The organism is Streptococcus mitis, assembly GCF_946190065.1.
In the GTDB taxonomy this organism is placed as follows: domain Bacteria; phylum Bacillota; class Bacilli; order Lactobacillales; family Streptococcaceae; genus Streptococcus; species Streptococcus mitis_DE.
In genome coordinates, this window is sequence record NZ_CAMHZD010000003.1 from 1 (window position 1) to 115,343 (window position 115,343).

General features: G+C 37.7%; 102 protein-coding genes, 1 other RNA gene and 1 riboswitch (1 of these 104 running past the window's edge). Of the genes, 28 read left to right on the top strand and 75 right to left on the bottom strand.

Features of this window, described 5'->3' with window-relative positions; all coding sequences use genetic code 11:
- From OCF96_RS10190 to OCF96_RS02040, 8 genes are all read right to left on the bottom strand, one after another.
- On the bottom strand, nt 1-4,035 hold a 4,035-nt coding region (locus tag OCF96_RS10190; protein ID WP_315898946.1), incomplete at its 3' end, for a Rib/alpha-like domain-containing protein.
- A gap of 594 nt (nt 4,036-4,629) precedes the next feature.
- Nucleotides 4,630-5,319, bottom strand: a complete 690-nt coding sequence (locus OCF96_RS02010; RefSeq protein ID WP_000518027.1) for a response regulator transcription factor — start codon at nt 5,317-5,319, stop codon at nt 4,630-4,632.
- A gap of 11 nt (nt 5,320-5,330) precedes the next feature.
- On the bottom strand, nt 5,331-6,755 hold the full coding sequence (gene gndA / locus OCF96_RS02015; RefSeq protein WP_050219820.1) for an NADP-dependent phosphogluconate dehydrogenase: 1,425 nt from the start codon (nt 6,753-6,755) through the stop codon (nt 5,331-5,333).
- A gap of 75 nt (nt 6,756-6,830) precedes the next feature.
- Nucleotides 6,831-8,243: a cell division site-positioning protein MapZ gene (gene mapZ / locus OCF96_RS02020; protein WP_261445682.1), complete on the bottom strand. Its 1,413-nt coding sequence runs from the start codon at nt 8,241-8,243 to the stop codon at nt 6,831-6,833.
- 12 nt (nt 8,244-8,255) lie between these two features.
- A complete protein-coding gene (locus OCF96_RS02025) occupies nt 8,256-9,413 on the bottom strand; it encodes a THUMP domain-containing class I SAM-dependent RNA methyltransferase (RefSeq protein WP_261122151.1) in 1,158 nt (385 codons plus the stop codon).
- 84 nt (nt 9,414-9,497) lie between these two features.
- Nucleotides 9,498-9,879, bottom strand: an RNA gene (rnpB, locus tag OCF96_RS02030) — RNase P RNA component class B.
- A gap of 20 nt (nt 9,880-9,899) precedes the next feature.
- Nucleotides 9,900-10,229 carry a cell division regulator GpsB gene (gpsB, locus tag OCF96_RS02035; RefSeq protein ID WP_180958229.1) on the bottom strand — a complete coding sequence of 110 codons (330 nt, stop codon included), beginning with the start codon at nt 10,227-10,229 and terminating at the stop codon, nt 9,900-9,902.
- A 72-nt stretch (nt 10,230-10,301) separates the two neighbouring features.
- A complete protein-coding gene (locus tag OCF96_RS02040; protein WP_261445688.1) occupies nt 10,302-10,829 on the bottom strand; it encodes an SLOG family protein in 528 nt (175 codons plus the stop codon).
- Nucleotides 10,830-10,895: 66 nt separating this feature from the next.
- On the opposite strand from OCF96_RS02040, the gene recU reads away from it, so the two are divergent.
- Both recU and pbp1a read left to right on the top strand, forming a co-directional pair.
- Nucleotides 10,896-11,492, top strand: a complete 597-nt coding sequence (gene recU / locus OCF96_RS02045; RefSeq protein ID WP_261445691.1) for a Holliday junction resolvase RecU — start codon at nt 10,896-10,898, stop codon at nt 11,490-11,492.
- Nucleotides 11,489-13,672 carry a penicillin-binding protein PBP1A gene (gene pbp1a, locus OCF96_RS02050; RefSeq protein WP_261445692.1) on the top strand — a complete coding sequence of 728 codons (2,184 nt, stop codon included), beginning with the start codon at nt 11,489-11,491 and terminating at the stop codon, nt 13,670-13,672. The genes recU and pbp1a overlap by 4 nt, the downstream gene beginning before the upstream one ends.
- A gap of 141 nt (nt 13,673-13,813) precedes the next feature.
- Here the strand turns inward: pbp1a and OCF96_RS02055 are convergent, their stop codons facing one another.
- The 17 genes from OCF96_RS02055 to OCF96_RS02135 form a co-directional block, all read right to left on the bottom strand.
- The gene (locus tag OCF96_RS02055) at nt 13,814-15,793 is read right to left on the bottom strand and encodes a peptide ABC transporter substrate-binding protein (protein ID WP_261445694.1); all 1,980 of its coding nucleotides are present in this window, start codon (nt 15,791-15,793) and stop codon (nt 13,814-13,816) included.
- A gap of 200 nt (nt 15,794-15,993) precedes the next feature.
- Nucleotides 15,994-17,097 carry a UDP-galactopyranose mutase gene (glf, locus tag OCF96_RS02060; protein WP_261445703.1) on the bottom strand — a complete coding sequence of 368 codons (1,104 nt, stop codon included), beginning with the start codon at nt 17,095-17,097 and terminating at the stop codon, nt 15,994-15,996.
- Between the two features lie 43 nt (nt 17,098-17,140).
- Nucleotides 17,141-18,598, bottom strand: coding sequence for a flippase (locus tag OCF96_RS02065; RefSeq protein WP_261445709.1), 1,458 nt, complete (start codon nt 18,596-18,598; stop codon nt 17,141-17,143).
- Nucleotides 18,599-18,653: 55 nt separating this feature from the next.
- Nucleotides 18,654-20,000, bottom strand: a complete 1,347-nt coding sequence (locus tag OCF96_RS02070; RefSeq protein ID WP_261445711.1) for an O-antigen polymerase — start codon at nt 19,998-20,000, stop codon at nt 18,654-18,656.
- A 19-nt stretch (nt 20,001-20,019) separates the two neighbouring features.
- Nucleotides 20,020-21,057 (bottom strand): glycosyltransferase, encoded by a 1,038-nt coding sequence (locus tag OCF96_RS02075; RefSeq protein WP_261445712.1) that lies wholly within the window; start codon nt 21,055-21,057, stop codon nt 20,020-20,022.
- Nucleotides 21,054-22,169 carry a glycosyltransferase gene (locus tag OCF96_RS02080; RefSeq protein ID WP_261445714.1) on the bottom strand — a complete coding sequence of 372 codons (1,116 nt, stop codon included), beginning with the start codon at nt 22,167-22,169 and terminating at the stop codon, nt 21,054-21,056. Before OCF96_RS02080 ends, OCF96_RS02075 begins: the two co-directional genes overlap by 4 nt.
- A complete protein-coding gene (locus OCF96_RS02085; RefSeq protein ID WP_261445717.1) occupies nt 22,159-23,139 on the bottom strand; it encodes a glycosyltransferase family 2 protein in 981 nt (326 codons plus the stop codon). The genes OCF96_RS02080 and OCF96_RS02085 overlap by 11 nt, the downstream gene beginning before the upstream one ends.
- Nucleotides 23,140-23,150: 11 nt before the next feature.
- A complete protein-coding gene (locus OCF96_RS02090; protein ID WP_261445723.1) occupies nt 23,151-24,107 on the bottom strand; it encodes a capsular polysaccharide synthesis protein in 957 nt (318 codons plus the stop codon).
- A gap of 28 nt (nt 24,108-24,135) precedes the next feature.
- Nucleotides 24,136-25,176: a glycosyltransferase family 4 protein gene (locus OCF96_RS02095; RefSeq protein ID WP_261445729.1), complete on the bottom strand. Its 1,041-nt coding sequence runs from the start codon at nt 25,174-25,176 to the stop codon at nt 24,136-24,138.
- A gap of 3 nt (nt 25,177-25,179) precedes the next feature.
- Nucleotides 25,180-25,971 carry a DUF4422 domain-containing protein gene (locus OCF96_RS02100; RefSeq protein WP_261445730.1) on the bottom strand — a complete coding sequence of 264 codons (792 nt, stop codon included), beginning with the start codon at nt 25,969-25,971 and terminating at the stop codon, nt 25,180-25,182.
- A gap of 7 nt (nt 25,972-25,978) precedes the next feature.
- Nucleotides 25,979-27,328: a sugar transferase gene (locus OCF96_RS02105; RefSeq protein ID WP_261445732.1), complete on the bottom strand. Its 1,350-nt coding sequence runs from the start codon at nt 27,326-27,328 to the stop codon at nt 25,979-25,981.
- A gap of 23 nt (nt 27,329-27,351) precedes the next feature.
- Entirely contained in the window at nt 27,352-28,056 is a 705-nt protein-coding gene (locus OCF96_RS02110) for a tyrosine-protein kinase (RefSeq protein WP_261445733.1), read from the bottom strand.
- 10 nt (nt 28,057-28,066) lie between these two features.
- Nucleotides 28,067-28,759, bottom strand: coding sequence for a CspC family polysaccharide chain length determinant protein (locus OCF96_RS02115; RefSeq protein ID WP_261445739.1), 693 nt, complete (start codon nt 28,757-28,759; stop codon nt 28,067-28,069).
- An 8-nt stretch (nt 28,760-28,767) separates the two neighbouring features.
- Nucleotides 28,768-29,499, bottom strand: coding sequence for a capsular polysaccharide biosynthesis protein Cps4B (gene cps4B, locus OCF96_RS02120; protein WP_261445741.1), 732 nt, complete (start codon nt 29,497-29,499; stop codon nt 28,768-28,770).
- A gap of 6 nt (nt 29,500-29,505) precedes the next feature.
- Nucleotides 29,506-30,951 (bottom strand): LCP family glycopolymer transferase CpsA, encoded by a 1,446-nt coding sequence (gene cpsA / locus OCF96_RS02125; protein WP_261445743.1) that lies wholly within the window; start codon nt 30,949-30,951, stop codon nt 29,506-29,508.
- A gap of 190 nt (nt 30,952-31,141) precedes the next feature.
- Nucleotides 31,142-33,100 (bottom strand): peptide ABC transporter substrate-binding protein, encoded by a 1,959-nt coding sequence (locus OCF96_RS02130; protein WP_261203103.1) that lies wholly within the window; start codon nt 33,098-33,100, stop codon nt 31,142-31,144.
- 195 nt (nt 33,101-33,295) lie between these two features.
- Nucleotides 33,296-34,903, bottom strand: a complete 1,608-nt coding sequence (locus OCF96_RS02135; RefSeq protein WP_033685515.1) for a glycoside hydrolase family 13 protein — start codon at nt 34,901-34,903, stop codon at nt 33,296-33,298.
- A 152-nt stretch (nt 34,904-35,055) separates the two neighbouring features.
- Between OCF96_RS02135 and OCF96_RS02140 the strand changes: the two genes are divergently transcribed.
- Both OCF96_RS02140 and OCF96_RS02145 read left to right on the top strand, forming a co-directional pair.
- Nucleotides 35,056-36,540 (top strand): DUF1846 domain-containing protein, encoded by a 1,485-nt coding sequence (locus tag OCF96_RS02140; protein WP_214614838.1) that lies wholly within the window; start codon nt 35,056-35,058, stop codon nt 36,538-36,540.
- 94 nt (nt 36,541-36,634) lie between these two features.
- Nucleotides 36,635-37,117 (top strand): S-ribosylhomocysteine lyase, encoded by a 483-nt coding sequence (locus OCF96_RS02145; protein WP_000032557.1) that lies wholly within the window; start codon nt 36,635-36,637, stop codon nt 37,115-37,117.
- A gap of 60 nt (nt 37,118-37,177) precedes the next feature.
- Here OCF96_RS02145 and OCF96_RS02150 read toward each other — a convergent pair whose 3' ends face one another.
- The 5 genes from OCF96_RS02150 to rsmH form a co-directional block, all read right to left on the bottom strand.
- Entirely contained in the window at nt 37,178-39,283 is a 2,106-nt protein-coding gene (locus tag OCF96_RS02150; protein ID WP_261445751.1) for an ATP-dependent Clp protease ATP-binding subunit, read from the bottom strand.
- A 334-nt stretch (nt 39,284-39,617) separates the two neighbouring features.
- Nucleotides 39,618-40,598, bottom strand: coding sequence for a phospho-N-acetylmuramoyl-pentapeptide-transferase (gene mraY / locus OCF96_RS02155; RefSeq protein ID WP_000470817.1), 981 nt, complete (start codon nt 40,596-40,598; stop codon nt 39,618-39,620).
- A gap of 1 nt (nt 40,599) precedes the next feature.
- Nucleotides 40,600-42,852 carry a penicillin-binding protein PBP2X gene (gene pbp2x / locus OCF96_RS02160; protein ID WP_261445757.1) on the bottom strand — a complete coding sequence of 751 codons (2,253 nt, stop codon included), beginning with the start codon at nt 42,850-42,852 and terminating at the stop codon, nt 40,600-40,602.
- A gap of 3 nt (nt 42,853-42,855) precedes the next feature.
- A complete protein-coding gene (gene ftsL / locus OCF96_RS02165; RefSeq protein WP_000227824.1) occupies nt 42,856-43,173 on the bottom strand; it encodes a cell division protein FtsL in 318 nt (105 codons plus the stop codon).
- Between the two features lie 9 nt (nt 43,174-43,182).
- The gene (gene rsmH / locus OCF96_RS02170; RefSeq protein WP_261050189.1) at nt 43,183-44,133 is read right to left on the bottom strand and encodes a 16S rRNA (cytosine(1402)-N(4))-methyltransferase RsmH; all 951 of its coding nucleotides are present in this window, start codon (nt 44,131-44,133) and stop codon (nt 43,183-43,185) included.
- A gap of 166 nt (nt 44,134-44,299) precedes the next feature.
- Here rsmH and OCF96_RS02175 point away from each other — a divergent pair, with 166 nt between their 5' ends.
- Genes OCF96_RS02175 through OCF96_RS02195 form a run of 5 tightly spaced genes read left to right on the top strand, consistent with a single transcriptional unit; the run spans nt 44,300 to nt 46,476 of the window.
- Nucleotides 44,300-44,494: a helix-turn-helix transcriptional regulator gene (locus OCF96_RS02175; protein ID WP_001082471.1), complete on the top strand. Its 195-nt coding sequence runs from the start codon at nt 44,300-44,302 to the stop codon at nt 44,492-44,494.
- 15 nt (nt 44,495-44,509) lie between these two features.
- Nucleotides 44,510-45,052 (top strand): DUF3278 domain-containing protein, encoded by a 543-nt coding sequence (locus tag OCF96_RS02180; RefSeq protein WP_261050188.1) that lies wholly within the window; start codon nt 44,510-44,512, stop codon nt 45,050-45,052.
- A gap of 10 nt (nt 45,053-45,062) precedes the next feature.
- Nucleotides 45,063-45,398 (top strand): hypothetical protein, encoded by a 336-nt coding sequence (locus tag OCF96_RS02185; RefSeq protein ID WP_261445776.1) that lies wholly within the window; start codon nt 45,063-45,065, stop codon nt 45,396-45,398.
- Nucleotides 45,399-45,424: 26 nt separating this feature from the next.
- Nucleotides 45,425-46,003 carry a DUF3278 domain-containing protein gene (locus OCF96_RS02190; protein ID WP_261445780.1) on the top strand — a complete coding sequence of 193 codons (579 nt, stop codon included), beginning with the start codon at nt 45,425-45,427 and terminating at the stop codon, nt 46,001-46,003.
- Nucleotides 46,000-46,476, top strand: coding sequence for a glutathione peroxidase (locus OCF96_RS02195; protein WP_261445781.1), 477 nt, complete (start codon nt 46,000-46,002; stop codon nt 46,474-46,476). The genes OCF96_RS02190 and OCF96_RS02195 overlap by 4 nt, the downstream gene beginning before the upstream one ends.
- 142 nt (nt 46,477-46,618) lie before the next feature.
- Here the strand turns inward: OCF96_RS02195 and OCF96_RS02200 are convergent, their stop codons facing one another.
- The 10 genes from OCF96_RS02200 to OCF96_RS02245 all read right to left on the bottom strand — a co-directional run bounded on the left by OCF96_RS02200 (nt 46,619) and on the right by OCF96_RS02245 (nt 58,157).
- Entirely contained in the window at nt 46,619-46,912 is a 294-nt protein-coding gene (locus OCF96_RS02200) for a DUF5960 family protein (protein WP_020903430.1), read from the bottom strand.
- The gene (locus OCF96_RS02205) at nt 46,905-47,267 is read right to left on the bottom strand and encodes a hypothetical protein (protein ID WP_020903431.1); all 363 of its coding nucleotides are present in this window, start codon (nt 47,265-47,267) and stop codon (nt 46,905-46,907) included. The genes OCF96_RS02200 and OCF96_RS02205 overlap by 8 nt, the downstream gene beginning before the upstream one ends.
- Nucleotides 47,264-48,679, bottom strand: a complete 1,416-nt coding sequence (locus OCF96_RS02210; RefSeq protein ID WP_261445782.1) for a Y-family DNA polymerase — start codon at nt 48,677-48,679, stop codon at nt 47,264-47,266. The genes OCF96_RS02205 and OCF96_RS02210 overlap by 4 nt, the downstream gene beginning before the upstream one ends.
- Before the next feature lie 3 nt (nt 48,680-48,682).
- Nucleotides 48,683-49,369, bottom strand: a complete 687-nt coding sequence (locus OCF96_RS02215; protein ID WP_000284671.1) for an XRE family transcriptional regulator — start codon at nt 49,367-49,369, stop codon at nt 48,683-48,685.
- Nucleotides 49,370-49,737: 368 nt separating this feature from the next.
- On the bottom strand, nt 49,738-51,210 hold the full coding sequence (locus OCF96_RS02220) for a peptide MFS transporter (protein WP_261445784.1): 1,473 nt from the start codon (nt 51,208-51,210) through the stop codon (nt 49,738-49,740).
- 480 nt (nt 51,211-51,690) lie between these two features.
- A complete protein-coding gene (locus OCF96_RS02225; RefSeq protein ID WP_261445785.1) occupies nt 51,691-53,904 on the bottom strand; it encodes a glycoside hydrolase family 31 protein in 2,214 nt (737 codons plus the stop codon).
- Nucleotides 53,901-54,545 (bottom strand): YesL family protein, encoded by a 645-nt coding sequence (locus OCF96_RS02230; RefSeq protein WP_261445787.1) that lies wholly within the window; start codon nt 54,543-54,545, stop codon nt 53,901-53,903. The genes OCF96_RS02225 and OCF96_RS02230 overlap by 4 nt, the downstream gene beginning before the upstream one ends.
- Nucleotides 54,546-54,750: 205 nt before the next feature.
- Nucleotides 54,751-56,316 (bottom strand): type 2 periplasmic-binding domain-containing protein, encoded by a 1,566-nt coding sequence (locus OCF96_RS02235; protein WP_004256278.1) that lies wholly within the window; start codon nt 56,314-56,316, stop codon nt 54,751-54,753.
- Nucleotides 56,317-56,325: 9 nt separating this feature from the next.
- On the bottom strand, nt 56,326-57,222 hold the full coding sequence (locus OCF96_RS02240; protein WP_001267167.1) for a carbohydrate ABC transporter permease: 897 nt from the start codon (nt 57,220-57,222) through the stop codon (nt 56,326-56,328).
- 17 nt (nt 57,223-57,239) lie between these two features.
- Entirely contained in the window at nt 57,240-58,157 is a 918-nt protein-coding gene (locus tag OCF96_RS02245) for an ABC transporter permease (protein ID WP_227325532.1), read from the bottom strand.
- 201 nt (nt 58,158-58,358) lie between these two features.
- Here OCF96_RS02245 and OCF96_RS02250 point away from each other — a divergent pair, with 201 nt between their 5' ends.
- From OCF96_RS02250 to OCF96_RS02315, 14 genes are all read left to right on the top strand, one after another.
- Complete coding sequence (locus OCF96_RS02250; RefSeq protein ID WP_261034921.1) at nt 58,359-60,029, top strand: sensor histidine kinase; 1,671 nt, start codon at nt 58,359-58,361, stop codon at nt 60,027-60,029.
- Nucleotides 60,010-61,548: a response regulator transcription factor gene (locus OCF96_RS02255; protein ID WP_261445799.1), complete on the top strand. Its 1,539-nt coding sequence runs from the start codon at nt 60,010-60,012 to the stop codon at nt 61,546-61,548. Before OCF96_RS02250 ends, OCF96_RS02255 begins: the two co-directional genes overlap by 20 nt.
- Nucleotides 61,549-61,804: 256 nt before the next feature.
- A complete protein-coding gene (locus OCF96_RS02260) occupies nt 61,805-62,203 on the top strand; it encodes a tyrosine-type recombinase/integrase (protein ID WP_261445801.1) in 399 nt (132 codons plus the stop codon).
- Nucleotides 62,204-62,841: 638 nt separating this feature from the next.
- The gene (locus tag OCF96_RS02265) at nt 62,842-63,237 is read left to right on the top strand and encodes a hypothetical protein (RefSeq protein ID WP_261445804.1); all 396 of its coding nucleotides are present in this window, start codon (nt 62,842-62,844) and stop codon (nt 63,235-63,237) included.
- 49 nt (nt 63,238-63,286) lie between these two features.
- On the top strand, nt 63,287-63,898 hold the full coding sequence (locus OCF96_RS02270) for a hypothetical protein (protein WP_261445808.1): 612 nt from the start codon (nt 63,287-63,289) through the stop codon (nt 63,896-63,898).
- A 309-nt stretch (nt 63,899-64,207) separates the two neighbouring features.
- Nucleotides 64,208-65,029, top strand: coding sequence for a ubiquitin carboxyl-terminal hydrolase family protein (locus OCF96_RS02275; protein ID WP_261445810.1), 822 nt, complete (start codon nt 64,208-64,210; stop codon nt 65,027-65,029).
- Between the two features lie 12 nt (nt 65,030-65,041).
- Nucleotides 65,042-65,512, top strand: a complete 471-nt coding sequence (locus OCF96_RS02280) for a hypothetical protein (protein ID WP_261445815.1) — start codon at nt 65,042-65,044, stop codon at nt 65,510-65,512.
- A 74-nt stretch (nt 65,513-65,586) separates the two neighbouring features.
- A complete protein-coding gene (locus OCF96_RS02285; RefSeq protein ID WP_261445819.1) occupies nt 65,587-66,906 on the top strand; it encodes an FtsK/SpoIIIE domain-containing protein in 1,320 nt (439 codons plus the stop codon).
- 95 nt (nt 66,907-67,001) lie between these two features.
- On the top strand, nt 67,002-67,316 hold the full coding sequence (locus OCF96_RS02290) for a hypothetical protein (protein ID WP_024478308.1): 315 nt from the start codon (nt 67,002-67,004) through the stop codon (nt 67,314-67,316).
- A gap of 16 nt (nt 67,317-67,332) precedes the next feature.
- On the top strand, nt 67,333-68,061 hold the full coding sequence (locus OCF96_RS02295; RefSeq protein WP_261445822.1) for a metallophosphoesterase: 729 nt from the start codon (nt 67,333-67,335) through the stop codon (nt 68,059-68,061).
- An 85-nt stretch (nt 68,062-68,146) separates the two neighbouring features.
- On the top strand, nt 68,147-68,920 hold the full coding sequence (locus tag OCF96_RS02300; protein WP_261445823.1) for a metallophosphoesterase: 774 nt from the start codon (nt 68,147-68,149) through the stop codon (nt 68,918-68,920).
- Between the two features lie 171 nt (nt 68,921-69,091).
- Entirely contained in the window at nt 69,092-69,886 is a 795-nt protein-coding gene (locus tag OCF96_RS02305) for a rolling circle replication-associated protein (RefSeq protein ID WP_261445825.1), read from the top strand.
- A gap of 7 nt (nt 69,887-69,893) precedes the next feature.
- Nucleotides 69,894-70,163 (top strand): helix-turn-helix domain-containing protein, encoded by a 270-nt coding sequence (locus OCF96_RS02310; protein ID WP_001196077.1) that lies wholly within the window; start codon nt 69,894-69,896, stop codon nt 70,161-70,163.
- Between the two features lie 41 nt (nt 70,164-70,204).
- Entirely contained in the window at nt 70,205-71,425 is a 1,221-nt protein-coding gene (locus OCF96_RS02315; protein WP_261445831.1) for a site-specific integrase, read from the top strand.
- A 107-nt stretch (nt 71,426-71,532) separates the two neighbouring features.
- Here OCF96_RS02315 and rpsI read toward each other — a convergent pair whose 3' ends face one another.
- The 16 genes from rpsI to OCF96_RS02395 all read right to left on the bottom strand — a co-directional run bounded on the left by rpsI (nt 71,533) and on the right by OCF96_RS02395 (nt 87,022).
- Nucleotides 71,533-71,925 (bottom strand): 30S ribosomal protein S9, encoded by a 393-nt coding sequence (gene rpsI / locus OCF96_RS02320; protein ID WP_000075973.1) that lies wholly within the window; start codon nt 71,923-71,925, stop codon nt 71,533-71,535.
- An 18-nt stretch (nt 71,926-71,943) separates the two neighbouring features.
- Entirely contained in the window at nt 71,944-72,390 is a 447-nt protein-coding gene (gene rplM / locus OCF96_RS02325) for a 50S ribosomal protein L13 (RefSeq protein ID WP_001044624.1), read from the bottom strand.
- A gap of 215 nt (nt 72,391-72,605) precedes the next feature.
- Nucleotides 72,606-73,805, bottom strand: a complete 1,200-nt coding sequence (locus OCF96_RS02330) for an ABC transporter permease (protein WP_254753670.1) — start codon at nt 73,803-73,805, stop codon at nt 72,606-72,608.
- Complete coding sequence (locus tag OCF96_RS02335; RefSeq protein ID WP_261445837.1) at nt 73,802-74,695, bottom strand: ABC transporter ATP-binding protein; 894 nt, start codon at nt 74,693-74,695, stop codon at nt 73,802-73,804. The genes OCF96_RS02330 and OCF96_RS02335 overlap by 4 nt, the downstream gene beginning before the upstream one ends.
- Nucleotides 74,696-74,930: 235 nt before the next feature.
- Nucleotides 74,931-77,336, bottom strand: a complete 2,406-nt coding sequence (gene pheT, locus OCF96_RS02340; RefSeq protein ID WP_261445838.1) for a phenylalanine--tRNA ligase subunit beta — start codon at nt 77,334-77,336, stop codon at nt 74,931-74,933.
- A gap of 120 nt (nt 77,337-77,456) precedes the next feature.
- Nucleotides 77,457-78,503, bottom strand: a complete 1,047-nt coding sequence (pheS, locus tag OCF96_RS02345; protein ID WP_261445848.1) for a phenylalanine--tRNA ligase subunit alpha — start codon at nt 78,501-78,503, stop codon at nt 77,457-77,459.
- 266 nt (nt 78,504-78,769) lie between these two features.
- On the bottom strand, nt 78,770-79,219 hold the full coding sequence (locus OCF96_RS02350) for a GNAT family N-acetyltransferase (RefSeq protein WP_261445997.1): 450 nt from the start codon (nt 79,217-79,219) through the stop codon (nt 78,770-78,772).
- 4 nt (nt 79,220-79,223) lie between these two features.
- Nucleotides 79,224-79,643, bottom strand: coding sequence for a chromosome partitioning protein ParB (locus tag OCF96_RS02355; RefSeq protein WP_261445851.1), 420 nt, complete (start codon nt 79,641-79,643; stop codon nt 79,224-79,226).
- Nucleotides 79,644-79,670: 27 nt separating this feature from the next.
- The gene (locus OCF96_RS02360) at nt 79,671-80,321 is read right to left on the bottom strand and encodes a phosphatase PAP2 family protein (RefSeq protein WP_261445861.1); all 651 of its coding nucleotides are present in this window, start codon (nt 80,319-80,321) and stop codon (nt 79,671-79,673) included.
- Nucleotides 80,311-80,874: an ECF transporter S component gene (locus OCF96_RS02365; RefSeq protein WP_000185834.1), complete on the bottom strand. Its 564-nt coding sequence runs from the start codon at nt 80,872-80,874 to the stop codon at nt 80,311-80,313. Before OCF96_RS02365 ends, OCF96_RS02360 begins: the two co-directional genes overlap by 11 nt.
- Before the next feature lie 164 nt (nt 80,875-81,038).
- Nucleotides 81,039-81,273: riboswitch (FMN riboswitch) on the bottom strand.
- Nucleotides 81,274-81,332: 59 nt separating this feature from the next.
- Nucleotides 81,333-81,836, bottom strand: a complete 504-nt coding sequence (locus tag OCF96_RS02370) for a tRNA (cytidine(34)-2'-O)-methyltransferase (RefSeq protein WP_261445874.1) — start codon at nt 81,834-81,836, stop codon at nt 81,333-81,335.
- 283 nt (nt 81,837-82,119) lie between these two features.
- Nucleotides 82,120-82,632, bottom strand: a complete 513-nt coding sequence (locus tag OCF96_RS02375) for a GNAT family N-acetyltransferase (protein ID WP_261445876.1) — start codon at nt 82,630-82,632, stop codon at nt 82,120-82,122.
- 315 nt (nt 82,633-82,947) lie between these two features.
- A complete protein-coding gene (locus tag OCF96_RS02380) occupies nt 82,948-83,778 on the bottom strand; it encodes an energy-coupling factor transporter transmembrane component T family protein (protein WP_261445882.1) in 831 nt (276 codons plus the stop codon).
- A complete protein-coding gene (locus OCF96_RS02385) occupies nt 83,763-85,445 on the bottom strand; it encodes an ABC transporter ATP-binding protein (RefSeq protein ID WP_261445884.1) in 1,683 nt (560 codons plus the stop codon). The genes OCF96_RS02380 and OCF96_RS02385 overlap by 16 nt, the downstream gene beginning before the upstream one ends.
- Nucleotides 85,446-85,612: 167 nt before the next feature.
- Entirely contained in the window at nt 85,613-86,158 is a 546-nt protein-coding gene (locus OCF96_RS02390; RefSeq protein WP_033689391.1) for an ECF-type riboflavin transporter substrate-binding protein, read from the bottom strand.
- A gap of 15 nt (nt 86,159-86,173) precedes the next feature.
- Nucleotides 86,174-87,022: an SAM hydrolase/SAM-dependent halogenase family protein gene (locus OCF96_RS02395; RefSeq protein WP_001063590.1), complete on the bottom strand. Its 849-nt coding sequence runs from the start codon at nt 87,020-87,022 to the stop codon at nt 86,174-86,176.
- A gap of 188 nt (nt 87,023-87,210) precedes the next feature.
- Here OCF96_RS02395 and trkA point away from each other — a divergent pair, with 188 nt between their 5' ends.
- Nucleotides 87,211-88,560, top strand: a complete 1,350-nt coding sequence (gene trkA, locus OCF96_RS02400) for a Trk system potassium transporter TrkA (RefSeq protein WP_024056705.1) — start codon at nt 87,211-87,213, stop codon at nt 88,558-88,560.
- 3 nt (nt 88,561-88,563) lie between these two features.
- The gene (locus tag OCF96_RS02405) at nt 88,564-90,003 is read left to right on the top strand and encodes a TrkH family potassium uptake protein (RefSeq protein ID WP_261445886.1); all 1,440 of its coding nucleotides are present in this window, start codon (nt 88,564-88,566) and stop codon (nt 90,001-90,003) included.
- Nucleotides 90,004-90,305: 302 nt separating this feature from the next.
- On the opposite strand, the gene pflB is transcribed toward OCF96_RS02405, so the two are convergent.
- Complete coding sequence (pflB, locus tag OCF96_RS02410; RefSeq protein WP_261445890.1) at nt 90,306-92,630, bottom strand: formate C-acetyltransferase; 2,325 nt, start codon at nt 92,628-92,630, stop codon at nt 90,306-90,308.
- 237 nt (nt 92,631-92,867) lie between these two features.
- On the opposite strand from pflB, the gene dinB reads away from it, so the two are divergent.
- A complete protein-coding gene (gene dinB, locus OCF96_RS02415; protein ID WP_261445905.1) occupies nt 92,868-93,929 on the top strand; it encodes a DNA polymerase IV in 1,062 nt (353 codons plus the stop codon).
- 146 nt (nt 93,930-94,075) lie between these two features.
- Here the strand turns inward: dinB and OCF96_RS02420 are convergent, their stop codons facing one another.
- Entirely contained in the window at nt 94,076-94,921 is an 846-nt protein-coding gene (locus OCF96_RS02420; RefSeq protein WP_219967067.1) for an undecaprenyl-diphosphate phosphatase, read from the bottom strand.
- A 61-nt stretch (nt 94,922-94,982) separates the two neighbouring features.
- Nucleotides 94,983-96,872 (bottom strand): DUF2207 domain-containing protein, encoded by a 1,890-nt coding sequence (locus OCF96_RS02425; protein WP_261445913.1) that lies wholly within the window; start codon nt 96,870-96,872, stop codon nt 94,983-94,985.
- Between the two features lie 138 nt (nt 96,873-97,010).
- On the opposite strand from OCF96_RS02425, the gene OCF96_RS02430 reads away from it, so the two are divergent.
- Nucleotides 97,011-98,576: an ABC transporter substrate-binding protein/permease gene (locus OCF96_RS02430; protein ID WP_124787565.1), complete on the top strand. Its 1,566-nt coding sequence runs from the start codon at nt 97,011-97,013 to the stop codon at nt 98,574-98,576.
- A complete protein-coding gene (locus OCF96_RS02435; RefSeq protein WP_050294290.1) occupies nt 98,576-99,316 on the top strand; it encodes an amino acid ABC transporter ATP-binding protein in 741 nt (246 codons plus the stop codon). Before OCF96_RS02430 ends, OCF96_RS02435 begins: the two co-directional genes overlap by 1 nt.
- A 90-nt stretch (nt 99,317-99,406) precedes the next feature.
- On the opposite strand, the gene OCF96_RS02440 is transcribed toward OCF96_RS02435, so the two are convergent.
- From OCF96_RS02440 to OCF96_RS02515, 16 genes are all read right to left on the bottom strand, one after another.
- Nucleotides 99,407-99,622 carry a capsule biosynthesis transcriptional regulator gene (locus OCF96_RS02440; protein ID WP_001130038.1) on the bottom strand — a complete coding sequence of 72 codons (216 nt, stop codon included), beginning with the start codon at nt 99,620-99,622 and terminating at the stop codon, nt 99,407-99,409.
- Nucleotides 99,623-100,464: 842 nt separating this feature from the next.
- Nucleotides 100,465-101,715, bottom strand: a complete 1,251-nt coding sequence (ilvA, locus tag OCF96_RS02445) for a threonine ammonia-lyase IlvA (protein ID WP_000952976.1) — start codon at nt 101,713-101,715, stop codon at nt 100,465-100,467.
- 113 nt (nt 101,716-101,828) lie between these two features.
- The gene (gene ilvC, locus OCF96_RS02450) at nt 101,829-102,851 is read right to left on the bottom strand and encodes a ketol-acid reductoisomerase (RefSeq protein WP_000290683.1); all 1,023 of its coding nucleotides are present in this window, start codon (nt 102,849-102,851) and stop codon (nt 101,829-101,831) included.
- Between the two features lie 168 nt (nt 102,852-103,019).
- Nucleotides 103,020-103,496, bottom strand: coding sequence for an acetolactate synthase small subunit (ilvN, locus tag OCF96_RS02455; RefSeq protein ID WP_001253803.1), 477 nt, complete (start codon nt 103,494-103,496; stop codon nt 103,020-103,022).
- Nucleotides 103,489-105,189, bottom strand: a complete 1,701-nt coding sequence (locus tag OCF96_RS02460) for an acetolactate synthase large subunit (protein ID WP_261016327.1) — start codon at nt 105,187-105,189, stop codon at nt 103,489-103,491. Before OCF96_RS02460 ends, ilvN begins: the two co-directional genes overlap by 8 nt.
- 200 nt (nt 105,190-105,389) lie before the next feature.
- Entirely contained in the window at nt 105,390-107,057 is a 1,668-nt protein-coding gene (locus OCF96_RS02465; protein ID WP_261445928.1) for a DAK2 domain-containing protein, read from the bottom strand.
- A gap of 2 nt (nt 107,058-107,059) precedes the next feature.
- Nucleotides 107,060-107,425, bottom strand: coding sequence for an Asp23/Gls24 family envelope stress response protein (locus tag OCF96_RS02470; RefSeq protein WP_000216437.1), 366 nt, complete (start codon nt 107,423-107,425; stop codon nt 107,060-107,062).
- 155 nt (nt 107,426-107,580) lie between these two features.
- Nucleotides 107,581-107,769, bottom strand: a complete 189-nt coding sequence (rpmB, locus tag OCF96_RS02475) for a 50S ribosomal protein L28 (RefSeq protein ID WP_001140948.1) — start codon at nt 107,767-107,769, stop codon at nt 107,581-107,583.
- Between the two features lie 106 nt (nt 107,770-107,875).
- Nucleotides 107,876-108,550 (bottom strand): LiaF transmembrane domain-containing protein, encoded by a 675-nt coding sequence (locus OCF96_RS02480; protein WP_261445931.1) that lies wholly within the window; start codon nt 108,548-108,550, stop codon nt 107,876-107,878.
- A 4-nt stretch (nt 108,551-108,554) separates the two neighbouring features.
- On the bottom strand, nt 108,555-109,001 hold the full coding sequence (locus OCF96_RS02485) for a LytTR family DNA-binding domain-containing protein (RefSeq protein WP_261445932.1): 447 nt from the start codon (nt 108,999-109,001) through the stop codon (nt 108,555-108,557).
- A gap of 113 nt (nt 109,002-109,114) precedes the next feature.
- Nucleotides 109,115-109,618 (bottom strand): phosphatase PAP2 family protein, encoded by a 504-nt coding sequence (locus OCF96_RS02490; protein WP_261445934.1) that lies wholly within the window; start codon nt 109,616-109,618, stop codon nt 109,115-109,117.
- 247 nt (nt 109,619-109,865) lie between these two features.
- Nucleotides 109,866-111,626, bottom strand: coding sequence for an ABC transporter ATP-binding protein (locus OCF96_RS02495; protein WP_261445935.1), 1,761 nt, complete (start codon nt 111,624-111,626; stop codon nt 109,866-109,868).
- On the bottom strand, nt 111,616-113,385 hold the full coding sequence (locus tag OCF96_RS02500) for an ABC transporter ATP-binding protein (RefSeq protein ID WP_261445937.1): 1,770 nt from the start codon (nt 113,383-113,385) through the stop codon (nt 111,616-111,618). The genes OCF96_RS02495 and OCF96_RS02500 overlap by 11 nt, the downstream gene beginning before the upstream one ends.
- The gene (locus OCF96_RS02505; protein WP_261445939.1) at nt 113,369-113,830 is read right to left on the bottom strand and encodes a MarR family winged helix-turn-helix transcriptional regulator; all 462 of its coding nucleotides are present in this window, start codon (nt 113,828-113,830) and stop codon (nt 113,369-113,371) included. The genes OCF96_RS02500 and OCF96_RS02505 overlap by 17 nt, the downstream gene beginning before the upstream one ends.
- Before the next feature lie 177 nt (nt 113,831-114,007).
- Nucleotides 114,008-114,724, bottom strand: a complete 717-nt coding sequence (locus OCF96_RS02510) for a YebC/PmpR family DNA-binding transcriptional regulator (protein ID WP_000532883.1) — start codon at nt 114,722-114,724, stop codon at nt 114,008-114,010.
- Between the two features lie 96 nt (nt 114,725-114,820).
- A protein-coding gene (locus tag OCF96_RS02515) for an MATE family efflux transporter (RefSeq protein WP_261445948.1) crosses the window boundary here: on the bottom strand, nt 114,821-115,343 show its end. Its footprint extends 848 nt past the window's final position; 523 of the gene's 1,371 nt are visible here — the last part of the coding sequence; its start codon lies off the right edge, out of view; it ends in the stop codon at nt 114,821-114,823.

Genomic DNA, 115,343 nt, shown 5'->3' on the forward strand with positions numbered 1-115,343 from the left:
TGTAAGTTTTTCTGGGTTCGCTACCACAGTCTTATCTGCTGGTTTAACCACATCGTTACCTGCATTTGGCTTAGCTGGAGCTGTTGTATCTTTAGTAACAAAGTCTGCTAATGGGTGTTTATCTGTAGAACCATCTGTATATGTTACTACAAGATTTCCTTTAGCATCTTTTGTTACTGATTTAATCTTAGCATCTTTATCTGTAACTGGAGCATCTTTTGAGATATTCGCATCGTCGTTATCTTTCTTGTACTCAAGTTGTAGTTTTTCTTTGATTTTAGCTAAATCAGCTTCTGTTACGTTTGCTGGATCTGCTACGGCAACTTTTTCTGTTGGTGCCTTGATATCGTACTTATCTGTTTGAGATTTAACAACGAATTGAACATATCCTGGTTTTTGTTGACGTACTGCATCATCAGTTGAAGCATTGTAGTCTGCACCTGTCATTGATTTGATGTTTTCATTATCTTTAGCTTCAATGAAACTTGTCCATTGGTTTGGAGCTTTAAGATTTGTAACACCTGTCATCTTGATAGTTGCTGTTCTCTTGTCAGCAGATACTGTTCCCTCTCCGTTTGTAACAGCACCGTTGTCAATCTTACCTGTTGTAAATCCAAACGTTGCAGCGTTATCATTTCCAACACCACCTGGTCCACGTAGGTACAAATCTTTAACTTCTGCATCATCTGAAGCTTTGAATGTTAAGTCAGTATTTTCACCAGTGTAAACATAGATTTGACGTTTGTCTGCATTTGAATATGGAAGTTCAACTGTTGGTACTTTATTTACAAATTCTGATAATGGTTTTGTATCTTTAGAACCATCTTTATAAGTTACTACTACATCGTTTCCGTCTTTAGTAATAGAAGCAATACGGTCCGCTGGATTTTCTACTTCTGTACCTTTTTTATCAACTAAACGTGCATCTGGATTGTTTTGAGAATATTCAAGTTTAACTTTCTCTTTAATTTTTTCAAACTCTTTATCAGTAACATTGTTAACATCTGATACAACTACTTTGTCAGCTTCTGCTGGAGTTTTAATATCATATTTTTGAGTTTGAGGTTTAAGAATTACATTAACCGCAGTTGGGTCGGTAACATCTCTACCATTTCCTCTAGCATCTGCTCCATCTTTATCAATGGCTTTTACAAAACGCCATCCTAATGGAGTTCCTCCATCTTGAATTGCTTTTTCAAATTTTTCTTTTGTAAACTTCCCTTCAGGTGCTGGAGTACCTGTATATGTAATAACAGCTGGATTTTCTTCTGTTGCTGGGGTTTCAGTAGTGAATTTATTCGCAGTGAATCCATATTCTGTATTTTGTTTATTAGTTTCTCCTGCTACGTCTTTAAATTCTTGGTTACTTCCTCTTCTTAACTCAGCGCTTGCAAGTTTACCACTATCATCTTTGATTTTAATATCAAAAGAATTCACTTCTGATGCATATACATATACTTCTTTTTTATCTGGTGCTGGGTCAGAATATTGAATTTCTACTGTTGGTTTTTCATTTGTACGTACAAATTCTGACAATGGTTTTTTATCTTGAGAACCATCTTTATAGGTTACAACAAGATTGTTTCCTTCTTTTTCTACTTTATCAACAACTTTTGAAGCATCTTCTACTTCTTTACCTTTTTTGTCAGCTAAACGTGCATCTGGATTGTTTTGAGAATATTCAACTTTAACTTTCTCTTTAATTTTTTCAAACTCTTTATCAGTAACATTGTTAACATCTGATACAACTACTTTGTCAGCTTCTGCTGGAGTTTGGATATCATATTTTAAAGTTTGAGGTTTAAGAATTACATTAACCGCAGTTGGGTCAGTAGCATCTCTACCATTTCCTCTAGCATCTGCTCCATCTTTATCAATGGCTTTTACAAAACGCCATCCTAGTGGAGTTCCTCCATCTTGAATTGCTTTTTCAAATTTTTCTTTTGTAAAATCTCCTTCTGGTGCTGGAGTACCAGTATACGTGATAACAGCTGGATTCTCTGCTGTTGCCGTTGTTTCAGAAGTAAATTTATTCGCAGTAAATCCGTATTGAGTATCTTGTTTATTAGTTTCTCCTGCTACGTCTTTAAATTCTTGGTTACTTCCTCTTCTTAACTCAGCACTTGCAATTTTTCCGCTATCATCTTTGATTTTAATATCAAATGAATTAACTTCTGATGCATATACATATACTTCTTTTTTATTAGGCGCTGGATCTGAGTATTTAATCTCTACTGTTGGTGGTACTGCTGGCGCTGCTGGAGTTGCTGGCGCTGCTGGTGCTGTTGGCGCTGCTGGAGTTGCTGCTTCTTTCTCAACAATTACTTTTACTGGTCCTTCTACCTTCGAACCATCTGAGTATGTTACAACTGCTGTTGCTGTTTTTTCTCCTGGCGTTGCTGTGTTTACTGGTGTCTTGAACTCAGCTTTTGTTCCAGCAGGAAGATCTTTGAAGTTAGCAATTGAATTTTCTGCTTTTGGTTGTTCATTAACTTTAACTGTTTGAGTTTTTACAGTTGGAGGGGTAACATCAGCTTTTGATAGATTTACAGGGTTCTCTGCAATTCTGTGGAAACCGTGGTCAACTCCTGCTGTCCCTGTACTCAACATTCCCATCGAAACCTTCATATTTTTCAACTGTTCATTTGTTACTCTATCAGGAACTGTTGTTGTAAACTCCCAAACATAACCGTCTCTATAGTTACCACCCGTATTCGAATTATCATAGATAACACGCTTACCTGGCAAAGCATTTGAGTTTACTAAATTTTTTGTATCAGATATCTCGTCTTTTACAGCATCCTTATAATAGAAACTAGTATTATTATACAGAGTATCTAGTCCTCTAGTATAATTGTCCCAACTACCATTTATTGTCAAATTCTCATTTTTAGCAAGAGCACGTCCTGCTGCTGTGGCTGGAGTAGGGTTATCAAAAGTTACAGTATCACTAAGAGCACTTCCATCTCCGCCAACTAGTTGATATTTTCTGTCTACAAATTTCATTTCCGCTCTATATTGCAATCGGCGAATATCCGTAGGCATATTCACTTCATTAGGAATCTGAATGTAGTTTCGGAACACTTCATTCTTTACTCCATAGTCATTAGCGAAATTTTGTAAATGATCATTGAAAAAAACTTGCCAGTCTACAGAAGTAATTTTCCCAGTAGCATCTGTATTGTAACGAGCTCTATATTTCATTACGGAATTAACAGCAGTTATTGCATTACCAGATTCAGATGAACCTCTTATACCACTAGTAATAACACTGTCTTTTTTCCCATAGTCGTTCCCCTGAGAATCAATATTATAGGCAATTTCCGCCCTAAAAGCATTATTTTTATCTAATGCTTTACCGTTACGTGGGTCGTTAGATCCTGTGTTTTCGATTGAGTTAGATTCTGATTTTTTCTCAGTGTTTTCTGCTTTTTTACCTACAGTTTCTTTTCCATTAGTAGTGTCTACTGCTGGAGTTTCTTTTTTCTCTACAGGTTTATTTTTTAATTTAGTGTTAGCTGTAGTTACAAGTTTATTGTAAGCTTTTGTGATTTCACCTTGAGTTGTTGCGTTTGCTAATGTAGCTTTTGCAGCTTCTAAGTCAGCTTTTAGTACCGCAACACTTTCTTCAGTTTTGTTTTCGTATGTTCCGTTAGCTAATTTTGCTTCGATTTCTGCAATGTAGTTTTCTAGTTTAGTTTTGTCTAAAGCTTTAACTTCTTTTGCAGTTTCTCCATCAAGTTTTGCCGCTACTGCTGGTTCTGTTGTAGACACAGCCGGTGTTCCAGCAACTTCTGGCTTGTTTTCTGCTACAGCAGGTGCCTCATAAGTCTTGCCATCTCCGTTCTGTGTAGGTTTAACATCCCCAGTAGTCGAGTTGTTTGCTACAGTAGTTTCTGCTGTGTTTGCATGAACCACTTGGGTAGCTAAACTAGCTCCGACTGCAAAAACAAGAGAACAACCGAATAGGAAATGCTTCCCTTTTTTGATCATTCTCCAGTTCTTTTGCTCTGCATTTTTACGATTAAAATACATCACATTTTCTCCTTTTGATATCTAAAAAATAGCATGTAATACACATACAATCAATATTATAATTCACATTAGCAGATTTGTCAATTATATTAATTATTTTTTATTATTTTCCATTATTTTCCATTATTTTCAGAATATTTCAGGATTTAAACCATTTATTATATTATAACGTTAAAACAAAAATAAAATTTTCCTTTTCTTCAAGACTATGATAAATGCCATTTTTTGAATACTTATAAAGAACATGTCAACTTATCCTACATATAAGCCATTTCTTTTGAGTACCAAAAAATAGGGAACTATGAAAGTAAAGTTCATCAGATACAAATACTCTTCAAACCGCGTCAGCTTCCATCTGCAACCTCAAAACTAGTGTTTTGAGCAACTTGTAGCTAGCTTCCTAGTTTACTCCTTGATTTTCATTGAGAATAAACTATGGTCAAGAAGAAATCATTCTCCCTGACCAGACCTTTGGACCATTACAAGCCATCATTTATAGCTATTCAAAAAAGCTCCATACTATCTATTATTCAGGGATTCCTGCTACAGATAGTATGGAGCTCAAAAAGCAGTTACACGAGCATGACTGCCATTCTATTCTTGCATGGTGTAACCAACACCACGCACGGTTTTAATGTAGCTTTTTTGACCTTTTACATCAAGCTTGCTACGTAGATAACGGATATAGACATCCACAATATTTGTTTCTGTCGCACTTTCATACTTCCAGACACTTTCCAACAACTGCTCACGAGTCAGGACTTTCTTGCTTCCCATAAGAGTAGCCAAAAGATCATACTCACGACGCGTCAGAGCAATCATCTCTTCGCCACGATAAACAGTATGATGTTCTACATCCATACGCAGATTGCGGTAAGACGTTGGAACCTTCATCTGACTACAGTGTTGGTCGATAAAGTCCCGACCTCGGAAAATCGCTGAAATACGAGCCACCAAATTCTCAATAATAACTGGCTTATAGATGTAAGAAACGGCAAAGCGTTGGATTGCCTCAATCTGATCTTGCAAGTCTTCGCGATGGTCCAAGACCATAATGACTGAAGCCGGTTTAGTTCGACTCAGCTTGTCTGCAAAATCCTGGGCTGTCATATCCCCCAGATGAGCATTCAATAAAATCAAGTCATAGTCTGTCTGAAGAGCCATGGAGAGGGCTTTTTGCCCCTCCTCAACCTGATCAACTCGGTATTGCTCTTTTTGGAGTTCCAAACTTAAAAAATGAGCTAGATTTCGTTCTTTCTCAAGTAATAAAATCCGTTTCCCCATGGCAGACCTACTTATTTTTCGTCATACCAAGAGTAGTGGAAGGTTCCTTCTTTGTCTTTACGTTGGTAAGTGTGGGCACCAAAGTAGTCACGTTGTGCTTGGATCAAGTTAGCTGGAAGGTCAGCTGAACGGTAGCTATCAAAGTAAGTAATAGCTGCTGAGAAAGTTGGCACTGGCACACCAGCTTGAACCGCAAGAGCTACGATATCACGCACTGCTTGTTGGTACTTAGCAGTAACATCCAAGAAGTACTCATCCAAAAGAAGGTTGGCAAGATCTGCATCACGGTTGTAAGCATCTGTAATCTTTTGCAAGAAACGAGAACGGATGATACAGCCATCACGCCAGATAGATGCGATGTCTGCAAATGGCAAGTTCCAGTTATTTTCTTTAGAAGCTACACGCAATTGAGCAAAACCTTGTGCGTATGAAATGATTTTTGAGAAGTAAAGGGCTTGACGGATTTTTTCAATCAACTCAGCCTTATCTCCTTCAAATTTGAAGGTAGCTGGTTTTGGAAGGACCTTGCTAGCATGCACACGTTCTTCTTTGTAAGTTGAAATGTAACGTGCAAATACTGACTCAGTGATGAGTGACAATGGTACACCAAGGTCAAGTGATGATTGGCTAGTCCATTTACCAGTTCCCTTGTTACCTGCTGCATCAAGGATGTAGTCTACGATTGGTCCATCTTGACCTTCATCGTCTTTACGGCTCAAGATATCAGCTGTGATTTCAATCAAGTAGCTGTCCAATTCACCCTTGTTCCACTCAGTAAAGATTTCAGCCATGTCTTCTGCAGAAAGGCCAAGCAAATGTTGCATCAAGTCATAGCTTTCTGCGATCAATTGCATGTCACCATACTCGATACCGTTGTGGACCATCTTCACATAGTGACCAGCTCCATCAGGACCGATGTAAGTCACACATGGTTTGCCATCTTCTGGTGCTTTAGCTGAGATTTCTTCAAGAACATCCGCAACCAATTCGTAGGCTTCTTTTTGTCCACCAGGCATGATAGAAGGACCTTCAAGGGCACCTTTTTCACCACCAGAAACTCCAGTACCGATAAAGTTGATACCTGAGTTTGCCAATTCTTCATTACGACGGATGGTATCTTTGTAGAAAGTGTTTCCTCCGTCAATCAAGATATCACCTTTGTCAAGGTGTGGAAGAAGGGCTTGAATTGTAGCATCTGTACCAGGTCCAGCTTGAACCATGAGCATGATACGACGAGGTTTTTCGATTGAGTTTACAAAACTTTCAACGTCATAGCTTGGTACAAAGTTCTTTTCAGGATGGCAAGCAATTACATCTTCAGTTTTTTCTTTACTACGGTTGTAAATAGCAACTGTGTAACCACGAGATTCAATATTAAGGGCAAGGTTACGACCCATTACGGCCATACCAACAACACCAAAGTTAGCTTTTGTCATTTGACACTCCTCTTGTTTAATTTGTTTTATTTTATCATTTTTACTTTTGAAAAGAAAGAATTTTGTAACGACTGCTTAGTAGTCCAAGTCATCCGCATGTCCAGAACCATTTCCAACAAAATATCCTGTCTTACAGTTAAGGGTAAAGAGATAGGTTCCATCTGGCTTGTAGAGGTTGTAATAACCATTGCCATTAACGATATTGACACGTTCGAGGATGTATTGGTTACCAGTGATATAACCACGTGAGCGTGAAGTCGCTAGGATTTGTTCCAAGACGCCATCAGCGAAATCCCAAGCAGAGTTATTGCTATCATCAATAGCAGACTGGTTATAAGAAACACGACTCGCACTTCTTTGAACAGCAACTCCTGCACTTGATACGCCCATATTGATTTCACTACGAGAACTTCTAGTCTCATTTGATGCAGTATTTGAGCTACTTGGGCTTGTCTCACTAGTAGTATTTGAACTTGCTTGACTAGAGCTACTAGTTTGACTTGAACTTGAGCTAGAAGTACTTGTTTGCTGGCTCTTACCAAGGCTAATAGCCTTATCTAGCAATTTATCCAGCTCCGTATTCCCAGTTTTAATATCTGTAAATTTAGCATTCGATTTGGCTTTGGCATTGGTATCTAACACACCATCAACAATAGCTGGCTTCTCAAATTGTGCATTTACATCTTGAATGGCCTTGATTTGCGTTGCTAGACTATCATACTTCGATTTGGCAAGGGTATGTTCACGACTACCTTCCAGCTTATCAAGCAGGGTCTTCAGTTGGCTCAACTTATCAAACTGGCTATTTTTCAAAGCCGTTTTATTGCTATCTGTATAGAAGGCATCATATAAATTATTGAATTCTTCCGCATCTGACTGCGTATTTGTAGTTGATTGAGAAGTTTGGATTTCCTTGGTCGAACGAGCCACTTGACGATAAACATAATAACCAGTTCCAAGGATAAGAACCACTAAAGCTGCTAGAATACCGTAAAGCACCCATTTCTTCTTACTTTTTCCATCTTCACTATCTGTGACTCGAGAACGTGTGAGAGCCTCTTCCGTTCCAACTAATGGTACCTCTTCCGTCTCAAATTCTTCGACAAGAGGAGCTTCTGAAACTCGTGTTAATTCTAAATCATCAAACTGACGCAATTCATCTTCTTGATCTGGAGAAGTTACTCCTGTTTCCTCACGAAGCTCTTGAAGCAAATTATCCAGAGTCTGAGTCTCCTCTATCTCTTCTACCTCTTCTTTTTCAACTAGATCATCCTTGCTAAACTGACGTGTTTCAAACTTATCTGCTTCAATTTCATCTTTATGTTGTTTCACATACTTGTCCAAGATAGAATCTCCAGGCAACACACCTGCTTCCACCTCTTCATTTTTTCGCATGGCTTCTCCAACCGTTAGCTCTTTGGCATCATCAAAATCAAATTGCGCTTCTTGATGTTCTGTTTTATGACGATTCCGTCTTTTCTTACTCATGAGTTTTCCTTCCTACTTTACTTCCTGACGTTTAATACGTTGACCAAAATATTGATACAAATCAACTTTTAAAGTTCCGTTGTACAACTTACGCTTCTTATCCGCTTGACTACCGTACTTGATCTCAAAGGCTTCATCGCTAGTTAGGATAAACTTACTCCAGGTTTTCAGAGGCGCAAATACTTGCCCCATCTCAGCATAAAGCTTAGTAACCCCTGCATCATCTGACAAGCGTTCTCCATAAGGTGGGTTAGAGATAATCACTCCATTGATTTTATCAGAACGCAAATCCTGCACGCGCATCTGCTTAAAGGTAATATCTCCTGCAACACCTGCTGCCTGTGCATTAGCCTTAGCAATTTCCACCATGCGAGCATCGATATCACAGCCCATGATATCTAGCTCAAGCTCACGATCCACTTTCTTAGCTGCTTCTGTACGCACTTCTTGGATCAAACGATCACTAATCCAATCCCATTCCTCAAAGGCAAAGGAGCGACGAAGACCAGGAGCCATCTTCCTAGCAATCATAACTGCCTCGATACAGAAAGTTCCTGAACCACAGGTCGGATCAATCAAGGGCTTATCTGGATACCAGTTAGAGAGTTGCAAAATGGCTGCCGCCATGTTTTCCTTGATAGGAGCTCCCCCTTTTTCGGTACGATAACCACGTTTAAAGAGGCTAGACCCTGTCGTATCAATCATGACAGTTGCCACATCTTTGAGAATAGAAACCTCAATCTTAAACTCAGGACCAGTTTCCATCAGAGGAACCCCTTCTGGACGGGCATAGTGTTTCTGCAACTTCTTAACAACAGCTTTCTTAGAAATAGCCTGAACACTTGGCTCATTGTGAAGTTTAGATTTAACACATTTGGCTTTTGAAATCGGAAAACGAGCCCCAAGCGGTAAATAATTTTCCCAATCTAGAGCAAAAACTCCCTGAAACAGCTCCTCAAAAGTCTTAGCAGGGAAAGATCCAACGATAATCTTAATACGGTCTGCTGCACGAAGCCAGAGGTTGGTTTCGATGATGGCTCTCGCGTCTCCTTGAAAACGAACACGGCCATTTTCAACCTGACAATCGTAGCCCAACTCCCGCATTTCTCGCCCAACAACGGCTTCAAGACCCGCCGCAGCGGTCGCGATTAAATTAAATTCTTTTTTCATTTTCAGTCTTATCAGACCTTTCTATATGTCCACTTTAAAAAATGAGGTTGAGAAAGTTTTCTCAGCCCCAACCTATATGCAATTTTCTATAAGCCATGTTTTGTTCCAGAAGTGACTAGGACCACTTCCTTCGATAATCATCTGTCTACCACTAACAGCATAGAGCTGATAGCAGTCAGAGTACTACGTTCGTTTCCGTGCACTCCATGCCCCGACCAAAATTTGGGTTGCTAGCTTGAGGGGTTTACCGCGTTCCACTCTCTCCGTTTCCAGAAAGACTCCGTCACTGTGGCACTTTCAAGCCTACTCTGACCTATCCAAGGACTTAGCCATTTCAACTGCCGTAACGATTTCTCGTCCCTAGGCTTATGGTTTCGCCTAGCACAAACACTACAGGCATCACAGCCTGTGCTAGCATGGACTTTCCTCATGAAAAGAAATTCTCTCCACGCGATTATCCAAAAATTGCACATTTTAAATAAGCTCTTATAAATCAGAGTTATCCAAAATTTGTTTTCCAAATACTTCTTTTTCGAGACGATTCAAGCGTTTCAAAATATCAAAATTCGTCATAGAGCTTGTAGTTGCCGCTTCAAGAGGCTCTGCTTGAACTGGTGAAGGTTTTGGTTTACGAGATAATTCTTCCTTCAACTCAGCAATTTCTTGACGGAGAGATTTGACTAGAGCAGCATAAGTTTCATAGTCCTTGATGACATCATCCAAAAATTCATCAACTTCAACCTTACTATACCCACGAACTTCACGTCCAAACTCTTGCTCAAAAATATCTTTTGCTGTAAAAATAATACTTGCCATCTCTCTCTCCATTCTCAATTTCTAATAGTATTATTATATAAAAAAAGGCAAACAAAAATCAAGGTCAAAGGCTTACTTTTCAGAAAAATTTTCTGCCAGCTCATTTAAGTCTTCAAAGGTTAGCCTTTTTATACGATATCCTTCCTGATTTGTCATCAAGTTATCCATAAATTTTAATTTTGTCTCGTTTTCTGGATCATAGAAAAAATAGGCTAAATCAGTATTTTCCAACAAAAATCGTTGGTAATCACGTAGTTGTCCCATGTTTTCATAATTAGAATAAGCATATTTAACAAAATCGACCTGCTTAAATTGGCTAAGTTTAACCTGATTCGCTTCATTCCAACTTTCCCCGTGTGTTTCAAAATCAAAAATGGTAGCTAGGCTAAAATCATACTCGTCTTTCATTTCACTTGCAATATCGAGAACCCAAGATTCAAATCCTAAATTCCCTGTAAATACCAGCCATTTAAGTCCCTCTTCTGCTAAACTTTCTAAATCCCTTCGAATAGCTTTCTTTATAACTTTTAACCTGATATCCTTTTCGTTAAACACACCCAAGTCGAAGTTAGAATAGCCCATAATTAAAGCTGTAGTCATTTTTGCACCTTTCTTTCTATTTTTATGGTATAATAGAGTGATGTTATTGTACCAATAAGGAGAAATATGGTCAACTATCCTCATAAAATTTCATCAAAAAAAAGTCAAACATCTATTTCTCAACCAAAAAATTTCGCAAATCGAGGAATGACTTTTGAAAAGATGATTAACGCTACTAACGACTATTATCTAATGCATGGCATGGCCGTTATCCATAAAAAGCCAACGCCTGTTCAGATTGTTCGAGTAGACTATCCTCAACGGAGTCGAGCCAAAATTGTAGAAGCCTATTTTAGACAAGCTTCCACAACGGATTACTCTGGCGTATATAGAGGACATTACATTGACTTTGAAGCCAAGGAAACACGACAAAAGAATGCTATTCCAATGAAGAACTTTCATCTTCACCAGATTCAACACATGGAACAAGTTCTAGAACAGCAGGGTATTTGCTTCGTACTGCTTCATTTTTCTTCTCAACAAGAAACTTACTTGTTACCGGCACTTGATTTGATTCGCTTTTTTCATCAAGATAAGGGTCAAAAATCAATGCCACTTGGATATATTCGGGAAAACGGATATTTAGTGGAGCCAGGTGCTTTCCCTCAAATTCCCTATCTCGATATTATCAAAGAACATTTACTAGGTGGTAAAACAAGATGAATAAACAAATTATTCTGCGATTTTTAAAGTATATGGGAATTACATTCCTTACCTTATTTATCGCTTTATTTCTATTAGGTGGTGGTGTCTTCCTCTACTTTGTTAGCAAGGCTCCAGCCTTATCTGAAAGTAAACTAGTCGCGACAACTTCTAGCAAGATTTATGACAATAAGAACGAACTGATTGCTGACCTTGGTTCTGAACGTCGCGTAAATGCTCAAGCCAATGAAATTCCCACTGATTTGGTTAAAGCTATCGTCTCAATCGAAGATCACCGCTTCTTTGATCATAGAGGTGTTGATACTATTCGTATCATGGGAGCTACATTGAGAAACCTCCAAGGACAAGGGGGACTCCAAGGGGCTTCAACCTTAACCCAGCAATTGATTAAATTAACTTACTTTTCTACTTCAACTGCTGACCAAACCATATCACGTAAAGCTCAAGAAGCTTGGCTAGCCGTTCAATTAGAGCAAAAAGCAACCAAGCAAGAAATCCTGACCTATTACATCAACAAAGTCTATATGTCTAACGGTAACTATGGAATGCAAACCGCAGCCGAAAATTACTATGGAAAAGACTTGAAGGATTTAAGCTTACCACAGTTAGCACTCCTAGCCGGAATGCCTCAGGCACCTAACCAATATGATCCATATTCCCACCCAGAAGCTGCTCTAGAGCGTCGTAACTTGGTACTTTCAGAAATGAAGGGACAGAAATATATCAGTGCAGAAGATTACGAAAAAGCTATTAATACGCCTATCACTGACGGTCTTCAAAGCTTGAAGTCAGCCAATAGTTACCCAGCCTATATGGACAACTACCTCAAAGAAGTAATCGACCAAGTCGAACAAGAAACTGGCTACAACCTTCTTACCACAGGTATGGAAGTCTATACTAATGTCGACAAAAATGTTCAACAGAGACTTTGGGATGTTTACAATACAGATGAGTACGTTGCTTATCCAGATGATGAACTTCAAGTAGCTTCCACTATCGTGGATGTAACGAATGGTAAAGTCATTGCTCAGTTAGGAGCTCGTCACCAATCAAGTAATGTATCTTTTGGAATCAACCAAGCCGTTGAAACCAACCGTGACTGGGGTTCTACTATGAAACCAATCACTGACTATGCTCCTGCTTTAGAATATGGAGTCTATGATTCTACTGCTTCTATTGTACATGATGTTCCTTATAACTATCCTGGTACTGATACTCCTGTCTACAACTGGGATCATGGCTACTTTGGAAATATTACAATTCAGTATGCACTCCAACAGTCACGTAATGTTACAGCTGTTGAAACATTAAATAAAGTTGGTTTAGATCGAGCGAAAACCTTCCTAAATGGCTTAGGTATCGATTATCCAAGCATCCACTATGCTAACGCCATTTCAAGTAATACAACAGAATCTAACAAACAATACGGTGCAAGTAGTGAAAAAATGGCTGCTGCTTATGCCGCCTTTGCTAATGGTGGTATTTACCACAAACCAATGTATATCAATAAAATCGTCTTTAGTGATGGTAGTGAAAAAGAATTTTCTGATGCTGGTACACGAGCTATGAAAGAAACTACTGCCTATATGATGACCGAAATGATGAAAACTGTTTTAGCTTACGGAACCGGACGTGGTGCTTACCTACCATGGCTTCCACAAGCAGGTAAGACAGGTACTTCTAACTATACTGATGACGAAATTGAAAAGTATATCAAGAACACTGGCTACGTAGCTCCAGATGAAATGTTTGTAGGTTATACTCGTAAGTATTCTATGGCTGTATGGACTGGTTACTCAAATCGTTTAACTCCAATCGTTGGAGATGGTTTCCTAGTTGCTGCTAAGGTTTATCGCTCAATGATATCGTATCTATCAGAAGATGACCAACCTGGAGATTGGACGATGCCAAACGGCCTGTTCCGAAATGGAGAATTCGTCTTCCAAAATAGTGCCAAGAACACTTGGAATAATCCAGCTACACAACAAACACAAACAGTAGAAACTCCAAGCACAACAGCTGAAAGTTCAACTACACAGGCAAGTACGACGGTTGGTCAACAACCCAATAATGCTCCAGCAACTGATCCTAACCAAGGACAAGCTGGCCAGGCTGCTCAACCGACACAACCAGTACAACCAACGCCACAAAATCCACAAGTTCAACAACCACAACAGTGAGATGAAAGAAAATCCTGAGAATAAAAACTCAGGATTTTTTCTACAAAAAATTAGCTGCATAATCTTTGAAAGTGAAGAGAGGTTTCAACTCATTTTCGATAAACCAAAAGAAGTTAGCGAATAACTAACTTCTTTTTTATCTTATTTCACATGTTTTGCGAGTTCTTCTTGCGCTTTTTTATTGGATTCTTCTTTTTCTTTCATCCATTTATCTTGAGCTTTTTGATATTCATCCACAGTGACTGCCTTGTCTTGAAGTTCCAAGTATTTGTATAGGAGCGGATCGCTTGTCCCCTTGTTACCAGAGAAGGCAAACGGCATCGTAAATGGTACCATCTTAGACAAGATTGGGCGACCAGTGAGTGATGTTGTTGGAATAATCAAGGCACTATCTGTCAACCAAGCTTGGGCTGCAGCATACTTATCATAACGTTTTGCTACATCTATTGTCTCATTTCCAGCTTCAGTTACCAATTTCTCATAGTCGTTCAGACCAACCTTCTTAGCTGCAGCATTATCTGTACCAGAATCAAAGCCAAGGTAGGTTTTAGTGTTTTCACCAACTGATGGTTTGATAATATCGAGGTAAGTAGATGGATCCGCAAAGTCTGGATTCCAACCCACATTATCTGAAATATCCCAATCTTCTCCAGCTGCTGTTTCAGCAAAGTAGGTAATATTCAAGACTTCATCTTTTTGTAGTTGTTGAATATCAATTACGATATTATCTGCACCCAAGGTTTCTTCAACCGATTGTTTGAAAGACTGTACACGTTGAACTTTTGTAGTTGCTGTCTGGTCAACTGGCATATCTAGGTGAATTGGGAATTGTACTCCCTCAGCTTGTAGAGCGGACTTAGCTTTGGCAAATTCTGCCTTGGCTTTTTCAGGATTATATAATCCATCTTGGGCATCGGCCAGATTAACATCCTTCCATTCATCCCCGTAAGTCACCAATTTTTCTTTGACCATATCGCCAAAGTTTTTCCCATCAGCTTGAACAAATGTTGGTGGCACAAAGAGATTACGCAAAATTTTGCTTGCACCACTGGCACCGTTCACTTGTGAAGCATAGGCCGTACGATCAAAACCAAAGGCAATAGCCTGACGGAAATCCTTGTTTAAGAGAGCCTTTTTAGTAGATGTCTTTTGTTCGTCGCTAGTCTTAGAAGTATATTTATAGGACTGACGATCAATATTTGTTCCCACTAGATACGTAGTCGAATCTTGTTGGGTATAGACAATATTGTCCTTCATCGTTTTTTCAAGTTCTGCAAAACTTGCATTTGTAGGATAAAGTCTGGCTGCTGTAAGACTACCATCTTTAAAGTTTTCCGCAGGTTTGCTGGTATCTTGACCATCCCAGAATGACAATTTTATCTTATCAACATGAACATTATCCTTATCCCAGTAGTTAGGGTTTTTTGCAAATTCAACGGAAGATTTAGCCACAAGAGATTTTAACAAATAAGGACCATTATACAAGATACTGCTTGGATCTGTCGCTTTAGCAAAATCATCCCCTTTTGAGTTCAAAAACTCTTCATTAACTGGTGCCAAGACACCCATTGTTGTTTTAGAATTCCAAAAACTTTCAGGTTTGTTCAAAGTGTATTGGACTGTTTGATCGTCAAGGGCTTTAATTCCAACTTGAGAAAAATCTTTATTTTCCCCTTTAGCATAAGCATCCAGCCCCTTAATTGAATCCTGTACCAAGTAAAGAGCTTGTGATTTCTTATCTGTTGCATATTTAAGACCTGTTACAAAGTCTTGAGCCTTGACAGGAGCATATTCTTCACCTTCAGATGTGTACCACTTGGCATCCTGACGAATCTTATAAGTGTAGGTCAAACCATCTTTAGAAACTGACCAGTCCTCTGCCATAGAGGGAACAAGATTCCCATAACGGTCATTTTCAAGCAATCCATCAATGACGTTACTAGTAATGTTTGAAGTAGCTGCCTTGCTGGTTGTCAAATAGTTGAGATTATCTGGGTCTGTCTCGTAGGTAAATGCAAAAGTCTGCTCACCTTTAGTAGCAGAACCACCAGAACAAGCCGCTAAGACACCAGCTGCTAATAAAGTGACTCCCGCAAGAGCCAATACTTTCCTTGTTTTCATAGTATTCTCCTTTGTTTTTCTATCCATTATAGACCCTTTTTAAAGTCCTGTCAATAGAATTTTCTGAATTTTAGAAAATTATTTTTTAAACAACAGTTTCGCAAAAATATGAATAATATCAAAAAACCTCAACTACATTAGGTAGTCAAGGAATTATTGATCATATTTGTAAATAGCATCTGAGACACAGTTTTAATTCTTTAATCTAACTCATTTCTTACACACTGCAAAGCTGCTCCAATTACTTGGTGCATATCGTAATAACGATAGTGTCCTAAACGACCACCAAAGATAACATTCCCTTGCTCATCAGCCAATTTTTTATATGATTTATACAAATGATTATTACGATCATTATTTACTGGATAATAAGGCTCATCACCTTTTTCCCATGTTTTAGAATGTTCTTTAGTAATGATAGTCTTTTCTTGATTCCCAAACTCAAAATGTTTGTGTTCAATAATACGAGTATATGGAGTTTCTGCATCCGTATAGTTCACAACTGCATTTCCTTGGTAATTCTCCATATCCAAGGTCTCATTTTCAAAACGAAGACTACGGTACTCTAGTTCACCTAATTTATAATCAAAGAATTCATCAATCATACCAGTAAAGACAATTTTAGGGAAGTCCTTCATATATTGTTCTTTATTCGCAAAGAAATCAACATTTGTTTCTACATCAATGTTTTCATGATCCAACATTTTTTCAACTATTTGAGTGTAGCCACCTATTGGAATCCCTTGATAGGTATCATTAAAATAGTTGTTATCGTAGGTCAGGCGTACTGGCAAACGGCGAATGATAAAGGCTGGAAGTTCCGTAGTTGGCTTGCCCCACTGTTTCTCTGTATAGTCTTTGATTAATTTTTCGTAGATGTCTGTACCTACAAGAGAAATAGCCTGTTCTTCCAGATTTTCAGGAGTTTTGCCATTTAAAACAGCACGTTGCTCATCAATCTTAGCCTGTGCTTCTGCTGGCGTTACAACTCCCCAAAGTTTATTGAAGGTATTCATATTAAAAGGTAAGTTATAAATCTCTCCCTTATAATTTGCAACAGGGGAGTTTGTGTAACGGTTAAACTCAGCAAACTGATTTACATAATCCCAAATCTCCTTATCAGAAGTATGGAAGATATGGGCACCATATTGATGAACTTGAATTCCTTCCTCTTCACGAGTATAGATATTACCCGCAATATGATTTCGTTTTTCAATGACTTTTACTTTTTTTCCTTTTAAGGCTGCTTCATGGGCAAAAACCGCGCCAAAAAGACCAGCACCAACAACAAGATAATCGTACATAATACACCCCTTCAAAAATAAATTTTCCAAAATAATTAATTAGTTAAATTTTCTTTAATTTCTTATAAAAATTTTCAAGAAAATTAAGAATGAAATCATCCTTTAATAATACTAGAATCACAGCATAACTTCCGAAGAAAATAATTCCTTCTACACATAATAACCAAAAATGACTTAGTTGTAAGCTCTTCACAAGAATCATTCCTAAAGCACTTATCCCTACTGTAAATAGATAGCGTATTCCAACTATTTGATGTATTATTTTAAAGAGTAACTCTCTCGTATAGTAAATCTGAACGAACAAGACAGCAAACTCAGCAATCATAGTAGCAAACGCTGCTCCACTTGAACCATAGGGCGAAATTAAGATAAAATTTAATAGTAGATCAATAACTGCACCAACAATAACTGAAATTAAAAGATATTTTTCTTTCTCCAAAGGTGTTAATACTTGAATCCCTAATACTCCAGTGATTCCTATAGGAATTACTGCAATTGTTAAAAACTGCATACTGAGTACAGCACCAAGATACTGCTCTCCAGCGAGAATAAGAAGACTTTCATTGGCATTCAAAGTAAAAAATATAGCTAATGGAAGACTAATAAACAACGTAAAGTTTAGGGCTTGAGCCATGACACGTTCAAACTGTTCCTTCATATTTCTTCTCACATAATAGGACATCCGAGGTAATAAAACATTTCCTAATGAATTTACAACACTTAATAAAATTAGTTTTAGCTTTGTTGCTGCTGTATATAGCCCCACTTCATAAGAATCTTTTATACTTCCCAGCATAATCAAGTCCAAATTTGTATAAATTGAAATGACCAATGACTGAGCAAATAAGATTAAAATAGGTTTAAAATGCGGTACGAATTCATACTTGTCCTGTTTTTTTAGTGTTATGTACTTAAATAAACGCTTAAAATTTAAAATATTGGAACCAGCACTCGATAAAACTAAAATTAATCCATATATAATATAATCGCTTGGTTGGTGAACAAATATAAACATTAATGCTATAGAAAGAACACGAAATATAATAGATCTAACTGTTATATAATCATATTGCTCAATAGCCTGAAAAAACCAATTAACACCAAGAACATTTAAAATAATACCGATAGCATTTATATAAAACAGCTCACTATAGACTAGCATCGAAGGAACTGTAAAAAGCATAATAAAATAAATAATTAATACAAACCCAACCAAAACAATATTAATTATCAGTAGCTCCTGTACAACTTTTGACAGCTTACGTTTATCATCACGAACAGTTGCAGCAGCACGAATTCCATATGTCGGAATTCCCAAAGATGCTACTAATGAAAAATAGCTCACTATAGAGGTTACATAAGCTATTATTCCATTAGCCTCGACTTGCAGTACACGAGAAACATAAGGAAAAGTAATCAAAGGAAATAAAAAGTTAGATGCTGTCAAGATAAGATTCATGACAAAATTGTATTTAATCGATCTAATTTGATTGTTTTTCATTTATTTTTTCCACTTAAATATTTTATATCTCTCCTCTTTTAAAAAACTAGAACATCTATTTATTTTCAATGCCTTTGTAACTCCTGTTGAGTAGATAAATAATTACAGCTGCGAATATATAAAATCTTATAAACTCAATTGATAATATCGTTTCAAAAAATCTGTTTGAAAAAATCAACATAACCAAATCGTTTATTAAATATGAATATAGAAACAATCTGAAATCAATAATTTTATTTGATTTTATCAAAAATAACCGATCATAGGTTAAAATATAGTACAGAGAAAAAATTATTGAGATAGGAAGAACCCCCAATATACCAAAATCATAAACAACTGGATAATAAGTTGTCAACACATTACCTGTTGATAAACCATTTGAAGCATTCTGCCAAGAAGCAGAGCCTACGATATATTCTATAGTAGATGAATAGTTCCCAAATAGTTTTTGTAGTATGGCATGGGCACCATAAAATGTTTGTTCTCCAAAAAAGTGAGATAAAGGTAAAGAATTATAAGCACTACTAATAAAATTATTTAAATTTAACAAGGGTGCTCCAATATATATATATAAATACTGAAGTAAATCAATTTGCCCACCATCACCATTTCGACCAGTTAAGAATAAAAACAATATCGAAAATGGAACTATTAGTAACATTAAATTTATAATCTTCATTATAAATTTAATGTTCAACTTTCGATCATTTAAGTAAAAGTAAAGAAAGTACCATAATATCATTGCACTTGTTATCAATCGAAATAATGGACTACGACTTCCTTGTAATAGTAAAAAGAAAGAATAGTTTGCAACAATTAATATAAAAAATTTGTCCACTACTTTAGACACTAAATACTTTTTAATTAGTAAATATAAAGCGATGTAAGAACTAGCATCTGTGAAAGCTTTCAGGTAATAATAAACTTTAGCAGCGGAAATATTTAATTCTCTCCCTCTAATTGAATTAAATTTAAGAATTTGATCATAATAATTTATCAACTCAGGTAAACTTCCACTATAACCATTTCCTGCTATAAATAATCTATTAATAAAATTATAAAAATAAAATATTGTCACAATTTGAATTGCTAGAACAATTGCTTTTAACCAAAAGTTAAATTCTATTACATTTGGATTTGAACTTATATTTCTTGCATTCGGCATTAATATTTTTCTAGAAAGTAATGAAACCACTGTAAACACTATCATTGTTGATAGGATAATGAACACAGTTCCTCCATTAAAAGATATCCCATAATATTCCTGGCCTAATATACAAAAAAATTGTGTCACAACAAAAATTACATAGTAAATATTAGAAGGATGTAAATATTCTCTTTGTGTCAGATTGAAATTTATAAAAAATAAAAATAGACTCATAATAAATGAAAAATAAAGCATTAAATTCTCCTTCCATTCACTAAGTAAGTATTTCGTTTATTGATTTTTTTAGATAAAACCCTTTTTTTAACTTCTCTCTTACTTCTTGAATATTTTCAACAAATTCTTGATACTGTTTTTCAGTGATTGTGTCTAAAATATCTGATAATTCATAAAGACTAGAAATTACTAAGCCTAACTTTTGTGAACTTATAAATTCAGCTAATGCAGATTCTTTCCATACAATCACAGGTAACCCTGAAGATAAGTATAACGATAATTTATGAGGATTATTATACCGTAAATAATTTCCCGTTGGACCATCACAAGTTTCTATACTAATTCCATCCCAAACAAGACCGAATCCACTTTTTAATTGAAATGGAACTTCATCTGATTCAAAAGCTCCTAAATAGTGAATATTTTGTGTTTCTTTTTCTTCTGTATAATTAACTCCCATTAGATTAAATTGTACATCTGGAACTTTTGATAATTCATAAATATAGGGGCTTTTCTCTTGACTTAAATTTCCAGCTATAATAACTGATTTATCGTACAATACTTTCTCTGATAGGTCTTTTTCATTCAAATAATCAAAAATTTCTAATACAATTAATTTATTAGAATCAATACCATATTCAACAAGCCATTTTTTCATATTCTCATTATGAATGATAAAATAATCTGTGACTGGAACCATTTGTTGAAATTCAGTATTATAATGATTTTCTTGAAAAAGATTTCTAATGATTTCTATATCATGTACTAATAAAATTAATTTGATGTTTTTATTTTTAAATTTCTTTAAAAAATAATTTCTTCCAATATCAGTATATAAAAATGGATGTTGAATCAATAATGTATCATTAGGTTCAAGTTGATGATATATTTTTCTCCATTGCAAAAATAAATCCATTTGTCGCTTCAGTTTTGCAGTTACTGAAGTATTGCTTTCTTCTTTACGAAACAAACCTATTTTTTTTAAACCTATCTCATCTAAAATTTTAATACAATCATTTTTAGCCTTACTACCAGCATGCTTATGTTGACCATACTCTTCTACTAACTGATAATTCAATGTTCTACCTCTAAAAAATATTTCAAGTTTTTAGCTTGATTTTTAATATTATATCCTTTTTCCTCAAAAATTTGATGAATACGCTCTGAATTTTCACGTGGTTCATCAACTAACTCTAAAATTTTTCTTTCCCATATTTCAATTCTGTCATTTAACGATACAAATCTTACTTTTCCTGTTATATTTACTTCTTCTGGAACTTCTGTACTAGCTATTACCGGTAACCCATTAGCCTGTGCTTCAAGAGCTGCAATTCCTAATCCCTCGTATATTGAAGGAAATACAAACAAATCCATAGCACTTAACCATGGCTTAATATTAGTTTGACTTCCTGGTAATAATACTACATCTTGTAAACCCAATTCATAAATTTTTTCTTCAATTTGAACTTTTGATCCACAGTCACTTCCTAAAATAATCAATCTGAGTCTATTATTTTTTTTATATGCAGCAGCAAATACATCCAGTAAAAATAATTGATTTTTTTGTGGGGACAAGCGCCCCACATTTCCAATAATTTTACACTCTGTCCAACCTAATTTTTCACGTAATTGATTTCTATCATTTTCAGAAAATAAAAAATTTTCAACGTCAATTGCATTGGGTACAATTTTAGCCTTTTTTCTTATACTATTTTTAAATAAATAATCAGCTGCTAAATTAGAGCATGCAAAATAATGTGTTGCTAAATTTGGCAATTTACTGATATTTATTAAATGTAAAATATATTTCCATTTACTTCCATAATATTGTGAACTATGACTATGAATTATTCGTATGTTTATACCGTATTTTTTGGCATATTTTAAAAAATCAATATTAGTAACACTCATCTCATGGCACCAAATTGCATCATAATTTTGAGAAAATGATGAAAATAAATTCTTCATTGATTTTTTATAGCCAAAATAATCTTCGCTTTTCTTTGGAATATAAAATATTTTTGAACCTGCTTCTAAAATCTCATCCTCTAAAACAATTTTACTTTTCGATCGTTTAATAAAATCAAATTGAATATCATGCTTATTAATATTATTAAAATAGTTAAGTATAAAAATTTCAGTTCCGGCTTTTGTTGAACTCATTCCCAACACTAAAATTTTAAGAGCCATTTCCCTTCTCCTTTGTTAAATATTCCTTCAAAAAATAGTATAATCTGGACGATATTAGAAAAAGTGAACACTGTATTTTTCTAGATGTTGGGATTTTTTTATTTAAAAGAACATCTTTTAAATATGGTTTAATTTTTTCTTTTATTTTTCTAATATCCTCTTTGGAAGTCTTTATTGCCTGATTACTTAAAATAAAAGAACCAATAACTCTCTTAGCAATCAATGCCTTTTTAATCTCAATATCATCAGGGATTCTATCAAGAATTATATCTTCATTGTGATCAATAGCCTCAAAGAAATCATATTGATTTTTTTTAAAACTAGAATGTACTGTACTTCCTTTACGAATAAGATAGTTATACAGTTGAATATCAGTATGGGCAATTTTCGTTGCATTCAGTGCAATCTCTGAAAACACATATAAATCTTCATATATTTTACCATTTGGATATGTCACATTAAGAATATTCTTTTTAAATAATTTCCCTCCATTTGAGACAGTAATTTCATCATTATAAAGTGCTTTTTCTAAAAAAGTCCGATTATCCAATATTCTTATGTTTTTTTCAGAAAGTTGAATATTAGTATCTTGTTTTTTTAATTCCACCTTATAAACTTCATTTTCCGTAGTAGACACAATATCAACACCATACTTTTGTTGGATTTGCAGAAAAACTTCTAAAGCATATGGTTCAAAATAATCATCAGAATCTAAATAAGTAATAAATTCACCTTTTGCTTTTTTTAATCCGTAATTTCTTGCTTCTGATTGGCCACCATTTGCTTTATGATAGACATGGAAATTTTTATATCGGCATGCATAACTTTCACAAATAGTACCTGATGAATCTGTTGAACCATCATTTACTAATATGACTTCAAAATCTTTAATAGTTTGATTTAGCAGACTTTCTAGTGCATTTCTTAAATAATCTTCAACATTATATACAGGTATAATTACTGAAATCATGCTTATCTCCTTCATTTATCTATAATTTTATTAAAATATGTTCCCTCATTCGAGTTGATTTTCACCTTATATGTACATTTAAAAAGAGAGGTATTCTTTAGAACCTCTTTCCAATCATGATCATTGTATTTTTTTGACATATTTGTTGCCAAAAAGAACAACTCTGGATTTGTTTCTGAATTTTCATTTATTGAATTATTCACAGAATTGATTTTCCGATACGCTAGCTCAATAAGATAATCAATTAAAAAATAATCAATTGCCACATTAAATCTTCGAAAGTATTCAATTTGAAAATCTCTTAAAAATTTAAATAAAATAAAATTTTGTTTTCCAGCTAAACAAAAACCAGTCCATCTACCCTTAGGTACAAATTTGGGTATTTTTTCATCATTTTTCAAACGAATTGTGTAAAAATCATTTTCTAAATACTCTAATTTCTCTGATGTTTCTAGATATATTGTCGAATCTAACCATACACCACCATATTTAGCAAGTAAAGTAACCCTAACAATATCTGAAAACTTGATAAAATCGATAATTCCATTTTTATATTTTTCAATAATGATTTCTGGTAGATCAATATAATTAAAAAGATTCTTTTCGTCCAAAAGAACATACTGATAATCATATCTTTCTGCATAACTTCTTTGACTTTCAATTGTCTTTTGAACAATTTTAGGAGCATTCTCTTCACCTTGAATCCACATTGAAAATATTATCTTACTGTTAGAATTATCAAACTCTATTTCTTCATCATATAAATAATTTTTTAAGAAATATTCAAACTCATTCTCAAGATATTGTAAAATGGTTTCATGCTTTCTAAAATAGAAATTTGCAGTTTTATCTCTAAGTAAGGGAATCTTACTCAATCTTCCCCAAATTTTCTCAAATAATTTATTTCTTGCAATCTGAGGATTGAAAGTATTTTTTAACAAAAAATATTCTTTTACAATTTTTTTCATACTCTTTAAAAGTACCTTATTTACTTGATTAAAAATTTATTCCTTCTAGAATTCCAAATATTCGTTTCTGAATTAAATCATTTGAAAAATTATATTTAAGATCAACGATTTTAAAATTCTTATCTTGAATACTGTCGATTGTAGCTTCAATTATATGCTGAATCTCTAAAGGAGTATCTACTTTTATAGTTGGCAATAAAGTAGTTGTTTCCTTATTAACAACTTCTGAAATAACTCCAACATCACTAACTATGATATACAAAGCATTTGCCATAGCTTCTAACATACTAATTGGTAAGGTCTCATCTTTATAACTTGTAGGTAAAATAAAATAGTGCATTTTTTTAAGAAGTTGTTCCTTTTCTTCTCCATATACACCATTAAAGTAAGTTACATTTCCCATTGTAGATATTCTATGTTTGAACTCATTTTCGAGGGTAACATCAAAAAACTTTCCTGAAAAGTAAAAATGATAGTTAGAATTACTTTGCATGTTTGTAGCTAGGTCTAATACAATGTCGTAGCCTTTTTCCTTTAGCATATTGCTAAAATAAATAATATTTATCGGCTTTGATTTTTGTTTTGCTTCTAAATCTTCTTCAGATATAAACAAATTTCCATCAATTCCATTCCGTATAATTTCAAATTTTTCATTTGGAATCATTAACGGCTCAAACATTATCTTAGATTTATGTCCTAGTAAGATGATTTTGTCAACACGTTGATAAATACTTTTATTAATAATTCTCAGTATTTTATTTTTATTTACCACTTTACCAAAAGCACTATTATGAAAATGAGTTACAATTTTCTTACGTTTTAAAATCATCAGAAGTAGATAAATAGAATCTCGAATATTCCCCCCCACGGAACCAGAAGGTGTAAAATAGAAAACATCTGTATTTACTTTTAAAATAAGATAGATATAATAAAAAAATTTTTTATTATCTGTAATGTCAATCGACATCACTTTTTCTGCTTCCTTCTCACAATAATCTTGAAAATCATTAATAGCTTTTCCAAGACCGGTTTGCCTATTCTTTATTTGTCCTACAATTGTTACTTTCATCAACTAAAAACTCTGTCCATATTTCTTTCCAAAGAATTTGGCCATTAAAAATGATTTTGCTTTTTTGAGCAAATTCACTTTTTCCATATACATAAATGGCACTTCCTTAGGAGTCAAATTATTTTTCACCAGCCATACATTAAATAGCAGTTCGCTTACTCTACCAAATAAGCGTGCTTCAAAAGCTGTTAAACCTGATAAGTCCATACATTCATACATACTATCTAAAATTGGAAATAGCCAAGTGAAATAATCATCAGCTAGTTCTTTTTTCATAATGAACATATTAAACATATAGCCACTTCTTTGCTTCATTAGCTTATCAAAGCTTGATAGATACTCTGGGCTCTTCATTTCAATCATTTTTCTAGCTAGATCTAAATGAGTCCCATCCAAGGTGTGTGCATAGTGAGAATAGAGCGTTTCTATATAGTACTTTCTTTTCTTAGGGACAATTACATTTGAAACTTCTAACATTTTCTCAATATCATCTTTATCTAAAATAACATCATCTATATTTATTGATTCATTATAAACTTCTGCCTTCTTAGTAAAATAACGACGATAGTGTACCAAACCTAAATAGTCACACTCTAAATTTTTCCATGCCCAATAGAGGCCTGTAAGTTCACAATAGTACGGATTTAAAATGGAAATATTGTCTCCAGTATTATCTCCCTGAAAACCTAATTCTTTTTTACCTTCACATCCAACATGGATTGGGAGATAAAGTTCTGTATCCTGCGGCATGACAAATTGTTTATGCGTCGCCACGATTATTTTTATCACTGACATTTTCTATTTACTTTGCTCCATCTTTCATGAAAACAACTTTAATAGTTTTCAATAAAATTTCAATATCTTTCCAAATTGTCCAACCATCTAAATAAGTAACATCTAATTTTACTACTTCATCAAAGTTTTTAATATTACTTCTACCACTAATCTGCCAAAGTCCTGTTATACCAGGTTTAAAACTTAAACGACGTTTTTGTTCCGGTGTATACATCATATACTCATCTAAGGTTGGCGGTCTAGTACCAACTAAACTCATATCACCTTTTAGAACATTCCAAAATTGTGGCAATTCATCTAGACTCGTCTTTCTAATAAAATGCCCAATCTTTGTAATTCGTGGATCATTTTCAATCTTAAACATTCCACCCTGCATCTGGTTCTGACTCATCAATTCCTTCTTGATTTCCTCTGCGTCTACTCTCATAGAACGGAATTTATAAAATTTAAATACTCGTCCATTTCTACCAACCCTATCTTGGACAAAAATAGCAGGGCCTCCATCTCTTTTTATCAGAGGAACAAGAAAAATAGACACCAGACCACAAATAATCAGACCAACCGAGGAGCCAATAATATCTATAACCCGTTTAAGAGCAATATCACTTGAACGATAAAAGGTTGTTGAGAAATTGACGACACTAGAATCCCCAAATCGTTGAATCGCTTTTTCACTATTGGTTACAAAATCTAAAGCCGCTATATTGACAGCTACTGGTATTCCCATTGTTTCAAATCGAGAAACAAAGTCTGCAATCAAAAAGCTTTCACTTGGGAGATTAATCACCACTTGATCTACGACTGATCTCGTAGCATAGGTTACTAGGTTATCCAACGTAACGATTGTAAAATTAGAAGATTCAAAATGCTCATCATCTACAATACTAACAGATGAAACATAGCCGTAATCATAGGTAGATAGCTGCTTTAAAACTCGCTCAACTTTAGCTCGTGTAGTTACAAGCAAGATTCGCTGAGTATATTTTTTCTTATGAGATAAAAACTTCCAAACCTTACGAATGAAGAGATTCAGCACTAGGATAAAAAGTGTGTTGCCCCCTACAATCCACAATAAATTGTAGAGGCTTAAATAAGGTAAGTCCGGCGTTAACAATGGAAGAATAACAACAGCTAATAAAAGATAGACAAATTCGTACTTTATAGTCTGTATCAGTTCTTCTGCTGAACTCCGATATTTGAAATTCTTACTATAATCACTAACATAGTAAGAAATAACATGAACAACCATTAGAAATGGTAGAGGTCCATGAATATCGAATACAATAGATAATATATAAATTGGAAACAGTTGTATTATGAGAATCTCTAATTTTCGAATATTTGATACTTCTCTCAAAACTACCTCCTAGGTAACTCTACCTACTTCTTTTTCCCATAATTTCCATAGGAACCATAGGCCCCATAACCACCATAAGCTCCGTATTTTTCAACTTCTGTGTTAAATTTATTTAGAACTACACCTAAAAACGGAGTTCCTGTTTGTTCTAACTGTTCTTTAGCCTTCAAAACATCACGACGCTTTGTCTCTCCAGCTGCCGTTACCAAGATAGAAGCATCACATTTTTGTGTAATGATAGCAGCGTCAATGACTATCCCAATCGGTGCAGTATCCACAATGATATAGTCAAAATACTTACGCAGGGTATCAATCATGTTATTAAAGTTGTCACTTTGCAAAAGAGCTGTTGGATTAGGAGATACTGGTCCAGCCTGAATAACAAATAGATTTTCAACGTTTGTATCACAAAGACCTTGTGATAAATCTGTCGACCCAGATAAATAATCTGTCAAGCCAGTGATTTTTTCTCTAGATTTGAATATTCCTGACATAACTGAGTTACGAACATCTGCATCAACTAGCAAAGTCTTGTATCCAGCTCTTGCAAATGACCAGGCAATATTTGTTGATGTCGTTGATTTTCCTTCACCAGGTTTGACAGATGAGATGGCCAAAACTTTCAAATTATCACCACTCAATTGAATATTGGTGCGCAAAGCATTATAATGTTCTTCTGCTTTTTTTATAAAATTAATACGTTTCAACGCAATTTCTAATGTTGGCATATTTTCTCCCTTACTTTAATTTATTCAAATCCGGAACAATTCCTAGAAGTGGCATATTCATAACTTCCTCGACATCTTCTGGTCGTTTAACACGATCATCCAATAATTCAAGTAATAAAACTGAAACAACCATTACTGCGCCACCTGCAAGAAAAGCAAGTGCAGTATTACGACGAATATTAGGTGATGAAGGAGTTAGGGCTGGTCTTGCCTCCTCTAGTGTTGTTACATCAGACACACGAGTTACAGAAATAATTTTTTCCGCCGCCACCTCGCGAAGAGCATTAGCAATACGACTTGCCTCTTCTGGTTGATCATCTTCAACTACGATTGATACGATACGAGTATCTACCGGCACTGTTACTTGAATCTTTTTAGTCAATTCTTTAACTGTTTTATCTAATTTAAGATTTGAAATGACTTTCTCCAGTACATCTTGAGAAAGGATAATTTCCTTATAGTCTTTTACTAGATAACTACCGGCTTGTAAATCCTGATTGGTCAATCCTGCATTTTCAGACTGATTACGGCTAACAACATAGATACGAGTTGTACTAGAATACTCTGGTTTCAATACAAAACTACTTACTCCAAAAGCTAAAACAGCTGCCACAACCGCTGTCAACAAAATGATAATTTTCTTTTTCCAAAGGACTTTAAATAATTGAACAACATCAATTCCGATTTCTTTATTTTCTTTCATGTTAACTCCTAAATAATTTGATCAGCTATGATGAAGCGAGGATTTTCGATAAATAATTCTCTCGCCTTACTTTCACCGTATTGTTTTGAGACGATCTCATAAGCTTCTTTCATGTAAGGCGGTCTTTGGTCTAAATTGTGCATATCACTAGCAACAAAATGTACCAAATCACGCTCTAGGAAATAGCGAGCTCGTTTCTTCATAAATTTATATTTATCTCCAAATAACTTTGGTTTTAAAATACTTGAACTATTTATTTGAGTGTAGCAACCCATATCAATCAACTCTTTTACCCGTTTTTCGTTATCTTCTAATTCATGATAACGTTCAATGTGGGCAACTACAGGTGTTATCCCAAGCATAAGAACATTGCTCAAAGCAGTATGGATTTCCCGATAAGGGGTAGCCATACTAAACTCAATGAGAGCATAGCGTGTTCCATTAAGGCTTGGAATCACCTGTTTTTCTAACTTCTCAAGCACATCATGGGTATAATAAATTTCTGCTCCATAGAGAATGGTCAAATCTGGGGCCACTTCCTTGGCTAGCTCCTTCACTTCTTGGAAGTTTGCCTCTATCGTCTCCTCAGGAGTTTCAAACATTCCTTTTCGTCTATGTGATGTCGATACAATAGTCCTTACCCCTTGCCTGTAGGCTTCTGTCAAAAGCGCCTTACTTTCCTGCTTCGTTTTAGGACCATCATCCACACCAAATACAATATGCGAATGAATATCAATCATTTTGCTTTATTTCCCTTCCATCACATCATTGATGGCAGCCTTGACTGACTCTAAACTGCTGTCACTTATTTCCATCATGTAGAGGTTACTATCAGGCATAGCATAGGATGGTAAATCCATACGCCCTGTTCCTTTAAGATCTTGCGAATTGATCTTATACGTTCCACCACTCTCAAGTTGGGTATTGACCAAGTTCATCATAGTTTCGAGTGGCATATTAGTTTGAATTGAATCTTGCAACCCTTTTATAATACCGTCATAATTTTTCAAAGCTTCTGTCGAGGTTAACTTTTGCAAAATAGCGACAATGACCTTCTGCTGGTTACGGCCACGATCCCGGTCTCCGTCTGCCAAAGAATAACGCTCACGCACAAATCCTAAAGCTTGCTCTGAATCAAGATGAACATTTCCTACGGGATAGAACTTCCCATTTGTATGAGCTGTAAATTCTTGGTCATTATAGACATCAACTCCACCAAGTAAATCAATCAATTTCAAGAAAGAGGTGAAATTCAAACGAGCATAATAGTTCAAGTCAATACCGTAGAGATTTTCCAGTGTATGAATGGAAGCATCTACTCCATAAATCCCCGCATGGGTCAACTTATCTTTTTGGTTGTTGCCTCCATCTGCAATTGGAACATAGGAATCACGAGGTGTCGTTGTCAAGAGAATCTTTTTCGTTTCACGATTCACTGTCATAATGATATTGACATCCGAACGAGAAACTGAACTGATTGGACCGTAAGTATCAATTCCGCTGATATAAACATTGAAACTATCACCTTTGACATCCTTTGGAGTTTCAACCTTCTTAGTCAATTCTTTGGTATAAATTTTCTTAATCTTTGAAGCATAGTCTGGATATTCTGATTCGATAATATTTTCAAAGACACTGTTTAGAATGATTGCCTTTGTATCACCGGCTAGCAAACTCTTATAGGCCGCAAGATAGGAGCTACTTTCTTCGACTGTCAATTCCTTGTTTTGAGTCGCTTTCAGATCATTCATCAACTGTTGGATATTATCCTTATCCGTCCCAGTCGGCCCCGTTACACTGGTTACCTGACTGATATTATCAATTGGATTATCTGCTAACACAGCAATACTCATCGAATAATTTGAGTAGTTCGATGTCGCATTCAGGCGACTGGTAAATCCAATGAACTGCCCTACAGCAAAGAGAGAAGTAGCATTAATCAAAATACCCAGTAATAATAAAATCAGCGTCAGATTTTTAACTTTCCTGGACCGAATTAAAAAGAAGCACAAGATGGCTAAGGCCACAATTAAGACGGTAACTACTATATTGAGATATCGGAAGGCTAACATATTGTACTTGAAAATCAAAAACAATAAAAAGACTGCTAGTACTGCATAGATAGCTAGCAACCCCCAACTAATCATAATCTTTGTTTTACTCTGACGAGCTCGCTTTGAAGATCTACTCACGATATACCTCTATTATCAATTTTTATTTCATTTCATTATATCATAAAAAATACACTTGTGGGGTAAATCCACTTAGGTAAGGCGTTTTCATCTTCTTTCCGAAACATTCTTTTTGACTTGCAAACAATTACATCAATAAATTTACTATATAGATGTTAAAACGAGGTCCCTTACGGAACCTCGCTCATCTTTATTTAACATGATTTTCTGCTTCTTTTTGAGCTTTTTCGATTGCTTTTTTGCTTTCTTGCTCCCATTTGGCCTTAGCTTCTTCATACTGTTTGGTTGTCACAGTATCTTTTTGCAGTTTCATGTACTTGTAGTTATTGCCATCACCCTTGATGCCGACCAGTGAATACCCTCTTGTAAATGGCGTTACTTTGGTTACAGATGCTGTTCCACCACTTGACATAGCTGACATAATCAGAGAATTGTCAATCATCCAAGCCTGTGCTTCAGCATATTTTTCATATCGTTTGGCTACATCTTTATTTTCACTATCTGCATCTTTGAGCATCTTGGTGTAAGTATCAAGCCCCAAGCTAGCAATCTTAGCTTTATCTTCTTGAGCATCTAGACCAAAAATCTTGAGGTAGAACCCATCCTCTGCATTGAAAGGATTGAGATAAGTTGATGGATCTTGGTAGTCACCTACCCAACCATCAAAGTTCAAATCATAGTCACGATCAGCTGGTGTTGGTGCCAAGAAGGCTACGTTATTAAAATCATCTGTTGAAAGTTGCTGAACATCAATGACAATGTTATCAGCACCCAAAACTGATTCAAGTGTCTGCTTAACTGAGTTCATTCCTGTCACAGCATTTTTACTTGTTTGATCAACAGCCACATCCAAGTGAATAGGGAAAGTCACACCTTGACTTGCCAATTCTTTTTTAGCTTCCGCAAATTTTGCTTGGGCTTTTTCTTTGTTGAAATAGGCATCCTGAGCATCTGCCAAGTTAATACCTGACCATTCTGTGCTATAGTTGACCAATTTAGAAGCAACTACTTCTCCAAAGGTCTTGTCTCCAACTTGGACAAATGTTGGAGGCACTAGGGTGTTACGAAGGGTCTTGCTAGCCGCTTCTTCCCCATTTGACTGGGCAGAATAGGCTGTGCGATCCAAGGCAAAGTTCACTGCTTGACGGAAGTTCTTGTTCAAGACAGCTGTCTCAGTTGACTTCTTCTGCTCATCTGTCGTTTTAGCAGTGTGATTGTAGGCCTTACGGTTGACGTTGAAATTGAAATACCAAGAAGTCTTGTCCTGCAAGCTATAGACGATATTATCCTTATATTTTTCCTTGGTCTTGGCAAAGTTAGAACTATTTGGATAAACCCCAGCGATAGAATAAGCTCCACTTTCAAAGTTACGGATGGTCAATTCTTGGTCTGAGCCGTCAAAGTAAGCCAATTTTACGTGTTCAATCGATACTTTGTCATGATCATAGTAATGCGGATTCTTCACATACTCGATCGATGATTTTGATGTGAAATCTTTTAACAAATAAGGTCCGCTGTAGAGAATGCTATCTGGAGATAGGGTCCCAAAATCTTTCCCTTTTGAGTTTAGAAACTCTTCATTCACTGGGAAAAGAATACTATTGGTTGTTTTTGAATTCCAGTAAGGCTCTGGGCGTGCCAAAGTATACTCAACAGTATGGTCGTCAATGGCCTTCACCCCAACCTTAGAAAAGTCAGAATCCGCTCCTGTAATATAATCATTCAAGCCCTTGATCGAGTTTTGAATCAAGTCAATGGCCTGGGATTTATTATCCACTGCATACTTGATACCTGTCACAAAATCTTGTGCCTTGACTGGGGCGTACTCTTCACCGTCAGCCGTGAACCATTTGGCATCTTTTCTCAGTTTGTAGGTATAAGTCAGGCCATCGCTTGAAACAGACCAGTCTTCTGCCAAAGATGGAACTAGGTTTCCGTGGTTGTCATTTTCAAGCAAACCATCAACTAGGTTGGTAATGATGGCTGTATTATCAGCGTAGTAGTCTAACAAGTAGTTAAATGTAGTTGGATTTCCACTAAAGGTTGATGAGTAAGTTTTTGTATCTGAACCTGATTGTCCGCAAGCAGCTAAAAGCAAAGCAGCCGCAAAGGTCAGGCCTGCGCTAAGAACACGCTTTTTTGTATTCATCTTCTTTCTCCTTTATGTTAGTTTTTATAACATAAGTTTATTTTACCAAAATAGTGGGAATTTGTAAAGTTAATTGAATTTTGAGAATGAAAGTTTATAAACTTTAGTCATAAAAAAACAAAGGATTTCTGTCTTTCATACAGTCCTCCCTTGTTTTTATACGATTTCAATTTTAAATTTTTCTGTAAAAAATATTTATAGTAATTCCACACAGAAAGCATCCCATGGAGCCAAGATTTGTTTCTCAACTGCTTCTTGCGCCACAGTGTTTTCAATCAAGACAGATTTAACTTTTCCTTCTACTGTTAAGCCTTGCTCTTCATTGGACAAGTTGGCCACAACTAGAAAACGACGGTCGCCATCTTTACGAATATAGGCAAAGACCTTGTCAGCTGTATCAAGCAATTCAAAGTCAGCTCGAATCAGCCAGCTGTTCTCCTTACGGATTTGAACCAGTTTCTGATAGGTATAGAAAATAGAATCTGGATTTGCCAGTGCTTCTTGAACGTTGATTGCTTGATAGTTTGGGTTGACTGCCAACCAAGGTTGACCTGTTGAGAAACCAGCGTTTTTGCTCTCGTCCCATTGCATAGGGGTACGGGCATTGTCACGTCCAATGACACGGATACTGTCCATGATTTCTTCCATCGGAACGCCTTTTTCAAGAGCTTCACGCGCATAATTGAGGGATTCAATATCTTCTACTTGGTCCAGCGTTTCAAAGGGATAGTTGGTCATCCCAATCTCCTCACCTTGGTAGATATAAGGTGTTCCTCTCATGAGATGAAGCAAGATTGCAAAGGCTTTGGCAGATTTTTCGCGGTATTCCTGGTCATTTCCCCAGATTGAGACGATACGAGGAAGGTCATGATTGTTCCAGAAGAGCGAATTCCAACCGTCCTCAACTCCTAATTCTGTCTGCCATTTGTTAAAAATTTCTTTTAACTTAGCGATATTCAGCTCTTTTTGATAGTGCCATTTAGGCTGACCTTCCTGATACTGAAGACCGATATGTTCAAACTGGAAGACCATAGACAATTCTTGCCCCTTTGGATCAGAGTAGAGCTTAGCGATCTCTGGAGTTGCTCCCCAAGTCTCTCCTACTGTCAAGAGATTCTTATCTCCAAAGGTCGCCTGATTCATCTCCTTGAGATAAGGGTGGAGCATAGGACCATTATTGACTACTTTCTCGTCAGGAATCTTTCCAATCATGTCAATGACATCCATGCGGAAACCACCAATGCCTTTATCAATCCAGAAGTTCATCATTTCATAAATTTTCTGGCGAAGTTTTTCATTTTCCCAGTTGAGATCAGGCTGTTTCTTACTGAAAAAGTGGAGATAATATTGACCTGACTTTTCATCGTATTCCCAAGCAGATCCACTAAAGATAGAATCTAGATTGTTGGGTTCGTCCCGCCAAATATAGTAGTCACGTTCAGGGCTGTCAGGATTTTCACAGGCCTCGACAAACCAAGCATGCTCATCTGAAGTATGATTGACCACTAAGTCCATGATGATACGAATATCACGTTTCTTAGCTTCTGCTATCAGTTGGTCCATATCTTCCATAGTCCCGAAAATAGCTGCAATCGCTTGATAATCAGCAATATCATAGCCATTATCATCCATCGGACTGTCATAAACGGGAGAAAGCCAAATCGCTGTAATTCCTAACTTGGCTAGATAGTCTAACTTACTGGTAATTCCTGTCAAATCGCCAATTCCATCTCCGTTGCTATCCATAAAGCTCTTAGGATAAACTTGATAGACTACGGCATTGTGCCACCATTTTTCTTGCATCTTCTTACCTCATTATTTTAATAATCTGTAGTCTATGATAGCGCTTTTTAGAGTTTTGTGCAAGCGTTTGCCTAATCTTTTTAATTCCTTTTTTAACTCCATAGTTTCCTAACTTCCAATTTTTTATTATAATAGAGGTCAGAGGTAAAAAAATGAAAAAACAAGCTTTTAGTTCTGAACAATATTTGAATCTACAGCGCGACCACATTTTGGAGCGCATTAACCAATTTGACGGCAAGCTCTACTTAGAGTTTGGTGGCAAAATGTTAGAAGATTTCCACGCTGCTCGTGTCCTTCCTGGTTATGAGCCTGACAACAAAATCAAGCTCTTACAAGAATTGAAAGAGCAGGTTGAGGTTGTGATTGCTATTAATGCTAGCAATATCGAACATTCCAAAGCACGTGGTGACTTGGGCATTTCTTATGACCAAGAAGTTCTTCGTTTGATTGATAAATTCAATGAATTGGGAATTTTTGTTGGCTCCGTTGTTATCACACAGTACGCTGGTCAACCAGCTGCAGATGCCTTCCGCAACCAACTTGAGAAAAACGGAATTGATTCTTATCTTCATTATCCAATCAAAGGATATCCGACAGATATGGATCACATCATTTCTCCAGAAGGTATGGGGAAAAACGACTACATCAAAACCAGTCGTAACTTGATTGTCGTAACCGCTCCTGGACCTGGTTCTGGAAAATTGGCAACCTGTATGTCCAATATGTACCACGACCAAATCAATGGTATCAAGTCTGGCTACGCTAAATTTGAAACCTTCCCAGTTTGGAATCTTCCCCTTCATCACCCGGTCAACTTGGCCTACGAGGCTGCCACAGCAGACCTTGATGATGTCAACATGATCGACCCCTTCCATCTCCAAACCTATGGAGAAACCACTGTCAACTACAACCGTGATATCGAAATTTTTCCAGTGCTCAAGCGCATGTTGGAACGTATCCTAGGAGAGTCTCCATACGCTTCACCGACAGACATGGGGGTCAACATGGTTGGTTTCGCTATTACAGATGATGAAGCTGCTGTCGAAGCTTCTAAACAAGAAATCATCCGCCGTTACTATCAAACTGTTCTTGATTTTAAAGCCGAAAAAGTTGGCGAAGCTGCTGTCAAGAAAATCGAGTTGCTTATGAATGACCTCGGTATCACACCAGCAGACCGTGAGGTTGCTGTCGTTGCGCGTCAAAAAGCAGAAGAAACTGGCGGACCAGCCCTAGCCCTTGAATTGCCAACTGGGGAAATTGTTACTGGTAAGAACTCAGAGCTCTTTGGCCCTACAGCCGCTGCTCTTATCAACGCCATCAAGAAATCAGCTGACATCGCTAAAGAAGTAAAACTAATCGAACCTGAAGTTGTCAAACCGATTCAAGGTCTTAAAATCGATCATCTGGGTAGCCGCAATCCACGCCTTCATTCAAATGAAATCCTGATTGCACTTGCTATCACAGCTACAGAAAATCCTGATGCTGCTCGTGCTATGGAAGAACTTGGCAACCTCAAAGGAAGCGAAGCCCACTCAACCATCATCTTAACCGATGAAGACAAGAATGTCCTTCGTAAACTAGGGATCAACGTAACCTTTGATCCTTACTACCAATACGACCGCTTGTATCGTAAATAAAGTTTTGAACCTCTCCACCCTCGGAGAGGTTTTCTCTCTGTCTCAAGAGCTGGCTTTATGTTATAATGAAAGAAGAAAACTGAAAGGATCTACCATGTCAAAAGAAGTTATTGTTGAAAGTTTTGAACTTGACCACACTATTGTTAAAGCACCTTATGTCCGCTTGATTGGGGAAGAAACAGGGCCAAAGGGAGACGTTATCTCCAACTTTGATATTCGCTTGGTGCAACCAAACGAAGACTCTATCCCTACCGCTGGCCTTCACACTATCGAACACCTCTTGGCTAAACTCATCCGTACCCGCATTGACGGCATGATTGACTGCTCACCATTTGGTTGTCGCACAGGCTTCCACATGATTATGTGGGGGCGTCATACCAGCGCTGAAATTGCGGCTGTTATCAAGGATTCGCTCAAGGAAATCGCTGAAACTACTACTTGGGAAGATGTTCCTGGAACAACCATCGAATCTTGCGGAAACTACAAGGATCACAGCCTCTTTTCTGCTAAAGAATGGGCTAAACTCATCTTGGAACAAGGGATTTCAGACGATGCCTTTGAGCGCCATGTCATCTAAACACAAAAAAGGAACCAGCTTTTTAGCTGGCTCCTTCTTTTTTATGCTCAAAATTTTGTCTTAGGCTTTTTCACGAATGACCAAAACACCATCTTCCATGTCAGCTTCTAGGTGTTTAGCATCAAGGTTATCCAAGTGGAAGTCTGTGACTTTGTCACGGATTTGTTGTTCAACCACACGACGGAGTGGACGAACACCCATGACTTCATCGTAGCCTTCCTCAGTCATGTATTCTTTAGCAGCTTCGCTCACTGCCAAGTCAATGTCTTTCTTAGAAAGCGTCTTGTTAACTTCAACCAACATAAGGTCTACAATCTTAGAAAGATCTCCTTTGCTCAAGTGTGAGAATTCGATGACAGCATTGAAACGGTTAAGGAATTCTGGACGGAAGTAAGGTTTCAAACGATCCATCAATTCTGGTTTATCCGCATCTTCTGTCAAGTTAGCTTCGTAACCAAAGCCTGCGTTTGAAGTTGCGATAATCACCGTATTCTTGAAGTTGACAGTGTTACCTTGACCATCAGTCAAACGACCATCATCCAAGACTTGGAGGAGAAGGGTGATGACTTGAGGGTCAGCCTTTTCAATTTCGTCGAGAAGGACGATTGAGTATGGATTGCGACGGACGCGTTCTGTCAAGGTATTGTTGTTGTCATCGTAACCAACATAACCTGCAGTTGTACCAATCAATTTAGATACGGCTGTGCGGTCGCTGTATTCTGACATGTCCAAACGGATGATAGCATCTTTCGTTCCGAACATATCAAGAGCCAATTGTTTAGCCAACTCAGTCTTACCGACACCAGTAGGACCTACAAAGAGGAAGCTACCGATTGGACGGTTACCTTCATCAAAACCAGCACGGTTACGACGGATAGCTTTTGTTACTGCTTCAACGGCCTTATCTTGACCAATAACTTTCGTCTGCAAACGATGACCCATATCTTTCAAACGTTCGATGTCCGTAGCCCCCATTTGAGATACTGGAATACCCGTCATACGTTCTACAGATTCAGCCACATCGTTGACACTTGCAGTCACTTTCATATCTTCTGTATGGTTTTCGATTTTCTTTTCCAATTCTGCAATGCGTGTTTTATAGTTTAGAGCTGCTTCAAAATCTTCTGCCTCAACTGCTTTTTCTTGCTTGTCTTTTTCTACCTCAATTTCACGTTCAACAGCATGAACATCTGTTACTGGATGCTGAGCTGCCAAGTGAGCCGCCGTAACATCGACAAGGTCGATAGCCTTATCTGGCAAGCTACGTTGAGGAATATACTGAACAGAATAATCAACGGCAGCTTTTAAGACTTCATCTGGCAAAATAACATTGTGGTGTTGTTGATAGAGATCACGAATTCCTTGAAGGATTTTAAAAGTATCCTCTGCTGATGGAGCATTAACCTTCACTTCGTTGAAACGACGAGCAAGGGCTGCATTTTTCAAGATAGTATTACGGTATTCATCTTGAGTAGTTGCGCCAATCACTGTCAATTCTCCACGTGAAAGAGCTGGTTTCAAGATATCAGCAAGACCTTTAGATCCTTGACCATCACCTGTGCTACCAGCACCAAGAATTTGGTGAATTTCGTCGAAGAAGAGGATAATATTTCCAGCTTCTTTGACTTCGTTTACCAAGTTTTGAATGTTTTCTTCAAAACTACCGCGGTATTGAGTCCCAGCCTCAAGACCAGAGATATCAATGGAAATAATTTCCTTATTCTTAATAGCAGCTGGAACATCACCATTCACAATGGCTTGTGCTAGACCTTCGACAACTGCTGTCTTACCAACACCTGCATCTCCGACCAAAACAGGATTGTTCTTGGTACGGCGTGAAAGAATTTCAGATGTTTCTTGAATTTCCTTGTTTCGTCCGATAACAGGATCCAGCTTGCCCTCACGAGCTTCTGCTGTCAAGTTTCGACCTAGTTTAGCAAGGACACCGTCTTGTTTCATACCTGACGTCTGTTGTTTCATTTGTCCATCAGCTTCTGCATTTCCTGGCAATTGACCAGTTGCACGATAGTGAGCGAACTCTTCAGGCGTTACTTCACGGCCGTTAATCAAGTAACGACGGTTTTCTGAACTATATCCACGCATACCACCCATCAATTGGTTAAATAAATCATCCATGTTGTTAAAATTATTAAAGTTGTTGTTCATATTCTTTACCTCTTTTTGTTATTTATTATTACTGATATTGACTATCTTTGACTTTTTCTTTAAAAAATTTAGACTAGCTAAATCGCTACTCTACGTACTATTTCTGGTTTTTCTTTTTCAAGCAGGAGTAGACTATCTTTACTTCTAAAGATTTCTAGATTAAACATAGACCCCACCTCTTTCTATTTTACTTTAAATAAGTGTTCTAGTAAGGCTTTCATTTACCTTACGTTCATAATATACTACATTAGTCAAAAAAGGTCAAGGAATTTGACTTTAATTGACCAATATTTTTTAAAAAGCAAAAACACCCTGAAACATCAGGGTGCCATTCTTACATCAAATACAAAATTGCTAGGGTCAGGAGACTTGCTAGAAGCCCCACTCCCCAAAAGAAGAAGTCAACCTTCCACTCGCTCCAAGGATTTCCTTTACCAGACAATCCTCCAAGCTCAAAATGGTGATGCACAGGCGTCATACGGAAAATACGTTTACCACCAGTCATTTTGAAATAGCCGACTTGCATCATAACCGAAGTTGTTTCAAAGACATAAATAATTCCGATAATCAAGAGAGTCCATTCTTGGTGGAGAGCCATTGAAATAGCTGCCAGCATTCCACCGAGAGCCAAACTTCCCACATCTCCCATAAAGACCTTAGCAGGCTTATGGTTAAAGACAAAGAAACCGAGCAAACCACCAATCATGGCAAGAATCACTAGAAGGATATCCATCTGACCTTGCACATAGGCAATAACGCCATAGGCAGACAAACTAATCACAACGGAAATACTAGCCAGACCGTCAATACCATCTGTCAAGTTCACTGCGTTTGAAAAACCAACTAGCCAGAAAAGAGCGAAGACAATATAGAAAATCCCTAGATGTACTTGATAACCAAAGACAGAAAGCATATCGCCACCACGCTCATAGAAAAGGTAGAAAATGACGCCACCTAGAAGCTGAAGAGCCAATTTCTGTTTGGGATTAAGGCCCTCATTGATTTTACGGAAGACCTTGAGGAAGTCATCTAAAAATCCGATTAAACCATAAAGAACCAAGATAAATAAAATCATACCTACATTATTACTGAGTTGATTACTAAATAGGGCGAAAAAGAAAGCAACTAAAACAGAAGCAATTAAGAAAACCAAACCTCCCATTGTAGGAGTCCCAGCTTTTGCCTGGTGCTGTTTAACATCCTCATGCATCTGCTGGCCTGTAATTTGCGCCTTTCTATAAAATTGGATAAAGGCTGGAATTCCTACCAAAGTTAGTAAAAATGTCACAATTCCAGCACTGATAGAAATAAACATATTAGTCTCCTAAAGTTAATTTAATTTTTTTAATGTTTTTGATAGCTGTATTAGTCCGAACATCTTGCTTCTGAACGACGGAACCTGAACCTTCAAATTCCAACTCAATATCCAACCATTTAGCAAAGGTTTCAGCAGTCTCTTTTTTCCAGCCATACATGTCTGGAATTTCTTCTACCTTATCCGATAAAAGGAGAACTTGTTGGTTTGGTGCAAGATTGGTCCCTTCTTCTACAGATGATTCTTTAATCTTTGTTCCAGTACCTACAACGATTGGTTGCACAATATTTCGGCGTAAGGCTTCCGCCAAATCACCAGGTGAAATATCCTTGATGCTAGGCATTGCATAAGAAGACTCTGTCGTCACTTGATCTAAATTCTTAGCAGGAGATTGAAGATTGAGAGATTCTTTCATAGCTGAAGCTCTTTCAAGAATTGGGTTGGCAAATTCTCCCAACTGGATACCTGAGTAATGTTCAGGCTGTTGAACCGTTACATACAAGATAAAATCAGGATTTTCTGCAGGATGCATCGACACAACTGAGAAGATATAGTTGGTTTCACCTGTCAGATAGCCCCCATTCTTCTCATCGGCAATCTGAGCAGTCCCTGATTTCAGGGCAACATTCTGTCCCGGAACATTGACATTTGGCTTTCCTGTGCTGTGGTTGTACATGGTACCGTAGACAGGATCTGTTCCGACCATGACCATGTGCTCCCGAGTAGAGGACGCTGCTACTTTTGACACAGGATTTCCGACAATTTCCTTTTGAGACTTACGAACAGACTGGTCATTTGGATCATAGAGGGCACTGATAAATTTCGGCTCCAACATAACCCCATCGTTGGCAATAGCTGTAAAAGCACGAAGCATCTGGGTCTGGGTAACAGAGATCCCTTGTCCAAATGCACTCATGGCAATATTGACAATATTATCAGCTGGAAGTTGACCAGCGTATTCATCTGCCAAACCAAAGCGAGTTGGGACCCCAAATTTAAAGCGGTTTAGATAATCCAACCAAGTAGCATCTCCCATTTTTTGTTCAAGTAGACTCATTCCAACATTACTGGAGTGAGCGAAACCTTGTGAGAAAGTCATCATCCCACCAGTAGTCAAACCATCATTAACATCCCAATCTCGAATCGTCGCATCCGCTATTTTTAATTCACTGCTATTGAAGTATTCTCCACTTGGGAAGGTATTATTATCAATAGAAGAAGCTAACGTCATAACCTTCATGGCTGATCCTGGTTCATAGTTACTTTGATAAAGAATGTCACGCCAAACAAAGTCCTCAGTGATTCCTTCTTTAGTATCTGCATTAAAGGTAGGTCGTTGGGTGGTAGCGAGAATTTCACCGGTCTTTGCACTGACCAAGGTCGCGGTCATATACTTACCTTTTACTTTTTCTAGAAAGGCATCCATCTGAGTTTCCATGAAAGATTGGAGCGGACTAGACAATGTTGTATAAACATCCTTGCCATCCACAGTTTGTTGCGATACCTGTTCTGTACCTGGTACGATATTTCCTACACGATCTTTTTCATAGGTAATAATACCGTCTGTCCCAGCAAGAATGGTATTTAAAGAACTCTCCAAACCAGAAGTTCCTAACAAACTCTTACTGCCATCCTCATTTTCATGAAGTTGGGCTAAGCCAATAAAACTAGAAGCAAATTGTCCATTTGGATAGCTTCTGTTAGGGCTAGTTGTAAAGTCAATCCCCTCCACACTAGCATCTTTTAACTCTTTTTTAATAGCCATCATATTGGCATAGGTAATCCCATTTCCTTTTGCACCAAAGGAAACTTGGGTCAGATTTGGTTGAGCCAGTTGCTCTTTTACATAAGCTTCATCCATATCCAAATACTTATGGAAGACTTCAGCTACCTTATTAAACTGCGAATCCTCTACATAAAGAATTTTTCCAGTTGCTGACTTGTATTTTTTATCAATAACGGCATAGACGTTATAAGAAGTCGCATCCTCAGCGATAGGCACTCCATTTCGGTCATAGATAGTCCCGCGTTTGGCAGGAACTGTTCGGGTTGTTTGGTGAACCTTTTTAGCCTCTTTTACCAAGTCGGTACCAAATATATTACCTTTTGCGATAATATACGCAAAATTAGCCAAAAAGAGGCCGAAAAGGGCAACAGCTACAAAGCTGAGGTACTTGCCCACTATCCTACGGTTTTTTGCTGGGGACTTACGATTTTTTATCGCAAATCGGGTTATTTTTTCTGTCCATTTCATATCTTACTCCGCTGTTCGGATATTTTCATTATTCAATTTCAAATCTTTTTTATCTGCAATCTCTTTCAAGCGCTCTGAACGAATCAATTCATTCACTTCCTGCTTGGCATCGTCCAGCTCTGTCTTCTTCTCCTCTATCTGTGCATTGATTTTTGTCAAATCACTTTGCACTTGCAAGAGTCGTGTTTGCATAAAGATAATACTTACTGCTAAAACGAGAGCCGTAAAAGCGATGGAAAGATAAAAAGCCTTCTCCACACGTGAGAATTTTTTTATACGATTCTGCAAGAATTGACTGGTTGTTTCTTTCTTATCTACCATTTTTTCCTCTTACTTGTGAATTTTTCTGGCCACGCGCAACTTGGCAGAGTGCGAGCGGTTATTGGCTTCTAATTCTTCTGCACTTGGCAAGATTGGCTTACGGGACACCAATTCCATCTTGGGCTTGAGATCATCTGGGATGAAAGGCAAGCCTTTTGGAACTTCAACCGTTGAAGCTTCCTTGAACAATTGCTTGGTCAAGCGGTCTTCTAGTGAATGGAAGGTAATCACTGAGATTCTACCATCTAGAGCCAACATATCCATAGCCTGCTGGATAGATTCATCTGCCGCCCCCAGTTCATCATTGACTTCAATTCGAATAGCCTGGAAAATCTGCTTGGCAGGATGGCCCTTCTTCTTGAGCTCCTTGGCAGGTTTGGCCGACTTGATAATTTCTGCTAACTCAGTCGTTGTCTCGATTGGCTTGACTTCACGTGCTTGTTCAATCTTACGCGCAATCTGTTTAGAGAATTTATCCTCGCCATACTTAAAGAAAATACGAACCAAGTCATGATAGTCGTAGTGATTCACCACTTCATAGGCTGTCAGACTAGCATCCTGATTCATGCGCATGTCCAGTGGCGCATCCTTTTTATAAGAAAAACCACGCTCTCGCTGGTCTAGCTGAGGACTAGACACTCCCAAGTCATAACAAATTCCATCAATTTCCTGAACACCAGCTTCGTGCAAACGTGTCTGTAAATGACGGAAGTTATCCTTGATAAAGGTCACCATTCCCTTTTCAATGTAAGGTGCCAAACGTTTTTGCGCATTGTCAATGGCATTCTGGTCCTGATCAAAGGCATAGAGATGGCCTTTTTCACTTAATTTACTTAATAAATATTCGCTATGGCCCGCTCCACCCAAAGTCGCATCAACGTAGATACCGTCAGGCTTTACGTCGAGCATATCAATCGTTTCGTGGAGTAAGACCGTTACATGATGAAATTCTTTTGTCATATCTTATCTATTTTACCACAAATCTGACTAGCTTGCACTAGTCAGACAAATAGGCCAAAAACAAGTAAGATTTCTTTAAGAAATATGTCAAATATGCTTGACATCTACTCCATAGAAGAATATAATATAGTCAAATATATACGACACAAATCAGAAAGGAGTCCAGATGAATCGTGTGAAAGAATTTCGCAAGGAACTGGGCATTTCCCAGCTCGAACTCGCCAAGGATATCGGTGTCTCGAGACAAACCATCAATATGATTGAGAACGACAAGTACAATCCAACTCTGGAACTCTGTCTCAATCTCGCCCGCAGCCTCCAAACTGACCTAAACAGTCTCTTTTGGGAGGATAATTTTTAAAAAAGGAGCCAACTCATGAAAAAAGAAACCTTTACTGAAAAACTGATCAAACGCACATACGGCATTTCTGAGCCCCTTGACGAATACAAGCGGCGCGAGGCCGATCGTATTGGGAACCAAGTCTTTATCATCCTCTTTTATCTGATGATTTTCGGAAATCTTATTCCACTCGTTCTAGCCTATAAATTTCCTCAACTAGTGGCTCTGGTCTATCCTCCTCTGATTTTAGTGATTGCCCTCATCGTTGCTAGCTATCTCACCTACCAAATGCAAAAAACAGGGATTACAACTATTGAACCAGATATGCTGAGTAAGAAAGAAAGCAAGCAACTACACTACCCTGGTCTGAAAGCAGGTTTGTTCTTTGGTCTATGGATGTTTTTTATAACTCCTCTTCTCGGTATACTCATAGGTGAAAATCCGGACTATTTTCATTCTCTTCTCACTATAAGAAATGGTGTATCAAGCATTCTCGGTTCTATCTTCTTCGGAGCGAGCATACAGTTCCTCATCTCCCGTCGCATTGAAAAAGCTAAGAAAGATCAAGATGAGGATTAGGAGGTGCCCTATGAAATCACTAGTAACTTTACTTACCTATCATCTTTTGTTTGCTTCACTGCTCATCTTCATCATCGTTTCAGGGAACTTGCCAATCTACGATATAGTCCTCCTTCCAGTCTTTGTTCCAGCCCTCAACAAAGGATTGACTTATCTAAAAATCGACTCCCAAAAAACGCGCATACTCAACCTAGCACTATGCTTTACGATTCTATCCTTTCTATCCTTACCACAGCTGACGCTCATTTCAAGCAATTGGAAATATTATATACTGCTAACTATCGCCATCCTTTCTTCTATTACTTATCTTTATTATCTCTATCAATTCGTAAAAGAAACAAAATAGCATCGTTCATTTAGGAGAAATCACCCATGAAAAAAGAAGACTTAACAACTCGCCTACTTCGAAATTTCTTTCATATCCAAGGGCCTTTTGATGAATGCCGTCAAGAGGTTATCTACAAGGCTTGCGCCCGTTCCATGATCCAAATCTTTTACTCTTCCTTCATTCTCTTCCTGTTCTATATTTTGTTCGGAAGCTTTATAGAAATTGTTCGAAATGTTATGCCCTACATCTATTTTGGACTCATTTTGTTCATGAGTATAAAAGCTCAAAAAGCCGTCCAAGAGCTTCATCTTGAAAAGGATGACAAATCAGAAATCATTCTCAAAACCTACAGCAAAGCCCAAATCAAATTCCGAAGCTGGATTGTGTTTATCGGTATTCAGATTGGCCTCTTTACCTTACTCATCTTTCATAAAGTCTTCGTTCAGCAGATGTCCCTTTCAGATTTTGTGAAGTTGCTCATGCAATTCGATAAAAGTGGTCCTTTCCTGATGTATGGCCTCATTATCGGTAGCATTTTTGGAACCCTGACCTACGGATTTCTATCACTACAGGAGGAGAAAACTCCTAAAAATACCAAACAGAAGGAGAAAAGCAAGCAATGACTTCACTATACGATTTTTCAGTCTTGAACCAAGACAAGCAAGAAACTCCACTAGATGCCTATCGTGGTAAGGTTCTTTTGATTGTCAACACTGCTACTGGATGTGGTTTAACGCCCCAGTACCAAGGACTTCAAGAACTCTATGATCGCTATCAAGAACAAGGTTTTGAGATTTTAGACTTCCCTTGCAATCAGTTTATGGGACAAGCACCAGGCAGCGCAGAGGAAATCAACACCTTCTGTAGCCTACATTATCAGACCACCTTCCCACGTTTTGCCAAGACCAAGGTCAACGGTAAGGAGGCAGATCCCCTCTATGTTTGGTTGAAAGACCAGAAATCTGGCCCGCTGGGAAAACGAGTCGAATGGAATTTCGCTAAGTTTCTCATTGGTCGTGATGGGCAGGTCTTTGAACGCTTCTCTTCAAAAACAGACCCAAAACAAATTGAAGAGGCGATACAAAAACTACTATAATTTCACAATCTCACTATTATTAGTTCTCCTTTAGCCTAAGAATAGTGGGATTTTTTGATGGGCTTTGACTTGAATAGAAAAACACCCCATGATATGAGCCATGAAGTGTTGTAAAAATGATACATTTACAGCAGACTCCCCTCTACTGACTACTATTTTTAACCCCAGCATATACATAGGTCCTATTTCTAGGACACGCTTTTTCCGTTACCACCCTAAAATAAAAGCTATGCTCCCGCCCATCCTTGGCATTTTCCTTGTTTAAGACAAAGTAGTTTTTCTGATTCATCGCCATGGTTCGTAGGATGTCATCAATCAAAAAAGTCAAGGGTACGTTCATGGCAGAATATTTTTGAAAATCCTCTTCAAAACGAATATAGTCATCTGAAAAATAATCCATCTGCAGTTTGTTTTCATACAGCTCTTTTCTAGTCATAAACTCCCTCCTCCCACAGTCGAATTTCTAGGATATCTGCAACCTCTATCAACCTATATCCCTCGTTTGTCCTAATAGATAGAGTCTGATGTGATAACTCTCTCACCACACCGATGATAGTCGCCTTCTGCTTCTTTTCCTTGACCACAAAACTCCCCTTAAGTTGGCCAACATAAAGCTGAGAAAGCAAGTGCAACTTCTCATCTGGAGTCAAATCCGTCGAAAAATCAACACGGCTTTTTTCTTCACTGAGCGAACTGGTGTGTTCTGAAAGGTAAAATCCCATCCACTTCTGCATACCTGGATCTTGATAATATCGCGCGGATTGAAAAGGTAAATAAGAACGATCAATCATTGTAATCCATCTAATCCTCCAGCAGAATGTCCCCCAATCAGCTTGCTTCTGGCAAGACTCCTAGAGGCTTCTTCCAGTGCATTGGCTCTTAAAAGAGAAGTGAAACCAAATTGTTCCCGAATGGAGTCAATGGCCGTCTGGAGCCTTTCTTCTTTTTCTAGCTTGTCAACATCATCAAAGAGAGATATCAAACCAAAGGGCTCGTCTACAAAGCCTGAATAGTTTACACCGACACTTCTGACTGCTCCAGAAGTGTATTTGTTATGAAATAACTTCAAAACATAATTCGTTAAGAGAGCTGTATTATTGGTCGGTTCGACCTTCATTTGTGTGTGAATAGACGACCTGACCTCCTGTTTAGAGAAACCGACATAGATAGAGACAAGGGTTGTTTTCTTGCCAGACCTTCTCAATCTAATAGCCACCTGCTCCGCCATTTCTCGAAGAATAATTTCAATATCCCGTAGCTTCACGTAGTCTCTCGGCAAGATTTGAGAATTCCCCAAGCCCTTGGATTTGGCTTTATAAGGCTTATGAACATTGCTCTCATCAATTCCGTTAGCATGAAACCACAAACGAAGACCAGCCTGACCCAGAGCTTTTTTTAGCTGGTCAGGATTGCTGGTTGCCAATTCCTTGATGGAAAAAATCCCCAGAGCATGCAAGCGTTTCTCCATCCGCCTGCCAATTCCCCAAAAGTCGGTCATCTTGGGAATGAACCAGACCTTCTCTTCCACATCCTGGTAAGACCAGTTGGCCCTCATGGTCGGAGTGTGCTTGGCTTCATTATCCAGAGCCAACTTGGCCAGTAAGGGATTGGCATTTGACATACCTACTGTAGAGTAGATCCCTGTCTGCCTCCAAATATCCCTCTGAATACGAGCAGAAAGCATATCCAGCTTGTCTTTGCGAGAGAGACTCTTATCTGGGATAAAATAGTTGAGCGAACTAGTCAGGTCAATAAAGCCCTCATCGATAGAGTAAGGATAAATATCATCTGGACTGCCATAGTTTTGAAAGATTCGCTGGATTTCCATATTGACTGCAATGTACTCGTCCATTCGAGGAGGGACAATCAAGGTCACTTGAGCCCAATCTTCGATGTAGCGAACATAGTCCGAGTCAGTCGGTAGCCCTTGCTTTCGAGCATTGTAATAGGAAAATTTTCGCGTTTTGATATCAAAAGGCAAATCATAGGCCCGACCAACATTTGACTGGCCAAAAATCTTCTTAAACATGGGAGAGGAGGCTAGGATAAGACCAGTTGAATTATCCGCGCGACTCATGACACAAAGCGAGGTTTTCAGCGGATGCAATCCTCTTTTCACACACTCAACACTGGCATAAAAGGATTTCATATCGACAAAGGCAATGTCACTTTTGGGCTCTCTGGAATAATCAAAGTAGCCCATTGGCTAGCCCTCCATCGGCACAAAGTTCCCAACGATAATCCCCACAATCCGAGGATCTTCCTCATAGGAGATGAAAATATCCTTGTATTTAGGATTGATAGAGACCAGACGCAATCCATTCTCCTCTCGATAGACCCGTTTGATATAGGTCTGGTTGTTGCAAACCACTGCATAAACCGCCCCGTCATAGTCAAATCCTGTCTCTCGAATCAGAGCTACTGAACCATTTTGGTATTTAGGTTCCATGGAGTCCCCAGACACCCATGACGCAAAATCATGAGCCAACTCCTCATTAAAGTAAACCGTATCAAAATTCTGATCATCGTAGACCGAAGCCCCAATCCCTGCTGACATGCGTTCATAAACACGGTACTCGTAGAGGCGCTCTGGCATAGCTGTCACTTTGTGGGCTTGCTCCTCTTGAGATAGGTTGCGAGCATAGAGAACAACCTTCTCCTGCCCTTGCTTGGAGAGGCTATGGTAGAGACGGACAATCTCGATCTGAGTAAAATATCCTTTTGGCACTTTTAAAATATTCTCTAGCTGAAACACCTTCTCCTTAGACGGTTCTTTGATTCCACGTTCCCAAGCTGAGTAAGCTTGGAAACTAATCCCAAGTTGCTCTGCAATTTCCTTCTGTGTCAGTTTTAACTCTTTCCTCCGAGCCTTTAATTTTTCTGGCTGATACATACTTCACCTCCTAGTATAGAACCTTATCTTAAATGATTTTCCTTAGAAAAGCTAATCTTTAGTTGAGTCACTTTTAAAACTCAACCAATTTGGTTTAGTTTTATTATATAAAAAAAGTAGACAAATGTCCACTAGGAAAAGCAGAAACATCGTGAGTTTTATACTCAATGAAAATCAAAGAGCAAACTAGGAAACTAGCCGCAGGCTGTACTTGAGTACGGCAAGGCGACGTTGACGCGGTTTGAATTTGATTTTCGAAGAGTATTAATCAAACTAAAAGGACCTAGCCCTATACAATACAGAACTAAATCCTTTGAATAAATAATTGATCTAACTTTTAGAATCCCTACAGAAATTCCAGTTTTTCTCTATTTGATACCAGACATTAGTTTTTCAATACGTGGAACGTAGAAGAGTAAGATAATACCGAATACAATCGTAATTCCTCCAACAATTCCATAGTAAGCCACTTCAGTTTCGCTTGTATAAAATTTTACAATTTGAGCATTGATAGCTTGGGCAGCTGCATTACTCAAGAACCAGATAGACATCATTTGTGCTTGGAAGGATTTTGGTGCTAACTTAGTAGTGACTGATAGACCAATCGGCGAAATCAACATTTCCCCTACAATCACAATAGCCCAACTCATAATCAACCAGAGAGGACTGACCTTAACATCTGTTCCAAAGAGCATCCCTGGTAACATCATCCACAAGAAGGATAAACCTGCAGCAAATAAACCGTAAGAAAATTTCTTAGCAGAGGATGGTTGCTTTTTACCCATTTTCCCCCACAACCACGCAAAAATCGGCACATAAATCATAATGAAAAGGGGATTGATACTTTGGAAAAAGCTAGATGGAAAATGAATCTGATTCCCAAATACATTAAAGTAAAGTTGAGTTTGATCATCCGCAAATAGAGCGAGAACAACAGACCCCTGCTCCTCAATAGACCAGAAGAGTACCCCAGCTATAAATAGAGGAATGTAGGCAAATACTCGGGATCTCTCAGTAGCAGTTATTTTCTGACTAGATAAAATTTTGAAGAAATAGTAGATTGGAATGATTACCGCAATCACTGTAAAGATATTAACAATCATATCCACGTTAAACTGGTGAGTAAAGACTAAACCTATAACCACAAGAATAACCATGACAAGTGTAATCAGCAAGCGTTTAATCAAGGTCTGCTGGTCCTTCTGTGAAAGTGGATCAGTGGGGTAAAGACTTGATTCAGGCAGATATTTCTTCCCATCCAAAACATACTTCACTAGACCAAAGAACATCCCAATAGCAGCTAATGAGAAACCTAGATGGAAATTGACTTCCTGACCTAGATAACCCACTAGATAAGGGGCAACGAAGGCACCTAAGTTAATACCAAAGACAAAGATACTAAAACCTGCATCCCGTCTATCATCCTCTTTCTCATAAATTCCCCCCACCATATCTGAGATATTGGGTTTTAAAAATCCAGTACCAAAGATAATCAAGGCAATAGAAAGATAGAGAGCCACTTGTCCAAAAGGTGTTGCCAAAGCAATATGCCCTAGCATAATCAGAATCCCACCGTAAAAGACAGTCTTACGACTTCCTAAAATACGGTCACTGACAAAACCACCGATAACCGAGGACAAAAATACCAGTGAGCCATAAATAGCCATAACCGATGCAGCCGTGGTCTTATCCATTCCCAATCCACCATCTTGCACACTATAGTACATATAGTAAAGTAGGATAGCTCGCATCCCATAGTAAGAAAAGCGTTCCCACATCTCTGTAAAGAAGAGGGTGGACAAGCCCATAGGATGTCCAAAAAATGTTTTCTGTTTTTCCATATATATTCTCCTTTAACGATATAATAATTCATTTTACAGAATTTTCAAACAAATGTCAAACAAATCCTGTTTATTTTAGAAAATTTTCTGAAAAAATCTATCGTCTCATACTTATACTCAATGAAAATCAAAAAGCAAACTAGGAAGCTAGCCGCAAGCTGTACTTGAGTACGGTAAGGCGACGCTGACGTGGTTTGAATTTGATTTTCGAAGAGTATTAATTCCACCATAAAAATTCATTTCAAACTAACTTCCACTTCGGTCAGGCAAGTGGAAGTTACTTTGAAAAATCACCTTTAAAAATTTGCTCTTGTTTAGTTTAAAAATATTTCAAACCTTGAAACATACTTATCCTTTCCTCTTCAGTAAACAAAAACATCCCTATGTCAAACTTGTAATTACTAAAATACAAGCCAATAAGCATAGAGATGTAAAACCATTACACATTAAATAATAGAAATTGTGTACGAAATGTCTCAATTAGTTTTCATTAGTAAATATCATTTCCAACAAACGCCCTCTCAATTCCTTATCCTGATGATGCAAGATATTCATTAACTCATGAGAATTTTTCGCATTGATGAATTGATTTAACAATCTATCTTTTAATTCATATGGAAGAGAAGCCGTCTTTAGTAGTCTAAAAACTTCATCATTTAGGGATAGCCTTTTATTATCTTTACATTCAAATCTAGCTGTATCATTCTTATTTGGCAATTCAATGATAGACACATTCGTTCCTTTAAAATGAATTCTATGCCTTCTATTGCTTGGAACGATACTAGAATCTCCTTGCAATGCTAACTCTACCATTCCCATTTCCCAATCAATTGATAATCTTGTTTTATATCTTTGACCATTTTGGTCTTCAATCATTTCAAAAGAATGTTGTTTGCCTGGGAATACATACCAATCTACAACTTCAGGTAAATCAACACCCATATCTATCTCAGAACCAACCAAGGGAATGATTGCACCACTTTTTGCAAACACAGGTATCGTCGAAATGTCTCTATAAACACTCAACTTCACACCACCTGTATATTTTTTCTCTGAAAAGAAGTCATACCATTCACCTTCAGGGAACCATACATCTACTTTTGCAGATTGGAATGCCAAATCCATCTTTTCTACAACGGGAGCCACCATCAGTTCTGTTCCAAAAAAGTATTGGTTTGGAACATTATAGCTCTCATCATTCTCTGGGTAGAAATAGTACATTGGGCTGATTAATGGGGCGCCTTCCTCATGTGTCTTTACATTCATGGTGTATAGATATGGAATCATCTGATGTCTCAAACGAAGGTAATTCTTCATAATCTTAGATGTTGTTTCTGAAAAAAACCAAGGTTCTTTACTATTGAAAGGACTTCTAGAACTATGTAATCGAGTAATCGGACTAAAAACACCAAACTGTAGCCATCTAGTTTGTAGCTCCTCGTCATAATCCCCCAGCATGTGTCCACCGATATCATGACTCCACCAACTATAACCGATATTAGATGCTGTCGCTGTAAAATAAGGTTGAAATCTTAAGGAATTCCAACTAATAATAGTGTCCCCTGAAAAACCAACAGGGTAGCGGTGACTACCAGGACCTGCATATCTTGATAAAATCAAGCCACCTTCTGAATGTTTACAACTATCCTGATAGTGATAATGGTTTAAAAGCCATAGTGGATCCAACATGCCTTGTGTCCCTTGTTGCCAGTCAATCCACCAAAAATCTACTCCTTGCTTTTCTAGCTCATAATGAACATCTTTAAAGTAGGCTTCCCTAAAGGATGGATTGAAAAAATCAAAAATGGCTGGTTCTTCTAGTTCTACATTTAATCCCAATCGTTTGGCGACTCGAGGATAAGCTTCCTCATAAGCCCGTATACCATCAGCAGGGTGGACATTTAAGGAGAGTTTTAACTTTCTATCATGAAGTTGTTGCAATAACTGTTCTGGATTTGGTATTAAGTTTCTATTCCAACTATAGCCTGTCCAACCACTTCCAAAACGAGTTGGAATGTCAGTTATATGCCAATCCATATCTAAAACACCGATAGATAATGGAATTTTCTCTGTTTTAAATCTGTCTATTAAATTCAAGTATTCATCCGACGTATAAGGCCAATACCTACTCCACCAATTGCCTAAAGCATATCTTGGCAACAAGGGTGTTGAACCAGTCAAATGGTAAAAGTCTCTGATTGCTCCTCTATAATCATGCCCATAGGCAAAGAAATACAGGTCAATTTGATTTTCTCTCTCAATATAACCAGATTGTTCATCCCAAATAAATCCTTGAGAATCATCCAGTAAGGCAATGCCATTTCGACTAATAATTCCATCTTCTAATGGGATTGCGCCGTCTGCCTTATCAAGAGTCCGAGCTGTTCCTTTTAACGTTTCAATAGATTCACCAAAATACCAGCGACTACCATATACGGCAAAATTTCCTTTTAATTCTATAAATAAATTTTCGGCGTTAAATTCTCCTTTATTAAAGTGCAAATGAAAATAGTCCGTCATAATATCTAGTACGTTTGATGTCTCGATATAATCTAACGAAACTTGGCCAAAATCTCTATTATAGATAAGTTGTGTCGTTCTATCCTCAAAACTTCCAGTTTGAGAGTATTCTAACCTTACTAACTTGTCTGTTAATACAGAGATTCGATAAAACTCTCCCTTAAAAATTTTCAATTTGTTTCCCTCCTTTTAGTAAATTGCTTTACTTTATCAAACATTTTATTCGTTATCATTACATTCATCAATCCGCAAAAAGCAAATCCCCCAAATGTAAATACGTAAATAGCTGTTAAAACCCGTTCTGGACTACTGAAACTCATATACAGTACAGAAATATTAAATAAAACCAAAATAATAGCTTGTATTGGATTTAAAATACAAATTAATACGCTATTTACAATACTATTTTTTAGATTATCTTTAAATAGACCAATATAGGGAAAAATAACACTCATCAAAAGTATTATAACAAATAAAAAGGGCAACACTAATAATAAACTATACTCTGAAAATAAATTTGAATAGCCCCAAAGACAATAGTTCACATATAAAAGTAATTCTATTAGGAGGATAAACAACCAAATAAAAGTTGATTGTTTAAAATTTCGTCTAAAGATCCGAAAATAATGATAAGTAATATCGGTATCTTTACATTTTAAAATACGATACCACATTGTCGTAAGAGAAGTTAGTGATGCCCCAATTGTAACTATTGGAATACAACTAACAATAAATAGAGTATTTAAAATAATTAAATCTGTCAGAAAAGTTAAAATTCTAACTACTTTTCCATCTAATGAAAATAATTTTTGCATAATAGATATCTCCATAAAATCAATCGTCTTAACTCTATATTTTAGAATGTCAGTTGCACAAAAATATTACCTAAATTATTTAAAAAACATTTCCAAATTTCTTTAAAAATTAGAATAAAGGAAGCGAGATAATCTGATGTTATCAGTCTCGCTTCCTATAATTAGCTAGTCCCTTGTTCATACAACCAAGAGTTCATATAAAATATTACTCTTTTACTTCTTTTTGGTAACGATTATATGCTTCCTGTTGAATCTTCATAAATTCGTCCAATCCCATATTCTTAAGAGTTTCTTTGTATGAGTCCCATTCTTTTTCTATGCCGCCTTCAACTACCCATTTAGATGCTTGTTGTTTGACATAAGATTCAATACTCACATAGATTGATGATAATTTGTTAAGTTCTTCTTGTGAATAAATCACATTAGGGTAAGCTGGCAACGCAAATTGTTTCAAATCTTGGTCCATCTTCAATTTCAATCCATCACCTTGTGTTTGATCGATTTCTACGCGACTATTGATATCATCGCTTACGTATTTAGGACCAAAATCTCGAAGTGAATTAATCCATGCCCATTCATCAGCTGATTTACCATCTTTAGGAGGTAACACTTTAAACTTATCACCATTCTTTTCAGTAGCTATTCCAAATGATCCATAGAAATTCTGAATACTTGCTTCATCTGTATATAATTTATCCAACCATTTCAATAATTTAGCAGGGTTTTTGCTCTTATTTGTAATCAAAATTTCATTTCGACCATAGTTGTAATGATCTGGATCAGAAAAGACATATTGTTTACCATCCATACCTTTTAAAGCAGGTAGAGCAATATATTCACTTGAATGTAAGCCAAACGTTGCATCTGCTGTCCAACCACTAGAAACACCTACTCTAGATACTCCCTTATCCATACGTTTTGCTACACTCATAGAGGTATCTTCTGTAAAGATTTCCGGATCAATCAAACCTTTTTTATAAGATTCGTGCATTGCTGCAATCCCTTGTTTATAACTTTCTTCTGTACGAAGGTAGACTGGTTTTCCATCTTTTACAGACATTTCATATGTATTATCTGCACCTAAACGATTATTGAACGGAAGAATATATGAGAATGTTGGATCAAAGTTTCCTGCTCCGAATGGAATTTCATCAGAAGCGTCTCCATTTCCATTCGCATCTTTATCCTTAAATTCTTGTAGTACTTTTACTAAATCATCATAAGTTTCTGGAACCTTTAATCCTAAATTATCCAGCCACTTTTTATTAATAAATAGCTGATTAGCTACAGTAGGACGCATCGGTAATTTTTTAGGTAGACTGTAGATATGACCATCTGGTGAAGTAATCATAGCTTTAATCTTAGGTTCTTTCTCCATAGCCTTAGTTAAATTTGGCATGTTTTCTTTGATTAAATCTTCCAATGGAATAAATAAAGATTGGTTCTGAGCAATTTCTGAATCTGTAAAAGCATTTGAACCTAAAAATGCATCTGGTAAATCTCCACTAGCAACCAACACAGATTTCTTATCTGCCCAATCTGCAGCTACAAGTGTATCCCATTTAACATCGATACCTGATTCTTTGGCAGAATCAGTTAGAAAACCTTTATGATAATCTTCCCCCCAGTCAGACCAACGAACAGTTGTGATTTTATAAGAATCTTCTCCAGACTTATCATCCTTATTCGCATTATTAGAATTTGCACAGGCTGTTAAGCCAGCAAGTGTAACTGTTCCTAAGAACAAATATGTAAATGATTTATTTTTCATGTTTTTCTCCTATTCTTTCAACGCGCCAATCATTACGCCTTGATTAAAATATTTTTGAACAAAGGGATATAGCAACATTATCGGAGCGGTTGAAATAACAATTGCTGCATATTTCATCATATCGGCTTTGATACGAAGATCTGATGCAACTTCTCCTGTTGCTTGCGATTGTAACATTTGATTACTAATTAGTAAACGTCGTAAAATTAATTGCAATGGTTGTAAATTTTCATTCGTTAAATAAATTAAAGCATTAAACCACGAATTCCAAATACCAACTGCAGTCCAAAGTCCAATAACTGCTATAATAGCTTTTGATAAAGGAACGACTATCTTAATAAAATAACGAATTGTACCACATCCATCAATTTGCGCAGCCTCCCACATCCCGTCTGGAATACTATTATTAAAGAAAGTTCTAGCAACAATAATATTGTATGATGAAACCGCAAAAGGTATTACCATTACCCAAAATGTATCAATTAGGCCAACATTCTTTACTGTTAAGTAGGTAGGAATCAAGCCACCTGATACGAACATAGGGATTATGTATAGAATACTCATCCATTTTCTACCAACTAATTCTTTTCTAGATAAAGCATAACCAGCTGGAATATTGACTACTAAAGCAACTAAGGTACCAACAACAGTATATAAAATGGTATTTAGATAGCTACGTAAGAATAAAGGTTGTTGAATAAGACGTAAATATCCATCTAATTTCCATTCTCTAGGAATAAACCATACCTTTCCATTTGCAACATCTGAAGGATTACTAAAAGATGCAATCACTACAAACCATAACGGATATACAATTAACAGGATAAGGAAAATTGCCAAACCATAGGTAACTATGTCAAATAATAATTCAGAGTTTGTTTTTCTTGATTTATGAAACCATCTCACCTTAAGCACTCCTTTCTTTAAAAAAGACCCGTTCTAGTATATCGTTTTGAGAACCAGTTGACAGATAGCAAAATTATTAGATTGACTACCGTATTAAATAACCCTATAGCGGTCGAATAACTATACTGGAAGTTCACCATACCAACTTTATAAACATAGGTAGAAATTATCTCACTTCCTGCTAAATTAAGAGGATTCTGTAATAGTAATACTTTCTCAAAACCTACACTCAACAAACTACCCGCTCTTAATATTAATAGAATCATAGCGGTCGGCAAAAGTAATGGTAATTCTATATGACGAATTTTTTGTAATCTAGAGGCACCATCCATAGTTGCAGCCTCATAATATGTAGGATCAATTGCAGAAAGAGCTGCTAGATAAATAATACTATCCCAACCAATATGTTGCCATACATCACTCCAAACATAAACACCTGCAAAACTACTAGGTTTTGATAAAAAATCTGGAATAGTGATTCCAACAGACTTAAATACATTCGCTAACAAACCACTAGTAGGAGATAAAAATAAGATAATCATCCCACACATAACCATTGTAGAGATAAAATGGGGTAAGTAAGTTGTCACTTGAAATATTTTTCTAAACTTCCCAACTCTTAACTGATTACTAATTATAGCTAGTATAATAGGTAAGGGGAATCCTACTACAATACTATAAAGTGAAATTTTTAATGTATTGAACATAGTTGTCCCGAATTGGAATGATGAGAAAAATTGAGTAAAGTACTTAAATCCTACCCACTGACTAGCAAAGATACCATTGGCTGGTGAATAGTCTTTAAATGCAATAATTAGTCCCAACATGGGAATATAGGAAAATAAAATTAATAGCAATATTGAAGGAAAAAGTAATATATATAACGGAATACTATGCTTTAATTTTATTTTATGAAGCTGAGATGCTACTTTCATTTTTTTCCTCCTATCTGATTTTCTACGATTATTTTACACCATATAGAATTCCCTTAATATAACTTTGTGGACTAGGTTTATCAATTTTTCAGTTTATCATTTCTGAGAACTATTACTTTTCCGACATCTTGATAAAACATATCTGTTTTGTACATGATATCATATTTTCAAAGTGATATAATTTAAATACGAGGCTAGTATATGAAATTAAATCGCGAGTTATCAAAAAAACATTCTATTCATTTTTTCTTTAAACTCCTACTTGTGCTACTATTGATAAATATTTTAATCAATATTGCTATGAGTAACATAACCAGAAATTTTATTAAAAACCAAAATATAGTACACTTACGTAGTTCAATTGAAATTTATGCTGACTCTGTTAATGAAAAATTACATTCTGCAGAGAGGTTTATGTATTCAACAATAACACACAGTGAAGATTTGGAAAAATTAAATCATGTACAAAAATTTTTAAACTATCAAGAAAGTCTAAAAAAAGTTCAAACTAGTTTTACAGAGTTTGAATATCAAAATGAAACCCATATGACATTCTTATTGGAAACAGATGCTACTAAACATTTTATCAATGTTTCCAATCTTTATATTCCATATGAAGATTATCTACTATTAAAATCAAATCTAAAATCATTGCGTAGTGATATAAGTGACCGTAAATGGAAAAATGTAACTACTAAAAACAGCGAATACTTAGTTAAATCTGTTCATTACGAAGGAAAAATCATTTATGCCGTCATATCTTCAGAAGATATCCTAAAACCTCTAAGAAAACTCAATATTGGAAATAATGGTAAACTTTCCCTAAAAGAGCCTAACAATATACCCTCCGAAAACTACCTGATTCATGCTCAAAATGAAAAAACGCATTTACCTTTCGATATTTATGTTTTAGTCGATTATGCCGAAGTCTTTAGAAATATCACACTCTTAGAAGTATTTTTATCAGCCGTTCCTATCATTATCACCATTTTATCAATCATCATTATCCTGTATATTCGTCAGTGGATGATTAAACCTATAACAAGACTCACTGAACGACTCTCTCAACTCGGGGACTCCATCCCCCCTTCTGAATTTTTTATATCTGAAGGTATACTAGAAATTGATAAGGCAAATGATAAACTTAATAAAGTAATATTTGACATGCAAGAATTAAAAATACGGGAATACCATTCACAACTAGAACTTAAGAAGATAGAACTTAATTATCTTAAGAACCAAATTCGTCCGCATTTCTACTTAAATATGTTATCAATGATTCATAGTATGCTTCAAACAAAAAACTACAAGGAAATTGAAGAGTTAACTATCCTAACTTCAAATTATCTCCGTCATTTATTTATGGCTAATCAAGATTTTTCAGAACTTAAAGATGAAGTTCAGCATATTAAAGATTATTTAGAAATACAACGAATTCGATATGGAAGTAGCATCTACTTTTCACTAAACTACAATGATGACCTACAAAATACTCTTGTTCCATCGTTACTTTTACAAACATTTATTGAAAACACAATCAAACACGGTTTTTCATTTCAGGATTTATTTACAATTTTGCTATCGATAAAAAAAGTAAAAACTGAGAACTCAGATTATATTCAGATTTGTATCGAGGATAATGGTCCAGGTTTCTCTGAAGAAATTTTATCAAAACTAAATCAGAAACAGTCTCTAATAACAGAAGATGGACATCATATTGGGATCACAAACACCATCGAACGTTTAAATCTTCTCTATCCTAATGACTATAGTATTGCATTTGAAAATAATGAAGAAGGTGGGGCTAAAATTCTTTTACTCATTCCATACAAGATTATAGATGGAGGTTATAATGAACATTTTATTAGTTGATGACGATCGCTTTATCATTGAGGCTTTACGAGAGAAAATAAATTGGGATAAACTACACATTGACATTGTTTATGTTGCCTATAGCCTCACTCAAGCTCAAAATATTATTAGAGAGCATCCTATTGATCTCATGATAAGCGATATAGAAATGCCTCAAGGCAGCGGCCTCGAACTCTTATCTTGGATTAGAAATGAAAAATATGATATAAAAACAATTTTTTTAACCAATTACGCCGACTTCAACTATGCTCAAAAAGCAATTGAATTGCAAAGCTTTGAATACTATCTAAAACCCATTAACTTTGAAAAATTAGAATTTATTATTCAAAAAGCCATTAGTAAAATTGAGAATCATAACTTAAACGGAAAAAATGATGCACTTTTACAAATAGAAGATAACTTCTGGTATGATTACCTTAGAAAACCTCAAATTTCTCGCATTGATGAGCTAGAAAATATAGCAAGCAAACAAGATTTTATTCTTCAAAAACACCAGTATTTTTTTCTTGCAGTTTTAACAATCAATCTTAATGAAGAAGATTATTCTGCAGAAACTCCATCATGGACTTCTCAACTAAAAAGAGAACTTCAAAGAATTTCACAACCTTCTTATAAGCTGATAAGTCTATTCAAAATGGAAAGCCAGGTTGATCAATATGTTTGTCTCTTTAGAGTAGACTCATCCAAACGTAGTGACAAATTGGCATATGAGATTCATTCTCAAATTTCTAATAACTTTAGTAAATACTCCAACATTATATATAAGAGTTGCCATAAAATATCCGATATTTTATTTCATACCAAAGAACTCTACATTTATAATGAACAATATGTTTCTTATTGGAATACTATTACATGTGTTCCACATAGTTTTCCAACTTCCTTTAAAACAGAAACTCTTTCAATTACTTTTTTAGATAGCTTAAGTGAATACGAATTAAGAGAAAAAATTAATTCACTTGCTTATAATTCTCAAATTCCTACTTTTACACTACAACAAATTTTACTAGATTGGACTCAACAAATAGGAATATATCTAGATCAAAATGGAATTTCAGCTCATAAATTATTCCAAAACAGCACTCATGATTTCCTATTCCAACGACGCTTTCATTCAATTGAATCTTTTCAGGATTACTTTGACTATTACTGGTCACATGCTAAGAAATTTGCAACAAACATTGAAAACCAAAAAAATAGTATTCAACGCATTGTCGAATACATAGATCATCACTACTATGAAGATATAAATCGTTCTATATTAGCAGATATGGTTTATCTCAGCGCAGATCATTTGGCTAGAATTTTTAAAAAAGAAACAGGAGAAACTCTTGTTAAATATATAACGGATAAGCGCATTAATGCTGCTAAATCTCTCCTATCTCAAACAAATATCTCGATATCACAAGTATCTTGTCAAGTAGGGTATGATAATTATTCTTACTTTACTAAAATTTTTAAACAAAGGACTGGACTGTCTCCTGGAGATTATCGTAAAACATATCAAAATAAAATGTAAGCAATCTAAAGCATTGAAATGCTAAAGACTGTGGTAAGCTTTGACAGTCTACAGTTTTTCCAAAGATAGCTCCATAAACTTATTTGAAATTGCTGATAAGGTAACTTCTTAAAAAGTCAGTTTGAGAAAAACATCCAGTAAATATTTCTAGGATAATAGGATAAAACGTATACTATCAAGCTTTTACTGAACTGCACCCCAAAAGTTAGACAGAAAAATCTAACTTTTGGGGTGCAGTTCAAAGAAACCTGATAATATGCGTTTTATTATGGAAATATTTCCTATTTTTTCTATTTCTAATGACTTACTTCAACTTCTTACCTCTTGGAAAGAACAACAAAAGTATGAACTAGCAAAGTTTGGCAACATCAGTAACCCAGAACAATTTGTTTTTACATATATCGATACAAAAGGAAACATCAACAAGCCTTTACATTCTGACTATCTAAACAACAAAATGAAAAGCATCAGAAAGCGACATAAAGAGCTGGCACATGCTACACCTCATAAACTGCGACATACAGGAATGAGCTTAGGAGCTATCTCTGAGGCTCTAACACACAGTGACACAGGAACAACACAGATTTATGTAAATACCACTAATGTAGTTCCTATGACAGTAGATGAATTTGCTTTAAAGTCTCTACAGCAATAAGGTGAACTTTGAGGTAAACTTTTTAAAAAAACACGAAAAAAGCACCCATGAGGTAAACTCTTGAGTGCTTTGAAACGTTGATATAATCGGTTCGATTAACGTTTTGAGCCAACTGGCCTTGTCCGGTTGCAGCCACATTTGTAAGCGACTAAAGTCGCAACAACTGTGTCAATTGCACCAATTTAGTAAGAAAGTACAAAAAGAACACCCCGAAAGGTGCTCTTTGTAAGTATAGTAATTCTTTCGAATTAACGTTTACTAAATTGTGATGCTTTACGAGCTTTCTTAAGACCTGGTTTGGCTAACTATTAAATTAAAATGTACCAAATAGTTATAAACATGGACTTTTTTACGATCAATTATCAATTAAATTTTATCTATTTTTAAATAATTTCATTTAAATAGGGCAAATTTTTTATCAAATAAAAAATACGAGTCAGATATCTCATAAATTTGCCCTAATTAATGAAATCAACCAGTACTAGTTATACTACAAGTATCAAAATGTAACATCCTATTGCGCAATAATTTTGTAAAACTTCTTAAAAAATTTTTACAAAAATTCTTGACTTTCTATTTAGATAGTATTACAATGATGGTGTAGTCGTTCTAACACACAATTCAAAAAGGAGAGCCCTATGGAAATTTACACTTATTCAGACTTTCTGAAAGATAAAACTGCATTAACTTTTGAAGAAGCTGGAGAAATATATGACAATCTAGTTAACTCTTTAAATACAAAAGATCCTGATTTTCTTGAAAATTGGACAACGTTAATCGAATTAGCAGCGGAATACACTGAACTTCGAGTCAGGTCTGAAACAATTCCACTGCCAAAAAGAGAGCAACATGATATTTCCAGGAAATCTACCCATCAATCTTTTATAAGACAATTAAAAGTTATTAAATATTTCTCTGAAAATGACGGAAAAAATACTAATTGGTTTGATCAAATCACAAATGATCGACAACGTCAGGGAGATTTTGCAAATTATTTAGCATACATTTACTCTGTAAATACTAGAAAAAAATAAATTTAAACATCATAATTTATTTTTTATATCTTTCCAATGGGAGAATTTTATGGGAACTTGGAAACCAAACCGAGAAGAACGAGTAAAAATTGGGATTGAGGCATTTAAAAATCACCCAATAGATAAAAGTTTCAATGAATACTATTTAGAGGTTAGAAAACACGTCGAAACTTGCTTAAAACCTTTAAGTGAATTGCCTGGTTATGAAGCATCAAATATTGAATATCACATTTTAGATGTGGATCTATCTAAACAAAAAGACTTTACAACTAAAGTTGGGGAGTGCATATTTGTACAATTTACAGAAGATGGGCATGTTGTAGTTATCGGCGCAGGCCATGATTACGGAATGCCAACATCTAATAAATATATTGGTGCAAATATTATAAATAAATTAGGTAATAAATGGAGTAAAAATGCCATTTTAATTTTTATAACAGGAATTAGACAAGTAGGTTCGCGCGGAAAAGGAAGTGGGATAGGAGGATTAGAACACAAATTCCAAAGTAGAAATATAATCGAAATGTACATAGGAGAATACATTTTAAAGCAAGGAATAGCGATACTTGATAAATATTCTCATAAAAACTATAAGCGAACACCAGATGAATGGGACGACGAAACTGGTAAAATCTTTAATTATTATAACATTAATAATTAAGAATATAGATTCCATTCACTAATAGTATAACTGAAGAAAAGGTTCAAAATTATAACAACGCATAATATTTAGGCAAAACTTAATATTGTGCGTTTTATCATAGACATCTTTTCTACTCAAATTAAGATTTATGTTTTTCCACATCAATCTTTAATTAGTTTATTAAAACTTAACAAGTGGGAAGCACCGAAACAATAGACAACTTAAAAAATTGGAGTTTTTTTGAAAAAACTCTTGCAATTCTTTTCTAAAGTGTTATAATGATTTTAGAAGTTGTTTTAACACATTTTCCAAAACAGGAGGATTCTTATGAAACATCAAGAAGTTATTGATTGGTTGAAATATTGTGACGAAAGTAATATCAAACCATGGGAATGGGATTTTAAAAACCATTCACTTTCTCCACTACCTAATGATAGTATTACTGCTTTTTTAAAATACAAACAGCTCCCTGACAATGAGGGTATAGATTGTGATAAAGCAGCATTCTATCTATATAAACTTTTGGGTTGGCAGGAGTCACAAAATAGTATTATTAGGGGAGAGACAATGAACTCTTTTGTTACAATTTTTCTCCAAGCAATTAAAAATAGTTCAAATTTTTATGAAGTATCACCAAAAATCGGTATAACAAAGACAAAAATTCCAACTTCTATTCTGTGTGAACATCAGAATTATTTAAAATTTGAAACTGTTCAAAATAATTTAGATAACTTTAAATTATTTGCAAGAACAACTCATACAATTGGAAACTTTACAGTATTCCCTAACTGGATGAATTGTGGTAGAGGTTTTGTTCTACAGGACTACTGGGATATCACTTTAATGTCACTTCGAGAATTTTTAAATATTTTATCTCCTGAAGCATGGCCAAACTTCATAAAAAGGTACCACCTTCAACCATATGTTAATACCGATTATAACGTAGAGTTATTTTGGGATAATCATAATAACAACCTATTACCTAAAGAAAAAGATTTCCCAATTTTCCTCAAAAAAGTCAATGAGCGAATTGAAGAACGTGGTAAATTTATCATTAAACAAATTTGTGATCAATTAGATCAAAAAGATTTTCATTTCTACAAGGAAATTGAAAATATGGATACAATAAGATTTTCTAATGAATTTTAAAAAGGAGGATATGTGGTTAGAGTATATAAAACTGTGCGTCTTGCATATGAAGCTAAAGTGTGGATAGATGAACTCATTCAAAATAATGAACGTAAAATCAAAGAACTAAGTCAGGATAATTTTCTAAATACCCTAGAACAAACACTTCTATCAAATCATTACGATGAATTAAATGGTCTCTCTTTCAATATTGTTTTGAAAGCTTCTATTGGAAGCGTAATTGAAGAAGCATATAGAAATACAAAACATTACTCCATTGACAAATGGCAAAAACTACGTCAAGAAATGGAAAAAGATATCAAAAATGTCAATCCTAGTCTAGAAACATCCGTAACTCCTAGACTCTATTTAGATGAAAATGTTCTAAATGGTCTTGATGAATTTCGATATCATTTAATGAAAGAAGATGGTGCTACTAGATTACCAAGGCTTAGTTACATCATTAAACTTGTTATATATTCCTATTGGAAGACTCAACAATAACCTAAGCAACCCCTGCTTAGGTTCCTTATACAAATCATTGTGTAGTTGTTTTACTACTTATATGGAGGTTACTTATGTTTAAATTAAAAAAAGAAGCTGACTTAAAAAGAAATTATTTTATTACAAGTTCACGTTTAAAATGGTTACATCTGATAATAATTGTCTTTTCTATCTTTTCTTTATTAGGTTTAATAGTAAGTATTAGAGCTCCTGCTTTTATTCAAATCTTATGTATTGTCTTTGGTATTCTAGCAATCTATAAAATAAATAATAAATTAAAAGGTTTTAGATACGAACTAGATTTTGATTTAATTATCAGGGAAAACTTACTATTTGTTTTATATACAAATCATCTCTACACTTCGGAAAAGGATAATTCAGGTTACGAAAAAATTATTAGAAGTGCGATTTTAAAATATGAATTAGATAATCAAAACGGTCGTATTATCATTAAAGCGCTTATCAGAGGTGACGAATTTAGTAAAAAGGTTCAGACACTTGATGATGTATTAGCTGGAGTTCTCGAACTTGAACTAGAAGAAAAAATTACTCATCCTAATATTGTGGAATATCACTTTTATTACAAGAAACCTGATAGACTAATATTATCACCCCACAGTCATAAAAAAGAGATAGATAATCTTGAGATAGACTTAGGATATGATATAACTTATAATCCTATAAAATGTCCTCATATTTTAGTTTCAGGTGGTACAGGTAGTGGAAAATCTATATTTATATCTTTCTTAATTATTGAACTTCTTAAAAGAAACTCAACACTATATATTGCAGATCCCAAGAACAGTGATTTAGGCAGTTTATCTCATTATTTAAGCGATAAATATGTAGCTACAACTCCCAATAATATTGCTCGTATTGTACGTTTGGTAGTTGAACAAATGCAGGAACGATATCAAGCCATGCGTGATAACTTTCATTACGGTTCAAATTTTGCCGATCATGGATTTAAACCAATATGGCTTATATTTGATGAAATGGGAGCATTTCAAGCTTCAGCAACAGATAAAAAATCTAAAGAAGTTATCACCGAAGTAATGGACGGTATCAAACAAATTATCCTACTAGGCCGACAAGCAGGAGTATTTATTCTTATATCTGCTCAACAAATGAGAGCTGAAACTCTAAACACTGATCTTAGAGATAATTTAGGACTGAGAATAGCTTTAGGTGAAAACTCAATAGAGGGATACCGCATGGTATTTGGCACAGCTACTCCTGATAAGTTTAAATCTATTGAAGAAAAAGGAGCAGGATATCTTTATATGCAGGGCTCAGGGAAAGAAAAAGCTCAATATTGGGAAAGTCCTTATCTTGATACAACGCAATTCGATTTTATAAAAGAACTACAATTATACATAACAAAGTCAAAATAATTTCAATAGATATTTTTGCTTAAATTCAATAGATTTTCAGCAAAAATATCTATTCCTCATCGCTTAAGCGATGACAAAAAGAAACGAGGTATTATATGAAAATTAACGATTTTCTTAAAGCAGAATTATTAGGAAATAAATTCGTGGCAGTAAAAGGATATACAGAAGTTCTAGACAGAGAAACAAATAAACCTGTAGCACTACGTCTTAATGTTTCAATTCAAGATGAGGATTCTGATTTCTTTATGGAAATGATCCAGATAAAAGTTAATACGTTATCTCCTACGGCTACTCCTCAATTATTATCAGATAAAAAAACATGCCCCATTAAATTATCTAATTTAACAGTTGGACAATTTAACGGAAATTTATGGTTTTCTTGTAACGATGTAGTCCCTATTTCTAAGTAATTTGGTGATATTACTTATGGCTAAACTTTTTGTAATATCTGATATACACGGTTACCTAGATGAGTTCATATGCGCTCTCAGTAAAGTAGATTTATCTGATAAAAATAATCGTCTTATTCTAATCGGAGACTACATTGACAATGGACTTCAATCTTTTCAAGTTATTTCCAAAATAATTGCACTTGAGGAACTTTATCCTAATCAAATTATCACTCTATTAGGAAATCATGAAGAATGGTTTTATGATTGGTTGATTTTAGAAAAACCTACTTCTTCTGCATTTTCAGAAACAATAAAAAGTTTCTTCTCTTCGGAGGAATTGAACCATATTTTTAAATCGAATGCTAACAACTTTGAAACAAGTGTTAGAAATGAAATTAAAAATAATATCAAGTTCAACTCATTCATAAACTGGTTTAAAAAACGATATAGGGATAAACGCTATTATGAAACTGATACCCAAATTTTTGTTCATGCTGGCATTGATGAAGAAGCTGGCAAGCTTTGGAAAGAGCTAACGAGTTCAGAGATGTTTACAAATAAATTTCCTCTTACCACTGGTGGATTTTTAAAAGATATTGTTTCTGGTCATGTTGCTTCTTGGGAAGTAGCTAAAGATAAAAGTTACCTAGGTAAGATTTACCATGATAGTAAAAGTCATTATTTTATTGATGGAGATGTAAAGAATAGCAAAACAATACCTGTTCTTTGCTATGATACAGCTTCAAAATCCTATCAATATTAAAAAAATACTTCTCTATTACATAAAAAATTTAAGCAAGCTTAATTCTATTCTTATACTAATAACAAAAATAAAGAGGGGAATCTATATGAAGACATTATTAATTGGCGACTTACATTTAAAATCTCAACTAATTTTACCTATTGTTGACAAGATTATACAAACACATAATATTAAAAGAATCATTTTTCTTGGTGATTATGTTGATTTACATGGACAAACTAACAATATCCAACTATATGCCAAAGATCTCACTTTTCTATACGATTGGAAAATAGAAAAAGAATTAAATTCAATAGAAGTTATTAACCTTATGGGCAATCACGATGTTTATTATTTACTTGGAGAACAAGTTCCTTTCTCAATTCAAAATCTAGAGGTCTTTTTCGCAGTTCAACAATTATTACAAGATTTGAATTTACAAGTAGCTTATCAACTAGATGATTATTTAGTTAGCCATGCTGGTTTCAATTTGCTATTTGACCCAAAAGAATGGCACTTTAAACCTTTTACTGAAGAATATGAAGAAGAATTAGAAATCCTTGCTAATGCAGTAGGATATATGCGTGGAGGAGGAGATATGGCTGGTTCTCCTTTATGGGCTCATTTTAGAGAACTAGAGCTAATCCCTAATCACAACTACCCTAAACAAATTGTTGGACATACCCCTAAAGAATCTATCGATATTTCTAAAAATGTTATTGGTATAGATACTTTTTCATTATATATTGACAAAGATAATAAATATCAATTTATTGGTAACGGAGATTTGCTCGTTTATGACCAAGGACATCTTGAAATCATTTCAACTGACTGGGCTACAGACCAAACATTAAAACAATTACCTAAACCTCAAATTTAACTACTACTTCTCATCATGTGACTAAGCGAAACTGCCGACTGGAAGTCGGCAAGCTGGAAGCGTGTTTAGCAGAGCGATGCTTAGAAACACATGATAGAAGTATGGAGGAGCTTTGCTTCTCCTAGTTTATTTATTATATAAGCAAACATTACGAGAAAAGGAGATGATTTTGTGAGTTACAATCGCAAAATTATCCGAACTTCTTCGTACCTTGAAATATGGGAATACGAATCTCCAATTTTTTCAAATGATACTACTCAAATTGATGAAGAACACATTTCACTAAAAGAAAAGAAGAAACGTAGAACTTTTGAAGAACTCACAACTGCTGAACAAGATGAACGAATAAAAAGAATTTCTAACACTCGTAAAAATTCTAAATGGAAACTTCAACGCCTAATAGATACAAATTTTGATGACAGAACTAGTTTCCTTACCCTTACAACCAAAGAAAATATACAAAACAGATATGAGTTTAATTTACTTTTTGATAAATTTATTAAACGTTTAAACTATCACATATACCATTCCAAAAAAAGACTTATTAAATATATTGCAGTATTAGAACGACAAAAAAGGGGAGCGTGGCATGCACACATTCTCCTTTTTTCATTTCCTTTTATCCCTCATAAAGAATTACTGACAATTTGGGGGTTAGGTGCAGTTCGGATAAACAAACTACATAACTTAGATGATTCTTCTAATGCTGGTCGTTATGTTGCAAAATATATGGAAAAAGGCATAGGACAGGAATTATTAGATAGTCTAGGAAAGAAGGCTTTTTATTCTTCTCGTAATTTACAAAAGCCTGAAGAAATAAAATTATTTACAAGTGAATCCTTAGATAACCTTGTTAAGAATGAAGATATCCTATATGAAAGCAACTATATTAGCAAAGTATTTCGAAAAGGACACTTAATTGACAATAAAGTAAAATACAAAAAAATAAAGTTAAGTAAGGAGTAAGGAAAAAATGCAAGTTATTCTACCAACAGAACAAGTTCAAGAAATACAGTCGATGATTACTAATCTCTTGCAAAATGAAATTTCTCATTTCAAAGAAGATTTAGGTTTAGATAGTCCTTACCTTAACAAGGGGCAAACTTGCAAATATCTAGGGATATCTAACAATACATTAGATGGCTGGATACAAAAGGGGCTACCCGTTATTAAAATTGGTAAGACTGTCCGTTTCAATAAAAATGAGATTGATAAATGGCTTTGTAGAAAAGCTATGCTATAATATCTCTAATGATATATCCTGACTCGTAAAAGGAGAACATCATGACAGTTACAAAAACAAATAGTAACACTTACAATCTTAAAGTGTATATACCTAAAGAAATCCGACCTAAAATGGGGATTAAAGGAAATCACTTTGTTAAACGCTATAAAACAAGAAAGGAGGCCAAAGAAGCTGAACTAGAAATTTTAACTAAGATACATCAACTTGAAAATGGTGAGGATATCCTACTTTCTAAAACTAACGATATTCTATTCTCTGAGTTCTTTAATAATATTTGGTGGGATTCATACAAAGCTGGTCAAACAACTTCAACAACTAAACCACCAACACAGGTTACTATTGATAATACTAAAACTGTTTTCAGAAAGCATATCTTACCAATGTTCGGTAATTATTCAATCAATTTTCTGAATCAAAATAAGCAAGTCGTACTAAACTTAATGACTGCTAAAGCTGAAGAATATGCTAATTTCAAGGTTATTCGAAGCTATGTAAACTCAATTTTCGATTGGGCTGAGGAATTAGAATACATAGAATCAAATCGATTATCCAAGACAATTAAGCGAATTAAAGCCACCAAAAAGCTAAAACTCCAAGAATCCAAAAATGAGGAAGATTTGTATCTATCTAGTGAAGAATTAAAAGATTGGTTTGATGCTTTTAGAGAAGATTTGGAGAACGATAAATTATCACTAAAAGATTATGTCCTATTCTTTACAACCTTTATTCTAAGCGATAGAAAATCTGAATCCTATGCCCTACATTGGAAAAACATAGACTTAGAAAACGCTCAAATTGACTTAAGGCATGCACTTGACAAATATAAGAATGTAAAGTCAACAAAAGGGAATAAGAAAACGATTTTTTCAATTCCTAGTTACCTTGTATCACTTCTTTCAGAATGGAAAAAACAGCAGAAATATGAGTTAGCAAAATTTGGTATAATGCAAACATCCGATCAACTAGTCTTTACCTATATAGATACGAAAGGTAATGTAAATAGCCCTCTACACGTTGATTATCTCAATAACAAAATGAACTCTGTTAAAAGACGACACCCAAAGTTAAAACACGCTACACCTCATAAATTACGACATACAGGAGCGACACTTGCTAAAAAAGCAGGAATGAGCTTAGAAGCCATTTCTGAAGCATTAACTCATAGCGATACCGTTACAACTAAGACTTATGTTAATACTTCAAACATAGTTCCATTATCTGCTGGACAAGTTGCCTACCAACATCTTAAAAATAAGTAGGGTAATTTTAGGGCAAATTTTAGGGCAAACTTTTTTAGAAAGTATAGAAAAAAGCACCCATAGGGCAAACCTTTGAGTGCTTTGAAACGTTGATATAATCGTATTGATTAACGTTTTGAGAATTGTGATGCTTTACGAGCTTTCTTAAGACCTGGTTTCTTACGTTCAACTTTACGTGAGTCACGTGTAAGAAGTCCTGCGCGTTTCAATGAATCGCGGAAGTCTGGGTCTACTTGAAGAAGGGCACGAGCGATACCGTGACGGATAGCTCCTGATTGACCTGCATATCCACCACCTACAACGTTAACGAAAACGTCGTATGAACCTACAGTTGAAGTAACTGCGAATGGTTGGTTGATTACAAGACGAAGGTCAGCGTGTGGGATGTACTCTTCAACATCTTTTTTGTTAACAGTGATTTTACCAGTTCCTGGAACAAGGCGAACGCGTGCAACAGCGTTTTTACGACGTCCAGTACCTGCATATTGTGCTTGTGACATACTTTATTGTTCCTTTCCTTAGATAAGTCCTGAAATGTCAAGAACTTCTGGTTGTTGTGCAGCGTGAGTGTGCTCAGCTCCAACAAATACTTTCAACTTCATACCTTGAGCGCGTCCAAGAGTATTGTGTGGAAGCATACCTTTAACTGATTTCTCGATCAAACGTACTGCATTTTTAGAACGAAGTTCACCTGCAGAGATTTGTTTCAATCCACCTGGGTGGTTTGAGTGAGTGTAGTAGATTTTATCAGTTGCTTTTTTACCAGTCAATTTAACTTTTTCAGCATTGATAACAATCACAAAGTCACCTGTATCAGTGTGTGGTGTAAATGTTGGTTTGTTTTTTCCGCGAAGTACGCTAGCAACTACTGCAGAAAGACGTCCAAGTGGTACATCAGTTGCGTCAACTACGTACCATTTACGTTCAACTTGGCCTGGTTTAGCCATAAATGTTGTTTTGTTCATGATTTCTCCTATATATAGTTCGATTTTTGTTTACGGTGATGGGTGTTCCTTCCCATCGAAAAGTATTTGGAAGGTTCCGGGGCCTTTCAAATGGGGTAAACAATACCGCCTACTATAATACCAAATTTCACCCCTAAAAGTCAATAGATATGAAAAATATTTTTCTGAATTCCACTCTTTTTGTCTCTCAAAAACCTCGCTTTCGCGAGGCTCTTCTATTTATAAGATAAGGCACGTTTAAAGGTTTTCCAAGGACCTAAATCATCTGTCTGCAGAACGAGACTAGCATACATACGCCCAATAAAGACTGTTGCAATTACTGCAAAAGCAATCGTAATAGCAAGCGAAATCCAAGCTTCTAGGCCATTTGCATAACCATTAATAGCTCTAAATGGCATGAAGAAAGTCGAAATAAAGGGAATATATGAACCGATTTTCAAGATCAAATTATCCCCTGCAGAACCTAAAGCAGTAACTCCCACAAAGCCTACCATAATTATAATCATCAAAGGTGACAAGGCTTTTCCTGCATCCTCAGGACGAGAAACCATAGAACCTAGGAAGGCTGCTAAAACTACGTACATAAAGAGACTGACCAAAATAAAGAGCAAGGTATTTAGAGAGAAAGCATCTCCCAAATGGTCCAGAATACCAAACTGAGCTAATAATGGCAAATCCTTAAAGAGCAGAATTGCAGCGAGACCACCCACGACATAGATGCCGATATGAGTCAAAATCACGAGTAACAAGGCAAGCATACGAGCATAGAAATAATGGCTAGCTCGAATGCTAGAGAAGACCACCTCCATGATTTTAGTCCCTTTCTCACTAGCCACTTCCTGAGCAGTGACACTAGCATAAGTAATTAAAATCATATAGAGAAAGGCTCCAACCGCTGTAGCCGCAATTGTTTGAATCATTTTTTTATTTTCCTTGGATTCATCAATTTTCTCCGTAAAGTTAACTGTTTGTTCCAAGCGTTTTTCCTGCTCTTGCGACAAATTAGCTGCCGAACGATTGAGTTGATCTTGAAGCTCATTTAACTTGCTCGTTACTCCTAGCTTAATAGCACTCTCAAGGGAAGTTTCACCGTGATAGACTGCCTTGAGGACGCTGTCCTCTTGGTCAATGGTTAGATAACCCTTGATTTTCTCATCTTTGATAGCAACTTGGGCACTGGCTTCATCCTGATAATCAAAATTGAGACCATTGGTAGATTTGAGACCTTCTGTCACAGCTGGAACCGTGCTAATCACTGCTATCTTACCACTTTGAGCCATTGATGAGCCTTGGAGATAGCCAATTCCTCCAGAGAGACCGATAAACAAGAATGGTGAAATCACCATAAAGAAGAAGCTCCACGATTTGACATGTCGAAGATAGGTTTCCTTGATTACAACCCACATATTTCTCATACTTCCACCCCTGATTCTAGTTTAAAGATTTCATCGATTGTTGGCGCTTGTTGATCAAAGGTTGCAATATATTGCCCCTGAGTCAAGATTGGGAAGAGTTCCCTTCCAGCGCTCTCATCCTCCAAGATCAATTTCCAACTGCCTTGTTTGGTCAAGCTCACCTGTTTAACATGAGGAAGTTTTTCCAATTCTTCCTTGCTTCGCTCACTTGAAACAAAGAGACGCGTTTTCCCGTATTGATTACGGACATCCTGGACCGGCCCATGCAAGACTACACGACCATCTCGAATCATGAGAATATCGTCACAAAGCTCCTCGACGTTGGTCATGACATGGTCAGAAAAGATAATGGTTGCCCCACGTTCTTTTTCTTGAAAAATGACTTGTTTGAGCAATTCTGTATTAACTGGGTCCAATCCACTGAAAGGCTCATCCAAGATAATCAAGTCTGGTTCATGAATCAGAGTAATAATGAGCTGAATCTTCTGCTGATTTCCTTTTGACAGACTCTTGATTTTATCAGTCAGCTTCCCTTTCACTTCCAACCTCTTCATCCATTGAGGGAGTTTTTCCTTGATCTCCTTGGCATCCATACCTTTTAGAGTCGCCAAGTAACGAACTTGTTCAAGGACTGTCAATTTAGGTATGAGACTGCGTTCTTCAGGCAGATAGCCAATCCGAGCATAGGTTTCCTGACGAATATCCTGACCATCTAGACTGATTTCTCCCTGATATTCTAAAAACTTCAAAATACTATGGAAAATCGTTGTTTTACCAGCACCGTTTTTCCCGACTAATCCCAAAATACGACCTGGTCGCGCTTGAAAGTCAATACCAAACAAAACTTGCTTGGATCCAAAACTTTTCTCTAGACTTCTTACTTCTAGCATCTTTCACCTCCGAAATGTCTTGCACTCATTATACTCCTTTTTGATAGCCTTTACAATGATTTCTGTCCATTTTTATCATCCTCATTTTAGTAAAAAATCTTAGGGTACTTTGAGTTATGAGTAAATTATACACTGGTAAACTCCAATTTATCTTCTCTGTTCCTCAACTGTCTATTTTTGATCCTGAATTGTTATTTGAAAAGCAAAAATCCACCCCGAAGGATGGATTGATAAGTTAACGCACTTCTGCATTGACTTTTTCTTCAAGAGACGCTTGGATTTTTTCCATGTAGCGTGCGACTTCTTCGTCCGTTAAGCTATCTTCTGGATTTTGGAAAGTCAAGCTATAAGCCATTGACTTCATACCAAGTCCCAGTTTTTCGCCTGAGAAGACGTCAAAGAGTTTGATATCTGTCAAACGTTTCACACCGGCAGCTTGGATAGCGTCCACAACTTCTTGGTGAGTCACTTCTGCCTTGAGGAGAAGGGCAACATCACGGCTGACTGCTGGGAATTTAGTAATTTCTACAAATGGAGTAGCAGGTTGAAGCGCAGCTTCGATGGCTGAAAGGTTAAGCTCAGCTACATACGTTTCTGGAATATCGTAAGCCTTAACAGTGACTGGATGTACTTGACCAAGGAAACCAAGAACTTGATCACCGAGTGAAATCATAGCTGTACGACCTGGGTGGAGGCTTGCAATTTCAGATGTTGCCGTATAGGTTACTTGGAGTCCCAAACGAGCAAAGAGGGCCTCAAGGATTCCTTTAGCATAGAAGAAATCAACTGGAACTGCTGCTGTTTGGAAATCTTTTTCTGCAACCAAGCCTGTCAAGGCAAAGGCAAAACTGTTGATTTCATTTGGAAGTTCTTCTTTTGGATTACCTGTTTGTTCAAAAACTTTCCCAATCTCGTAAAGGGCCAAGTTTTTGTTCTTACGAGCCACGTTGTAAGCAACTGTATCTAGGATACCTGAAATCATATTTTGACGGAGGACAGAACGATCCACAGTCATTGGCCACATGAGTTCTGTAAGGTTACTTGGTTGAGCCGTAAACTCAACTGCTTTTTCAGGAGTTGTTAGAGCATAGGTGATAATTTCTGTCAAACCTGCTCCTTCAGCAATGGTACGAACTTGACGGCGGAGTTTTTGTGTAGCTGTCAATTCACCAGCTGTACCATCATCTTTTGGAAGGCTGGTTGGCAAGCGGTCATAACCATAGATACGAGCGATTTCTTCAAAGAGGTCTGCCTCGATAGTGATATCCCAACGACGACGTGGGACGCTGACTGTAAAGCTATCTGCATTGCCAGAAAGACCAAAGCCAAGACGACGGAAGACGTCTTCTACATCAGCGTATGAAAGCTCTGTTCCAAGAACACGATTAACATCGGCAAGAGTTGAAGAAACTTCCACATCAGAGGTATCAAGCTCACCCGCTGAAACGATACCTTTACGCACCGTCGCACCTGTAAGTTCTGCAATCATGCTAGCTGCCGCATCAAGAGCTTCGTTAACAGTTGCCACATTGATACCTTTTTCAAAGCGAGAAGATGACTCAGAACGAAGGTTAAGACGACCGCTGGTCTTACGGATTGATTTTCCGTTGAAGACTGCAGCTTCAAGGACGACACGACTAGATTTCTCAGAGATTTCTGTTGCTTGACCGCCCATGACACCTGCAAGGGCTACTGGCTTGTCTGCGACAGTGATGACTAAGTCATTCACGTCCAACTCACGTTCTTCACCATCCAAGGTCACTAATTTTTCACCAGCACGCGCTTCACGCACACGGATGTCATTTCCCTCAAAAGTATCCAAGTCAAAGGCATGCATTGGTTGACCAAAGTAAAGCAAGATATAGTTGGTCACGTCCACAACATTATTGATAGGACGGATGCCTTCATTCATAAGGAGATTTTGCAACCATTGTGGACTTGGTGCGATAGTCACATTGTCCAAGATACGAGCTGCATAGTAAGGTGCCTTGTCTGTCTCAATGCCTACAGAAAGAGCATCTGCTGCAGCTTGGTCAGTTTCTGAAAGAGTAAATTCTTTAAAGTTGACCGCCTTGTCATAGATGGCAGCCACTTCGTGAGCTACTCCACGCATAGAAAGGGCATCTGCACGGTTTGGTGTGATTGAAAGTTCGATGATTTCATCATCCAAGTCTAGGTATGAGAAGACTTCACCCCCAGGAACGGCATTTTCTGGCAAGATTTGGATTCCATCTGCGAATTCCTTAGGCACAACTGAGTCAGAAATTCCCAATTCACCAAGGGAACAAATCATCCCAAGTGAGTCAAGACCGCGGATTTTCCCTTTTTTGATCTTGTAATTGTCAGCGATGCGAGCTCCTGGAAGAGCCACCATAACCTTGATACCAGCACGCACATTCGGTGCACCACAGACGATTTGACGGGCTTCTTCTTCGCCAACGTTAACCTGACAAACATGGAGGTGAGTTTCTGGCACATCTTCGCAAGACAAGACCTCACCGACGACAATTTTTGAGAGACCAGCAGCAGGTGACTCCACACCTTCTACCTCGATTCCTGTGGTTGACATTTTTTCAGCCAACTCTTGTGATGGCACATCAATGTCCACCAATTCTTTTAACCATTTATAAGATACAAGCATAATTCTGATTGTAAGATCCCACCAAGTAAGACCTTTTCAATTCCTTTCTTTTTCTTCGAGTCAGTCCTCACCATTTCTCGTCAAGAGTAGCTGACTAGGACTGTGTTTCAGGTTTCAATCTTATTTAAACTGTTCTGAGAAGCGGACATCTCCTTGGTAGAATCCACGGATATCGTTGATTCCGTAACGGAGCATAGCTACACGCTCTTGTCCAAGACCAAAGGCAAAGCCAGAGTAAACAGTCGCATCGATACCACTCATTTCAAGGACACGTGGGTGAACCATACCGGCTCCCATAATTTCGATCCAACCTGTTTTCTTACATACGTTACAGCCTTCTCCACCACACTTGAAGCAAGAAACATCCACCTCAACAGATGGCTCTGTGAATGGGAAATAAGATGGGCGCAGACGGATCTGACGCTCTTCACCAAACATTTTTTGCACAATCAACTGAAGGGTTCCTTGAAGGTCAGCCATAGAGATATTTTTCCCAACAACCAAGCCTTCGATTTGGTGGAACTGGTGACTGTGGGTCGCATCGTCTGTATCACGACGGAAAACGCGTCCTGGTGAGATCATTTTCAAAGGCCCTTTAGAGAAATCATGAGCATCCATGGCACGCGCCTGTACTGGAGACGTGTGAGTACGGAGTAAGATTTCTTCTGTGATATAGAATGTGTCCTGCATATCACGGGCTGGGTGGTCTTTGGGAAGGTTCATACGTTCAAAGTTATAGTAGTCTTGCTCTACTTCAAAACCATCCACGACTTGATAACCCATCCCAATGAAAATATCTTCGATTTCTTCACTGGTTTGTGTGAGGACATGACGGTGACCCGTCGCAACTGGACGACCTGGAAGTGTCACATCGATACTCTCGCTAGCCAGTTGAGCCGCGACTTTCTTTTCTTCCAAGAGCTTAACTGTTTCTTCAAAAGCAGCTGTCAAGACATCACGAGCTTCATTGACGTGTTTCCCAATGATTGGACGCATCTCAGCAGAAACATCTTTCATCCCTTTGAGGATTTCAGTGAGCGAACCCTTTTTACCAAGGACAGAGACACGCAAATCTTGCATCTCTTTTTCATTTTCAGCAGAAATCTGCTTCAAGCTAGCCAGCGTTTCTTCGCGAAGCGCTTTTAATTGTTCTTCAATAGTTGACATAATTCCTCCATCAGTCGCTCATAAAAAGAAAACCACATGCCAAAAACTCCACTCGGAGCGTTGACACGCGGTACCATCCGTTTTCATCTGACAAGTCAGACCTTCATTTCTAAATCCATACGCAAGTGAATTCACCCAGCTTTCATATAGAGAGCTTGCAGTCACGGCTCTCCTCCCTGATATACTTCCCTTGGGCTACTAGTCTTGCGGATTCCTATTCAATTACTACATAGTTTATCAGATTTTTAGTTAAAAAACAAGTTAGATTAGACTAATTTCAATATAAAACTCATTCCTTTTTCTGTTGCTCCATTTTCCACAAATCCAAGCGACTTGAAACACCTCCTAGAAGCATGATTGTAGGTGTAGATTTCTTTGACTCTCAATTCTTTCCATCCTTTTACTCGAGCCAATTCAATCAAAGTACTTAGGATCTTTTTTCCAAATCCTCGATGTTGGTAAGCGGGATTTCCAATCACAATGGGAAGATTATCCTGAGATAGTATAACATCCCCAATTGGAAACCATTCTCCCTTCTCCTTGACTTCAATCCAAAAAAGCTCACCATGCTGATCCAAATAGAAATACATGGCTTCCAAAGTTTCTTGACTATAAGGAAGCTTCACCCCATCTACGAGGTAAACTAAGTCCACATTCTGATACCAAGCAAAAGCTTCATCACAATGATTGACCTTATAATAAGGAACAAGACGCAGTGAATTATCTATTTGTAGGGTCTGTTTCATCTGCTTTCCTTTTCAACAAAAGAGTTGCTGCTTGATTAAAACCATCACACCAATTATACCATTTTGTTTCATACTCATCTTGAGCTAAGATATGATTTTTTAAATCCAGAACAGAGTAAATTTTTCTTTCTTCGCAGGCTTGCGCATAAAGATGATATAGTTCATCACCGCCGTCTCTATCAAACTCAGCAGAAATCGTATCCCGACCTGACAATAAAGCCTGATAAGTCCTGTGATGCCCATCTGTAATCAACAAGCAATTTCCAAAGGCAAGAATACTGATTGGATCGACTTGGATTGTTTCTGCCGACTGGTAAAGCATCTGAATATCTTGCAACTTCTTTTCTGATAAGTATAGTTGAGTCGGATGAAGATCTGCTATATTGACTTTCATTTCTTTCTCCTAAAAGGAATTTGATACTCACTTCTGCTTGCCTTTAAATCGCCATTGGAAGCGTAGCTTGTCATAGAAGGGAAACTCTATAAACAGGACTCCCAAACCCACACAGAGACTGGCAAGGACATCTGATGGATAATGAACTCCCAGATAGATCCTTGATACCAACACACTGACTAGGTAGAGACCAAAGACGATTTGCACGATTTTTCTCCAGACTGGATTTTTAATCCGTTGACCGAGAATGACAATCAGAGAACCGACCATCAAGGTTACAGCCAGAGAATGGCCGCTTGGAAAGGAAAATCCCTTCTCCTCAACCAAGTGTAAAATAGCTGGTCGTGGGCGCTGGTAGATATTTTTAAAGGTCACGATTAAAAGACCTGCCAAAGCCAGATTTCCTAGCATGAAGAAACTTTCTATCTTCCATCGCTTACGATAAAAGATCAAGGCTGTAATAACAACCCAAGTGATAATTACTGGAATATCAATCAGGCGTGTGATGGCTCTGAAAAGAAGAGTCAAGTAATCTGGTAAATCTCCTCGAATGGCAGACTGAATCGATTGGTCAAAATTGACCAACATTTCAGGATAAAATTTGACCATATAGCCAAGAATAACGAAAAGTAAAAGGGCAAAACTGCCCTTCATCAAAAATGTTTGTTTATCTTTCATAATGTTTTAAGGTTGGTTTCAAGAGAACATACAACAACCAGAATGAAACGGAAAAGATTACACCCTCAATCAAGTTAAAAGGCAACACCATAGTCATTAGGTAGTTGGAAAGTCCCAAAATTTTTCCAATATCAAAGTTAGCAAACTTAGCGTACAGAGGAACAGCGTAAACATAGTTGAGAACCAACATAGCCACGGTTAAACCAATAGTCCCAGCTAGAGAGCCTAGTAGGAAACGAAGGGTTGTCCGTTCCTTTTTCCAAATCAAAGCAAATACGATGACAAAAACTCCCAAAGCTACGATATTCATCGGCAAACCAATGTAAGTATTCACTCCCTGGCTGTTAAGAAGCAATTTCAAGAGTGAGCGAAGCAAGAGAACTCCTAGAGCAGCAGGCAAATCCATGACCACCAAGCCCACAAGGACTGGCAAGATACTAAATTCGATCTTGAGGAAGGACGCCGCTGGTAAAAGCGGAAAGTCAAAGTACATCAGCACAAATGAGATGGCTGATAAAATCGCAATGGTCGAAAGTCGACGTGTGTTTGTCATAACAGGTTCCTCCAATTTTCTATAAAATCAGAAGAAGTTAGAAAGGATTCCTCTATCTATTCTCACTTTTTATATCCCAAAAAGTTCCCTCTCACTCTATTAAAGAAATCCAAGCAAGCGGTTACAATCTAGCTATAAATCTATCAGAACAGACAAAGCTATTCTTTCGTCTTCTCCCATCCAGACTATACTGTCGGTTGTGGAATCTCACCACATCAGCTTGCGCTCGCGGACTTCTTTAAAGAGAAGGAAATAGAGATTTTTCTTTTAGACTAGGCGACAAGCTGTAGGCATAACTTCTGGTTAGGCAAAGCTTGTCAACAAAGTATAAAAGGAAAAGATCATTTCCTAGTTAAAGTCACCGCCGGTCGGGAATCACACCCTGCCCTGAAGACTCTTTTATCATAACAAAAAACGCTTGCAAGCGCAAGCATTTTGTTCATTTTCATTTTCATTTTTTATTTCAATTTATCCACTTCATAGGTATGAACAAGCTCAAGACCTGCAAAGTTCTGCTGGCGGAGAGCCTCATAGACAATCATGCAGACGGTATTAGACACATTGAGACTGCGGACATGTTCATCATTCATAGGAATACGGAGAGCTTTCTCAGGATGTTCTCGCATAAAGTCCTCCGGCAAGCCCTTATCTTCACGTCCAAAGAGAAAATAATGGTCTTCGTCAGTCGATAAATCCACATCAGAATACACTTTCTCAGCGAATTTCGAAATCAGATAAAGTTTACCCCTCATCCGAGACATGAAATCTTCCAAACTCTCGTAAAAATAAATCTCTAGCTTATCCCAATAATCCAACCCAGCTCGCTTCATCTTGCGGTCATCGATAGGAAAACCCATAGGCTTGATGATGTGGAGGGGAGAATTGGTCGCAGCGCAAGTACGCGCGATATTGCCTGTATTTTGTGGAATTTGAGGTTCAAATAATACAATGTGATTTGTCATGACTTGCTTCCTTTCACCATTGCAAAAAAATAGCCACACTGCCCGGAGTCAAGCTCAGCAAACAGCGTGGTTAAGGCATCGTTAACTTACCTCACAACAGGTTTGAAGTAAATCAGCGAAACTACTTTCTTAGTATAACACTTTCAGAATCATTGTCAATAGAAACGACTTGATTTTTTCAATTTTTTCAAGCTATTTCCAAGGGTTTCTAGGAGAAAATTCTTAAATATCTGCAAAAATTGCTTACTCTTTTATACCTATCTGTGGACTGGGAATGATGATATTATGACTTCGTTATCTCAAATACTGCTGTATGAACCCACTCATTATGAATTTGTAAGTCATTTTCTATAACCCTACTAAAGGTGAAGCCATTTTTTAAAAGCACCCTCTGAGAGGCTAGATTGTCCGTTGCCGTCCCTGCAATGATTCTATTGAAACCATAAGTCGTGAAGGCTTTTTCTAAAACGAGTTTAACCGCTTCGCTGGCATAACCTAGATTAGTAACATTTTCTCCAATCCTATATCCAAGTTCTGCTGTTTTTCGATTATTCTCTAAAACACTTAAATTGATTCTTCCAACCATAACGCCTTGTGCATCTCTAATAAGATGCATGTAGACATCATGATTCTCTTGTTCCCTTAACAATTCCCTTGTAATTTCTTTAAACTCTTCTAAATCAAAATAGTTAGCTGGTCTAGGAGGTAAATTCCGCTCAAAATACTTTCGATTCTCTTTTTCAAAAAAATAGACGTCTAAACTATTTTCTTCAGACAACAGCTCTAAACTTATCATTGTAAATCATCTCCCGTCATTATCTACATTCAAATTTTCTCATGTTTACACAAAATGAAATTAACATGATTTAAATTAAATACTTTTACTATTTTATATCGTCTCTATATTATAACACTGAACTTAGTTGAAAATGATTATATTTGAATAACTTTGATTTTGTAGTGTAAATTCTACTATAAAATATACAAGCTAATTCATGTTTTGTCAAAAAGTTTCAAGCATACAATTATTAACTTTATTTCTCATACAATCTATCAATAAAAAGTTATAGAATAATTTCTCTTTACTTATCTAATGAAAACTTTGACAATACTATTTCCAAGGGTTGTAAAATCGTCCCTGATTCTGAAAGATAAGTAGTAAACTAGCTACTAAAAACACAGTTGCCAAAAGCAAGGTAAGATAGTCTCCTTTTTTCAAGGCCTGATAACTATACCAAGTGCGTTTTTTCTCTTTCCCAAAGCGACGAAGCTCCATGGCGGTCGCGATGGTATCAATGCGTTCTAGCGAGCTAAAAATCAAGGGAGTAATAATGCGCAGATTGCCTTTGATTCGTTGCATTAGAGAAGCTTTCTTGGATAATTCCATCCCACGCGCTTCCTGAGACATCTTGATTGTAAAGAATTCTTCCTGCAAATCTGGAATATAGCGCAAGGTCAGACTGACAGAATAGGCAATCTTGTAAGGCACACCAATTTGATTTAAACTGGAAGCAAACTGACTAGGGTGGGTTGTCATCAAAAAGATAATGGCCAGAGGAATGGTGCAAAGGTACTTAATAACTAGATTTAGCAGATAAAAGAGCTCTTGACTGGTCAGAGTGTAGGCACCGATTCCCTGCCAAATCACACTTCTATCTCCGTAAAGTCCAACTCCATACTCAGGAGAAAAGAGATAGACCATCAAAACGTTTAAAACGGCAAATACCGTCGCAAAAACAGCTACAAAGGAAACATCTTTAAAACGGATTTCTGACAAATAGAGGAGAAAAACCGAAAAGATGGCAATCAGAACAAGCAGTCTGGTATCATAGCTAATCATGGCCGCCAATGATACAAGGATGAAAAAGAGGAGTTTACCAGCTCCTGACAAGCGATGAATCACAGTATCTCTATGCTGGTAACCAATTAATTTAGCTTGCATCCTTCTCTCCTTTCTTTGTAAAATGCCGTTAAAGCAAGTGGATCTACGTCTAGTTTCTTGGCCAAGTTAAAGATTGAAGTTTCTTTTAGGTTGGCTTTTACTAACAGCTCAGGATTGCTCAAAAGACTAGCTGGATCAGTATCAGCAATCAATTCTCCATCAACCATGACAAGAGCACGATCAGAATAATCCAGCATCAATTGCATATCATGCGTAATCATGACAATGGTATGACCTTTTTGATGCAACTCTTCGAGAAATTCCATAATCTCAGTATAATTCTTCTGGTCTTGACCTGCTGTCGGTTCATCTAGGAGGATAATTTCAGCTCCTAAAACCAAAATCGATGCAATAGTAACACGTTTTTTCTGACCAAATGACAGGGCAGAAATAGGCCAATTACGGAATTCATAGAGACCACAGATTTTCAAAGTTTCATAGACTCTCGTTTCAATTTCCTGCTCGTCCACACCTCGCAAACGAAGTCCCAGAGCCACCTCATCAAAAATCATATTGGTTGAAATCATTTGATTAGGATTTTGCAGCACATAGCCTACTCGTTCCGCCCGCTCTGCAACAGAATCTCCTTTGATATCCTGTTCTTCCCAAAGATAGCGACCTTCCGTCTGGATAAAGCTACTTAAGGCCTTGGCTAGGGTTGATTTCCCAGCCCCATTTTTTCCGACAATGGCAATCTTTTCGCCCTTTTTAATATCCAAATGTAGGGACTTTAAAATCGGTCTATCATCATAAGAAAACGACACGTCCTCTAATTTAAAGAGTGACTGCAATTCTGGAGTTTCTTTTACCAGTTCCGTCTGTAACTGGACTTGCCCTTTTGAGATAGACAAGTTATCCAGATCTGCTAATTGTTCTTCCTTGACTAAGTCCACACCTAATTGACGGAGAGTAGTGAGATAAAGGGGTTCTCGAATTCCATTTTGTGTCAATAAATCAGTCGCCAGTAACTGGTCAGGACTCCCATTAAAGAGGATACGACCATCGTTTATCAAGACAATCCGATCCACAGGGCGATGCAGAACATCCTCCAAACGGTGCTCGATAATAAGAGTCGTCGTCCCCTCCTCCTTATGAATCTGATCAATCAATTCGATAATATCCTGACCTGACTTGGGATCCAGATTGGCGAGTGGCTCATCAAACAAAAGAATCGGACTCTCATCAATCAAGACACCAGCCAGACTGACTCGTTGCTTTTGTCCACCAGACAAATCCTGAGGACGCTGATTCAGTAAAGAAATAAGGTCCAGCTTTTCAGCCCATTTATGAACACGATTTTTCATCTCATCTAGTGCTGTCACGTCATTTTCTAGAGCAAAAGCCAAGTCCTCTGCCACGGACAACCCGATAAACTGCCCATCTGTATCCTGCAAAACTGTGCTGACTAGATGAGATTTATCATAGATGCTCATATCAAAGGCTGCTTGCCCCTTGATCAAAAATTCTCCAGATGTCTGACCCTTGTAAATATTTGGAATAATCCCATTCAAACACTGACCCAAGGTAGACTTACCTGACCCAGATGGCCCAACAATTAAGACTTTCTCTCCCTTGTAAATGGTTAAGTCCACTCCTTGCAAGGTCGGTTCTTGTTGCGTTTCATACTGGAAAGAGAAATCCTTCCACTCAATTATAGCTTCTTTCATCTTACTCTCTTCATTCGCTTCTTAGACTTCTATTTTATCATAAATCGAACCCTTCTTGCAGTCTCTTCTCTTAAAAACTTAGCGCCAACAAGATTCCTAGCCTAAATTGCTTACCCGACTAGCCTATAAACAGCAAAAAGACTGGATGCCCAGCCTTTTCCTTTATGTTAATCCTTTTTCAAACTTCCTGAACGAGTCTGCGTACGTGAATAAGCTAGCAAGAGAAGAGTACCTGCGATAGCTACAGTTACAGCATTAGCAATTCCCGCAACAATCCCTTGGGCAAATACTTTTTCTGCTGCTTCTTGATAAATCACAACATCTCCAAGTGGTGCCAAGACACCCCAAACAAGAGCATTTGCAACAATCTGAATGAGGTTAAAGAAGACAATATCCTTCAACTCAAAAACACCCTGTGTTACTCGAATGTATTTTCTAAATAGTCCGACGGCTAGACCAAAGAGACCACTAGCAATAATCCAAGTCCACCAAAGACCGTAGCCAGCAAGAGAGTCCTTCACTGCATGACCAATTAAACCAACAAGTAATCCCACTAGAGGGCCAAAAATGATAGATAAGAGGCTCTGTACCGCATACTGAAGCTGGATGCTTGTATTTGGAACAGGTGTCGGAATGCTGATCATCCCGATGACAACAAAGAGCGCAGCTCCAACACCGATAGCAACTACTTGTTTAATTGATTGATTTTTCATCTATATTCTCCTATTTTATGATTCTATTTTCTTTATTTCAATGGTCCAAGATGAACCGACACCTACATTATAGGCCTTGGCAAAGGAACCTTGGTTGATAGCCAGACCTAAACGATAGAGAGAGTTGATGTAAAGGATGGGTTGCCCAATTCTCACATCTGCAAATGATTTGCCATAAACAACCTGATTTTGATAGACCAGCATATCAGCGTGATAGATAGTCACTTCAAAACGGTCACCGAATGCTGGTTCCAGCTTGTAAAATTCTTCTCGCGTGATAGAGGTCCAAAGCGAGCCGAAACGCACATCCAGAATATCAATAGCTCCCTTCACCAGATGATCTTCTATGATTGTCTCTACGACTGGAAGCTCCACAATCTGATCCACACTGAGCTCTGGCCCCACTTCCTCAAAACTAATGTGACCACTGGCCAGTTTAGCACCAGTATAGGCATAAACATCACGACCGTGGAAGGTATAAGAATGCTCTGTATTTTGACGTCTATTGGCCACTTCAGAAATCTCACGAATAGCTACAATACCAACGTGTTTCTTGATAAAAGAAAGAGTTCCATTGTCTGGCGTGACAATGTATTGATTTTTTGCAGTCTTGGCAACCACACTCTTACGTTTCGAGCCGACACCTGGATCGACCACCGATACAAATGTCGTTCCCTCAGGCCAGTAATCCACCGTCTGAAAGAGACGATAGCTCCCCTCAAAAATATTATAAGGCGTGATATCGTGCGTCAAATGATGAATTTTTAAGGTTGGAGACTCTTCTAAAGCCACTCCAATCATAGCCGATACCGCACCATCAACCAGACCAAAGTCTGATTGTAATACCAGTAAATTATTATTCATTTTATCTCCTTGTATATCCTTTATCATACCATATTTCAGAGAAAGGTGCTAATAGCTATTTCAATTGATTAGGGTATAGTTTTACCTTATAGCAAATTTCCTACTAAAAGCTCTTGTTATTAGCTAGTAGGTGCATTTTTTCTTGAAAAAAGGTATGATAGTTACATCATGAAAAAGTAGGTTTTATTATGAAAATTATCCTTGTCGGAGGGGGAAAAGTTGGTTCTGCCCTCTGTCGCTCCTTGGTTGCAGAAAAGCATGATGTTTTGCTGATTGAGCAAGACGAAGCTGTTCTCAATCATATTGTTAATCGCTTTGATATCATGGGTATCCTTGGTAACGGGGCCGATTTTACCATCCTTGAGCAAGCCAGTGTCCAGGATTGTGATATCTTTATTGCCCTGACTGAATACGATGAAGTGAACATGATTGCAGCCGTTCTAGCCAAAAAAATGGGAGCTAAAGAGACCATCGTTCGGGTGCGGAACCCTGAATATTCTAACTCTTATTTCAAGGAAAAGAATATTCTCGGTTTTTCTCTTATCGTTAACCCTGAGCTCTTGGCTGCCCGCGCTATCGCGAATATCATTGACTTCCCCAACGCCCTCTCTGTCGAACGTTTCTTTGGTGGACGCGTTAGCCTCATGGAATTCACTGTTAAATCTTCCAGCGGTCTTTGCCAAATGCCCATTTCTGATTTTCGTAAAAAATTTGGCAATGTTATTGTCTGCGCTATAGAGAGGGATCATCAAATTATCATTCCAAGCGGTGACATGACCATACAGGATAAAGATAGAATCTTTGTCACTGGTAACCGTGTTGATATGATGCTCTTCCATAATTATTTTAAATCTCGTGCCGTGAAGAGCCTTCTTATTGTTGGAGCTGGTAGAATCGCCTATTATCTACTAGGTATCCTAAAAGACAGTCGTATTGATACCAAGGTTATTGAAATCAATCCTGAAATCGCTAGCTTCTTTAGCGAGAAATTCCCAAACCTCTACATCGTTCAAGGAGATGGTACCGCAAAAGATATCCTGCTGGAAGAAAGTGCTCAAAACTATGATGCCGTTGCGACTCTAACAGGGGTTGATGAGGAAAATCTGATTACCTCTATGTTCCTTGACAGGGTAGGTGTACAAAAAAATATCACCAAGGTCAATCGTACCAGTCTCCTCGAAATTATCAATGCGCCTGATTTTTCAAGTATCATCACACCTAAAAGCATCGCTGTAGATACGATTATGCACTTTATTCGTGGTCGGGTTAATGCCCAGTATTCAGACCTTCAGGCCATGCACCATCTAGCCAATGGCCAAATCGAAACCCTGCAATTTCATATCAAGGAAGCTAATAAAATGACTTCCAAACCTCTTTCTCAACTAAAACTAAAAAAAGGGGTTCTTATAGCAGCCATCATTCGAAAGGGCAAGACTATTTTCCCTACTGGGGAGGATATGTTGGAAGTTGGAGACAAGCTCCTAGTAACAACCTTGTTGCCAAACATCACCAAGATTTATGACTTGATCGCGAGGTAAGAAATGAATAAAAGTATGATTCGTTACCTCCTTTCAAAATTACTTTTGATTGAAGCTGTTCTTCTTTTGGTTCCTGTGTCTGTCGCTGTCTATTACCGTGAATCGAGCCAAGTCTTTACGGCCCTCTTTTCAACAATAGGGATTCTCGTATTACTAGGCGGTTCAGGAATTTTACAAAAGCCCAAAAATCAACGGATTTATGCCAAGGAGGGAGTCTTGATTGTTGCCCTCTGTTGGATCCTTTGGTCCTTCTTTGGCGGTCTCCCCTTTGTTTTTGCTAAGCAAATTCCCAGCGTTATCGATGCCTTTTTTGAAATCAGTTCTGGCTTTACAACTACTGGAGCAACTATTCTGAACGACGTTTCGGTTCTCAGTCGTTCCCTCCTCTTCTGGCGAAGTTTTACCCACTTGATTGGAGGGATGGGAGTGCTTGTTTTTGCACTTGCTATTATGGACAATGCCAAGAATAGCCACCTAGAAGTGATGAAAGCTGAGGTTCCTGGCCCTGTTTTTGGCAAGGTTGTATCCAAACTCAAAAATACTGCCCAGATTCTCTATCTCCTTTATCTAGCTCTCTTCTCCCTCTTTGTCATCATCTATTATCTGGCTGGCATGCCCCTATTTGATAGTTTTGTCATTGCCATGGGAACAGCAGGTACAGGAGGTTTTACAGTCTATAACGATGGAATCGCCCACTATGGTAGCTCACTGATTACCTATCTAGTTAGTATCGGAGTTTTGGTTTTTGGGGTAAATTTCAATCTCTACTACTACCTCATGCTCCGTCGCGTCAAAGCCTTCTTTGGAGATGAAGAACTTCGAGCTTACTTGGTCATTGTACTGCTTTCTACAGGCTTGATTAGCCTCAATACCCTCTATCTCTATCCAGGATTTTCAAAGAGTTTTGAAATGGCCTTCTTCCAGGTTTCCAATATCATTACAACGACTGGTTTTGGTTACGGAGACATTACCAACTGGCCCCTCTTCTCCCAGTTTATCCTTCTCTTCCTTATGGGAATCGGTGGTTCTGCTGGTTCAACCGCAGGTGGACTCAAGGTTATTCGAGGCCTTATCCTTTCAAAAATTGCTAAAAATCAGATTTTGTCAATTCTATCACCCCACCGTGTTTTGACCCTCCATGTTAATAAAACGGTAATTGACAAAGATACCCAGCATAAGATTCTCAAGTACTTTGTCATCTATGCTATGATTTTGCTAGCACTTATCTTTATTGTCAGCCTAGACAGCAATGATTTCCTGGTCGTTACCAGCGCTGTCTTTAGCTGTTTCAATAATATCGGGCCTATTCTAGGAACGACATCTAGTTTCTCAATCTTTAGTCCTATCTCAAAAATTCTCCTCTCCTTTGCAATGATTGCAGGACGACTAGAGATTTACCCAATCCTCCTTCTCTTTATGAAGAGAACTTGGTCCAAGAGATAAAATACAACCACACCTTGTAAACCTACAAAGTGTGGTATTTTTATTTCTGATTATCTCCTCAACTCAACCAACTCTTTTTAAACCAAGTGAGACACTTCAGGGGCTGACTAAGGGTTTAGGTTCACACTCAATAAAAATCAAAGAACAAGCTAGGAAAGCAAGCCACCGAGTTCTCAAAATACTGCTTTAAATCAGCAGATAAAACTGCCGTATTTTGAAGAGATTTTGTCAGAGTATAAGAGTTCAAAAAACAACCCTCAGTCGACTGACCGAGGGTTCCTTTTCATTATTCAAGAACTTGATTAGTTCAATGCATCCAATGCATCATCCATTGAAAGAACTTCGTGGAAGACACGTTGTGTCAATTCAGTTTTTTGTTCTGGAGTGAGGTATTTAGTGTTTACACAGTATCCAGAGATACGTACGATAACGTCTTCACCTGACATAATCTTTTCGTAAACATCGTTCAAGTCCATAACGTTCAAGTTAACGTGTTGTCCACCGTTTTCGAAGTAACCATCAAGGATTGTTACCAAGTTATCAACTTGTTCATCACGAGTCTTACCAAGCGCGCGAGGTGAAACTTGTGTAGTCAATGAGATACCATCAGCTGCGTAACTAAAGTCAAGGCTAGAAAGTGAGTTCAAGTTTTGCAACCATCCACCTTTAGCTTTGTTAGATGGGTTAGCACCTGGTGAGAAGAATTCAAGTTTAGACAAGTTCACAGAACCATCTTCGTTGAGGTATACACCTTTGTGGACTGGTGAGTTACCAGTTTGTTTAGAGTAAGCAACGTTAGATGTGATTGTCAAAAGTGATACTGTAGCTTCCGCGTCTTTGTAAAGTTTGTGGCTACGTAGACGAGTTGTGTAAGCTTCGATCAACCATTCTGCCAATTCGTTTGAACGTGGGTCATCTTCACCCCAACGTGGGTATTCACCGATTGTTTCGTAATCGTAGATGTAGCCATTTTCATCACGGATTGGTTTAACTGTAGCGTATTTGATAGCTGACAATGTATCAACAGTATTAGCAAATCCACAGATACCGAATCCCATGTTAGCGCGTTGTTTAGTTGGCAAGAAGGCCATTTGAACAGCTTCATAGTTGTACTTATCAGTCATGTAGTGGATGATGTTCAAAGCATCTACGTAAGTGTCAGTCAACCAGTCAAGAGATTTTTCAAAGTTTTCTTTAACTGATTCAAATTCAAGAACTTCGTCACGGATTGGTTCGATGTCAAATACTTTGTAGTCTTTGTGAACATCGTCGTAACCACCGTTCAAACCAGTAAGAAGAGCTTTCAATACGTTTACGCGCGCACCGAAGTACTGGATGTTGTGGCGTTGTTCTTCATTTTCTGGGTCAAGTGGAGATACACAGCATGAGATACAGCTCATTTCACCATATCCGTCTTTAGCCATTGTTGTTACACCTTCGTATTGGATAGAAGAGTGTTTGTGGCTCATGTGCATACAGTAGCGACGGAAGTTGTATGGCAATTTGTCAGTCCAAAGAACTGTCAAGTTTGGTTCTGGAGAGTTACCGATGTTGTCAAGAGTGTTCAAGAAACGGTAGTCCATCTTAGTAACACGGTGACGACCGTCGTTACCCATACCAGCCATAGAAGTTGTGATGAAGGTTGGATCACCTGAGTACAATTGGTCATAAGCTTTAGTACGAGCAAATTTAACTGTACGAAGTTTCATAACGAAATCATCAACGAATTCTTGGATTTCTGATTCAGTAAATGTACCACGAGCAAGGTCACGTTCTGCAAAGATGTCCAATACGATTGGTACACGTCCTAGAGATGTAGCAGCACCGTTGATAACACGGCAGACAGCCATGAAGGCGATGTTAACCCATTGGATAGCTTCTTTAGTGTTCATCGCTGGCTTGCGAACGTCAACTCCGTAAAGGTCACCCAAGCGAACAACTTGTTGCAATGCTTGGTATTGAAGATTGATTTCTTCACGAAGACGGATTGTTTCTTCATCGATTTCTTCGATTGCATTCCAGTCGTTTACTTTTTCTTGCATCAAGTAGTCTGCACCGTAAAGAGCAAGACGTGCGTAAACACCGATGATACGTCCGCGTGAGTATGCATCTGGAAGACCAGTTACAGTGTGAGCGTGACGAGCACGACGGATGTTTGAAGTGTAAGCACGGAAGATACCGTCGTTAACTGTTGTTACGTATTTAGTAAAGATTTCGTGAACAGCTGGGTCTGGTTCGTATCCATTTTCTTTCAAAGTAGTTTCAGCCATACGGATACCACCTTTTGGCATGAAGTTCAATTTGAAGAGTTCATCGTTTTGGATACCATAGATAACTTCGTTTTCTTTGTCGATAAATCCTGCTGGAATATCAGCGATAGATGTTGGACGAGTGTCCATTGGGAAACGAGTTTCTTCGTAGTGAGCCTTAGTTTCTTCTACAATTTTTTTGATGTGAAGTGAACGTTCTGTTGGTCCTGCAAGGAAGCTTTCGTCTCCATCGTAAGGTGTGTAGTTAGCTTGTACGAAGCGTGATACACTTGCTTTTTCTTTCCAATCTACGCCTTTGAAGCCTTCCCAAGCTTTGTCAAAAATATCTTGTGCTTCAACAACTGTTTTAACAACCATGTTAATGTCCTCTGTTTTCTTTCTAGTAACAGTCATCTGTTACATTTATGAAACCAGTATACCATACAGTAAACGATTTCAACAAGCTGAAAATCCTAATTTTTACACTTTCTTTTCTAACACAGACTGTATTCTATACCAAACTGTATTATATTTTTGAAAAAATAAAATCCTTTTTTCTTTTTTTCAGAAAAAAGGGTATAATAAAAGAAAATAAGCAGTAAAAAGGTGCTAGGCATGTTGATTTTCCCCTTGTTAAATGATTTGTCAAGAAAAATCATCCATATTGACATGGATGCCTTTTTTGCTGCGGTAGAAATCAGAGACAATCCTAAACTCAGAGGAAAACCTGTCATTATCGGTAGCGACCCTCGGCAAACAGGTGGACGGGGAGTCGTTTCTACCTGTAGCTATGAGGCGCGAGCTTTTGGTGTCCATTCAGCCATGAGTTCTAAAGAAGCCTATGAACGTTGTCCCCAGGCCGTCTTTATCTCAGGAAATTATGAAAAATATAAAGCTGTGGGCCTCCAGATTCGAGCTATCTTTAAGCGTTATACAGATTTAATAGAACCCATGAGCATTGATGAAGCCTATTTAGATGTGACAGAAAATAAACTCGCTATCAAGTCAGCTGTCAAAATCGCTCGTCTCATTCAAGAGGATATCTGGCAAGAACTCCATTTGACTGCTTCTGCAGGCGTTTCCTACAACAAATTCTTAGCTAAAATGGCCAGCGATTATCAAAAACCACATGGTCTGACAGTGATTCTACCTGACCAGGCTGAGGATTTTCTCAAACAAATGGATATTTCCAAGTTTCATGGAGTAGGAAAGAAGACGGTGGAACGACTTCATCAAATGGGCGTGTTTACTGGAGCTGATCTACTTGAAGTTCCTGAAGTGACCCTAATAGACCGCTTTGGCAGACTGGGCTATGACCTGTATCGAAAGGCTCGTGGTATCCACAATTCCCCCGTCAAATCCAACCGCATCCGTAAATCAATCGGCAAGGAAAAAACCTATGGGAAAATTCTCCGTGCCGAGGAAGACATCAAAAAAGAGCTGACTCTTCTATCAGAAAGAGTCGCTCTCAATCTACATCAACAAGAAAAAGCTGGAAAAATTGTCATTTTGAAAATCCGCTACAAGGACTTTTCAACTCTTACTAAACGAAAAAGTCTGGCCAAAAAAACACAGGATGCTAGTCAGATAAGCCAAATAGCCCTACAACTCTATGAAGAGTTAGACGAGAAAGAAAGAGGTGTCCGCCTGTTGGGGATTACCATGACTGGATTTTAAAACTCAATGAAAATCAAAGAGCAAACTAGGAAGCTAGCCGCAGGTTGCTCAAAACAGTGTTTTGAGGTTGCAGATAGAGCTGACGTGGTTTGAAGAGATTTTCATTGAGAATAAAACCTTGAAGAGCTGACCCTTCAAGGTTTTTCTTATACAAATAAACGGACAAAGCTATAAAGTAGCAAGACACTACCAAGCACGATACGGTATTTACCGAAAAGAGTGAAGTCGTGTTTTTTCACATAACTTGTCAAGAAACGAATTGCAACCATGCTGACCGCAAAGGCTACTCCCATCGCAACCAAGAGCAAGAACAATTGCCCAAAACTCAAGAGCTGTCCTGCTTTTATAAATTTGAAAATCTTTAAGGCACTGGCTCCAAACATAACAGGAATTCCAAGATAGAAGGTAAATTCTGTCACAACAGAACGACTAGTTCCATTCAACAAACCACCGACAATCGTTGCACCAGAACGACTGGTCCCTGGTAAAAGGGCAAGAACTTGGAAGAGTCCGATATAGAAAGCGGTCGTATAAGGAAGCTTGTCCAACTCTGTTACACTTGGCTCGATAGCACGCGCTTTATTGCGCTTTTCCAAATAGATAAAGGCAATCCCATAGATAATCAACATGAGAGCAACAGAAACCATGTTATGGAAGTGGGTATCAAACCAATCATCAAACTTAAATACTGCAAGTAAAGGCAAAGTGGCAACCAAGACCTTCAACCACAGTCTCCAAGTCTTACGAACTTCCTGCTTGTCCTTAGTCGGTTTGAACGGATTGAGCTTGTTAAAGTAAATGACCATAACCGCCAAAATAGCACCAAGCTGAATCACGACATTAAACATGGACATAAAGGCTTCATTCTGATTTTGGTATTGGATAAATTCCTCTGCTAAAATCAAGTGACCTGTACTGGAAATCGGCAACCATTCCGTAATTCCTTCAACAATCCCGAAGAAGATAGATTTTAAAATTTCAATAAGATACATAGATTACTCCTTTTTCTATCTTCCATTATAGCATACTTTTTTCAGTCTGTGGCAGTTCTCTCTAAAAGGCGCCGATACTGCCACCGCCTCCGCCTCCAGAGAAGCCACCGCCAGAACTTCCATTTCCAGAAGATACGGAGTAGGTACTTGCTGTATTTGCGACGCTGGCATAATGGCTCATTTGCGCGCTTGAATGATAAAACATACTGTGCCAGCCATAAGCTACATAGAGGTTGATATCTGGATTTTCCACTTGGATATGATGAACCTTCATCAAATGGCTGACCTTGTCCGCATAGCCAAATAAGGTCGCATAGACCAAGAGGCGATTCCAGACCACAACACTTTCCAATTCAGCCTGATCCAATCGTGCAATCTCACGTAACATATTTTCAAAACTGGTCCAGAGATAGTAGACTTCTGCTCCCGCTTCATTTAAGACACCATCACGATTATCTAGCCGAAGCTTCCAATAATAGAAGACAGCCAAAACTAAACCTAGAAAACCAAGTATAGGCAAGGGAAGGTAAAGATAGCCATGAACATCCAAACTGTACAAGAACAAACCAAATCCGATAAATAAGGGCAAGATAGTGGAAATACCCATACCTACCTGTAAGGCCTTTTCCCCACCAGTCAAGGGACGATAATAATCCGGAAGCCCCCAGAAGGAAACTCGATTTCTCACTCCTTCTTGCATCTCTTTCAATACTTCTTCAAAAGACGATTTGAGCTGACGCCCCTTTGCTTGAATCCGTTTTTCATCAGAGACTTTTGCTCTACGATAAAGACTATCAGATACCTTGTAATCCGCAAACAAATTGGAAAGAGTTGTTTCTTTTTTGCCTGAAAAGGCCAGATTTAGACAGTCTTTCTCAAAACTTGACAAGCCATCTTCTTTCACCAGCCTCAAACCAACTGCATCTCCTTCTGAAATAATAGAGACATTCCCACGATCTATCACATCTAACAAAGTAGCTTGAATGAGTTGATCAAAGGTGAATTTGCCAGCTCCCTTGACCAAGGGACTCACTTCCTCCAAGGAGGTCGAGTAGACAGCCTCTGATAAAACCATAGGTTCTAATTCCATTGGCGGTTCGTAGAGACGATGATTTTTGGCATATTTGACTGAAGGAGTGGTCTTTCTTCTATAAATAAAATAGAAGCAGACGCTCAATAACAGAGAGATGGAAAGTATGGAAGGGAAGACCCAAGTAACGAGTTGTTTACTTTGCTCTTTTTCTCTAACAATCGAGTCTTCTATCTTATTAAACTCTTCTAAACGATTCCCTTTCAATCCCTGATCCCTAGCGCTAGCAAAATCGGTCCGAGGCCAATAGGCATGCAATTCAACTCCACGCTTAGGCGGAAGATTGTCTAAACGGATAGTATAATCAAGATTACTCTTTTCAACCGTTCCCTCTCTAAAAAGTTTGCCTGTATGGAAAAAGAGTTTTTCCGCTCCCTTGTCTCCCCTTACATGAAATTCAAACTTTCCAATAGCTCCTGAACTATCTGTCAGAGGTTGCCAATTTAATTCAGCGATGTCATCATATAGAAAAAGCAAATTTTTTAAATTCCATGTTAGGTCAACTTCAACTATGTCGCCCTCCTGACCTGGATTATAAACTTTCACAGTGTAACCATTCGCCTCTTCTGTCACTTCGCTAGTAACGTCTACTAGTTCAGCACCGTTTTTCGCGGCCTGAACCGTTGGATGAGGATCAATGTCAAATCCACTAGGCATCTTGCCAGCACGTCCAAGTCCCACAATTTGACCCTTAAAGTCCTCCTCAAACTGGTAAACTATCTTCTGTCTAAATTCTGCTGTATTGTCTGCATGAATATACAAATCCCCTTGATAAGAGTTTATCTTGAAATCAATGGCAAAAACAGAGAATGGCAAAAGGCAAAACAAGCCTAACACCAGTAAGAAAAAAGTTTTTTTCATCAACTAAGCCCCCTTTTTATCTTTGCTATCATTATATCATTTTTTCTCAAGTAAGGGCTTACCTATATTGAAAAATAGAGTTTTTTTCGATAAAATAGGAGACAGTTATTTTTTAATAGATTAGAAATAGGAGAAATCATGAGAAAAATATACTTATCTATTTTCACAAGTCTCTTGCTGATGCTGGGATTTGTTAATGTTGCCCAAGCCGATGAATATTTACGCATCGGGATGGAAGCGGCATATGCTCCCTTTAACTGGACTCAGGACGATGATAGTAATGGGGCTGTCAAAATCGATGGGACTAACCAGTATGCTAACGGATACGATGTTCAAATCGCCAAGAAAATCGCTAAGGACTTAGGTAAAGAACCTTTGGTTGTTAAAACAAAGTGGGAAGGTCTAGTTCCTGCCCTTACTTCTGGTAAGATTGACATGATTATTGCAGGTATGAGTCCTACTGCCGAACGCAAACAAGAAATTGCCTTTTCAAGCAGCTACTACACTAGCGAACCAGTTTTGCTTGTCAAAAAAGATTCTGCCTACGCAAATGCTAAATCTTTGGATGACTTTAATGGTGCGAAAATCACTTCTCAACAAGGTGTTTACCTTTACGACTTGATTGCACAAATCCCAGGTGCTAAAAAAGAAACAGCCATGGGAGACTTCGCTCAAATGCGCCAAGCTCTTGAAGCTGGTGTCATCGATGCCTATGTTTCTGAGCGCCCAGAAGCTCTGACCGCTGAAGCTGCGAACTCTAAGTTTAAGATGGTCCAAGTAGAACCTGGTTTCAAAACGGGGGAGGAAAATACAGCTATTGCCATTGGACTTCGTAAAGATGACAACCGTATTAGCCAAATCAATGCCAGCATTGAAACCATTTCGAAAGATGATCAAGTTGCTTTGATGGATCGTATGATCAAAGAGCAACCTGCCGAAGCTACAACAACTGAAGAGACTAGCAGTAGTTTCTTTAGCCAAGTCGCTAAAATTCTTTCTGAAAACTGGCAACAACTCTTGCGTGGTGCTGGTATCACTCTTTTAATCTCTATCATCGGAACCATCACAGGTCTCATTATTGGACTTGCCATTGGTGTCTTCCGTACTGCTCCTCTATCTGAAAATAAAGCCATTTACAGCCTACAAAAACTAGTCGGCTGGATCCTCAATGTCTACATTGAAATTTTCCGTGGTACGCCAATGATCGTTCAATCGATGGTTATCTACTATGGAACTGCCCAAGCTTTCGGTATCAACCTTGACCGTACACTAGCTGCTATCTTCATCGTTTCGATCAACACTGGTGCCTACATGACTGAAATCGTTCGTGGTGGTATCCTAGCAGTTGACAAGGGACAATTTGAAGCTGCGACTGCTCTTGGTATGACTCATAACCAAACCATGCGTAAGGTTGTCCTACCTCAAGTAGTACGCAACATCCTACCAGCAACGGGTAATGAATTTGTCATCAATATCAAAGATACATCTGTATTGAACGTTATCTCTGTTGTCGAACTTTATTTCTCAGGAAATACCGTGGCAACACAAACCTATCAATACTTCCAGACATTTACAATCATCGCCGTGATTTACTTTGTCCTCACCTTCACCGTAACACGTATCCTACGCTTCATCGAACGTCGCATGGACATGGATACCTATACTACAGGTGCTAACCAAATGCAAACGGAGGATTTGAAATAATGACCCAAGCAATCCTTGAAATTAAACACCTCAAAAAATCCTATGGACAAAACGAAGTGCTAAAAGACATTTCACTCACTGTCCACAAGGGAGAGGTAATCTCTATCATCGGAAGCTCTGGAAGCGGAAAATCGACCTTCCTACGCTCTATTAACCTACTTGAAACACCAACTGATGGACAAATCCTTTATCATGGACAAAACGTCCTCGAAAAAGGCTATGACCTCACGCAATACCGTGAAAAGTTGGGAATGGTTTTCCAATCCTTTAACCTCTTTGAAAATCTCAACGTGCTTGAAAATACAATCGTCGCTCAGACAACTGTCCTTAAACGTGAACGTACAGAAGCTGAAAAGATTGCCAAAGAAAACTTGGAAAAAGTCGGCATGGGAGAACGCTACTGGCAAGCCAAACCAAAACAACTCTCAGGTGGTCAAAAACAACGTGTAGCCATCGCTCGCGCTCTTTCAATGAATCCTGACGCTATTCTCTTTGATGAACCAACATCAGCTCTCGATCCAGAAATGGTTGGAGAAGTCCTCAAAATCATGCAAGATTTGGCTCAAGAAGGCTTGACTATGATTGTTGTAACCCACGAAATGGAATTCGCCCGTGATGTCTCTCACCGTGTTATCTTTATGGATAAGGGTGTAATTACTGAAGAAGGTAAACCAGAAGACCTCTTCACCAATCCTAAAGAAGACCGAACAAAAGAATTCCTTCAACGTTATCTCAAATAAAAAGAAAAGGCTGCATCAACCGTGCAGTCTTTTTGCTGCCCTAAAAATGAAAAGGCAGACCCTATTCAAGAATCCGCCACTATCCAAAGATTAATCTTCAAATTTTTCATAATTTTTTTCATAGAAATCAATTAAACCTAGAGCTGTTTCAAATGAAATATTTTTTACTTTTGCACGACCCTGCGCTAGAGCAATGATAGACATTTCACGCGCATTCGTTTCTTTAGAGATACGGTAGCCTGTGATTTTCTTATCACGAACCCAGCCAACAACTGATTCTACTTTTTCAAAGTTTGACTTAGCCATGTCCTTCTCCTATTTTCTTCTTTACGATATTTAATTGTATACGTTTTTATGTGTTTTGTCAATAAAAAAACATATATTCAATAAAATTAATGATTTATTTTTCTGTTACTATCTTATTAAAGCCGATAATATATAGGTTTTTGCTTACTATAAATCATTAGTAAGCACCTAAAAAATAATTGCATTATTAAACCTATAATGTGTAATAATATTCATATAAACTACATACCAGCTGCTCTATAGGATAGACAGGAGTCATATTCAAGTAATTCTATACATTCCTTTTAAATTATTAAAGCTAGCAAAGATAATATTTTCCTCTGATTATCTATTAACTATCTCTTTCCTTTCTCTTTGTCTGAGGTCCCTTCCTGGCATTATTTAAATCTTATTTTCTTTTTCAACTGGTACAATGAACTTGTTTCATCAGATTTTACATATTCTTTTCAAACACCATCTCGTAGTCAACATCTAGAATATGACTTACTAATGTCACAAACTTTTCTACTACTCTCATTTTACAAGTATCAGATCAATTTTATCAATTAAATCACCAAATCTGTCTCATGAATACTGATTATTTTCTCTATTTGCTATTATATTTAGACGATTTTTAAATTAGTTATATATAAAATACTGTATTCTAAATAGTACCCTTATATATAGCAAGTGATTCTTTTTTATTATTATAAACTGAAACAAAAATAATAGGCACTATAATAAGTTGTAATAGAAATAGTAGGATAGTTTTCCTAAGTTCATAGGAATCACCCCCTTTCTTCACCCTCATTATAGCACCTATACATCAGTTGTGCAAATAATATGATATTTTTTATTATTCCTCAGACTAGCATATTATAGAGCGTTTCATTACCATTCAAGTTAATATAAGATGGATCAAAACCTTCCATCCGACGAATCAAACCTGCATAATCATGCTTATCTGCTAAGGCGATCCCAATTAATACTGGTCCTGTCCCCTTGCTAGCTCGTTTGATATACTCAAAACGTGTGATATCATCATTTGGCCCCAGAATATCATTTACAAATTCACGCAAGGCCCCTGGACGCTGTGGAAAATTCACTACAAAGTAATGCTTGATCCCATCATAAATCAAGGCACGCTCTTCCATTTCCGGCATACGGTTGATATCATTATTTCCTCCAGAAATGATACAACAAATGGTTTTCCCCTTGATATATTCAGCCAAAACCTCTAAAGAAGCGATACTAGCTGCTCCAGCAGGTTCTGCAACAATCCCTTGCTTAGAGTAGAGGTCAATCAAGGTTTCAGAAATCAATCCCTCATCGACACCTACTAAGGTTTGAACATGTTGACGAGTTGCTTCATAGGTCAATTGACCTACCTTTTGTACAGCAATCCCATCCGCAAATTTGTCAATTTCTTTGAGTTTAACAGGTCCACCAGCTTCAAAGGCAGCTTTCATGGAACGCGCTCCATTAGCCTCTACCCCAATGACTTCAATCTCTGGACTTGTTTCCTTGATATAGGTAGAAACCCCAGCAATGAGACCGCCACCGCCAACAGGGACTAAGACAGCATCAAAATCAATCGATTCTTTTCGAGCTTCTTCTAAAATCTCATAAGCAACTGTTCCTTGACCTGCCTGAACATGGGCATCATCAAAAGGATCAATAAAGGTACGATTTTCAGAGACTGTAAATTCTTGAGCTGCTTTAGCTGACGCATCAAAGGTATCTCCAACTAGTTTAATAGTTACGAAGTCCCCACCAAAAAAACGAACCTGACCAATTTTTTGTTGCGGAGTAGTAATTGGCATGAAAATAGTTGCAGGAATCTTCATTTCATTGCAAGTATAGGCAACTCCCTGCGCATGATTCCCCGCAGAAGCGCAGACTACCCCACGCTCACGTTCTTCCTTGCTGAGCTGGGAAATGGCATAATAGGCACCACGAATTTTAAAAGAGCGAACACGTTGAGCATTTTCCTTTTTCAAATAAATCTTAGCACCATACTTCTCCGATAAATAATGGTCATAATCCAGTGGGGTATTAACAACCACACCGTTCAAGACCTTATGAGCCTTGATGATATCTTTTGAACTTAACATCTTTTTCTCCTAGACTATTTCATACTATCACAATCCATCCTCTTAAAAGAGAGATGAATTGATTATAAAAGCGAGTTAGTCCCCCAACTCGCCTTCACCTTAATTTCTATCAATTAGTTATAGATTTTGAATGCATCGTCGTCATTTTTACCAACGAAAGGCATTGCTTTACGCAATTCTGCACCAACTTTTTCAATTTCAAGGTTAGCTGCTTGTTCACGGTAAGCAGTCAATTTTGGACGTCCAGCTTTATAGTCATTTACAAAGTCATTTGCAAATTTACCATTTTGGATGTCTGCCAAGACAGCTTTCATGTTTTCTTTAACTTGCTCAGTAATCACACGTGGACCTGATACATAGTCACCGTACTCAGCAGTGTTTGAAATTGATTGACGCATTTTCTTGAATCCACCTTCGTAGATCAAGTCGACGATCAATTTCATTTCGTGAAGAACTTCAAAGTAAGCCAATTCTGGAGCGTAACCTGCTTCTGTCAAGACTTCGAAACCTGCTTCGATAAGGGCAGTCAAACCACCACAAAGTACAGCTTGTTCACCAAACAAATCTTCTTCAGTTTCTTCTTTGTAAGTTGTTTCAAGAAGACCTACACGAGCTGCTCCAACACCTTTACACCAGTCCATAGCAATGTTTTTAGCATTTCCTGTTGCATCTTGATATACTGCGTAAAGAGCTGGAACACCAAATCCTTCTTCATAAGTACGACGTACCAAGTGTCCTGGTCCTTTAGGAGCACACATAAAGACATCTACATCCGCAGGAACTTTGATAAACTCAAAGTGGATATTGAAACCATGAGCAAATCCAACTGCATTTCCAGCTTCCAAGTTTGGAGCGATTTCTGCTTCGTACAATTCTTGTTGGATTTCGTCTGGTGCCAAAATCATGATAACGTCAGCCAATTTAGTTGCTTCTGCTACTGTGTAAGTGTCAAATCCATCTTCTTTTGCTTTGTCAAAAGATTTACCTGGACGTACACCGATGATGACATCACGACCTGAGTCACGCAAGTTTTGAGCATGCGCATGTCCTTGTGAACCATAACCGATAACGGCGATTTTTTTACCGTCAAGTGCTGCTACTTTAACATCTTTTTCATATTCCATTTGAACTGCCATAGTTTTTCTCTCTTTTCTATTATTTATTGCCTTTTAGGCTGGTTTAACAAATTTAAAATATTTTTATACTCAATGAAAATCAAAGAGCAAATTAGGAAGCTAGCCGCAGGCTGTACTTGAGTACGGCAAGGCAAAGCTGACGTGATTTGAAGAGATTTTCGAAGAGTATTAATCGCGGGTAAATCCAGTGGCACCCGTTCGAGCAATATTGCGAATACCGTACGGTCGAATGACTCGCAATAGAGCTTCACTCTTTTCAGCATTTCCAGTCATTTGAATGGTAATCGAGCTTGGCGCTACGTCTACCACTGTTGCACGGAAAGGTTGAATAATTGCTAGAATCTCAGCTCGCTTCTCAGCTGGCGCTGACATCTTAACCAAAATCACCTCGCGCTCCAAATGAGGCTTGTCTGTGATATCACGAATGCGAATCACATCAATCTGACGATTGAGTTGCTTGATAATTTGCTCCACTTCATCATGTGAAGCTACATCAATAATAATGGTGATGCGAGATACATTCGGATCTTCTGTTGCTCCAACAGAGATACTTTCGATATTAACCTGACGACGAGACAGAACGCCAGTAAAGCGATTGAGGACTCCTGAACGATTTTGTAGTTTTGCTGTTAACATTCTACGCATGGAACTTCACCCCCAACATCTCATGATTACTCTTACCAGCTGGTACCATTGGTAACACCTGTTCCTTACGAGAAATATCTACCTCGATTAGCATAGGAACATTCTCAGTGATGACTTCAAGGTCTTGAGCCAAGGTCTCAGGATTGTCAAACTTATAGTTTTTAATGCCATAAGCTTGTGCCATCAATTGAAAATCAGGAAGAGTGTCGAAGACCGACTCTGACGTTCTACCTTCATAGAAGGATTCCTGCCATTGGCGAACCATTCCAAGTGAGTGGTTGTTCAGCATAACCACCTTGATTGGCACCTTGTAAATGTTCAAAATAGCCAATTCCTGGTTAGTCATTTGGAAACCGCCATCCCCAACAAACAAGACTACTTCCTTATATGGGTTAGCAATTTTAGCTCCAATTGCTGCTGGAATTCCAAATCCCATCGTTCCCAAACCACCTGAAGTCACTAACTGACGTTCATTTTGGTAGGGATAATACTGAGCTGTCCACATTTGGTGTTGACCAACGTCTGTTACTACAATGGCATCCCCGTTCGTCAATTCACCAATGCGTTCAATAACGGCTTGAGGTTGAACCACACGCTCTTTCTTGTCATAAGAACGAACACGATTCTTGTCTTTAGTAACCTTCTCAATCCATTTCTCAGTATTGTTATGAACTGTTGGTTCCGCCAACAACATTTGCAAGGCCTTCTTAGCATCTCCAACTACTGGAATATCGGCACTGATAATCTTGCCAATCTCAGCTGGGTCAATATCAATGTGAGCAACCTTAGCATTCTTAGCGAAGGTCTTAGGATTTCCTGTCAAGCGGTCATCAAAACGGCAACCAATACTAATCATAAAGTCAGCTTCCGTCATGGCAATATTAGCTGCGAAAGATCCGTGCATGCCTCCCATTCCAAGGAAGAGTGGATGAGTTGTTGCAATCGTACCTTGCCCCAAAAGACTGGTTACCACTGGAATCTGATAGCGTTCTGCAAATTCATTTAATTCTGCAGCAGCTTCAGCATAACTAATTCCACCACCAGCTAACAAGACTGGTTTTTTAGCCTTGGATAATTGCTTCAAGATTTTTTTGATTTGCATATCATTTGGCTCAAGAGTAGGCTGATAGCTTGGTAGGTTCACTTCTGGTGAATAAATGAAGTCTGTTTCTAAAGCAGATACGTCTTTAGGTAGGTCAATGACAACTGGCCCTGGACGGCCTGTAGTTGCGATATGGACAGCTTCCGTAATGATACGAGGGATATCAGCTGTCTCACGAACTTGGTAATTGTACTTAGTGATTGGCATGGTAATTCCCACGATGTCTGCCTCCTGAAAGGCATCTTTCCCAATCCCCGCTCGCGCCACCTGACCTGTAAAGACCAAAAGGGGAACGCTATCGCTCATGGCATCCGCAATCCCTGTAATAGCATTTGTTGCTCCTGGTCCACTAGTGACGACGGCAACACCCAACTTTCCAGTTGATTTGGCATAACCTTCAGCTTCATGCAAACAACCTTGCTCATGGCGTCCTAGAATGTGGCGAATGCCTTTAAAATTATATATCGCATCATAAAAAGGCAAGACCGCACCACCAGGATAACCAAAGATGGTATCAATTCCTAAATCACGAAGTGTTTCCAAAACTAGGTCCGACCCCGTCTTAGGAGATTCTAAACTGATTTTCTCCATTGTTCCCCTTTCTCTTCTCTTAAAAATAACTTGTTACTATCATACCATTTTTTCAAAATTTTTCAAGACAAAAGAAGAAATTTTCTGAATTTTCTATTTTAATGTTTATTTATGAATGTTATTTTTGTTTTTATTAAAAAGATACCGATTTCATTATTCGAAAAAGAAAAAAGAACTGATTTCTCAGTCCTTCATTAATCTTATTCTACACTAAATAGGTATGGGTAAACAGGTTGTTGACCTTGGTGAATCTCGACTTCAACGTCTTCGAACTCTTCTGCAATTTCTTGAGCAATTTCATTGGCAAGTTCTTCGCTTCCGTCTTCACCGACATAGAATGTTACGATTTCACTATCTTCATCCAACATATGTTTCAAGGTTTCAGTCAAGGTTTGGTGCATGTCAGGGTTTGACACGAGAATTTTCCCATCCACCATACCAAGATTATCATTTTCATGAATTTCTAAGCCATCAATCGTTGTATCACGAACAGCTGTTGTGACGCTTCCGCTAACGACATCGCTAAGGGCTGCAGTCATACGCTCTTGGTTTTCTTCGATGGACTTGCTTGGATCAAAGGCAAGAAGACTAGTCAATCCTTGAGGAAGAGTACGAGCTTCCACCACTACTGCTGGTTGTTCCAAAACTTCTGCTGCAGATTGAGCTGCCATGAAGATATTCTTGTTGTTTGGCAAGAAGATAATGTTACGAGCATTGACCTGTTCAACAGCCTTAATAAAGTCTTCTGTTGAAGGGTTCATGGTTTGACCACCTTCGATAACATAATCCACGCCTTGAGAACGGAAGATATCTGCTAGGCCTTTACCAGCCACTACAGCAATCAAAGCATACTCTTTTTCTTCAGCTGGCTTGCTAACTTGAGCAGCTTCTTTTTCAACCTGTGCTTCGTGTTGGTTGCGCATATTGTCAACTTTTACCTTGACCAAGCTACCATATTTGAGACCTTCTTGCATAACAAGTCCTGGATCTTCTGTATGGACATGGACTTTGACAATTTCATCATCATTGACAACAAGGAGAGAATCCCCAAGTTCATTCAAGTAGTTACGGAACTCGTCATAGTCAAAATCTTTGGCATAGGTTGGACCTTGCTTAAGGGCTACCATGATTTCAGTACAGTAACCAAATGTGATATCCTCAGTCGCCACATGACCAGCTACAGACTTATGGTGCTCTGCATTGATCATTTCACTCATGTTGGCAGGAGTGGCTACAAAGTCCTCAGATGCAATATATTCACCAGTAAGGGCTGAAAGGAAACCTTCGTAAATGAAGACCAGTCCTTGACCACCTGAGTCCACAACGCCAACTTCCTTCAATACTGGAAGCATATCTGGCGTTTTAGCTAGAGCTGTTTTAGCACCTTCTAAAGCTGCGCGCATGACTTCAACAGCGTCATCTGTTTGCTCAGCCTTTTTCTTAGCACCGATAGCAGCACCACGAGAAACTGTCAAAATCGTTCCTTCAACTGGCTTCATAACGGCCTTATAGGCAACTTCCACACCTGATTGGAAGGCAAAGGCCAAGTCTTGACCTGTTAACTCGTCTTTATCCTTGATGGCTTGTGAAAATCCACGGAAAAGCTGAGACGTAATAACACCTGAGTTTCCACGCGCACCCATCAAAAGACCTTTGGCAAGAATACTCGCTACCTCGCCAACAGTAGAAGCTGGCTTATCAGCAACTTCCTTAGCACCATTTTCAATGGTCATTCCCATATTTGTACCAGTATCTCCATCTGGAACTGGAAAGACGTTTAATGAATTGACATATTCAGCTTGCTTATTCAAGCGAGTTGACGCAGCCTGCACCATTTCTTGAAATAAGCTAGTAGTAATTTTTGACACGGTTATTCTCCTACAACTTTGATATTTTGAATGTAGACATTTACAGTCTGAGCAGTAATTCCAAGTTGGTTTTCCAAACTAAAACGAACACGCTCTTGAATGTTTTTTGACACTTCGCTAATCTTTGTTCCGTAGCTCAACACGGTATATACATCAACTGCAATACTGCCATCTTCGGCCGCCTTTACGACGACACCTTTGGAATAATTTTCCTTACCTAGAAGGGCTTGGAAATTATCTTTGAGGGCATTTTTACTAGCCATACCGACCACACCAAAAATCTCAGTTGCTGCTCCACCTACGACGGTTGCAATCACTTCATCTGTTAGTTCGATTTGACCATCTTTTGTATTAATTTTTACAGTCATCCTTTTTACCTCAACTAGTTGATACTCTATTTTATCATATTTCAGCCCAAGTGTAAAAGCAGAATACTGTATCAGCGGATATTTACTCTATTTTTCAAATGATTTTATATCTACAGTAAAAGAAAAAAGACCCTAAGGTCTCCTTACTTTTATTATTAAACGCGTTCAACTTTACCTGATTTCAAAGCACGAGCTGAAGCCCAAACTTTTTTAGGTTTACCATCGATAAGAACAGTAACTTTTTGAAGGTTTGGTTTTACGGCACGTTTTGTTTGGTTCATCGCGTGTGAACGGTTGTTTCCTGATACAGTCTTACGACCTGTAAAGTAACATACTTTAGCCATTTGTGTTTTCCTCCTATTAGATCTAATATAGCGGATGTGCTAGCACCACATACTGTACTATGTTATCACACTTTCTTCATTTTTGCAAGGGAATTGGAAGATTTTTTTATTTAACGTAGACAATTCCCAACTTCCCAAAGGCCACATCTCCACGGATAATCAAGGTTTTGCTGGTTGGCGCTAGAGGAGTATCTGCCTTGGCTACGCCACAGAAAGTTTCTACCTTTAAATCAACTCCCCAATGTTGGGGAACATAGATAACTGCATTCCCAAAACCGACTTCCACTTTCAGAGTTGCGCTATCTCCCAACATCTCTGCATTGTCATAATAGATTTTGGCATTTCCAAAACCAACTTCTACTTGGTCGTCTACCAATTCTTGATTTTGCTTGTAGAAAGTCCCAGTCCCAAAAGCAACTTCCTTATCTATAAGAATGGTCTTTTTACCATCATACCACCATTTTTTCCCATTCCAAGTTCTGTTAGAATGAGTGAGTGCGCTGACACCCATTACGATTAAAATACTTGCCCAGAACAATGACTGATTAGGAATTGGTAAAATGCCATAAAAGTGGTTAGCAATCATTAAGGCTACTAGAGCTGTAAAAGAGGCTGAAGTCAAGTGACGACGCAACAAAGCTCCAACTGATTGATAGGCAAAAAATGCAATACCAAGCAAGGGCCAAATTTGCCCACCGAATGAAGGGATTCCAAAATTTCCTTGTAATAATATTAAAGCTGCCAATACTAGCAACACAATACCAAATGCTTTCTTTTTCATGTTCTTACCTCATGTTTCTTAGATTTTCTTTTAGGAGGGATTGGTAATGCCGTGAGACATGAACCTCCTTGTGGGTTTGATAAAAGGAAATGGTGCCCGTTCCTGAAAAGGACTTGTCAACCGAGTAAACTTGCCGAATATTAGCGATCGTTGACTTGGATACCCGACTAAAATAGCGAGGAAGGATAGCCTCTAACTCATAGAGTTTAAGCCGAACCTCGTAGGCATCTTTCTGGGTATGGGCATAAATCTTGCTACCTTCCGTCTCAAAGAAGAGAATTTCCGATAAGTCCAGATAATATTCACCTGTCCCCTTGTAAAAAATCAACCTAGGAGACTTGGACTCTTGCAAGAGACGCTGCAAATCCGCAATCTCATCTGTCAAAGCCGCTGCCTTGATGACAATTTCAGTTTCCTCTACATTACTGTCAATTTCGATTCGTAACTTCATTCCATCTCCTTTCTGACTCTACTATATCAAAGGGAAAATAAGAAAACAAGAGCAAAAAAGCAAGTGGTTACTTTAGACTCGTAAGTGGTTGTGGGATCACCTTAACTTACAGGTCAACATAGAAAGAAAATCACACCCCACACAAGAGCACAAATATAACCAACTACTACATCCTTTGGAAAATGCACTCCACCTAAGACTCTCACTAGACCTAGGAAGGCTGATAATATCAAACAAATCATCCCCATAGTTAGACTAGCATGCAAGCAAGCCATGGAAATAATGGTTGCTGAAAAGACATGACGACTAGGCATAGACTGACCAGGACTATCTCTGTCAAGCAAGGGTTTAATATCCCATTCCTCATAAGGCCTAGGGGCATTGATTTTCTTACGAAGAAAGGACAAAATCACAAAATCTGATGCAGGGATAAACACATAGATCAAGACCTGTTTTCCAAGTCCTTGTTGGAGATAGGTAGTTGCTAACAAGGTTAGATAAATCATAGGCATAACTGCTGTCATAAACCGATTGAAAGATCTTAACAAGCTCAGAAGAAAGGGCTTATTTCCAATGTTACCAGCAATGTGGTCATACCATTCTTGATAATTTTTCATATATTTTCTCATCACTTACTCAAATTTTATACTCAATGAAAATCCAAGAGCAAACTAGGAAGCTAGCCGCAGACTGCTCAAAGCACTGCTTTGAGGTTGTGGATAGGACTGACAAAGTCAGTAACCATACCTACGACAAGGCGAAGCTGACGCTGTTTGAAAAGATTTTCGAAGAGTATTGCTTGCAGGGAAGCACTTGCCTTCTAGTATAGTGCAGAAAAAGAAGGCCGTCAAGCCTTCTTTCGATTTATTCTTCTGCTTCGTCTTCTGTAAATTGACTGTTGTAGAGGTCAGCGTAGAAACCAGCTTGCATCATTAGCTCGTCATGATTTCCTTGCTCGATGATATTGCCATCTTTCATAACCAGAATAAGATCAGCATTACGGATGGTTGACAAGCGGTGAGCGATGACAAAGGAAGTTCTGCCCTCCATCAAACGATCCATAGCTTTCTGAATCAATTCCTCTGTACGGGTATCAACAGAAGAAGTCGCCTCATCTAGGATTAGGAGTGGCGCATCTTTTAACAAAGCACGAGCAATAGTTAAGAGTTGTTTTTGCCCGACAGACAAGGTAACTGTATCATCCAAGACGGTATCGTAACCATCTGGTAGAGTCATGATAAAGTGGTGAATCCCTACAGCCTTGCTGGCTTCAATCACACTCTCATCACTAATCCCCTTTTGGTTATAGATGAGATTATCTCGGATAGTACCTTCAAAGAGCCAAGTATCCTGCAAGACCATTGAAAAGGCATCGTGTACTTCCGAACGCTTCATCTCCTTGGTATCCACACCATCGATGCGGATACTTCCCTTATCAATCTCATAGAACTTCATCAAAAGATTGACAATGGTTGTCTTACCAGCTCCGGTCGGTCCGACAATGGCAACCTTTTGACCTGCATGAGCAGTCGCAGAAAAGTCATGGATGATGGTTCGCTCTGGTGTGTAACCAAAAGAGACTCGATCAAAGACTACTTGACCTTTCATATCGCTCAATTGTCTTTCTTTATGGGATTCGTCTTCCATTTCCTCTTCAGCTAGGAATTCGAAGACACGTCCCATGGCTGCACTAGCCTGCTGAAGACTAGTAATCCCTTGGGCAATTTGTGAAAGAGGCTGAGAAAAGATACGAACGTAGGCCATAAAGGCAACGATAATCCCGATACTGATGTGCCCATTTAAGGCCAAGGCTGCACCAACAATAATCACCAAGGCATAGCTAAAGTTCCCAATGAACATCATAATCGGCATCATAATCCCTGAAATAAATTGAGATTTCCAGATACTATCATACAGACGATTGTTTAATTTCGCAAACTCTTCTTTCGTACTCTCGATGGCATTGTAACTGGTCACCACATTATGGCCAGAGTACATTTCCTCCACATAGCCATTGACAGTTGCCAAATCCTGTTGCTGACTCTTAAAAAAGCCCTGCGATTTGCCCATAAAGACGGATACGAAGGCAAAGCCAACAAGAGTTGACACAACCGTCACCAAGGCTAAAATCCAGTTCATCCCAAACATGGTCACCAAGACTGCCACGACCAATAAAGTGGATGAAAGAACTGTTCCCAGACTTTGATTGAGGGATTGGGCTGCAGTGTCAACGTCATTGGTTACACGAGACAAGGTATCTCCTTGAGAGTGTCCATCAAAATATCTCAATGGTAGGCGATTAATTTTCTCTGCAATGGCTGTTCTTAAACGCTCTGAAAAACGTTGAATAGCTGTTGTAAACAGAAATGCCTGTAAATAATTTGATAGAAGTCCGATCACATAAATCACGGCTAAAAAACCACCAATAGCTGCAACCGCCGCGACATCCACACTGGTTTCCAGACCACTGGCAATGATATTGGTCATCTCCTTTATACGGGTTGGGCCATAAACAGTAATGATATTGGATACGATTGTTGCTAGAAAGGCAATCAAAAGGGCAAACTGGAGACCTGCAAGATAGGGTTTACTCTGTTTCCAAAGAGACATTTTCTTATTTTCCATGTTCCAATTCCTCCTTCGATAGTTGAGAATAGGCAATTTCTTGGTAAACTTCGTTATTAGCTAGAAGTTCCTTGTGGGTACCTTGTCCCACGACTTTTCCTTGATCCAAGACCAAAATTAAATCTGCATCCATAATCGTTGAAATACGCTGTGCGACGATAAGCTTGGTCATAGACTTTGTTTTCTCTGCTAGCTCTTGGCGTAGGACACGGTCTGTCTTATAGTCCAAGGCCGAGAAGGAATCATCAAAGATGAGGATTTCTGGCTTCCGAGCCAAGGCACGCGCAATCGCCAGACGCTGTCTTTGTCCACCTGAGAAGTTGGTTCCTCCTTGGGCTACTTCTGACTCTAATCCCGCTTCCTTATCTTCGATAAAGTTCTTAGACTGGGCCAATTCTAAGGCTTGCCACATAGCTTGTTCACTAAGCGGTGTTTCTTGGCTACGTCCAAAGTCTAGATTGCCCTTGACATCACCTGAAAAGAGAACAGCTTTTTGTGGAATATAGCCGACCCTATTGCGCAAATCTTCCAAACCGTAATCTTGAACATTAACTCCGTCCACTAGAATTTCTCCTGCTGATACGTCATAGAAACGTGGAATCAGATTGACTAGAGTTGACTTACCAGAACCAGTTGAGCCGATAAAGGCAACTGTTTGGCCAGCTTCTGCTCTAAAGCTAACATTCTCGATAACTGCCTCCGAATTTGCAGCATAGCGGAAGGTCACATCCTTAAATTCGACCTGACCTTTAAGGTTTTCATCAGCCAGCTGCACTTGAGCAGGATTTTGGATAGAAGAATGCAAATCTAGAACCTGATTAATCCGCTTGGCAGAGACCATAGTTCGGGGAAGAACGATGAAGAGCGCCCCCATGAGAAGAAAGCCCATAACAACCTGCATAGCATAAGACATGAAAACAACCATGTCACTAAAGAGAGGCAGACGTGCTGTCGGAGCAGCATCGTTAATCACATAGGCACCAATCCAGTAAATCGCCACACTCAAACCACTTGAAATCCCCATCATGATGGGATTCAAAATGGCCATGAGACGGTTTACAAACAAATTCAAACGGGTCAATTCATCATTTGCTGCTGCAAATTTTTCATCTTGGTACTTTTCAGCATTGTAGGCACGAACAACGCGAATACCTGTTAAACTCTCCCGAGTGATACTATTCAGTTTATCAGTCAGACTTTGAATCAAGGACTGTTTTGGAAAGGCTAGCGTCATCAAAACTGTTGTCATCAAAACATTGACAATCACTGCCACAAGTACTGCCCAGAGCCAGTATTCTGAATGGCCTAAAATCTTCCCAATAGCCCAGATAGCCATAATCGGACCACGCGTAACCACTTGCAAGCCCATGGTAATCAACATCTGAACTTGAGTTATATCATTGGTGGTACGAGTTAAGAGGCTGGGAATAGAGAATTTCTTAATCTCTGTCTGTGAGTAATCCAAAACTCGGTTAAAAATGTCACTTCTCAACCTACTAGTGTAAGAAGCAGCCACTCTGGATGCAAAAAATCCAACTGCGACTGCGGACAAGAAGGCAAAAAAAGACATTCCGACCATCATACCTGCTGGTTGCCATAACTCATCCAAGTTGGTTCCTTGACTTCCCAGCAAATCCGTAATTTTCGAGATATAGGTCGGAACTTCCAACTCTAGATAGACAGAAAAGCATGTAAAGAGAACGGCTAGAAAAATCATCCCCCATTCTTTTCTATTAATTCGTTTAGCTAATTTCTTCATTCTCTCCTCCTATTCTCTTGATATTTTCCTGTAGTTGATTGAGGACTTTCTCAAAAATCAGTAATTCATCTTCATCAATGTCTGCCATCAACTGGTTGTCAATGCGTTCAAAGAAGGCTTTAACCTGCTTCATTTGAGAACGCGATTTGTCCGTCAGACGAACAAACTTAGCCCGCTTATCGACAGGACTCGCCTCCAATTCCACCAAACCATTTTGTACCATACGCTTGACCAAGTTACTCGCCACAGACTTGGTAATATTGAGTTCCTGCTCGATATCTTTAATCAAGACCAAGTTTTGGTTTTCCTCACGGCTATCCAAAAAACGTACAACCTGACCTTGCGGTCCACCCATAAATTCAATGCCACAACGCTTGGCTTCCTTTTGCACCATCAGATGAATCTGATGACCAAAACGCTTAAAGACCAACATCGGTTTATCCATACTAATTCCTTTCTAACTATCGAATTTAGTTCTCCTAGGAACTAATTAAGTTTTCATGAGAACTATTTTACCACTTTGAAAAAAGATGTCAAGAAAAAAGTTCCCTAGAGAACTATTTTCTTGATTGAAAAAATCCCAAGTGATTTTCTCACTTAGGATCATGTTTTTTAGGTTAAATTAGAACCCATCTACGTTTGTGTAGATTTTTTGCACGTCTTCGTCGTCTTCAAGAACGCTGTAAAGTTTTTCAAACGTTTCAAGGTCATCACCTGACAATTCCACTTCTGACTGAGGAATCATTTCCAATTCAGTCACTTGGAATTCTTCGACACCTGACTCACGAAGGGCAACGATAGCCTTGTGAAGGTCAGTTGGAGCTGTGTAAACTGTAATTGTACCTTCTTCTGCTTCTACATCATCCACATCCACATCTGCTTCAAGCAATTGCTCAAAGACTGCATCGGCATCTTCACCTGCAAATACAATAACACCCTTGTTATCGAAGAGGTATGAAACCGAACCTGAAGCACCCATGTTTCCGCCGTTTTTACCAAAGGCTGCACGGACATTGGCCGCTGTACGGTTGACATTTGAAGTCAAAGTATCAACAATCAGCATAGAACCATTCGGTCCAAAACCTTCGTAACGTCCTTCTGTAAAGGTTTCGTCTGTGTTTCCTTTAGCCTTATCCAAAGCTTTATCGATAACGTGTTTTGGTACTTGAGCTTGTTTAGCACGGTCGATAACGAACTTCAAGGCTGAGTTTGATTCTGGATCTGGATCACCTTTTTTAGCTGCTACATAGATTTCTACACCAAATTTTGCATATACTTTAGAGTTAGCTCCATCTTTAGCCGTTTTCTTGGCTACGATATTGGCCCATTTACGTCCCATTAGGAATCTCCTTTTTTCACATTTTAATCTTTCTTATTATAACACAAGTTTTTTCGATTTTCACTAGAGGAAATGGATTTTATTCAGTAAATCCAACTAGGGTTGCACTTTGGTTACCAAGATTGCCTTGCCTTCTTTTATCAAGGGGTGACGAAACAGTGAGAAATACAGTTGGATGGTCATGGCAACCCAGATAAGGGGTTCGCACAGGATAACTCCCTTATAGCCTGCCCAAGGGATAATCAAGACAACAAAAGCAATTTTCCCAATTAGTTCGATAAAGCTAGAAACCAGCGGAAGGACTTTTTGCCCCAAACCCTGCAAACAATTGCGATAAATCAACAAGAGACTCAAAATAGGATAAAAGGCTGAACTGATTTGCAAGTACAGACTTCCATTTTCTATCAAGTAACCATCTGTCGAACTAGCCAAGAAGGAAACCAAGGCTGGACTGGTAAAAAAGAGGAAGATACAAACAAAAACTGCCCAGGATATACTTAAACGACTGCCGATTCGAAGTCCTTGAACAATGCGGTCTGGACGCTTAGCTCCTAGATTCTGAGAAGCAAAGGTCGTCATCGAGGCAGAAATAGCGGTCATAGGAAGAAGGGCAAAGGCC

What these genes read in the sequence shown, in the direction of transcription:
- OCF96_RS02385 (WP_261445884.1), bottom strand. Translation starts at nt 85,445, where the DNA reads ATGAAAGAAGCTATAATTGAGTGGAAGGATTTCTCTTTCCAGTATGAA.
- OCF96_RS02110 (WP_261445733.1), bottom strand. Translation starts at nt 28,056, where the DNA reads ATGCCAACATTAGAAATTGCGTTGAAACGTATTAATTTTATAAAAAAA.
- OCF96_RS02275 (WP_261445810.1), top strand. Translation starts at nt 64,208, where the DNA reads ATGAAACATCAAGAAGTTATTGATTGGTTGAAATATTGTGACGAAAGT.
- OCF96_RS02070 (WP_261445711.1), bottom strand. Translation starts at nt 20,000, where the DNA reads ATGCTTTATTTTTCATTTATTATGAGTCTATTTTTATTTTTTATAAAT.
- mraY (WP_000470817.1), bottom strand. Translation starts at nt 40,598, where the DNA reads ATGTTTATTTCTATCAGTGCTGGAATTGTGACATTTTTACTAACTTTG.
- OCF96_RS02365 (WP_000185834.1), bottom strand. Translation starts at nt 80,874, where the DNA reads ATGACAAACACACGTCGACTTTCGACCATTGCGATTTTATCAGCCATC.
- OCF96_RS02360 (WP_261445861.1), bottom strand. Translation starts at nt 80,321, where the DNA reads ATGAAAGATAAACAAACATTTTTGATGAAGGGCAGTTTTGCCCTTTTA.
- OCF96_RS02080 (WP_261445714.1), bottom strand. Translation starts at nt 22,169, where the DNA reads ATGGCTCTTAAAATTTTAGTGTTGGGAATGAGTTCAACAAAAGCCGGA.
- gpsB (WP_180958229.1), bottom strand. Translation starts at nt 10,229, where the DNA reads ATGGCAAGTATTATTTTTACAGCAAAAGATATTTTTGAGCAAGAGTTT.
- OCF96_RS02025 (WP_261122151.1), bottom strand. Translation starts at nt 9,413, where the DNA reads ATGAAAAAAGAATTTAATTTAATCGCGACCGCTGCGGCGGGTCTTGAA.
- OCF96_RS02315 (WP_261445831.1), top strand. Translation starts at nt 70,205, where the DNA reads ATGACAGTTACAAAAACAAATAGTAACACTTACAATCTTAAAGTGTAT.
- OCF96_RS02480 (WP_261445931.1), bottom strand. Translation starts at nt 108,550, where the DNA reads ATGAAAAAGAAAGCATTTGGTATTGTGTTGCTAGTATTGGCAGCTTTA.
- OCF96_RS02095 (WP_261445729.1), bottom strand. Translation starts at nt 25,176, where the DNA reads ATGAAAGTAACAATTGTAGGACAAATAAAGAATAGGCAAACCGGTCTT.
- pheS (WP_261445848.1), bottom strand. Translation starts at nt 78,503, where the DNA reads ATGTCAACTATTGAAGAACAATTAAAAGCGCTTCGCGAAGAAACGCTG.
- OCF96_RS02330 (WP_254753670.1), bottom strand. Translation starts at nt 73,805, where the DNA reads ATGAGAAATATGTGGGTTGTAATCAAGGAAACCTATCTTCGACATGTC.
- OCF96_RS02290 (WP_024478308.1), top strand. Translation starts at nt 67,002, where the DNA reads ATGAAAATTAACGATTTTCTTAAAGCAGAATTATTAGGAAATAAATTC.
- OCF96_RS02300 (WP_261445823.1), top strand. Translation starts at nt 68,147, where the DNA reads ATGAAGACATTATTAATTGGCGACTTACATTTAAAATCTCAACTAATT.
- gndA (WP_050219820.1), bottom strand. Translation starts at nt 6,755, where the DNA reads ATGACAAAAGCTAACTTTGGTGTTGTTGGTATGGCCGTAATGGGTCGT.
- pbp2x (WP_261445757.1), bottom strand. Translation starts at nt 42,852, where the DNA reads ATGAAATGGACAGAAAAAATAACCCGATTTGCGATAAAAAATCGTAAG.
- mapZ (WP_261445682.1), bottom strand. Translation starts at nt 8,243, where the DNA reads ATGAGTAAGAAAAGACGGAATCGTCATAAAACAGAACATCAAGAAGCG.
- recU (WP_261445691.1), top strand. Translation starts at nt 10,896, where the DNA reads ATGGTCAACTATCCTCATAAAATTTCATCAAAAAAAAGTCAAACATCT.
- OCF96_RS02430 (WP_124787565.1), top strand. Translation starts at nt 97,011, where the DNA reads ATGAGAAAAATATACTTATCTATTTTCACAAGTCTCTTGCTGATGCTG.
- OCF96_RS02140 (WP_214614838.1), top strand. Translation starts at nt 35,056, where the DNA reads ATGAAAAAACAAGCTTTTAGTTCTGAACAATATTTGAATCTACAGCGC.
- OCF96_RS02250 (WP_261034921.1), top strand. Translation starts at nt 58,359, where the DNA reads ATGAAATTAAATCGCGAGTTATCAAAAAAACATTCTATTCATTTTTTC.
- OCF96_RS02200 (WP_020903430.1), bottom strand. Translation starts at nt 46,912, where the DNA reads ATGACTAGAAAAGAGCTGTATGAAAACAAACTGCAGATGGATTATTTT.
- OCF96_RS02085 (WP_261445717.1), bottom strand. Translation starts at nt 23,139, where the DNA reads ATGATTTCAGTAATTATACCTGTATATAATGTTGAAGATTATTTAAGA.
- OCF96_RS02040 (WP_261445688.1), bottom strand. Translation starts at nt 10,829, where the DNA reads ATGACTACAGCTTTAATTATGGGCTATTCTAACTTCGACTTGGGTGTG.
- ilvC (WP_000290683.1), bottom strand. Translation starts at nt 102,851, where the DNA reads ATGGCAGTTCAAATGGAATATGAAAAAGATGTTAAAGTAGCAGCACTT.
- OCF96_RS02395 (WP_001063590.1), bottom strand. Translation starts at nt 87,022, where the DNA reads ATGAATAATAATTTACTGGTATTACAATCAGACTTTGGTCTGGTTGAT.
- OCF96_RS02230 (WP_261445787.1), bottom strand. Translation starts at nt 54,545, where the DNA reads ATGCAAAAATTATTTTCATTAGATGGAAAAGTAGTTAGAATTTTAACT.
- OCF96_RS02010 (WP_000518027.1), bottom strand. Translation starts at nt 5,319, where the DNA reads ATGGGGAAACGGATTTTATTACTTGAGAAAGAACGAAATCTAGCTCAT.
- rsmH (WP_261050189.1), bottom strand. Translation starts at nt 44,133, where the DNA reads ATGACAAAAGAATTTCATCATGTAACGGTCTTACTCCACGAAACGATT.
- pbp1a (WP_261445692.1), top strand. Translation starts at nt 11,489, where the DNA reads ATGAATAAACAAATTATTCTGCGATTTTTAAAGTATATGGGAATTACA.
- OCF96_RS02090 (WP_261445723.1), bottom strand. Translation starts at nt 24,107, where the DNA reads ATGAAAAAAATTGTAAAAGAATATTTTTTGTTAAAAAATACTTTCAAT.
- OCF96_RS02265 (WP_261445804.1), top strand. Translation starts at nt 62,842, where the DNA reads ATGGAAATTTACACTTATTCAGACTTTCTGAAAGATAAAACTGCATTA.
- rpsI (WP_000075973.1), bottom strand. Translation starts at nt 71,925, where the DNA reads ATGTCACAAGCACAATATGCAGGTACTGGACGTCGTAAAAACGCTGTT.
- OCF96_RS02195 (WP_261445781.1), top strand. Translation starts at nt 46,000, where the DNA reads ATGACTTCACTATACGATTTTTCAGTCTTGAACCAAGACAAGCAAGAA.
- OCF96_RS02380 (WP_261445882.1), bottom strand. Translation starts at nt 83,778, where the DNA reads ATGCAAGCTAAATTAATTGGTTACCAGCATAGAGATACTGTGATTCAT.
- ftsL (WP_000227824.1), bottom strand. Translation starts at nt 43,173, where the DNA reads ATGGTAGATAAGAAAGAAACAACCAGTCAATTCTTGCAGAATCGTATA.
- OCF96_RS02175 (WP_001082471.1), top strand. Translation starts at nt 44,300, where the DNA reads ATGAATCGTGTGAAAGAATTTCGCAAGGAACTGGGCATTTCCCAGCTC.
- OCF96_RS02260 (WP_261445801.1), top strand. Translation starts at nt 61,805, where the DNA reads ATGCGTTTTATTATGGAAATATTTCCTATTTTTTCTATTTCTAATGAC.
- OCF96_RS02505 (WP_261445939.1), bottom strand. Translation starts at nt 113,830, where the DNA reads ATGGATAAACCGATGTTGGTCTTTAAGCGTTTTGGTCATCAGATTCAT.
- OCF96_RS02145 (WP_000032557.1), top strand. Translation starts at nt 36,635, where the DNA reads ATGTCAAAAGAAGTTATTGTTGAAAGTTTTGAACTTGACCACACTATT.
- OCF96_RS02490 (WP_261445934.1), bottom strand. Translation starts at nt 109,618, where the DNA reads ATGAAAAATTATCAAGAATGGTATGACCACATTGCTGGTAACATTGGA.
- OCF96_RS02130 (WP_261203103.1), bottom strand. Translation starts at nt 33,100, where the DNA reads ATGAATACAAAAAAGCGTGTTCTTAGCGCAGGCCTGACCTTTGCGGCT.
- OCF96_RS02235 (WP_004256278.1), bottom strand. Translation starts at nt 56,316, where the DNA reads ATGAAAAATAAATCATTTACATATTTGTTCTTAGGAACAGTTACACTT.
- OCF96_RS02220 (WP_261445784.1), bottom strand. Translation starts at nt 51,210, where the DNA reads ATGGAAAAACAGAAAACATTTTTTGGACATCCTATGGGCTTGTCCACC.
- OCF96_RS02420 (WP_219967067.1), bottom strand. Translation starts at nt 94,921, where the DNA reads ATGTATCTTATTGAAATTTTAAAATCTATCTTCTTCGGGATTGTTGAA.
- OCF96_RS02295 (WP_261445822.1), top strand. Translation starts at nt 67,333, where the DNA reads ATGGCTAAACTTTTTGTAATATCTGATATACACGGTTACCTAGATGAG.
- OCF96_RS02460 (WP_261016327.1), bottom strand. Translation starts at nt 105,189, where the DNA reads ATGGAGAAAATCAGTTTAGAATCTCCTAAGACGGGGTCGGACCTAGTT.
- OCF96_RS02180 (WP_261050188.1), top strand. Translation starts at nt 44,510, where the DNA reads ATGAAAAAAGAAACCTTTACTGAAAAACTGATCAAACGCACATACGGC.
- pheT (WP_261445838.1), bottom strand. Translation starts at nt 77,336, where the DNA reads ATGCTTGTATCTTATAAATGGTTAAAAGAATTGGTGGACATTGATGTG.
- pflB (WP_261445890.1), bottom strand. Translation starts at nt 92,630, where the DNA reads ATGGTTGTTAAAACAGTTGTTGAAGCACAAGATATTTTTGACAAAGCT.
- OCF96_RS02065 (WP_261445709.1), bottom strand. Translation starts at nt 18,598, where the DNA reads ATGAAAAACAATCAAATTAGATCGATTAAATACAATTTTGTCATGAAT.
- dinB (WP_261445905.1), top strand. Translation starts at nt 92,868, where the DNA reads ATGTTGATTTTCCCCTTGTTAAATGATTTGTCAAGAAAAATCATCCAT.
- OCF96_RS02435 (WP_050294290.1), top strand. Translation starts at nt 98,576, where the DNA reads ATGACCCAAGCAATCCTTGAAATTAAACACCTCAAAAAATCCTATGGA.
- OCF96_RS02100 (WP_261445730.1), bottom strand. Translation starts at nt 25,971, where the DNA reads ATGTCAGTGATAAAAATAATCGTGGCGACGCATAAACAATTTGTCATG.
- OCF96_RS02205 (WP_020903431.1), bottom strand. Translation starts at nt 47,267, where the DNA reads ATGATTGATCGTTCTTATTTACCTTTTCAATCCGCGCGATATTATCAA.
- OCF96_RS02470 (WP_000216437.1), bottom strand. Translation starts at nt 107,425, where the DNA reads ATGACTGTAAAAATTAATACAAAAGATGGTCAAATCGAACTAACAGAT.
- ilvN (WP_001253803.1), bottom strand. Translation starts at nt 103,496, where the DNA reads ATGCGTAGAATGTTAACAGCAAAACTACAAAATCGTTCAGGAGTCCTC.
- OCF96_RS02135 (WP_033685515.1), bottom strand. Translation starts at nt 34,903, where the DNA reads ATGCAAGAAAAATGGTGGCACAATGCCGTAGTCTATCAAGTTTATCCT.
- rplM (WP_001044624.1), bottom strand. Translation starts at nt 72,390, where the DNA reads ATGAACAAAACAACATTTATGGCTAAACCAGGCCAAGTTGAACGTAAA.
- OCF96_RS02270 (WP_261445808.1), top strand. Translation starts at nt 63,287, where the DNA reads ATGGGAACTTGGAAACCAAACCGAGAAGAACGAGTAAAAATTGGGATT.
- OCF96_RS02185 (WP_261445776.1), top strand. Translation starts at nt 45,063, where the DNA reads ATGAAATCACTAGTAACTTTACTTACCTATCATCTTTTGTTTGCTTCA.
- OCF96_RS02150 (WP_261445751.1), bottom strand. Translation starts at nt 39,283, where the DNA reads ATGAACAACAACTTTAATAATTTTAACAACATGGATGATTTATTTAAC.
- rpmB (WP_001140948.1), bottom strand. Translation starts at nt 107,769, where the DNA reads ATGGCTAAAGTATGTTACTTTACAGGTCGTAAGACTGTATCAGGAAAC.
- OCF96_RS02310 (WP_001196077.1), top strand. Translation starts at nt 69,894, where the DNA reads ATGCAAGTTATTCTACCAACAGAACAAGTTCAAGAAATACAGTCGATG.
- OCF96_RS02510 (WP_000532883.1), bottom strand. Translation starts at nt 114,724, where the DNA reads ATGGGACGTAAATGGGCCAATATCGTAGCCAAGAAAACGGCTAAAGAT.
- OCF96_RS02370 (WP_261445874.1), bottom strand. Translation starts at nt 81,836, where the DNA reads ATGACAAATCACATTGTATTATTTGAACCTCAAATTCCACAAAATACA.
- OCF96_RS02355 (WP_261445851.1), bottom strand. Translation starts at nt 79,643, where the DNA reads ATGAAAGTCAATATAGCAGATCTTCATCCGACTCAACTATACTTATCA.
- OCF96_RS02285 (WP_261445819.1), top strand. Translation starts at nt 65,587, where the DNA reads ATGTTTAAATTAAAAAAAGAAGCTGACTTAAAAAGAAATTATTTTATT.
- OCF96_RS02495 (WP_261445935.1), bottom strand. Translation starts at nt 111,626, where the DNA reads ATGGAAAATAAGAAAATGTCTCTTTGGAAACAGAGTAAACCCTATCTT.
- OCF96_RS02210 (WP_261445782.1), bottom strand. Translation starts at nt 48,679, where the DNA reads ATGGGCTACTTTGATTATTCCAGAGAGCCCAAAAGTGACATTGCCTTT.
- OCF96_RS02190 (WP_261445780.1), top strand. Translation starts at nt 45,425, where the DNA reads ATGAAAAAAGAAGACTTAACAACTCGCCTACTTCGAAATTTCTTTCAT.
- cps4B (WP_261445741.1), bottom strand. Translation starts at nt 29,499, where the DNA reads ATGATTGATATTCATTCGCATATTGTATTTGGTGTGGATGATGGTCCT.
- OCF96_RS02335 (WP_261445837.1), bottom strand. Translation starts at nt 74,695, where the DNA reads ATGCTAGAAGTAAGAAGTCTAGAGAAAAGTTTTGGATCCAAGCAAGTT.
- OCF96_RS02375 (WP_261445876.1), bottom strand. Translation starts at nt 82,632, where the DNA reads ATGATAAGTTTAGAGCTGTTGTCTGAAGAAAATAGTTTAGACGTCTAT.
- OCF96_RS02215 (WP_000284671.1), bottom strand. Translation starts at nt 49,369, where the DNA reads ATGTATCAGCCAGAAAAATTAAAGGCTCGGAGGAAAGAGTTAAAACTG.
- OCF96_RS02255 (WP_261445799.1), top strand. Translation starts at nt 60,010, where the DNA reads ATGAACATTTTATTAGTTGATGACGATCGCTTTATCATTGAGGCTTTA.
- OCF96_RS02115 (WP_261445739.1), bottom strand. Translation starts at nt 28,759, where the DNA reads ATGAAAGAAAATAAAGAAATCGGAATTGATGTTGTTCAATTATTTAAA.
- ilvA (WP_000952976.1), bottom strand. Translation starts at nt 101,715, where the DNA reads ATGTTAAGTTCAAAAGATATCATCAAGGCTCATAAGGTCTTGAACGGT.
- OCF96_RS02485 (WP_261445932.1), bottom strand. Translation starts at nt 109,001, where the DNA reads ATGAAGTTACGAATCGAAATTGACAGTAATGTAGAGGAAACTGAAATT.
- trkA (WP_024056705.1), top strand. Translation starts at nt 87,211, where the DNA reads ATGAAAATTATCCTTGTCGGAGGGGGAAAAGTTGGTTCTGCCCTCTGT.
- OCF96_RS02405 (WP_261445886.1), top strand. Translation starts at nt 88,564, where the DNA reads ATGAATAAAAGTATGATTCGTTACCTCCTTTCAAAATTACTTTTGATT.
- OCF96_RS02440 (WP_001130038.1), bottom strand. Translation starts at nt 99,622, where the DNA reads ATGGCTAAGTCAAACTTTGAAAAAGTAGAATCAGTTGTTGGCTGGGTT.
- OCF96_RS02500 (WP_261445937.1), bottom strand. Translation starts at nt 113,385, where the DNA reads ATGAAGAAATTAGCTAAACGAATTAATAGAAAAGAATGGGGGATGATT.
- OCF96_RS02425 (WP_261445913.1), bottom strand. Translation starts at nt 96,872, where the DNA reads ATGAAAAAAACTTTTTTCTTACTGGTGTTAGGCTTGTTTTGCCTTTTG.
- OCF96_RS02055 (WP_261445694.1), bottom strand. Translation starts at nt 15,793, where the DNA reads ATGAAAACAAGGAAAGTATTGGCTCTTGCGGGAGTCACTTTATTAGCA.
- OCF96_RS02390 (WP_033689391.1), bottom strand. Translation starts at nt 86,158, where the DNA reads ATGAAAAATCAATCAATTAAACAAGTAGTTGCTATCGGTGTTGGAGCT.
- glf (WP_261445703.1), bottom strand. Translation starts at nt 17,097, where the DNA reads ATGTACGATTATCTTGTTGTTGGTGCTGGTCTTTTTGGCGCGGTTTTT.
- OCF96_RS02245 (WP_227325532.1), bottom strand. Translation starts at nt 58,157, where the DNA reads ATGAAAGTAGCATCTCAGCTTCATAAAATAAAATTAAAGCATAGTATT.